Raw genomic sequence first — 115,343 nt, forward strand, 5'->3', positions numbered from 1 at the left:
TTTTCACTAATTCAAATAGACCATGACAAGTGACCTTAGTCATCTTGGATGGAATTCGTTGGAGTCACTAACAATGCAGTATTGATTTTTTCGAGACACAATCGCCAATGGCCCAATGTGTCGACATTTCTATTCCTTCTCATGCCTTTTTCAATCTCTGTTTTCAAATCCATCAATTGTATGAGCAATAGGCCTTTTGAATAGTCAGAATGCACAAAGAATTGGTTTTCAATTTCCATAATGCTCCTTTCCTGTCCCAACATAGCTATTATAGTATCGATATAGGCCCTTTGAATTTCCTGTTTCCTGCGATCAACATGACCGAAACTTTCCCATATCTCTTTGAACAAACCATCTTGCAAATACCTTAGATATGCTTTGACCAATCCTTTATTCCCCGAGACTTCCTCCAGATGCTCCATTCGTTTTATCCTACGGGCCCTAAGCAGGTCGATGATTAACTTTTGTTGGTAGTGCAAGACCAGGTCTGGGAAGGTGGAATATCTGTTTTTGGTATGGAAATCGGGTTCTACCAACCAATCCGGAGGGGCAAAAGCATGTGTCAAAAGAAAATCCAAGGCTTCCATTTGGTCCTTCCAAGGAATGGAAGTGTACATGTTCCCCGGTTGACTCATGGCTTTGTAATGGATATCATACCCCCCTATAAGGGTCGAAACATGTACCATATGATTGTACCACAATTCCAGGGTCTTTTCATATAATCGATTCAAGCGTCCATTATCATTTTGATCGTTCGTGACATCAGGTAATAGGTCGATCACACGTTCTATATTTTTTAAGGCCAATCCTGTACTACGGACCGGATCGTTGGTCTCAACCACCTCATTGGAGGCTGTGGGTCCAATAACCTCCATCTGGTTCCGATTGAACCGGTACCAAGGCACCGAATCCTGCCATCGGACCATCCGTTCCAAAGCAGCTTTCTCCTGCTGGGGAGTTGTCCCCTCGGGAAATTCCGTATAGGCCCATTTGATGTTATACCTATCGGTGGGCCCCACATGTCTTAACAACAACGAAGGGGGTACACTATCCGAGGGCTGGGGAATGTTTGAGGGCCTGGTATAGTTCATTACACTTGGGGTATACCCCATGGTGCGCAACCAAGTGCTGTCGCCCATTTTATCCCATGGGTACCGATACTCCCCAAAATTGGCATCCATGATTCCAAAAACATGTCCTGCTTCGTGGGCCGTTATCGCTTGGAACAGTTCGCCAATGAGTTCATCGGGAAAGGGGAAACGCTGCGCCCTATTGTCCAATGGGGCAGCCCGGACAAAGTAAGCCTCCATTACAGTCCGCACTGATGCCCCCATAAAAATGTCGCCACGTAGAATTTCCCCGGACCTCAAATCAATAATATGGCCAAGGGTTCCTCCATAATCCTCATATTCCCAACCTCTCATATATTTTTTTTGGTTCCAGTGCACTACGTTGGAATGGATACTATGAGCCGTCCATTCGTCCAAACTGTCCAATTCCTTGACCACAAGGGCGTCCTTGAATCCCGCGGACTCAAATGCGGGCACCCACTCTTCAATCCCTGCCTTGATATAGGATCGCCATTTTTTGGGGACCTCTGGGGAAATCAAAAACGAAATAGGTTTAACGGGAACGCTGATATTTTGATCCTTGAATTTTTTTTCCAACCGCCAACGGGTGATATTGGCCAATCCATTTTGTTGGCCGAACCTAACCCCCATCTTCCCGTCGGGATAGAAGCCCATGCGATAATCAAACCTTCTGGCTTTCATTGGTGACCCCAAGGCACAGAACCCAAAATAGAGGGGAACCGAAGCTTTGGAATTCCTCCTGATCATGCCCCTTCGGGCCTTGATAATTACCTCCCCGTCCAAATCCTTGGTGCCCATTAAGACCGACAATCGGGGCACCGGGTTTCCAAAGGAAACTCCCAGTCCTTGGGGCCATTCCAATTCTTGGTTCAAAATGAGGTCGGTGATATTGATACAATGGCCACCGGGTAAAGCCAGTTCCCTTTCCATGGGAAATATGGCCAGGATATTGTCCTTCAGGTCAATCCCTTCCTTGAACGGTATAATGATTCCTGCAGTGGAGGCAACGGCCTGTTGCTTCAACAGTATCTTGTCATGGAGTTTCGACCATACCACTTGCATGGCACTTCGCCTCATATTGTCATGGCAAGTAAAAAGCATCGGCTTGTCCAATAGCGAATCTGGGATGTTCAAATAGAGTTGCCCCCCTTGGATAAAAGAGGTCAAGAAAGGTTCTTGTTCAATGGTTTCAACAATTGAACCATTCATTACAGCTCCTTTGATTGGGTCAAGGGCATATCCCCAACACTGTAGAGACAACAAACAGATAAGGATTAAGTTTCTCATATTTTGGATTTACTTTGGGTTTGGAATCGGAACCCTCCCCGTTTTGAGGGAATAGGGTATCGTTGCTATGTAATGTGATAAACTCAATAGCCCGGGTTCTGTGGCAATAAGTTGGGGTTGGTGTCCAATTCGCTCTCTGGGATTGGCAGCCGTACATCCGTGGCTTTCCAATTCGGTTTGAATTGTCCCAAGATTTCGTCCGCTTTCCCCAATCGTTTAAGGTCAAACCATCGATGTCCCTGCTCTGTAAAAAGTTCAAACCTGCGTTCATTAATGATAGCATCCAAAATCTCGTTCTGTGTACTGGCCATGGTATTGGCCAAACCTGCCCGGTTCCGAATGGCGTTCAAATCACTTTGAGCTCCGACAATATCACCCAACCTAATCCTGGCTTCTGCACGGATCAACATTTGTTCGGCAGATCGAAAAAGAATGGAATATTCCAAGGCTTCATTTTCATTGATACCAGCCTTGTATTTATGGGCATAGTAATAGGTAACAGTATTGTCCATATCTGAAATACCATTGACCCATTGGTCCCTTCGCAAGTCATCCGCTTCAAAAGCATTTAGAAGATCATTTGTTAGCGCATAGGTCTGGCCTGGAACACTCTGGATGATGAGCTGTTCGGCCTCACGGGTATTTTTCGGAGATTCATTGTCCGCCTTTAGTTGCCAAATCGTTTCTTGGGAACCCTTGAGAAAAACTTGATTCAAGTCGGACTCCAGGGGAAAGTCGTCGATCAGTTCGGTTGCCATTGCTGCAGCCTCTTCCCAGTATCCAATATAAAGGTGCATTCGCGCCAATAAGGCCTTGACCACATTTTGGTCAGGATAAATACGTTCATCGGAAACAGGTGCAGTCCCTTCCAACAAAACCAATGCGGCTTCAAGGTCTGCTATGATAAGATCATTTACCTCGTCCACATCCGTTCGGACAACCGTATTGGTTTTCAAGTAGTCCGTGGTCTCGACATAGGGCACGTCCCCAAAAACTGATACCAATAAACTGTGCAAATAGGCCCTGATAAACAAGGCCTGACCCTTGAAGCTGTTCTTTTCTACCGTGGTCAGCCCATCCGTACCATCCACTCCCTTGATTATATCATTGGCCCCATAAATGAGATGGTATGCCTGTCGCCACCATTCCAAGACGGCCCCATTCCCCGGGAGTACATTATGTTGGAAGAGTTGGACATAATCGGCGCTAAAACCATAATAATCCAATTCATCACTATAAATGCCCATCGCCGTTGTCAGGCCAAAGGCCCCCGAAACCATCCCCTGTTCGCGCATATCGTAATAAAGGTTGGCCAATGCGGACTCCACAGTGGCCGCATCATTGAACACGGTTTCGGATACCAAGGTATTTTTAGGTGGTTGCACTTCCACAAAGTCTGCACAACCCATTACCAAAATGGCTGATATTAAAAGGCATGACTTTTTAAGGGTTGGATAGGGTTTCAACAATGACCTCAATAGGGCCACATCAAGTGTATTTATATATTCTGAATGTTTCATACTGCTGTTTTATCGGTTAAAAACTAATTTGGACGCCCAAGGTTATTTGTCTCAATGGGGGCAATCGGGTGCTTGAAGGTTGCTCGGGATCGGGCCCCTCGTAATTGGTCAGTGTCCAGAGGTTCTGTCCTTGGAGATAGACTTTCATATCCAATCCGGGACGCATAGAAGGAACTTTATAGGTCAGGGATATATTCCGCAATCGGACAAAGGATGCATCGGAAATGGACGCATTGCTATCCTCTTGAAGTGACCCTAGATCCTCGCCGCCGGCTAGGCCACCCGAAGCCCTCTGGATGGGTTTCACATCCCCTGGCTCCTCCCATCGGTTGTAGAGTTCTGCAGGAGTGTTGCCCTTGTACCCAGGGGTTGCATCGAATCGTAAGGTGTTATAGGCCTTTTGTTTTTTGAACTGGAAGAGCACATCCATAGTCAGGTTGCCCAGACTTAGGGAATTTCCAAATCCACCATAAAACTTGGGGGCCAGATCTTCTATCCATTGTCGGTCCTCCGCCCTGTTGATGTCACCGTCCCCATTATAGTCCTCAAAGGTATATGCCCCTGTTTCCGGATCTACCCCAAGGGCATGATAGAGTTTAACGATGGTCAGGGGTTGGCCAATACTATAGCGATTTGCAAAAGTGGAGTTTTTCAAGCCATCAAAGGCTACAAGTTTGCTCTTGGGAACGGTCAGATTAAGGGTTGTGGACCAGTTGAACCCTTTTGATTGGATATTTACCGTACGAAGGTCCACTTCAAGCCCCGTATTCTCCACAACGGCATCGAAGTTTCCCGTCAGTTCCGCAAACCCTGTGGTCGCTGCCAAAGGAATTCCTACCAACTGATTGGAAGAACGATTGCGGTACCATGAGGTGTTGACCAACAGTCTGTCCTTGAAAAAGCCCAGTTCCAGGGCGGCTTCCAGTTTGTTGTTTTCCTCCCAACTGAAACGTGGATTGTAGATGCCCGTTGGCTCCAACACCGTAACACCGTTATAGTTATTTCCGGAAACCTGATAGGTGTCCAAAAAGCGATAGTCGCCGATGTTGTCACTTCCCGTGCTTCCATAACTTGCCCGTAGCTTACCGAAACTCAACAGGGAGCCTTCACTGAACAGGCGCTCTTTTGAAAATATCCAAGCAAGGCCTACCGCACCAAAGTTTCCGAACTGTTTTCCAGGGCCGAAGCGCGAAGAGCCGTCCCTACGGCCCGTAAGGTTGAGGATATACCGATTCAATAAGTTCACATTGATTCTTCCAAACAATGCATTGTATTTGTATTTGCCATCGGTATCTGAAAATACTTGAAGGTTTTCTGCGGCGGCAAGGTTTTCCAACAATCCATTATTGGGAAAACCCAGTCCCCTTTGCACTAACTGCTCCATGGTTTCCTCTTGGAATGTGGTTCCGACGAGAAGGTCCAGGGCAACTCCATTCCAATCCTTCCGCCAGTTCAATTGGGGTTCCACGATCCATGACACCCTTTGGGAAGCATTGGTGATCAGATGGGAATAGTTTTGCGGAGTAACCCCCAGACCCGGATTCCGTGCCGAACTGGGCATGGCCCTGTACGAATCCAAGCGGTAATCCGTGAACCCCATATTTGACCTGAATTCCAAGTTTGATGTAACCTCATAGGAAACAAGCGCATTTGAAATAAGGGTATTCGATGTGGATTTATAGGTTTCCTCCAAGGAGGCCAATGGGTTGTCCCAAGTATTGTTCTCCCAATTGATGTTCCCCTCGTCATCATAAATTCGAGGTGCATTGGGTTCCAAGGAATAGGCCTTGGAAGTAAAATCGACTGTGGGCATTTTGTTGTTCTCATTGGTGTACCCGATCGAGAGGTTGATCTTGAAGCGAGCATTCTCGGATTGATGGTTTATATTGCTACGCAGGTTTGCCTTTTGATAATTGGAATCCCCGGGAAACACGGTAGTCTCCTTTTGATAGGATCCACTGATCAAAAATTGTGTCAGGTCATTGCCGCCGGATACAGAGAGCTGTGCATTGTTCCGGTAGGAGGTTCCCCCGATGAGTTCCTTTTGCCAGTCAGTGTATCGGTTATTGTCCCATAATTTGACATCGGGCCAGAAAAAGTCAAATCCGGGATCTTCCAATAGGTCGCCGTATCCATCATTTGTAATGCCCTCCCTTCGTACTTCCAAATACTGTTCGGTGTCCATTAGGTCCAAAAAACGGGACACTTTACCAAGGGTGGTGCTCAAGTGGGCATCAAAACGTGTTTTGCCGGCCCTGCCTTTTTTGGTGGTGATCAGTACCACCCCATTGGCCCCACGGGATCCATAGATGGCTGTGGCATCAGCATCCTTGAGCACTTCAATACTCTCAATGTCGTTTGGATTGATGGCGTTTAAGGGACTGATACTGCCACCGATGATTTGGCCAGATACTCTCGATGCCCCAAGGGATTGTGAACCGAAGGGCACACCATCCACGATGAACAGGGGGTCTGTAGCACCATTGATAAAATTCCTGCCCCGCACTTCGATGTTGAAACCACCACCAGGTAGCCCAGTGGTCTGGGCAATGTTGACCCCGGACAATTGGCCTTGCATCGCCGCCAAGGGATTCCCCACGGGTTGTTTTTCCATAGTAGCCGCCTTAATGGTGGCAATATTACCGGTGCGTTCCTTTTCCTTAACGGAATAGTAACCGGCATTGAGCACGACTTCCCCCAATTGGGTAACATTCTCTTCCAGTTGGACATTGATTACAGTTCTTCCATCGATAGGAACATTCAAGGTTGTAAAGCCCACTATGGAAAAAACAATCATGTCCTCTGGACCGGCCTCAATGTTATAGGTGCCATTCATATCGGAAATAGCTCCACGGTTGGTGGATGGTACTACAACATTGACCCCGCCCAAGGGCAGCCCCTCCATGTCAGTAACAGTACCGGTTATAGTGGTCTGTGGTGGATCAAATGTTACCCCTGCTATCAATTTTTGATGGAGTAGGGGTGCTAATAGGAGATATAAAAACAGGAACAGTTTGGTCCTGTTTAAGCGTTTTGGTGATTTCTTCATTATATTGAGTTTCTTTGATTAAAGTGTCAGTTGTTATTGTATTCCCACAAGACAATCATATAGCGGTCCTTGGGTTTTAGCCACACTGCCCAAAAAGTCAGGATAAAGCCGTAACTTACTTGGGGACATAAAGGTTCGGACATAGGCCACCCTGTCCAAGCAGCAAAGGTTCTTGGAAATAGGATTCCTACATGAAAATGACTATGAAACTGTGTTAGGGCCGGATGCCCAAAAAAGTGTAAACGTGAACCATGGGACAAAAGGATATCGTTAACCGGAAAAATGTTGTAGCTATCCCATAGTTATAGTCTTAGGGTTATACGGGATTTTTGGGCTTTTTCTTAAAGAGAATATCAAATAGGGTCAGGCCCGCTCTAGTACTGGATCTGACCGATGATAAATGCTCTGCTAAAAAAATAAGCCTTTTGTTTCCCATAACCCATTGTTTGGGCGATGCCCCCGAAAAGCAAAAGAAATCAAACGCTATGAAAAAGTTGGGCGTGGAACTCAACTTAACGGAAAGAGGTACTGGTATACCGCGCAACGATAAGAGAGCTCACGCCCGGGTCGTGAGCCTATCTGCTTGTCGTCTCGTTGCTAAAAATTACCAGTTTTCTTTCCGAGATTCAAAGCGATGGCTTCAAATATTGTCTAAACGAAGAATCGCAAATTATGTATTTCTTAGGCAAGATACCAAATAAGTTTATTCGATACAAATATGTATCGAATAAATATTCCTCATTTCTCAATTTTTACTGAATGAGGAAATACAGCGGTATTGAAATAGAATTAATTAATATTCAAATTGGCTGTCTTATAAGATTGGCAAGATTGAAAAAAGGGCTTTCTCAGCTTGATTTGGGACACCAAATAGATTCGAATTCAACCCTTGTGGGTAGAATTGAAAGAGCGGAGGGTAAAACAAGTTGGGAAAAAATTTTCATGTTAAGTAAACAATTAGATGTCAACTTTTATAATCTTTTTGAATTAAAGAAAAAAGATGTCTTGCTATCAGTTGTTGATGAAGCGTTACAATATGAGAACAAACTTACTCAGGAGAAGAGGGAATTCTATGAATCTCTAAAAATAAAAATTGAGGAAACATATAGTACCTTTTTTATGGAACAAAAGTCGAATTAACCACCCGCATATATATTCCCAATGTATTCTACACTAGAATTTTCTTATATTCAGTTCTCATGCTCCCCCCATAGATTTATCGAATTTTAAGAAAACTATGTTTTGCATTAATTGCAAAAGTTATGCATAGACAACCAAATAGGTGGTATAAGCTTAATAAAGTTGGGTATATAAACAAGTTACCAGTCATAAACTGCACCATGAAAAATAAAATTTTAATTTTAATCTTTTCGATACCATTAACCGCCATTGCTCAGTCAACAATAAGTTTCACCTTCGATGATGGAAGCATGTCAAACCGTGCAAACTATGAATTTAAAGAATGGAACAACATGATTTTGAATGCTTTGGATAGTGCAGAAATCAAAGCTGTCTTTTTTGTTAAAACCGATGACAAAGCAACAAATAAGGGACGATATCTGATAGAAACTTGGAACAACGAAGGTCATTTGATTGCTAACCACACTTACTCTCATCCAAACTTTAACAAAGAAGAAATCAAGGCTACAGATTTTCGAATCGAACTTTTACGGGCTGACTCTTTGATTAGCTCCTACAGTAACTATGTTAAGTTATTCAGGTTCCCATATCTAAAAGAAGGTGATACAAACACAGAAATTGATAGTATCCGACAAATTATGAAATCCTATGGATATCAAAACGGACATGTCACAATTGATGGGTCGGATTGGTATATTGATAGTCGGTTAAGAAAGAGACTTAAACAGAATCCTAAAGCCAAAATTGAAGCTTTTAAGGATTTCTATTTGGAGCACATATTTGAACGTGCTAACTATTATGAAAACTTATCCTACGAACTAACAGGGAGGCACATCAGTCATACGCTACTTCTCCATCATAACCTTGCAGCCGCACTCTTCTTGGATGACCTTATTGAAATGTTTAAATCTAAAGGGTGGAATGTGATTTCAGCGGATGAAGCATTCAAAGACCCTATTTTTCAACAAACTCCTAACCATGCGGGAGAAAGCTTAATTTGGGCTTTGGCTAAAGACTCTGGAAAATATGAAGATGAACTTAGATATCCGGCAGAAGACAGCAGATACGAAAAAGAACGAATGGATGAGCTTGGACTCTAAAGACGAAAGGTAACAAATGCTATGAATGAATGGGGTTTTATCGGTCAGGATATTTTTGCGGTACTTGCAAAGTCCGCCACAAGTTTTATTTTTAAATCAAGGCGAGGCTATGTGCAAGAGGAAGGGGTTCTGCTTTCTAATCCCCACTGATCATAGCGCTATCGTTGCCTACAATACGTGGAATATAAATAACATGATTAAAATTATAGAGAATGACAATCTGATCAAACTGGAAATAGGTAGGGATACCCTTTATCTAGCGACTGCGATAGCGACGTATATTGAAAATAATCCAATGGAGAGTGATTTTTTCAGTATGCGCCCAGACATTGAAGAAAATATATTTGCCGAAGCATTGGGTGTTTTAGGACAAGCCAGAAGTAGTATGAATAAGCATGATACGATAGGTCTTATATATTTGGATAGGGGGCAATATTGTGTGCTGGAGGCCATATTTTGGTTTGGAAGGAACTTTGGTGATGACGTGGCAGAACTAGAAGAGTTTCATGATGATATTTGGAATGTTGATTTCCCCTTATCGAAAATATAATTTATCTTCCTATTGAGGTAAACTGAATGTAACAAGCTCTGATATCAAAAATATCGAAAAAGATTCATACATTAAATGTCCTGAGAAAAATTCAAGCAATGTATGATGCGTTAATCAAATGTACTTTTAGGGAGCGGAAAAATTGAAAATTAGGAATGAAAACAGAAACACAAAAAGAAAACTTTAAGAAAACGGGATTGAAAATCTGATTCCAAACATTGCGTGGAACCCAAACATGACGCTGAATCCCAAAAACGTGGAATACAAATACGTCCGTTTAAGAAAAGGCAGATAAAACAAAAAGTACTGTAGGCAACAATGCTAAAAATAAAAGCGGTTTATTCGTCAATGTCGATGTTGTAAAAAAAAAAAAGGACTGTCCAAGAATCTTTTCAAATAGACTTGGCATACTCCATTAAGGCAGGATCATTTTTCAGTTTTCCCATATCGTCAGAAATTTTGCTGTCCAATACCTTGGCATAAATCTGGGTCGTCTTCAAAGAGGTATGCCCCCAACATTTTGCTAACCGACTCAATCGGTACTCCATTGGAAAGGGTTACAGTGGTTGCAAAAGTGGGTCTGGCCAGATGGGTGGTCAGGTTCTTTTTAATGCCGCATAGGTCGGTAATTTCCTTTAAATAGGCATTGGACTTTTGATTGCTCAGTACAGGCAAAACACAATCCCCATTGATGACTTTTGGATGGTCTTGATATTTTTCAATAATGGATAAAGCAGTTGGGAGTAGGGGAATGCCTCGTCTGGATTTTGTTTTGGTGTGCTTGCAGCCCTTTACTTCGTTGTGGTCGTGCTCATGCTCCAAAGTTAATTTTGATAAAAAGAGTATTGGGCTGTTTTACTGATTGCGGACTTTTCAATGCACCGAAGTTCACTCAGGATTGGATGAATGAAAAGTATGCTATTGAATAAGGAAAATGCCCAGAAAAATAAAAATTATGATGAAGTTTAAAGATTTTTTTATACTTTGTTAACGTTTTTTGGAATAAATTTCTATTGGTTTTCATTCATGCAATGAGCAATTACTTCCTTTTTCCGTGGAAATAGCATCATTGTGTGGTATTGATTTTTCAATTAAAGCACTTTTTTCGTTTATACAGGTTTTGCCCGAATGTTAATTCGAGCGACACATGTTAGAAATAAAAGTATTGGCACATATAAAAGCTGAGCAAACTATACTCTGAGGCTTTAATGGACGCCCTGATACTTTAAAAGAAAGGCGAAAAAATGAATCGAAATAGCTTTGATAACGAACCTTATCTTGTTGAACAATTGAAAATAGGCCGGAAGGAAGCCTATTCCCATCTCTTTCAGTTGTATCATCAAGAGCTTTGCAATTACATGACGGCAATTTCAGGTGATCCCAAGGCCGCTCAGGACATTGCCCAACAAACCTTTATTAAAATCTGGGATAATCGTTCCAAGTTAAAAATCGGGGACAACAAACTTAAACGATACGTTTTTAAGACTGCCTACCATCTCTTCATTGATTCCCAAAGAAAAAGGAACAAAGAATCCCAATTACTGGAAAGTTTAAAGCAACAGGCTTATTTGGATATGATAGAGGTAGATAGTTCGCTTTTTGAGGAACGACTCCAAAGGGTGGAACGAGAGATAGAAAATCTTCCCGAACAGTGTAAGAAGGTGTTCATTCTCAGTAAAAGAGAAGGGTTGAAATACAAGGAAATTTCGGAACAACTACATATTTCGATAAAGACCGTAGAGGTCCACATGGCCAGGGCCATGAAGCGCCTCAGGGCACAGCTTGCCAGTTTTCTATAGCAGCCTCAAGATTTCGCGTCACACCACTTTCCCATTAGTTTTTTGCGCAAAGTTCAGCGGTATAACCGTGTTACTTCACAATATAAATGTTAAAAAATTAAATTCTTGTAAGGGTTTTTTGAAAATGTCACGTCTCTTAACAAAGTGACAAATAATTTCAGATGACCAAACTTGATATAAGAAGAATAATCACAAGGTATATCAACCAAGAAGCTTCCCAGGAAGAATTGGCCATTTTGTACGAATGGGTCAAAAAGGGAAACAACAAGGATGTATTCAAAAAATTAGTGCAAGCCGATTTCCTGGTCAACTATGAAGATAAATCGTGGGAGACAGAGGAAGCATTTGAAGATTTTTTGGATGCCATTCAGGACAAGGGGCATACATCCGTGAGAACTTTATACTTCCCGCAACAACTATGGAAATATGCCGCCATAATTACCATTATGATAGGTTCTTCATTGTATTTTCTATTGACCCAAACAACAAATCCAAGTTCCAATCCTATTCATATGGATATGGAAACCAATCAAATCACATTACAATTGGACAATGGGGAAGTGTTGACCATAGATCCAGAATCCGACGGGACTTTGCAAAGCCAAAATGGGGACACACAGGTATCCATGATTCAAGGAGTGCTGACCCAAAAGGAGAAAAAAGCGAAGGGGAGAATCACGAACAATACCATAAAGGTACCCTATGGGAAGAGTTTATCCATAACCCTTCAGGATGGCTCCACGGTTATGCTGAATTCCGGTTCCAGCATGACATATCCCTCCAGTTTTGAGGGAATGGAGACCCGGGAGATCAGCCTGACAGGGGAGGCCTTTTTTGAAATCGCTAAAAATCCCGAACAACCCTTTATCGTAAAAACGAGAAAAATGCATACTCGGGTTTATGGAACCGTGTTCAATGTTTCCGCCTACGAAGAGGATGAAATCAGTGAAGTTGTGTTGGTGGAGGGGTCCGTAGGAGTAGGAAGAAGTTTCGAAGGGGAGAATCATACCATTCAGATGCTAGAGCCTTCCCAAAAAGCATCAAATTCCTTGGAGAATAAAGACCTCTTTACAGTGGAAGATGTGGATGTTTCATCATATATATCCTGGACCAAGGGTATACTCACTTTTGAAAATGAGCCTATGCACAAAATCATCAAAAGATTGGAACGTCAGTACAATGTGAGAATTGAAAACCAAAGCGAAGAGCTTGAAGAAAGGCAGTTTACGGGCATGTTCGATGAAGAGGATATTGAGCATGTCCTGAGGACCATTCAAGCCCATACCCATTTTAGTTACGATAAAAAAGATGATTTGATAATAATTAAGAAACCTAATAAACAATAGTGCCTATGATGTGAAAACCAATAGACCAAAAAACAGATACTAACTAACTACACCAATTCCATTATGAAAAAAAATAAAATATTAATATGTACGATGTGGCCAAAAATTGGCAAAAAACTGATGTACGGATTTTTTCTACTGTTCATGTTCGGACAGGTCAGTGCTGCATCTTGCGCACAGTATGATAAGGTCGCCCAAAACTTCAACAATACCAAATTGAGCGATGTTTTCGAGACGATTACAGAAACCACGGGTTATAAGTTTTTTTATGAAGCTTCTGAAGTTGATGTCAACCGAAAAATCTCAGTGAATGGCGAAAACCTATGTGTGGAGGACTTTTTGAAAGAAGTATTTAAGGAAACCGACCTTACGTTTGAAATCATAGCCAGACAGATCGTAATCAAGAAAAGGGGCAAAACCCTTCCGAGTTTAGTTCCACAAAAAAAGATTGAAACCGAAAATCCACAGACAAATTTAACTGGACTTGTATTGGATCAATCGGGAATTCCCCTAGCGGGAGCCAGTGTTGTGGCTAAAGGGACAAGTGTTGGAACGACAACTGATTTTGATGGAAATTTCGAGATTACATTGCCTGCAGGGGTTACTGTCATACAAGTATCTTATATAGGATATAAATCAAAAGAAGTAAATGTTGCCGGACAAACTTCCATTACAGTAGGCATGGAAGAGGATGCCGCATCTTTGGAAGAAGTGGTTGTGGTAGGATACGGTACCTTGGCCAAGAAGAAGGTGACAGGTGCAGTGGTATCTGTGTCTACAGAAACCATTACCGAGGTACCTGCACTTACACCTGAGGCCGCCCTTATTGGTCAAGTATCCGGAGTTCAAGTACAGGAAGTATCTGGAGAGCCCGGTGCTGCCCCTAACATTAGGGTAAGGGGTTCGGGGTCCATATCGGCGGGAAACGATCCGTTGTTCGTTGTGGATGGGATACCTATTTCCCGTAACTTGACATCATCCAGTCAATTGGGTGGTGTTGCGAACAGGAGGTCGACCTTTCAGCCGCCAACGATAAATCCATTGGCCACATTGAACCCCAACGACATAGAATCCATTCAAGTACTAAAGGATGCCAGTGCCGCAGCCATCTATGGTTCAAGAGGGGGTAACGGAGTATTGCTTGTTACAACGAAGAAGGGGTCAAATGGGGACGAGGGAGTCTATTCATTCGATTCTTATGTAAGTATGCAATCCGTTGCCAACAAATTGGACTTGATGAACGCGGAGGAACTGATTGATTTTACCAGGGACTCTAGAAACAATGCTTATTTGCAATCCGTGGACGGTGCTTCCATTGACGATCCAATTGGACCTGGAGACAGGGGCAATGGGAACTATGAGATGCCTGAATCTTTTTTGAACTGGGATGGAACCGATACTGATTGGCAAGATCTTTTGTTCAAGACCGGCATTGTTCAGAGTTACAATTTTTCCTATGCCTCGCCCATTCGCAACAAGACCAGTTTCTATGCCTCAACAGGTTACTTTTCGCAGACAGGTATCATAGATAAAGCAAAATTTGAGCGTTACTCCGTTTTATTGAACTTGAATTCCCAATTATCGGAAAAGTTGAATTTGGACTTGAGACTGGCACCTACGGTAACTGAAAACCAAAGGGTTCCGGCTTCATCACCTTATTTCGCAACACCTCCTGGAATTGTATATTCAGGTATTGTACACTCGCCCACGGTCAGCCCGTATAATCCTGATGGAACCATCAACCAATTGAATAACCAATCGTATTTGGGGAGTGGTACTACAACGGCAAGTAATCCTTTGGCCATTATCGAGGCCGTGGATGATCAGATTTTCCAATTCCAGACAAGAGGGACCCTTGGTTTGACCTATGATATTCTTCCCGAATTGAGCTTTAAAACATTTGGAGGGGTCTATATCAACTTGTTCAACCAAGATTTTTACAGGGCCAACACATTGCTGTACAGGAATTCAGCGGATGGCAACCCTTATGGTCAAGCCTCTTCTTCTACAGAGACCAATTGGCTTTGGGAAAATACGCTTAACTGGAAAAAAGAGATTGGAGATCATTATATTGATGCTGTGTTGGGATACACGGCCCAGAAGGATAATTTGACACTTAAGCAAGTGCTGGCGAACAATTATCCGGACGACCTTGTGCCCACGGTTAGTGGTGGCCAAGTATTTGGTGGAACTTCCGTTAAGGAGCAATGGTCGTTGCTTTCCTCTCTTTTCAGGGTAAATTATAGCTATAAAGACAAGTACCTCTTTACAGGGACTTTTCGTTCCGATAAATCATCCAGGTTTGGAAAGAATAACCAAACGGGATATTTCCCTTCCTTTTCTTTGGGTTGGAGATTGAATGAAGAATCATTTTTGCAGGATTCTGAAACGATATCGGAGTTGAAACTTCGTGTGAGCTGGGGTCAAACAGGAAACTTTGAGATTCCAAACTACGGTGCTGTAGGATTACTATCGCCCCAGAATTACAATCTTGGGGGAAACGAAATCAATGGATTGGTACAGAGCACTATTCCAAATCCAAACCTTACCTGGGAAAAATCCGAACAGTTTGATGCGGGTTTAGAGTTGGGCTTGTTCAATAACAGGGTTTTTCTATTGGCCGATTACTACGATACAAAAACAAGGGACTTATTGCTTAATGTTGCCATTTCCTCTGTTTCAGGTTTCGAAACAACGTTAAGAAACCTTGGAGAGGTTCAGAATACAGGTTTTGAAGTTGCCTTGAGCACCAAAAATTTTGTAGGTGATTTTACTTGGAATACAGATATCAATTTTGCCACCAATAAAAATGAGGTGCTTTCCCTGAACGAAGGTAATGAGCCCATTTATTCTTCCGGTAGTGCTGGTGTAAGGCATGTTACCCGTGTTGGAGACCCCATTGGCAGCTACTATGGTTATGTGGTGGACGGAATCTATCAATCCCAAGCAGATATTGATAGCGCACCTTTTGATACACAAGCGCCAGACCCTGCACCTGGTGACTTTAAATTCAAGGATGTGGATGGAGACGGTGAAATCACCCCGGACGATAGGACGGTGACCGGTAGTTATTTTCCAGATTTCACTTGGGGTATCAACAATAGATTGACTTTCAAAAATATTGACTTCAGCTTTTTGATTCAAGGGGTCGAAGGGAACGAGATATTGAACCTTACCTCACGACATATGAAGAACGGGGAGGCCAACTTTAACTCCTACGCCGTTTTCAATGAACGATGGAGATCTCCCTCCGAACCTGGAAATGGTTCGATCCCAAGAGCGGATAGGGAATCAGGAAACCACGGAAACAATAATAGACCTTCTTCTTTTCAAGTTGAGGATGGATCTTATGTGCGTTTGAGAAATGTGACCTTGGGCTATACTCTGCCAACCGAAAAGTTTTTCGGGAGCAAAATACAGAAACTTAGGTTCTATGTTACCGCGACCAACCTCTTTACCATTACGGATTATCTTGGTTACAACCCAGAGGTTAGTAGTATTACAACGAATAGTTTGACCCCCGGTGAGGATTATGGTGCATTTCCATTGACCAGATCCTTTACGATGGGAGTAAACCTAAAGTTCTAACCTAAAAAAACGGAAAAAATGAAACGAATTCTATATATCATGCTATGCACGGCTCTTTTTACCGGGTGTAGTGAAGACTTTACCGATCTCGCGCCAATTTCCAACAGAAACGAGGCCGATTTTTACAATGCTCCAGCGGATTTCGAGGTGGCGATCAATGCAAGTTATGCTGGATTGCAAAGTACTGGAGTGTATGGCCGCGGATACTGGACCATGTTCGAGATGCGAAGTGATAATACCGATCAGGGGCCCGATGCCACTGGATTGGCTCGTCAATATACTGAAATAAACTCCTTTACCGAAGATGCTTTAAATGAACAGGTCACTTCAGCTTGGAGCGAGTCTTATAGGGTAATCGCCAATTGCAATGTTATTTTGGAGCGTATTCCTTCTATTGAAATGAATGAAGCACTTAGGGATAGGATTGTTGGGGAAGCCTTGTTCATCCGTTCTTTGGTCTATTATCATTTGGCCATTGGTTTTGGTAATATTCCATTGCAGCTTACGCCATACGTGAGCGGTGATGAATTGGTTCAGGTTGATGAAAACACTGTTTTGGAGCAGTTGGTTACCGATTTGAACACAGCAGAGGAAAACTTGCCTGTTTCATATTCAGGTAGTGAGGTAGGAAAAGCAACAAAAGGAGCTGCCGCCATATTGTTGGCCAAAGTTCATTTGACCTTAGGGAATAATTCAGCAGCTGAACCAGTACTTAGACGTATTATCAGTAATTATGGTTATGAGTTGTTGCCCGATTATGCTGATTTATGGGGCGTTGCCAATGAGAACAATGCCGAATCGATTTTTGAGGTTCAGTATATCAGCGGAGGTATTGGGCAGGGAAGCCTTTTTACCAATGATTTTTCTCCAAGTACAGATTTACAGACGGGTTCCGGTTTTGGACGAAACCGACCTACAGTTGACATGCAGGAGGCTTATGAAGATGGGGATTTGAGATATGAAATTTCCATGGGGGCTACCTATATGAATTTGGAAGGAGAAATAGTTGAAGCCAGACACGTAAGAAAATACCAATCCGATTTGGCTGTTGAAAACGATTCGGATATCAATTTCGTGGTATTTAGATATGCAGATGTGCTATTGATGTTGGCAGAAGCCCTTGGAGAGACACCTGAAAGCTATGACCTGATCAATGAGGTAAGGGATAGGGCAGGTCTTCCTGATATCGATGCTTCCACGCCGGGTACATTTGAGGAAAAATTACTTCATGAAAGAAGGGTGGAGCTTGCTTTTGAAAATCATAGATGGCCCGATTTGAAAAGGTTTGGTTCCACTGGTATGGTAGTGGATGCCGAAACATTCATTACCGGTACCAGGGAGTACTTCTATATCCCACAAAGGGAAATGGACATCAACCCCAACTTTGTACAAAACTAAAAGACAGTAAGATAGTGCATGTTTTCATTCATTAAGTTAGTTTGATTGATTAGGCCCAATACCATGAATTACCTACTTATCACTATGTGCCTATCAATACCATAATGATTTTGGGAACAAAGGATTGCTGAGGTTGTCTCTTTAGGAGCGACCAGCACCACAATTGTAAAATTTTAACGAATTATATACCTATTAAAACGATGAGAAAATTACTAATGGCCGTTTGTCTATGCTTTGCATTCACAACCCTTCAGGCCCAACAAAAAAAAGTCTTGAACATTTTAGCCATCGGGGCCCATCCCGATGATTGTGACTCCAAATTTGGAGGTACGGCAGCACTATTTGCCAAAATGGGACACAATGTGAAATTTTTGGCACTTACCAATGGTGATGCCGGACACTATGCCATGGGTGGAGGTGTTTTGGCCAAAAAACGTAGGCAAGAAGCAAAGGATGCAGCTAAAACATTGGGCATTGCCGAATATGAGGTATTGGACAATCATGATGGCGAGCTGTTCCCAACCTTGAATGTAAGATTGGAGGTTATTCGGCGCATCAGGGATTGGGACGCAGACATTGTTCTGGGATTAAGACCGAATGATTATCACCCAGACCATAGAAATGCAGGTTCCGTGGTACAGGATGCGGCATACATGAACATCGTGCCCAATGTAGCACCAGATACTCCACCATTGAAAAAGAATCCTGTCTTTCTTTACATGAGCGATCACTTTAAAAAGCCATATCCATTCCAGAAGGATATTGCGGTAATCATTGATGATGTGATCGATACCAAGGTAAAGGGATTGGCCGCCCACGATTCCCAGATGTTCGAGTGGTTGCCATGGACCAATGGGGTAGATGTTTCAACCATACCTAAGGGAGAACAGGAAAGATTGGTTTGGCTTAAGGACAAGTGGATGAACAGAACCGCGGACGAGAGCACTTTGGAAGCCGTTAAAAAATGGTATCCCAATGTGGATATCTCAGAGGTACAGCATGTTGAGTTCTTTGAAATATGTGAATACGGAAAGCAGCCTACCGATGATGAAATCAAGGAAATGTTCCCGATGCTGGGATCGAAATAAGCTGTAAACACTGACCACCCAGGTAATATCCAATTGTAAATAACGAACCCATAAACCATGGAGAACAGCAAGCCCACAACCAAAAGGTACATCCACATTATAGGATTGGTAATGATTGTATTCTTTGTGATATCCTTCATTACCAATATTCTTAATTCCATTATCGTGGATGTAAAGGATAGCTTTGACCTTAGTCTTACTTTGACAGGCCTATTGCCTTTCACTTTTTTCATAGCCTATGGCATTATGTCCATACCGGCAGGATTTTTGTCTGAAAAGTACAGCGAAAGAACCTTGCTTTCCGTTTCTTTTTTGCTCATGGCGCTTGCTTCCCTGGGTTTTGCACTGTTGCCGCAATATGGGGTTTTCAGTATTACCTTGTTCGTATTGGGATGCTGCATGGCCGTACTACAGGTCATCATTAATCCAATGCTAAGGGTGGCCGGGGGAGAAGAGCACTTTGCTTTCAATTCCGTTCTTGCTCAGCTTGTATTTGGGGCTGCATCCTTTTTGAGTCCTTATTTGTACAAGTATTTGGTAAATGATGCTCATTCGGAAGACACCGTAGCGACATTGTTGCGTGGATGGGTTCCACAGGATTTGCCCTGGGCATCACTTTACATCGTATTTGCATTGATCTCTTTGTTCCTGTTCATTTATGTTTTCTTGACCAATTACCCAAAATTCGAAAAAACCGAAGAAGAGAAGGCAGGTGATAAAGGTTCGTATTGGGATCTTTTAAAGAATAAATGGACCATTCTCTATTTCCTTGGCATCTTTTGCTATGTGGGCACAGAGCAAGGGGTGGGGAACTGGATTTCACAGTTTTTGAGTCAATACCATGGTCTTGATCCCAAAACCACCGGTGCCGATACGGTATCCTACTTTTGGGCCATGCTTACCGTAGGCTGTTTGTTGGGGCTCTTGCTTCTTAAGGTAATGGATAGCAGAAAACTTTTGATTTTGGCTACATCCATAACCGTTATCAGTCTTATTGTGGCTTTAACGGGTTCATCCCAAATGGCCTTGATAGGTTTTCCGGCGGTTGGATTTTTCATTTCCGTAATGTATTCCATCATATTTTCCTTGGCGCTCAATTCAGTCAAGGAGCACCATGGCTCCCTATCTGGGATCCTGTGCACTGGAATAGCGGGTGGCGCTGTGATTCCTTTCATCGTTGGAGGATTGGGGGAACTCTTTACCCTAAAGGCAGGGATGTTTTTCTTGATGATTCCGTTGGCATTCATTCTTACCATTGGCTTTTGGGCCAAACCCTTGGTAAACAATAAAACCATAAGCTTAAAAAAGGACTAGTGGAAAAACAGGAAAAAATGGTCGTAGGGGTTGATGTAGGCGGCACCAAAATTAAAGCAGGAAGGATTTTGGGAGGGGAAGTGATACAGAGCAGCTTTTCCAAAGTGGATAAGAATGCCTCTCAAGATAATTCACTTTCAACATTGTTCAACACTATTGAAGAAGTGATGACGGATGAGGTTGAGGCAATAGGTATTGGGGTTCCAGCTGTTGTGGACCCAGATTTCGGAATAGTATATGACGTACAGAATATCCCTTCTTGGAGAAAAGTTCCTTTGAAGGATCTGGCACAAAAAAACTTTAATGTCCCAGTCTATTTAAACAATGATGCCAATTGTTTTGCATTGGGCGAGAAGTTTTTTGGTAAGGCCAAAAGCTATGATAATTGCGTGGCCCTTTCATTGGGCACTGGGCTCGGTATGGGGATTTTAATAGATGGCAAGCTTTACAATGGTGTCCTATGCGGTGCAGGCGAAGTGGGTATGCTTCCCTATAGAAATGGAATTTTGGAGGAATATGCCGGGAGTTTCTTTTTTGAAAACGAATACGGTGAATCGGCCAAGGAACTCTACGATAAGGCGCTGCAAGGCAATGCAATGGTACTTTCAGCCTTCAATCAATATGGGGTGCATTTGGGAGAAGCCATAAGGGCCATCCTCTATTTGTTCGCACCGGAATCCATCATCCTCGGTGGGTCCATTAGCAATGCATACGCTTTTTTCAAGGATGCACTACAGGAAGTATTGGATTCTTTCGCCTATCAAAAGCAATTGAAAAAATTTAAACTAGAAACATCGGACTTGGTGGATTCCCCCATTTTGGGCGCGGCTGCACTTTGTCTGTAAAACGAATAACCTTACTATACAAATGAGAATATTAATTACAGTCCTGATAGCATGTTTTCTGCTGAAATCCTGTGCAGAACCCGAAACCATCGGAAAAAAGCTCAGTATTACGGTCGAGAACAACGAGGAGGGAGCGCCCATAACCTTGGGAATCCCTTTTCCCAAAGGAGAGTTGAATTCAGTGGACCATGTACGTTTATTGACAGCCGATGGTGTTGAAATCCCGTCTCAGATCACGGAAGTAAGCAATTGGGGACCCATTGATGAGAGTGTTAAATGGGTATGGGTTTTCTTTTTCTCAGAAGAAACCCAAGACTATGTTTTGGAATACGGCGAAGGGGTTGTTCCCATGCTTCCGAAGGAGAAAATCATTTCAACCAACAATATGAGGCCTCAAGGTGGTATTGACGTGAATACAGGACCCCTATCATTTTCGATTCACAAGAAAGGCAATGGATTTTTGGATGAAGTCTTCTTGGATTCCAACAACGATGGAAAGTTCGAAACGGAAGAATTGATTGCTTCCTCCCCGGAAAAGAACAGAGGATCGTTTTTGGATTTATTGGATGATTCAGGAATAGATGCATCAAAAGCAGTCATCAATGAGGTGTTCAGGGAAAAAGGTTCGGGCCCTATGCATACTATTTTTAGGATAGAAGGTACCTATACATACAACAGGGAGGATAACAACCTGTCGCCCTTTACCATATGGTTGCATGCCTATGCAGGTAAAAGCTATATCAAGGTGCTTCATACCATGACTTATACTGGGATACCGGATAAGCACAAACCACAAGATGGCGAACATGCCAATATCGCTACACAGAACTCAAAAATCATTACAGAGAGTACTGAGGATGATGAGGGATGGACACAGCCCAATGATCAAATTGCCGCTTGTGGACTACAATTGAAGTACCATTTAAAAGATGATGTCAACGTTTCAATGCCATTGTACACTGGAAGTTGGGAAGAGGACGATACGGCCGATACCAAAATGGAGGAATTGGCTGTAAGTGGGCAAGAACCAGTACAACTTTTACAAAAAGGCCCAGGATATCGGAAAAGTACCAGTTTAAGAAGTCTTTACCTGAACAACTTCAATAAGGATGGAGAACAGGCGGAACAAGATGTAAAAATGGATTTTGAAGCTAGTTTGACCCAAGGTTCGGAGCGATTGGCCACATCTGAAAGAGCAAAAGGGTGGATGAACATTTCCGATGGCACTAGAGGAATAGGAGTGGGAATCAAGAACTTTATGAAGGAATATCCCAAAGGGATAGAAGTGGATCCAGGAACCGGAACATTGCTCGGAAGTATTTGGCCCAAGGAGAATGGCTCCATGAGTTTTGCAAGACATAATTCAGAACCGGATGGGGGGATGTTGGACAATTTTGCGCAAGGAATTACCAAAACCACCGAGTTCATCTACTATTTCCATGGTAATGAGAGTTCGGAGGAAGTAGGTAAAACGATGGATTACGTAGTGGAAGCTCCGGTTGCTCATGCTACACCCGAATGGTATGCCAATTCCAAAGTATACGGCAATATGGCACCGGCTTCTGACCAAAGACCGGAATTCGAAAATGCATTGCAATATAGATACCAATGGTGGGCCTATAACCAGAAACACGAGCCATGGTACGGTATATTCAATTATGGTGATGGAAAGAGTTATTTCTTCAATGGAAAATGGGTGCAATGGACCAATAATGAACCAACTGTGGATTTTATGCTATGGACCAATTTCATGAGGACTGGAGATCCTGAATATTTCAAGTTGGCACAGGCCATGAGTAGGCACACCATGGACGTTGACAACATCCACTGGCCCAAAAAGCGAACGTATTATGGAGAAGTCAATGATGCCATCGATTTTTGGAATTATGAGGACGAACCTGAGTCAACTCCTTATTTGGGAATTGGCAGAAGACATGCGAACGAGCATTGGTATGCATTGCTCAGTGCCCATGTTTGGATTCAGGGTTGGATCGCGGATTATTATTTGTCTGCAGACCACCGTGCCCTGGAAGTTGCTAAAATGACAGGAGATACCTATATAAAAAGGATTTGGGGTGAGCACGACCTAAGGGGAAGACGTTTGTACCTATCCGTTTTGAACTTGGTCGAACTCTATGATGCCACAAAGCTCAATAAGTATAAAACCGAACTCGACGAAAGGGTGGATTTGATGCTCGAACTACAGGAAAGACAAGGCGGGAACCTACTATTGGATAGGTATGGATATAGCCAGACCTACGTAGCACAAGGTCTGTACAAATACCAACAGATAACAGGGAACGAAGAGGTCAGGAAAGCACTACTGAAACATGCAAGATGGGTGCGTGATGTACCACCATTGAATCACGAAATGGAATCGTATTTGGCAACCATATATCCATTGTTGCTCGGATATGAAATAAGTGGGGAAAAGGTGTATTTGGATGAAGCTTTGGCAAGAGCAGAGATGTTGAAAATTGGGGAGCTCCCTAAAAAACCTGATGCATACGAAAATGCAAGTGAATACAGCGAAGATTTACTTGGGATATCCAATCTCCCCATGAGCAAAGGACGCTTTACCAATTGGCAGACGAATCAAGGGCTTCGTGTATTCGGATGGACACATGCCTACAACATACCTTATTTGCTCTACTGGATGGATGAAGAGCATATTGATATCGACTAAATCTGGTTACTTTTATGGAGGGATGGTGCGCCTAGGCATCATCCCTTTTTTTGCATACAACTAAACAACAAAATATGTCATATAAGAAAATCGGCTTTGTATTGGGCCCGCTCCTATTTGTCCTTGTACATTTCTATTTTTCAGGGGAAGGACTTTCCAATGAAGGGCGTGATATACTTGCGGCTACCTTGTGGATAGGGATTTGGTGGGTCTTTGAAGTGATTCCAATAGCAGCCACGGCATTGCTCCCCATCATTCTGTTCCCTTTGATGAATTCAATTTCATTGGGTGATACCACAGCCAGTTATGGGCATAAATATGTATTTCTGTATATGGGAGGTTTTATGTTGGCCGTGGCCATGGAGAGGTGGAACCTGCATAAAAGGATAGCACTTCAAATTATAAGGGCCATTGGAACAAATATGTATACCATAGTCTTGGGCTTTATGGTTGCAACAGCATTTCTTTCCATGTGGATTTCCAATACGGCCACAACAGTGATGGTATTGCCCATGGCTGTTTCCATAGTGAAACAAATGAAGGATAATCCCAATACCCTGAAAGATGAAAACAAGGTGTTCAGTAAGTTATTGATGCTGGGAATTGCATATGCTGCATCAATTGGCGGTATTGCAACATTGATAGGTACACCTCCAAATTTGGTTTTTGCCGGTTTTGTCCAAGAGACCTATGGAGTGGACATCGGTTTTTGGCAATGGATGAAATTTGGTTTGCCCGTGGCATCCCTTCTTTTGATATTGGCCTGGTTATATTTAACAAGGTTGGCCTATCCATTGGAAAGTGCACGTTTCCCTGGAGGTAAAGAGGAAATATATAGGATGTTGGTTGAATTGGGGCCGATGGGAAAGGAAGAGAAAATCGTTCTATCTGTATTTGGTCTGACCGCTTTTTGTTGGATAACAAGATCATTTTTTTTGCAAAATATAATTCCAGGGATTGATGATACCATCATTGCGGTAGGTGCTGCGATATTACTTTTCATTATACCCGCGAACGAGACAGGGCGAGCGCTTATTAAATGGAGTGAGGCTGTGAAGATTCCATGGGGGATCATTCTGCTGTTCGGTGGAGGCCTGGCCATAGCGAAAGGGTTTCAGGATACCGGTTTGGACCTTTATCTGGGAGGTCAAATGGCATTTTTTGATGGTTTTTCCTTGTTTGGCGTCTTATTGCTTGTAGTGGCTTCTATCAATTTTTTGACCGAGATCACCTCAAATTTGGCGACTACCGCCATGATGTTACCGGTTCTTGCTCCCTTGGCAGTGTCATTGGAAGTTGACCCGTTTATGCTTATGGTGGCCTGCACCACCGCAGCATCATGCGCATTTATGCTACCCGTGGCAACTCCTCCCAATGCAGTTGTGTTTGGGTCGGGTTATTTAAGGATCCCGGAAATGGTACGGTCCGGTTTTTTTATGAATATAGTATCGATTGTATTGATGACCTTGGCCGTTTATTTCTTACTGCCGTTAATTATGGATTTTTCCTTTTAAATAGATGAATTGGGGTTATATTCAACTTGCTGTGTCCTAGCATGGCTAAAATGTCCCTTAAGGGAATATTTTGAAGTAAAACTTGTGTGGCTAAAGCATGCCTGGCCAAATGTGTGGTCAGATTCTTTTTAATGCCACAGAGGTCAGCAATCTCTTTAATTAAGCATTGGACTTTTGATTGCTCAAACCAGGCAATACACAATCCCCATTGACAACTTTAGGGTGGTCATGATATTTATTTAAAATACCCAAAGCAGTTGGGAGTAGGGGAATGCCCAATCTGGACTTGGTTTAGGTGCGTTTGGACTTTATCCAAAACCTTCCATCTGTATGTTTCAAAACATTATCGGGATGTAGTTTTTGGACATCGATATAGGAAAGGCCAGTATAGCAGCAGAACACAAACGTATCCCGAACAACATCCAAACGTTCTCCATCAATTTCCTTGTTCACTAAAACCTGTAGTTCCTCTTTGGATAGGAATTCCCGTTCCACTGTTTTGAATTGTACTTTGTAGTTATAAAATGGGTCTTTGCTGAACCATTCATGGGTAACGGCAATTCGGATTATCTTTTTGAAATTGTTGATGTATTTCAATGCTGAGTATGGTTACATTCTTTGGTTGTTTTTAAGAAGTATTCAAATCCTTTAATGAATTTTAAATCCACATCTCGGATGGGAATATCTGACTTGCTCTGTTCAGTTTTGATAAATTCGGCCACATGGTTTCTGGTGGTATGATACCTTTTATAGGTACCCAAGGCAAATTCAATTCCAATGAGCTTCTTCATTTGCTGGTTATGCTCATCGAAGAGTTCCAACAACATCTTAACCCTCTTGTCATTGCCTGAAAATTTATCCTTTACATCATGCACTGTGAAAAATTCGCCTTCTTCTACCAACTCATTATGAATCTTATTAATCCTATGACGTACTGTGGCCATGAATCGATTTAATTCTTCTGCTTCAATTCCCTTTCCTTTCAATTTGTTCATTCTAGAGTCCCATTTTTCAGGGTCGATCTTTCTGTGGAGGCTAATGACAGATCGTTGGCCATTCACTGTTAATCTTAGGTATAGTCCGGCTTTACCGTTCTTATCGAGCCGTTTGTCTTTAAGGTAAAATAAGACTGCCAAGGAATTTGACATGTTTTGGGTATCGATTTGGTGCGTTTTAGTGGAGCCGGTGGAACGAAATTTTCCACATAATCCACATGGATTGTTGATCATGGAATTTTTTGAAAACTCACTCCGTAAAATTGAAGGATATGAAACTACAGAAAAATAGAATTGTTTTTGTGCTGGTAATGGTCTGTGTCGTGCTTTTCATCACCGTATATGCCATTGTGGCCTTTGGGCAAGATAAGGAACCTGAACTGGATCCAGAACGGATACCCGTTCCCGATCTGGAGGATTACCAGGTTGATTTCGAAACTAAACTGGAAGCTGTGGAGGCCATTAAAAAGGAACATGAAACCAATGCACCATCCATATATCCAGAACATATGGTGGATGAGAAAGGGTATTTCAACCCTGATTATATGGAGTATGAAAAGCATTGCATCATTGACAGTGTTTATCAATCCAAGACTTTTGTTGGAGCCGACCCCATTGTTCACAAGGAGGAGGATTCCATGTCCAATACCGCAGGGTCAGTTGAAACACACGATGGGGCAGTGGGACTCGAGCAATCTGTAGCTGCCAAACAAAACGTTACAAGGGATTGCGATTACAGCTACAGCATATGGTCTACGATGCTTCCGAAATGTACTTGGTCATCGAAATAAGGAACAATTCGGGAATCAACTTTGAAATTGACTATATTGAAGTTTACCGGGCCAACGGAAACCGCAATAAAAAGGCTTCCCACCAAAAAATACCTTTGACCGTATTATACAAATACAGGATGCCTTGTTCCATAATGCCCGGTCACAGGCAGCGGTTTATATATGTACTTCCAAAATATGTGTTGGGTGCCGATGAAAAATTTGTCGTGGAACTGAAGGAACTAAATGGGGGAAGGAAGGTCAAATTATCTTGGAAGTAAATTCATGGAAACATATTTTTCGTGTTAAAATGTAAACATTTTTGTTTATATTTGTGGTATGAACTCATATGCTGAAAAATATCAGGGAATTCACCCGGGCCGGGTACTCAAGAGAGAGCTAAAAAAAAGGTCCCTTAAACAACGTCCCTTCGCCATAGGGCTTGGGGAGCATCCGCAGACCCTCAATGCCATTATAAAGGGAAACCGTGACTTGAACACGGCATTGGCCCTTAAGATTGAGGATAAGCTGAAATTGCAGGAAGGTAGTTTGGTTCTTTTACAGGCATTTTACGACATTAAAAAAGAGAAGGATGGGATGCCTAGAAGGAAGCCTGATTTCTCGATTTTGCGTAAATCCCTGTTCTGGGATACGGATATCGAGAGCATCGATTGGGAAGGACGGTACAAAGCGGTCATCCGTCGTGTTCTCGAACGCGGTAATGTCCAGGAGAAAAAGGAAATCTCCCGGTTTTATGGTCCAAAAAAAGTTGCCGCTGTGGCCAACTCTTTGAAAGAAGCCCATACTTCATCTTAGCGTTAATGCATCATAATGCTATACTACAATACCGTAAATGATATACTTAAAGATAGCCTGGTCAAGTTGATGGGCGCAAATGAGTTTGAGGATTTTCGATTGGTGGGCGGAACTTCCCTTAGTCTGCAGGTGGGTCATCGGGAATCGGTGGATATTGACCTTTTTACCGATAGTCCTTATGGATCTATTGATTTTGGGGTTATCGATACCTATTTGGACAACGAATTTGCATATGTGGATGACATTCGGGAATTGTTTCCGGGAATGGGAAAATCTTATCTTATCGGTGTGGACAGGAACCAAGCCATCAAGTTGGATGTTTTTTACACCGACACCTTTATTGAACCCGTAAAGATTCAGGATGGGATTCGTATGGCCACCATTGAAGAAATCATTGCCATGAAACTGGACGTAATCCAACGGGAAGGACGAAAAAAGGATTTTTGGGATCTTCACGGGCTACTTCCTGATTATGGAATCAGAAAAATGTTGGAGTTGCATAAACAACGATATCCCTATGGTCACGAAAGGGATTTGATATTGAGAAATTTAATCAACTTTACAAGAGCCGATGATGATTTTGACCCAATTTGTTTACGAGGAAAGCACTGGGAATTTATCAAGGAAGATTTTGAGGAAGCTGCAAGCGCATTTGAAAGCTGACTGTTCCATTTTTTCAATAGGGTTAAAGAAATCCTTTAATCAAATCGGTGGATTCAAATAATATGGTTTGGGTTGGATGGGATACCTGACATAGTATGCCGCCCTCACCCAGATACAATTCGGCATACAACAATTTAAAGCAAATATTAACTTTCAAATCACTTTAGCCGAATTTTGGGAGGAGGTATAATGATAATTTTATGAAATTAGCGATGTCCTAATACGGGTAAGGCTACAAAAAAGGGAAGGCTACACATGGCCGTATCGGTCGTGAACCCTTTGTCCGTAAAACGTTTTGTACAGATGAAGCTTTCCAAGGTAAAGACGGACAAGAGCGATGCCAAGGCCATAGCGGAGTACGCCAAGGTCAACGCTGTTCCCCTGTACGACGGCAAGGGCGAGGACCAAGCTGAGAGCCTCCAATTATTGGCTTTGATGGACATCTATCTCAAACAGCGGACACAGGTAAAGAACAAGCTGCACGGTGAAAAGGTCCTGGGCATCCCTTCAAGGGCGGTCCATTCCTCCTTGTTACGTTCTTTGAAAAGCCTGGACAGGGAGCTGGAAGCCCTTCAATCACGATTGCTCGGATTGGTCAAGAAAACGCAGCAACGGCAGCTTACCAACCTGAAGAGCATACCTGGACTCGGGGACAAGACAGTGGCTCTTCTGATCGTGCTAACAGAGGGCTTCACGAAATTCGGGAATGCTGGGCAGCTTTGCAATTACGTGAAACCAAATAAAATAAAAAAACCTGTAAATCAGTAATTTACAGGTTTGTTGTTTTGTTTTGATGGTGATTTAGTGGAGCCGGAGGGACTATGTATAGTTCAATGGTTAGTTTTTTAAATGCCCTTTAAATGATACCTGACCCGTTTAAATCCCCCTTTGTAATTGAATTTAGCTTATAGGGTTTTATTGAACTAGATTGAGGTAAATTGAAATAAATGGAAAGTTTGTTGACTAAATGTTGACTTACTATTACTTCTTTTATAGTTTTAAGGCTATTCTTTATAAAAATGGCCACCGTCAAATTTCTTCTACAAAGCACGTCTGTCTACAAGTGCGCCAATATATTTGAGATTATCCCTAGGTAGAAATAATTCTGTAAAAAGGAAAACAGGTTTGATAATTGATTATGTCAATTGGAGTATTCAAACTGGTTTTCCCAAACAAAATAATGCTAGAAATAAGGTTACGCGTAATAGGTTAAAGAATCTAGAAACTTATGTTCTTGAACAAGTAAACGAAGCTCAATCTTGTGGGGAAATTATTGATGGTTACTGGTTAGAGAATCAGATCGATTTACATTTTAACCGAACTCCAATAAACAGTCTCTCATATTTGATTGAATACGGAGAACATTTCCTGAAACAACTTAGGTATAAATCCGGAGGTGTGGATAAAAATGCAGTTAGTAGTGCAACCTTTAAAAAGTATCAAACCATTTTGAATAAAATCAAAGGTTTTGAAGAGTACAAGGGCCAAAAATATTTGGTTAAAAATGTTGATCTGGTCTTTCGAAATGAATTCATGGAATTTCTTGATAAGCAAGAAAGATTGAGTCGGAACACAATAGGACGATATTTAAAGTTTGTAAAAACAATTTGTCTTGATGCAAGCAAAAATGGGATTGAAATAAGTGAACAACTCAAACACTTTAAGGGTTTCACGGTTAAAGCGGATAAGATAACCTTATCTTTTGAAGAGCTCAGGGTTCTTGGAGAACTAAGGTTTTTAGAAAGGAAATATCAGATTGCCAGGGATTGGCTAATTATCGGTTGTTATACAGGCCAAAGAGTTTCCGATTTATTCAGGATGAAGAAAAGTTTTATTGAAAAAATTGAGGGCTTTGATTTTATTGTTTTAAATCAGGTTAAGACAGGTAAGCTTGTTCAGATTCCGTTGCATCCTGAGGTACAGAAAGTATTGAGTAAGTATAAAGGGTTTTTTCCTCCTTTGTTTACAGATAATTTACAAAGTAGTGCTGCAATATTTAATAAGTTATTAAAGGAGATATGTAAAATCGCAGGGTTTAACCAATTAATTTCGGGTAGTTGTTATAATGCAGACTCTGGGAGAAAGGAAAATGGCACTTTTGCTAAATATAGTTTAATCTCTTCTCATGTGTGTAGACGTTCATTTGCTACTAATTTTTATGGTGACCCCTATCATCCAACTCCTTTATTGATGAATATTACAGGACATTCAACAGAAAAAATGTTCTTGGAATACATCGGTAAAAAACCAATTGATTATAGTCTTCAATTGGCCCGGATATGGAAAGCAAGATTCAAAGAAAATGTCAACATGGATAATGCACAACAAGCTTAAACATGAGAAGCTCAGAAATTAATTTAGATGGACTCGGATTCTCTTCTTCTTTTAGGGAAATTATTTTGAATAGCAGTAAAATAAAACAGACCATTGGAGATGAAATGCTTTTTCAAAGAGAAAATGACCTATCTAAAACAAATATCATCAAGGTACTCCTAAAAATTGACCAAAGTGTTCAACAATTATCCAAACCATTGAGACAAATGGAGAATAGGGAGAATTTTGGCGATACCGTTGCCGAGTCAGTAATTGAACAACTTGGAAAGCTCGGTAATTCACGTCTTGTTTACAATATTGCAAACAAACTCATAAACTTGGATGAAGGGGAAATTATACTATTACGTCAAAAAGCAAGAAAACTCAATAATCCTGCATTCAAAACATCTGATATACAACACCTTATTGATGACTATCAAATTTCAAAGTCATTTTTTAATAGAGGAATGAGATTATTTTTAGATGAAATAAAATATAAAGGAAATTTTGATGAATCTAAAAAGAGCTCTTCTCCCGATTCTTCTACGCACATGGAAGGGAATATTGAACCAAGGAAGACTCATTCATTTGAGAAAAAACTTTGGTTTAAAGTTGGCCTGCTATTTTTAAAGGGGGAAATCCAAAAACAGCTTAAATATAAATCTGCCTTACAGGTCGCCAAAGAACTTGACCTTCCCGAAGGACGGGTTTATATCTCTGGAACTTGGAATGGTACATCCAAAAATATATTGGTAAATCCCAAATATCTGGAATCACTACTTACCTATGCCCAAGAACATAAAATTAAGCCAAGTGAGGATTTTGTCAATGCGGCAAAAAAATTAAACCTACTCTAAGGTCCCTAAAATTAGAACTGTACAAAAATTGTACAAAACTGTTTCCTGTACATACTTTCTTTATTGGCACCTTGGCAATATTTGCATACAAATGTCAAGAAAATGAAAACGGTTCAACTAATTCAGATAACGCTAGAAGAGCTCAGTGAGATAGTTGTTGTTGCTGTCAAAAGTGAGGTTGAAAAGTTAATGACTAACCAATCCAAGTGTGATTCCGATAAGCTATTAACTCGAAAGGAAGTTTCTGAATTTTTCAAGGTTGATATTTCAACAGTTCATAATTGGACCAAAAAAGGGAAATTAAAAGCCTATGGTATAGCCAATAGAGTCTATTATAAGGAATCTGAACTGAAACGAGCACTAACTGAAATATAGTAAAACACTGATTTTAATAATGTTACAGGGGTTGTCTCCTTGAACCTAAACTATGTAAATATGTACACCCTTGAATCTAACAAATTAGTTAAGGAATGGGGCTCTTGGTTGGGCTCCATGAGTTGGGATTATTTTGTGACCATTACTTACAAGTTTGATGTTACAATGAAGCAAAATCAAAGATTGATGAATGATTTGAGTAATTATTTACACTCAAGTGGGGAAGGGATTTGTGTGTTCTGGGTAACTGAAAGTGCGTATGGTAAAGCTCACACTCATAATCATATGCTCGTTATGGGTCCAAATATTTATCGACTGATATTTAACTTTTTTAATAAGCGGAAACTAATTTCGGACAAATTCGTGAGGTTTTTGAAGTATCGGAAAAACTTGGGTGCCAATTTTTATGTAGCAAAATATCTAGGTTCAGCTTATACGGACTATGGATTAATTAATACAACACTAAAATAGTATAGAATAGTATGCCATTTAAGCCTGGACATAAGAAAGTAGGAGGTCGTAAAAAAGGGACACCAAATAGATACACGGAAGATGTTAGAAAGATTCTGAAAGATGTGGTTTTTAATGAACTGGAAAATATTCCAGATATTTTAGAGGAGTTACCACCTGAAAAGAGAATTGATGTTTTCTTGAAATTAATACCTTTCGTTTTTCCTAAGGTTAACAATGTAGTTATGGATGACGGTGAGCCCAAATATATAAGACCGCCTGAGGAGCAATTCAGATATAAGGAGGATTAGTCCCTGTAACAACTGTAACATTTAGTTAGGCCATAAGATTGATTATATTTGATTGATCTTAATCAAATTTCCACGCTAACTATATGTCCGAAGAACAAAAGAAACTGCTCGAAACGCAATTATGGAACATTGCCAACGAGTTAAGAGGCAAAATGGATGCCGATGAGTTTAGAGATTACATACTAGGCTTTATTTTCTACAAATACCTTTCCGAAAAACAATATTTGTACGCAAACACCTTGTTGGAAACCGAAGCAATAAAGGATTATATTTTGGTAACCGATGCAGGCGATTTGGATGCGATTAAAGAGGAGTCGCTTTTAAAGTTAGGCTACTTTTTAAAACCCGAAGAACTTTTTAGTTCCATAGCAAAAAAGGGGAATGCCAATACCGAGAATGAAAGCAATTTCATACTAGCCGATTTGGAAAGCATTCTCAACAGTATTGAGCAAAGTACCATGGGTACGGAAAGTGAGGATGATTTCAATAAACTTTTTGAAGATTTAGACCTCAACAGCACCAAATTGGGGAGAAGTACCGAAGCCCGAAATAGCCTTATCTCCAAAGTACTGTTCCATTTGGATAAAATTGACTTTGCCTTGGAGGATGCCGAGGCCGATGTATTGGGTGATGCCTACGAGTATCTGATTTCTCAGTTTGCCAGTGGTGCGGGCAAAAAGGCGGGGGAGTTTTATACTCCTCAGCAAGTTTCCAAGATACTGGCCAAAATCGTGACAACGGGCAAAAAACGCCTTAAAAGCGTGTATGATCCCACCTGTGGCTCCGGTTCGTTGCTCTTGCGTGTAAGTAGGGAAGTACCAGTGGATGATTTTTTTGGGCAGGAACTCAACCGAACCACCTACAATTTGGCTCGGATGAATATGATTTTGCACGATGTCCATTTTAGGCATTTTGATATTAGGCAAGAGGACACCTTGGAACAGCCTCAGCATTTGGATATGCGATTTGAGGCCATTGTGGCCAATCCACCTTTCTCGGCTAAATGGAAAGGGAAGAACAACCCATTGAATGAAAACGATGAACGCTTTAGCCAATACGGGCGTTTAGCACCCACTAGTAAGGCCGATTTTGCCTTTGTGCAGCACATGCTCTACCAATTGGCAGAAAACGGCACCATGGCCTGTGTATTGCCCCATGGTGTATTGTTCAGAGGAAGTGCCGAAGGCATGATTAGGGAATATCTCATTAAAGAACTCAATTATTTGGATGCCGTGATAGGTTTGCCTTCCAATGTTTTTTACGGTACAAGCATCCCCACCTGTATTTTGGTATTGAGCAAATGCAGGGTAAATAGCGATAACATTTTGTTTATTGACGCCTCACAAGGTTTTGAGAAGGATGGCAACAAAAATAAACTGGGAGAAGCCCATATTGATGCCATTATAGACACCTACCGAAACCGCATTGCAAAAGATAAATTTAGCAACGTAGCCTCTTTGGATGAGATAACAGAAAACGATTACAACCTCAATATCCCCCGTTATGTGGATACTTTTGAAGAAGAGGAGCCTGTGGATTTGAACCAAGTTACCACCGACTTACAGACCTTGGAAAAAGAAATAGGCGAAACTGATGCTACCATAGCCGATTTTTGTCAACAGTTAAACATTAAAACACCGTTTTGAGATGAAAAAAAACGGACAAATTCCCGAATTAAGGTTTAAAGAATTTAACAATCCATGGAAATTGGAGTTGCTTGAAAATATTGCAAAGCGAGGTTCTGGACATACTCCAAATAAAAAACATAAGAATTATTACAATGGTGATATTAAATGGGTGTCGTTGGCTGATTCCAAATATTTAGATGATGGATTTATTAACGAAACTACTTATCAAATTTCAGAAGAAGGAATAAGAAATTCTTCTGCTGTATTACACGATAAAGGTAGTGTTTTGCTATCAAGAGATGCAGGGATAGGTAAAAGTGCCGTAATGAAATCTAAAATGGCAGTTAGCCAACATTTTATTGTTTGGAAACCTCATAAGGATAAACTTGATAATTGGTTTTTGTATTATATCTTGCAAATTTATAAGCCTGAATTTGAAAGAATTGCAATTGGCAGTACAATTAAAACGATAGGCCTCCCCTATTTCAAGAAACTTAAAATTAAAGTGCCAGAGTTAGAGGAGCAGCAAAAAATAGCCTCTTTCCTTTCAGCAGTAGATATAAAAATAGCCCAATTACAGCGAAAGAAAGAGTTGTTGGAAGAATACAAAAAAGGGGTAATGCAGCAAATCTTTTCCCGACAATTGCGGTTTACCAAAGAAGATGGGGGTGCTTACCCTGATTGGGAAGAGAAACGGTTGGGTGAGGTTGCAAAAAAAGAATCATCTAGTATTTCTGCGAATAAAATCGAGGACAATTTCGGGAATTATAAAATTTATGGAGCAACGGGTCTTATCAAATGCATTGATTTTTATGAAGTAGGAGAAGACTATATTTCAATTGTAAAGGATGGTGCGGGAGTCGGTAGAACTCTTTTATGTGAAGCTGAATCTTCTGTTTTGGGGACTTTAGATATAATCAAACCCCAAAAGGATGCAAACCTATATTTTCTTTATTCATTGTTGAATAATCTCAATTTCACAAAGTATATCACTGGTAGCACCATTCCTCATATTTATTTTAAGGATTATTCAAAGGCAAGAATAAAAATTCCTTGCATTGAAGAACAAACCCAAATCTCCCATTTTTTAAGTGCCATTGATAAAAAAATAGAAGTGGTGCAAAGCCAAATAAAGCATACCCAGAATTTTAAGAAGGGGTTGTTGCAGCAGATGTTTGTTTAGAATTTAAATTGGAAGACATATATAAAATGTTAAAAAAGGTAATAAATTGTTCGAAAAGTTGTTATTTTGCAGTAACAGTACACACCACGCTACATCATAAGAACAGCGTCCCAGGGTGTGTCTTTTGCTTTATGGGCTTTAGTTTTATTCCCTTAAAACTTAAATTGAATGTTTAAAAAGCCCGCATTTACCAAAGAACAACAATTACAACAATTAAAGGATAGGGGACTTCACTTTTCCAATGATGCCATTGCGTTAAAGTATTTGTCGCATATCAGTTATTACCGTTTAGGGGAATATTGGTATGTGATGCAAGAAGATAAAGAAAATCATACATTTAAGGCTGGCAGTAAATTTGATGATGTCGTTGCCCTTTACAATTTCGATGCAGAGCTAAGATTACTATTATTTGGGGTGATTGAAAAAATTGAAATCAGTCTTCGTACCAAATTAATATATCACCTTTCCCATGAATACGACCCATGGTGGTTTCAGAATTTTGAACTTTTTTCAGACAGCAGGGCTTTAGTAAAGACCTTATTCAATCTTGAGGAGGAAATCAGTAGGACAAAAGACAAATCGATAAAAAACCACTTTAAAAGACACACGGACGATTTGAGATTCCCCCCATCATGGAAATCACTTGAGCATACCAGTTTTGGTTCATTGTCCAAGCTATACGGTAATTTGAAAAACACCATAAAATCAAAGGACACCATTGCTGATGAGTTTGGGGCTGTAAATCATACTTATTTGCCAAGTTGGCTGCAATCCATAGCACAAATACGCAATTTTTGTGCGCACCATTCGAGACTCTGGAATCGTAATCTACCCGGCACGGTAAAGCTATTGCCTAAACCTCCGAACCCGTGGATTGGGGATGTAAACAATGTGCCAAAGCAGCATGAGTTTTCAAAGCTATATGTGCATTTGTGCCTAATGAAATATTTATTGGATACCATTCAGCCCAAAAATAATTTTGGAGAAAAATTAGTTGAGTTATTCACTAAATTTCCAAATGTTGATCCTGATGCACTTGGAATGAAACCTGATTGGAAACAAGAACCCCTTTGGAAATAATATGACCACCCAACCCGAATACATTTTAGAAGAAAACCTAGTTGAACAGCTACAGGACTTAGGGTACGAAAAAGTCATCATTAAAGATGAAGATCAACTCGTTGCCAACTTAAAGGGTCAGTTGGAAAAACACAACCGGACCACCTTTTCGGATGCAGAGTTTAAGCAAATATTAAATCAGCTCTCCAAGGGTAACATTTATGAAAAGGCCAAAACCCTCCGTGACCGAATTACCTACCCCAAAGACAATGGGGAAACGGGTTATGTAGAGTTGATTAACCAAGTGCATTGGTGCAAAAACCAATACCAAGTTACCCACCAAGTAACTATGGAAGGCTCTTACAAAAACCGTTATGATGTTACTATTCTCATCAATGGGTTGCCCTTGGTGCAAATCGAGCTTAAAAAAAGAGGCTTGGAGATGAAAGAAGCCTTCAACCAAATCAACCGTTACGAGAGGCATTCATTTAGTTCGGGAAGTGGTTTGTTTCAATATGTGCAGCTCTTTGTAATCAGCAATGGCGTAAACACAAAGTATTTTGCAAACAACCCTGTAAAAGCACGGTCATTCAAACAGACTTTCTTTTGGGCGGATAAGGAGAATAACATCATCACGCAATTGAGCGATTTTGCCACAGCGTTTCTAGAGCCTTGCCATCTCTCTAAAATGATAACCAAATACATCGTACTGAACACGGCCAATATTTTAATGGTTTTGCGCCCATATCAGTACTATGCCACGGAAGCCATCGTGGAGCGTGTGAAAAACAGCAATAAGTTTGGTTATATATGGCATACCACGGGATCGGGGAAAACATTGACCTCCTTTAAAGCTGCCCAAATATTAACCAATTTGGAAGATGTGTATAAGGTGGTTTTTGTGGTAGACCGCAAGGATTTAGATTACCAAACTATCAAGGAGTTCAATAGCTTTAGTGAGGGCAGTATTGATGCTACGACCAATACAAGTACTTTGGTGAAACAGCTCTCCGATGATACCAAACTCATAGTAACAACAATACAAAAGCTTAACACCGCCATCTCGAAGCCCAAGCATATGGCTAAAGTGGATGAACTAAAAAACGAGCGGATTGTTTTTATTTTTGATGAATGCCACCGCAGTCAGTTTGGTGATACCCACAATGCTATCAAAACTTATTTTGGCAATGCCCAAATGTTTGGCTTTACGGGTACTCCAATCTTTGCCGATAATTCAGTGAAGAATAAGTTGGGTAGACGAACCACTAAAGATTTGTTTGATGAGTGTTTGCATAAATACGTAATTACCGATGCCATAAGAGATAGGAACGTATTGAAGTTTTCCATTGAGTATATGAACACCGTAAAGCTAAAAGAGGAGGTTGTTGATATTAAGGTGGAGGATATTAATACCGCTGAGGTATTGGAGGCTCCTGAGCGTTTGGAGAACAACGTTGATTTTATAATCGATAATCACAACCGTAAAACCCATAATAAGCGTTATACAGCCATTTTTTGCGTTCAGAATGTAAAGACTCTTATAAAGTATTATGAGCTGTTCCAAGCCAAAAAAGAAGCCGGAGAACACGATTTAAAAGTAGCGACTATCTATTCTTACCACGCCAATCAATTGGACGAGGATGCCCAAGGCTTTATCCCCGACGAAGATTATGAGGATTTTGCCGCAGAACCTTCTTCACAATACGATACAAAGCATACAAGGGACAAATTGGAAGAGTTTATTGGAAACTATAACCAAATGTTTAAAACTAATTATTCCACTAATGAGTTTTATTCATACTACAAGGATATTGGCAAGCGTGTAAAAAACAAACAGGTGGATATTTTACTGGTGGTTAACATGTTCTTGACTGGTTTTGACAGTAAACTTCTCAATACGATTTACGTCGATAAAAACTTAAAGTATCACGGTTTGATTCAGGCTTATTCACGTACCAACAGAATATTGGACGAGGTTAAGTCCCAGGGAAATGTTGTGGCTTTCAGGAATCTAAAAGAGGCTACTGATGAGGCGATAACCCTATTTTCCAATAAGGAAGCCATTGAAGAAATCATAGTACAACCCTACGAGGATTACATTGAAAAGTTTGATGAAGCAGTTGAACGTGTAAAGGATATTGCACCAACCTTTGATAGTGTAAACGATTTAGTTTCCGAAGCAGAAGAACTGGAATTTGTAAAGGCCTTTAGGGAGTTGATGCGTGTTAAAAATGTGCTTAGCACATTCACTGAATTCAGTTTTGAGGATTTGGGCATGGATGAGCAAACCTTTGAAAACTATAAAAGCAAGTACTTAGATTTATATGATACCATTAAATTGGAGATTCAAAAGGAGAAAGTGTCTATACTGAATGACATTGATTTTGAATTGGAACTAATTAGAAGGGATGAAATAAATGTCACTTATATCTTGACTCTGTTGGCCAAACTTCACGATTCTGAGCCAAGGGAGAAAGAAGAACAGCGAAGAGTAATTTCAGATATTTTATCATCAGAAACTCAATTAAGAAGTAAAAAAGAATTGATTGAGAAGTTTATAGAGGAAAATTTACCAATGATTACTGACTCCGAATTGGTGCCCAATGCGTTTGAATCTTTTTGGACAGTAGAGAAGAAAAAGGCTATACTAAAAATATCAGAAGAAGAAAATTTGGATTACCAAAAGTTGGTTGATTTGGTGAGTAATTACTTGTTCACTGAAAAAGAACCATTAAGGGATGAGACTATTGCCGTAATGAAAAAAAGGCCTAGTTTAAGAGATAGAGCGACCTCAGCAACAAGGATTTTAAGCAAGATAAAAGGCTTTGTAGAAACTTTTATTGATGGTATGGGGTAGATTATTAAGATGGTAATAAAAACTTTAATTTTTTGTTTTGGGGTTATATAAAAAAGTTATTTGGATTGTTGGTCTAGCAATTATTTTGATAATTGGTTTTGTCACCTTCAAGGCGATATACGAGAATCCAAATTGGGAGTGGTTTAATTTAGATTTTACTAAAAGGACTGACTTGATTACTTCTTATGGCACCTTAATTGGTGGTCTTTTGGCATTTCTCTCAACACTTGTCGTTGCCTATGGTTTGGTTGATCAAAATGAGAAATTATTAATTTCAAAAAATGAAGAAAGACAAAGAGAGATAATTGGTTACCGTGATAATTTGATTCTTTTAAGTAGTTTTTTGACTTCAATCATAGACAATATCCAAAATCAAGGAAAGACTCTAAATAAATTTATTCAAAGTGAGCTTAAAAACCCTACACTAGCCAACGTCACTGGTTTTTCAGTTAATAAGAATTTTGAACGTATAATTGAAATGGACTATTCAATGATATATAAGTCCATTAGGCATTTTATGCATGATCAACAGGAATGGGAGAAAGAATTTCTCAATATGTATTCTGTGTTGGATTTCTACAAGGAAATAATCCCTCATATAATGGTTAATTACCAATCACAACAGGCAGAGAAAACACAACGTAAAAATGAAATTAGTGATTTGGTTAATGATTTTTTATTCAACCTGTCAGAGGTCAGAAATGAAATTATAGTCCATTCTAGTGAAGTGGAAAGAAGAAAGAATCAATGGTTTAAGGTTATTGATGAATTTCATTCAAATTACCAATTATACATAGAAGAAATGAAGAAGGGTCGGGATAAAGAATCTGATTTGTCACTTCTAAGGAATGAGTACTTTTTACCATTCCATGAAAATCTCGTTAAAATTAAAAAAGGCAACTGGCCTGAAAAATTTAATGAATCAACTTTAATCGATGTTGTAGGTGCCCTAAGCATTAAGATACAAGAATTAGAAGGTTTTTCTAGAAACTATATCTTAAACTTGAAAGATACTTATAAAAATTACTTGTACCCGTCAAGTGAAAATCTGGTTAAATTAAAACGATTAAAATCAAAAATAGATCGATCAATATCTGTTTGATATAGATGTTTCCTTGGAAATAACTTTTCAAATTTTTCGGGTTTTTCAATTCAATCTTCTGGATTTCTATAATTGTTGACTAACTACTGTCTAATTTTTAAATAAAAAAACCACAACTATCTATAATATAGAATATTGTGGTTTTATCTTGTGGAGCCGGAGGGATTCGAACCCTCGTCCAAACAAGCAATAACCATGCTTTCTACATGCTTAGTATCTGCTTGGTTTTCGATGCATGCCTGACCAGATACGGCCTAACATACACTTATCTTCTTTAGGTTTTAGAGGTGCCGCCAAAGCGAGCGGACACCCTTGTGTTGACTTTTTTGGTGCTCCTAAACGAATCGCCGTCAACAAGGGCTATTCAGGAACATCTCGCTTCCCTACCTTGTAGGGACGAGGCATATCTTACTATAATTCAGATTATGCGGCAAGAGCGTAATTATTTTCGCCAATTAAAAGTGTGAAACATGAGATTTACGAGCTGTATCCCAGCGCTCGGCATGCTTACATCGCCATTGGTCTTGCTGTCAAAACCGGTCGGCCCCATAATGAGATGTCATTCCCACTTAGGCAGGAATCGCTCACTTTTTTATCAAAGAACGCATTTTAGGGCGTGACCCCAATATTGCCCTGCAACATTTGGGTCGGGCTATCTGCCCTATCCCTAACGCGGTCGGCAAAGGTAACGCATATCCATCAAACAATAAAAAGTTTGCTTACCCTGCCTATTACCCTTATTTTGGTCAATAATTATACCAAAATACCATATGAAGTTCGGAATCATCAGGGAACGTAAAAATCCGCCCGATCGCAGGGTGGTACTATCACCGGAGGCGTGTCAAAATGTCCTTTCCAAATTTCCAAAAGCCGAGATCCTGGTGGAATCATCCCCCATTCGGGTATTTGCCGATCAGGAGTATGCCGATCAGGGACTCCAAGTGGTCAAGGATATGGAAGCCTGCGAAGTGCTTCTGGGTGTAAAGGAAGTTCCCATAGAAGCATTGATTCCCCATAAAAAGTACTTCTTTTTTTCACATACCATTAAAAAACAGCCCTATAATAGGGAGCTGCTCCGAGCCATACTGGACAAAAACATAGAACTCTACGACCATGAGGTCATTACCAATGCCAAAGGGGGGCGTTTGGTGGCTTTTGGTCGATATGCTGGGATTGTCGGTGCCTATAACGGTTTTAGGGCGTATGGCCTAAAGTACAATTTGTACCAATTGCCCAAAGCCGAGTCCCTTTTGGACCAACAGGCCTTGATCGCCGAGCTTAAAAAAATAGAACTGCCCAACATCAAAACACTGCTCACAGGAAAAGGAAGAGTGGGCAATGGTGCCAAGGAAATGCTCGATGCCATGGAACTGAGGCAGGTCCCGCCAAGTGAATATTTGAACGGGACATTCAACGAGCCCGTATATTGCCAGATAGATGTGTCCCAATACGTCAAACGAAAGGATGGCAACAAGGGAAACAAAGCGGATTTTTTCGAGAATCCAGAAGATTACAAATCCGATTTTTTCAGGTTTGCCCAAGTAACCGACTTTTATATCGCGGGACATTTTTATGGGGACGGGGCACCGTACCTCTATACCCGAGAGGATGCCAAGCAGCCAGGCTTCAAAATCAAAGTAGTGGCCGATATCAGCTGTGATATTGACGGTCCGGTGGCATCCACCATTCGTCCATCCACCATTGCGGAGCCCATTTACGGCTACGACCCGGAGTCCGAAACGGAAACCGATTTCATGGCCGAAGATGCCATTGCGGTAATGGCCGTTGACAATTTGCCCTGTGAACTTCCCAGGGATGCAAGCGTTGGTTTTGGCGATGCATTCTCTACATATGTGATTCCATCTTTTTTCAATGACGACAAAGATGGGGTTTTGGAACGGGCACGTATGACCCAGGATGGAAAATTGACACCGCGCTACGGCTATCTACAGGACTATGTGGACGGTAAGGAATAACCCTATATCCAAAAACTAGGCCCAGAAGTTGGTAATGGGTTGTTTTTTAGTATATTGTATGTCCTAATTTTTGAAAGCCAGTGAAGTTCAATTGGGTATTTTCTGGAGATGACAATCCAGCAATGCAACGCACCTGTATCGATTTGGAATACAGCCTCAGACCTAGAATCATGCGGTTCTTGTTGTCAAGATTGGATGTGGATGCTGATTTTTCCTCTTTTCACTTTGATGTCAATGTCGACAAACAGTGGGTCTCCATCTCGGAGAAGACCCCTAAGGAGTACATCCGTAAATTATTGCCGGATTTCGATCGGGCCATCAATGGATCTGAGTTTTCCTCCGTAGCTTGATTCACTTGTGATTCCACGAGTGGCTCAAAACCAAAAATCACAATTAATAAATTTTTAAGGTTAAAAAGCAATGAGATGCTCAAAATCCTTATTACTTTTACCAGCTTAAAACCTCGATACTTTGCACATCGATTTGATCATAGCGGCATTATGGAGCCTATCGCCCTTCGGCGAGGCCAAAGTGGGCATTCCCTACGGAATGTACCAAGGGGCAAACGAGTATTTGGTCTTCATTGTGTGTTTTGGGGCCAACGTACTGGTCTTTCCCATGATGATGTTCTTTTTGGAGTATATCAACCGTCATCTGATCAAATGGCGTTTCTATAAAAAGTCTGCTGTGTTCGTTGGGCAAAGGGCAAAGAAGGGCTCGGGAAAAAAAATACAGCGCTTCGGGTTTTTGGGGATTGTACTTTTCGTCATGATTCCCTTGCCGGGAACGGGGGTGTATGCCGGCAGTATCGCCGCTTATCTCTTTAAAATGAAAAAACGGGAGGCCTTTGCGGCCAATACCATTGGGATTTTCTTCTCCTCTGTCATTATCTGGGCCGCTACTCTGATGTCCATGGAAGGGATTTGAGGCAATAGTTTTTTCGATTTTTACCCATCTTAAGTCGGGATTTATTTATTTTGCCCCCAACTTGATCACTAACCTTAAAAGATTTCTATGGCTTCAGGTATTTTTGCTGTTTTGGACGACATTTCTGCATTGATGGATGACGTGGCGACCATGAGCAAGGTGGCTACAAAAAAAACAGCGGGCATTTTAGGGGACGACCTGGCCGTGAATGCCGAAAAGGCCACTGGCTTTTTGTCCAGCAGGGAAATCCCGGTGCTTTGGGCCATTACCAAAGGTTCCTTTTTGAACAAATTGATCATTCTCCCCATTGCTTTTCTGTTGAGCGCCTATCTTCCCGTGGCGATAACCGTTGTTTTGATCCTAGGTGGGGTCTATTTGGCCTACGAAGGGGCTGAAAAGGTCTATGAATACATTTTTCACAGGAATGGGGAAGACCATGCCGAAGACCCCATGGAGGTACCTGAAGGGGAATTGCCCGAGCTGGAAAAGAAAAAGATAAAACAGGCCATTGTCACGGATTTTATCCTCTCCGTTGAGATTGTGATCATTGCGTTGAGCACCGTTGTGAATGAACCATTGGCAACGCGCATTATCGTGGTTTCAGTGGTGGCACTGCTTGCCACGGTGGGTGTTTATGGCATTGTCGCCCTAATCGTAAGAATGGACGATTATGGCTATCGTCTGATCAACCTGAATGAAAGAACGGACAGTTTCTCCGACAAAGTGGGTTTGGTGTTGGTCAATGCGCTCCCCAAAATAATCAAGGGCCTGTCCATCGTTGGTACTTTGGCGCTATTATTGGTTTCTGGGGGGATCTTCACCCATAATGTTGAATTTTTCCATCATTTGTTCCCAAGCCTGCCGACCTTGCTCAAGGACTTTATTTTTGGGTTGGTCATTGGTTTTGTTGCACTTCTTTTGTTGAAGTTGGTCAAAAAGCTGTTCAAGCGTACCTAAATGCTATCAATTCTCTAATTCAGCTTCCATGAAACCAGCTGAAAATTATATCTTACTACAGCCTGAACCTTTCAGGGGTATATTGTTGGAATTACTGGTCTTAGTGGAGACAACGGTCCCTGAGGTGCGGTTGGACTATAAGTATAAATTGCCTTTTTACTATCTGAACGATAAGCCTTTCTGCTATTTCAACGCTTCACGAAAGAAAGGCTACGTGGATATGTGCCTATGGAATTCCGCCCATCTCACTGTTCACTTGGATAAATTGGTCACCGATGGGAGAAAGGTCATGAAATCCCTAAGGTATTTCGCTGCAGAGGAGATTGACGGGGCCATCGTCGTTGAACTTCTCAACGATGCTAAATCCGTCAACCACAAAGGTTTCTACAAAAAATAGACTTAGGAGGGCACAAGATCTTTTCTAGAGGTGTTCAGTTTAAAGAAAGCGATCCATAACGATACCAAGCCCAAGATCAACCAGAGCAAATCCACCAAAAGGATGTGCTGATAACCATTTTGATATGCCACCCACATCCAATTGCCTGTTGCGATTCCATTTGCAATCGGCACCAATAGTCCCAAAATACCACCAGATATCAAGGTCCATTTGTTGGTAAAGGCAATATCCTTTTTTAGGATAAAGAACACGGTGGTCACCAACCATATCGAAAAATACGTTTGATAGAGAAAGTCCATGTTCACTGTGGGGGCAAACTTCACGATAATAAATTCCAAAGCGGTAACGGGCAGTAAGGTAAGGCAGATGGCCATATACCAATTGGCCACTTGCTGGTTGAACCTTCTCCGTTTTTCAGGAATGTTCTTTTTATCACGTGCTACAAGCCATATCATAATCCCGGAGAGGATCACAAAGCAGGAAACCAATCCAAGAACAAAGGATATCACCCGCAACCCATAGCCTGCGTAATCGCCGAAATGGAGACGGAACATCATGTTCTTCACGCCATCCAAATAGGACGTAGGGGCAACCGGTACTTTTTCCTGTGCAATGGAACCATCGGCAATTTTGTAAATACGGTAGCCCAGACCATTGAGTTTGGTGTCGTAACCGAGGTATCCGCTGATGGCGGCGTGCATGTTTTGGTCGCCGTAATTGAAAATATGCGTCTCCGTTACCCTGAAATCCCCCCATTCCTCTTTCATTTCTTGTACATATTGGTCCAAGTTGATGGTGTTTTCCAATTTTTTATCCTGGAACTCGTAAACAGGGTGGTTGTACTCCAAATCCTCGTACAACTGGCTTTCGTTGCCATCATAGAGTCCCATTACGACCGGGAGGATCAAAATGCCCTTCAGTAAGAAGAAGGCTCCCGTGACGGCGTACACGAACTGAAATGGAAATCCGATCACACCAAGGGCGGTATGGGCATCCGTCCACATGGTTTTGAGTTTTGCCCACGGCCTGAAGGTGTAGAAGTTGGAAACGATCTTGTTCCAATGTACCAAGAGCCCTGTAATGATGGCAAACAGGAAAAAAAAGGCCACAAACCCCGCCAATGTCCTTCCATAAGGGTAGGGGATTTGGTCTAAAAAATGAAGACGGTACAGGAATTCCCCCAAATGGTAGTTGCTTGCATAATCAGTGGTCTTGGTTTTGGATTCAGGGTCCAAGTAGAAAAATACCGGGGCCTTGTCCTCCTCAGGGGCCAAGGAATCCTTGGACGCTCCCAAGTTGACGGTAATGCTTCTTTCGTTGTAGTAATGCCTCAGTTCCACATCCCGTCCAAACAAATTGTAATCTTTGGAAAGGTCATTGAGATGGGCATCCACACTTCCCGGCAGTGCATCTTCCTGACCAACGGAATGTCCACGTTGCCAATTGGCGATCTCATCCCTGAAAAAAGAGAAAGATCCCGTGAAGAAAATAACGTAGAGCGCTACGCTGATCACGATACCGCTTACGGTATGTGTGTGGAACAATATATTGTAGATACGGTTTCCCATGGTTTAAACAAGAGGGTTGGTTTGGTTTCCAAAATAGAATATGACAAACAGTACAAGACTGATCAACAGATAAATGCCCCATACCTTCCAGCCATTTTTGCCCAAAAAGGCAATGACCATCAAAACGGCCCAAAGGATAAATGCCGAAAAGGTGCTGGTGATGATGACCGCCACATGGTCGAACCAGCTGGCCAAGGCCATATGGAACAGTACGGCCACAACAAGACCACCCAAAATGGCAGCGGTGATTTTGGCAAATCGTTGCGTTGGCGAAGGGGTCAAATGTTTTTTGTTGGCTGGCATAGGTTAGAACAACAAGGTTTCAAAAAGGATGGAACATAAAAAAAGAGCACCCAAAAAGCGGTAGTTCAACAAGCGTAAGGGAGCCAAGAGGATGACCAAACTGGCAACCGTCATCAAAATGATGACAAAAGTGAAGGTGCCCGAACCCAGCCCCCAGTAAAAACAGCTGAGCCCCAATGAAAGAATCATTAGGGCCGAACTGAGATATTTTGTGGCTTTTCCATGCTCAGCGATGGAGTGCTCAAAACCAAGACTTCCCATTGCCGACATTTTTTTCGAGGTACTGTACAGCAGGTAAAACGCTATAAAAGAGAGAAGGGAAATTCCTGTGGCCATATTTATGGTTTTATGCAATAGGTGGCACAGTGCCAGATAAATTCATAATCCTCTCCATTGTAGGTGCCGGGAATTTCTTCCTTGGTCGTGGTCTCCACAATGTACTTGGTGTTCCAGGGCAGGGCAAAGGAAACCTCCCCATTATCGTCGGTGTAGAGGGTTTTGGACCATAGGTCGGAAACATAGATCTTAAGCTCGTTTTTGGCGATGGGCTCGCCTTTGTACAATACTTGAAGCTTGATTTCCCCTCCATCGTTCTCCAACTGCTTGACCACGATCCCATCTGGATTTGCGGTTTTCGTATCGCCATCGGTTCCCACCTGGACCTTTGCGGTGGAATGATAGTGCGTCTTGAAAATCCCAAAATCGTATTGGGTGTAATCGATCACATCAATCTCGTTGTTGTTCAAAGCGATGGTGTACACGCCTTTCTGGGATGGTGTAAAGCTTGCCAGGTAATGGTCTTCCATGGCCTCTGTGCTCAATTGGGTCTTCGTGCCATCGGGAGCTATTGCCCAAAGGGTAAACTTGGAAACCAGTGGAAAGGCCTCGCCTTCTACTTTCTCAATAACACCATAGGTGTATTCTCCATAATGCACACGGACTTCCTGTGCCTGGCCCAAGGCCCCTGTACCGTTGGTCTCAATCCACAGATAATGGGCTGATGCCGACAGTACGGGCAGGGTAATGAGCAATAGGGTTGCTATGATTTTTTTCATTTGGTTCTCTTAGAATTTATAAGTGAAATTGGCAGAAAGACTTCTCAGGTTTTGAGGGCTGATGGTCGACCAACCTTTGTAATAGTCCTTGTTGGCAATGTTGTCCAACTTCAAGGTGATCCTGAAGTTCCTGGCATCGTAAAAGGCGGATGCATTGAGAATGGTATACTCGTCAATGGCAAAGGTGCCGTTGGATCTATTGAAAATCTTGTTCTCGCTGGCGTAGTTACCTCCGAATCCAAGTCCAAAGTTTTCCAGCGTACCTTGAGTAAATCTGTAACTTGCCCAAACATTGGCCAAGTTCATTGGACCGGCGCTCTCAGGCCTGAACCCTGTAAAGCTGGCATCTCCTTCGATCAGTTCACTGTCGTTATAGCTATAGCCGGCAACAATGTTCAATCCATCAATCGGGGAGGCGATAATGTTCGCTTCAAAACCTTTACTGGTCTGTTCGCCATCTTGGGTATAGAAGTAGTTGTTGGCATCGGTATCGATTCGTTGTGCCATATCGCTCACGGTAATGTCGTAGTAGCTCAAAGTGGCAGAAAGTTTGTCATCGAACAAGTTCAATTTGGTACCCACCTCAAACTGGTTGGCATGTTCCGGGTTCAAAGCTCTTACTGATGTATTTCCGCTGGATAACTCGGTAACCGGGGCAACATTGCTGAATCCGTCCATGTAGTTGGCGAAAACCGATACTTTGTTCAAAATAGGTTGGTACACCAAACCGAATTTCGGTGAGAATGCGGTTTGATTGTATCCGTCGTTAGCAAAACGGTCCACACGCAAACTGGCCATTGCGGACAATTCCGGCAATAGGTTGATGACGTTGGAAGCGTAGGCACTGAAAATTTCTTGCTCAGCCTCGCTGAATTGTGCTCCTGGATTGGCCAAGGTGGCAATTCCGGCATCGGCACCTGCCTGTGTCAACACACCGGAGTCGTACAGGCCTGTTCCCATTGGGGTTCCATAATAATCGTGCAGGGCAGGGGCAACAGCTTGGAACTCATTGGGGTTTGCGCCAACATAGGCAAAACCTTGGTTTCCGTAGCCTGTACTGTTGTTGATGGTTCTTGTTTTAAGATAATCCAGTCCAACGACCAAACGGTTTCTCATGCTTCCGATATTGAAATCTCCGATGAAATTCTGTTGGATATCAGTTCCCAAGGTCTCGGAATTCTGGTTACTGGTGTAACGGGACAGGATAATGCCGTCTTCAATTGGAGCGCCTGAAAGACCTTCGACCGTTGAAGTTACCTCGTACAGGTAAGAGTAGTAACCATCAGATTTTGCGTTAGATCTAGAGATTACGGTCTGAGAGGTCCAAGAATCGCTCAAAATGTAGTTCATCTGACCTTGTAGGCTGTACGTTGGCGTATCAATATACAGATCGTTGCTGGTGTACGAACGTTTAAAGTCGTAACCCAATTCATCCAGATTGGTCACACGAAGCGGGGAGCCACGATCAAGGAATAGCATGGTCTGGTTAGTGCTTCTACCGTTGTAGAATTCGGTGTTGATGTTAAATGAAAGTCTATCACTGGCCTGGAACGCCAAAGATGGCGCAAAGAAGAACGATTTTCTAAACCCAGCATCTTGATAACTGTTCTGCGTATGGTAGGACGTATTCACTCGAAGTGCAATATTGTTCTGGTTGCCCAAAGTAGTATTGACATCGGCGCTTACCCGGTTCAATCCATAACTTCCGGAGGTGTAGGAGATGTTCCCCCCAAAACCGTAATATGGCTTTTTGGTGTTGATGTTGATCAAACCACCGTAAGAAATCAAACTGCTGCCATATAAGGTTCCTGATGGGCCTTTTATGACTTCAATGGATTCTATGTTAGCTGGGTCGGGGCTGCCGTTGGTCAAACCGGGCAATCCGTTGATCATTGTGGGCTGTACGGCAAAACCGCGTAACGAGAAATAACCTGCTCCATCGTTACCTCTACCGGTGGATTCCCAAAGTTTATCGATTCCAGGGGCGTTTTTAAGGGCGTCATCAAAATTGGTGACCACTTGGTCCTGTAGCAACTCGGTGGAGATGGAGTTGTATACCTGAGGGTTTTCGATATCCTTCAAGGGCATTTTTGATACATAAACGCTGGCCTTACGGGTAAATTTATTCACTTGGTTCCCTTCGACCACAACTTCATTCAGTTGCTCTTGGCGTTCTACCAGAGTGATGGTCTGTACGTTTGTGGTTTGATTGGCATAAACGCTCACAGTTTTGTTCTGGGTGCCAAAACCCACCATGGAAAACGTCAAGGTGTAGGAGCCAGGGGCTAGGTTCGATATTTCATAGTCCCCCGAATAATCCGTATTGGTACCTAAACTGGTATTTGAAACGGCAATATTTACATTGCCGAGCGGGTTGTTGTTTTGATCGGTTACTTTTCCTTTTAGGTTTCCTGTTTGTGCCTGTGAAGTGAAAAAAGCAGCGAAACCAAGAATGAATAATAGATGTTTCATTTTATTTGTAATTGGTCTAAATAAATTTCGAGTGCAAATGTAAATCCCAACACTTGATTCAACAAAAAATATTTAGACTAATTATAAATAAATCTAAAAACAGAATGTAACCTATTTTAAATCAATGATTTGTATTTGTGAAATTATGGGGTTTTTGAGAGACCTACAATGAATTGATAGTCTTTCGGATGGCGGTCAAATCCGTCAATAATTTCTCCAATAAACTTAAATCCAGCATATTGGCGCCATCACTTTTGGCATTGGCGGGGTCAAAATGGGTCTCCATGAAAAGTCCGTCCACACCTGCTGCGATTCCTGCTCGGGCCATTGTTCCGATCAAAGCAGGCCTTCCTCCCGTAACTCCGGAAGATTGGTTGGGCTGTTGGAGGGAATGGGTAACATCCAGCACCACAGGAGCATATTGTTTCATGGTGGGAACACCGCGGAAATCCACGATCATGTCGTGGTATCCGAACATGGTCCCACGGTCAGTGATCCAAACTTGCCCATTTCCGGAGTCGGTAACTTTGGTAACGGCATGCTTCATACTTTCAGGACTCATAAATTGTCCCTTTTTCAAGTTGACGACCTTGCCAGTTTCCGCAGCGGCCACGACCAAGTCGGTCTGTCTTACCAAAAAGGCCGGAATCTGCAGCACATCCACATATTCAGCGGCCATGGCAGCATCAGAAACTTCATGAATGTCGGTAATCGTCGGAACTTCAAAAGTATCCGAAACCTTTTTCAAGATTTTAAGTGCCTTTTCATCGCCAATCCCGGTAAAAGAATCAATACGGCTACGGTTCGCCTTTTTAAAACTTCCTTTAAACACATAGGGGATATTCAGCTTATCCGTAATGGCCACGACCTTCTCTGCAATACGCATGGCCATGTCCTCGCCTTCTATGGCACAGGGGCCAGCCAATAAGAAAAAATTATCGCTATCCGTGTGTTTTATCTGTGGGATTTTGGTGATGTCCATTTCTTAAAGTTTGCACAAATATAGTATTTAACGATGGTATCCTTTTTAGATTTATCAAACTAAACCATCAACCATGAAGTATAGGAATGTTTTGTTCGCCCTTGTTCTGTTGCCCGTGATCTCCACTGCACAATGGCAGGAAAGGGGCAGTACTTTTGATTTGGCCCATTTGGAGCGTCACCAGTTCCAATTGAATTTGTTGAGCCCCGGTTTCACCTATGAGCTTGGTGTTTTCAAAAACCAAAGTGTTTCCACCAACTTGGGTCTGGCCACTGCCACTTATGAGGAAGGTTACGTGTTCGGTTTGGCATCCAATAACCGGTATAGATATTACCATAATTTTAATCGAAGGGAAAGACTTGATAAAAACACTTCTGGCAATTCGGGGAACTATATTGCTGCTGCCCAAGCTATCTTTTTTTCACAATTGCGGATTTCCACGGATGTGGAAGGCCCCGATGATTTTAACCTGGGATTTTACGGAATGGTCTATGGCATCCAGCGAACCTTTGAGAAAGGCTTCAATTTCAATCTTGAGGTCGGGGCCGGGTATTATAAAGGGGACGGTGTGCCCGATGGTTATGGGCCGTTGATCAATCTAACTTTTGGTTGGGTGGCGACCAAACGGAAGAAAAAGGATCCTTACCTTGATTAAATAAAGATATCAAAACATACTATTTTGATCAAGTTTGGGTTATAATACTACCAAATTAACCTACGATGCGTCGCTTACTACTTTTGGCACTCCTTTGCTCAGGTACTTTTTTGCATGCCCAATACGGTACGAATTGCGAGGTCCGCCAGTTTAAGCTCAATGCCATCAATCCCGGCATCGAGTACGAAATGGCCTTGGGGGTAAACAGCACACTGGATGTTCGGGTGGCGTACCAAGCGGCCTTGGAGCCTGCCAGTTCACGACCGCTGGAGGATTTTGACTTTTTCCCGGCCATTACAGTGCAAAACAGATACTATCACAATTTGAATGCCCGGGAAAGGCGAAGAAGGTCCATCTATGGGAATTCCGGCAATTACATTGCGCCTTCTGTGGCCCTATTTTCCCCAGGGGACCGTGTGGTCGAAGGCCGATTGGTCGACGGTATTCACGGATACGGTGGCTTGGTCTATGGCGTTCAGCGCAGCTATGATTCAGGTTTTAGCTTCTCCTTGGATGCTGGGGCAGGGTATTACGTGGGGCCGTTCAAAGGCACCATTCAGCCTGTGGTGAACTTGAGTATCGGTTGGATCATCAGCGAAAAGCGTTGGTGCGTTGGTTTGTGACTTCCATTTGGTACGGTATTTGTAATTGAAGTGGAAATTCAAACTGACCATTTATGAAAACCATTACCTCTTTGCTTTTAAGCTTGTCCATTGGCGCTATCGGAATCGCCCAATCTGGAAAAAACGTCGAAAACCACCAACTGACCCTGAATGTACTGCTGCCCGGCATTATCTACGAACAGGGACTTTCCCAAAATTCAACCATAGCGGCAGAGGCCACAATGGGTTTTGCCTATGTAGAGTCCAGTTTTACCGATGATGGATTCGGTATTTATCCCATTGGCAGGGTCCAATACCGACATTACTATAATTTTCAGAGACGGCTCGAAAGGGGGAAGAACATCGCTGGCAATACGGGAAACTATATTGCTCCCACCATCGCGATTCAAGGCGGGAAGGCAGTGATCGGAAATTTGGACCATGTTTCCGATTATTTTGGGGGAATTGGGGTGGTGTACGGTCTTCAGCGCACGGGCCAGAAAGGATTGCAGTTTAGATTTGAGGTTGGCCCGGGTTATTTCTTCGATGAATTTGAAAGTAACTTCGGTATTTTCCTTGCCTTGAAGCTCGGTTGGGTGGTCAGTAGAAAATGATATATCGGAACTCCCACAAAATCAATAAGATAAAAATAACATTTAGGAGTGTTGCACAATGAAAAATAGCAGTATCTTTGCGGGCTTAAAATTTAGGTTATGTCCAAAATCAAAAACATTGCGATCATTGCACACGTAGACCACGGTAAGACTACCTTGGTCGATAAAATCATGTACCATTGCCAGTTGTTCCGCGAGAACGAGAACAAGGGCGACCTGATATTGGATAACAACGACCTGGAAAGGGAACGCGGGATCACCATTGTTTCCAAAAACGTTTCCGTTGTATACAAAGACACAAAAATCAATATTATAGATACCCCTGGTCACGCCGATTTCGGTGGGGAAGTGGAACGTGTTCTGAACATGGCCGACGGGGTCTTGTTGTTGGTGGATGCCTTTGAGGGGCCCATGCCACAGACCCGTTTCGTGCTTCAAAAGGCAATCGACCTTGGTTTGAAGCCCTGCGTGGTGATCAACAAGGTGGATAAGGAAAACTGTACCCCGGAGGAAGTGCACGAGAAAGTGTTCGATTTGATGTTTGAATTGGGTGCCGAAGAATGGCAGCTGGATTTCCCAACAGTCTATGGTTCTGCAAAGAACAACTGGATGGGCGAGGATTGGAAGACCCCGACCGAGAACATCGAACCATTGTTGGACATGGTCATTGAGCACGTACCTGAATTCAAACCAGAAGAAGGTACCACCCAAATGTTGATCACCTCATTGGATTACTCTTCGTTCACGGGACGAATTGCCATTGGTAGGTTGCAAAGAGGAACACTTCGCGAGGGACAACAGGTCTCTTTGGTGAAAAGGGATGGCTCCGTTGTAAAAACTCGAATCAAAGAACTTTACACTTTTGAAGGTTTGGGCCGTTTGCGCGTAGAGGAAGTAGTAGCAGGGGATATTTGTGCCATTGTGGGTATGGAAGGGTTTGAAATCGGCGATACCGTTGCTGACCTGGAAAACCCTGAAAAATTAAAGACCATTGCCATTGATGAGCCTACCATGAGTATGCTTTTCACCATTAACGATAGCCCGTTTTTCGGTAAGGATGGAAAGTTTGTTACTTCCCGTCACATCAAGGAGCGTTTGGAAAAGGAATTGGAGAAAAACCTGGCGCTTCGCGTTCAAGAAACCGATAGTGCCGATAAATTCTTGGTGTTCGGACGTGGGGTATTGCACCTTTCCGTTTTGATCGAAACCATGCGTAGAGAGGGTTATGAGCTTCAAATCGGTCAGCCACAGGTAATCATCAAGGAGATTGATGGCGTAAAATGTGAGCCCGTGGAGCACTTGACCATCGATTTGCCTGAGGAAGTATCCGGGAAAGCTGTTGAAATGGTTTCCATCCGTAAAGGGGAGATGACCAGTATGGAGGCAAGAGGTTCTCGAATGGTGTGTGAATTCATTATTCCATCCAGGGGGATCATCGGTCTTAGGAACCAATTGTTGACCGCTACGGCAGGTGAGGCGATCATGGCACACCGATTTTTTGAATATCAACCTTTGAAAGGGGATATCGCACAGCGATTGAACGGGTCTTTGGTTTCCATGGAAAATGGAACCGCAATTCCTTATTCCATTGATAAGCTTCAGGAAAGAGGTAAGTTCTTTATCGACCCGGGAGAGGATATCTACGAAGGACAGGTTATTGGTGAAAACTCCCGTCAAGATGATATGACCGTGAACGTGACCAAGACCAAGAAACTATCGAACGTACGTTCTGCTGGTGCCGATGACAAGGCGAAGATCGTTCCGGCCATTAAATTCTCATTGGAAGAAGCTCTGGAATACATCCAAAAGGATGAATACGTAGAGGTAACGCCAAACCACTTGAGGATCAGAAAAATCTATCTGAAAGAGGTGGACAGAAAAAGAAACAAGGTAGTTTAGCTATAATTCAATTTGACATTTGAATACAAAGCGGATGGAGTGGTATACTTCATCCGCTTTTCTTTTTTTCAAAGGGAATCACCTTGGCTCTGGATTCCGCCAAGTCCTGAATCAAAAAACAATTAATGCAGATGACCGTGGTGCTGCTCCCGTAAACAAGCTACGGCAGCCCCAATGATACCGGCGTGGTTCATGAGCTCTGCTTTGACCACCTCGGTCTCAATTTTGATGTGATGGCTGAACTCTTCCCACTTTTTTGAGGTTCCCCCACCCACGATGATAAGATCAGGGGATACAATAAGTTCCACGAACTTCAAAAACTTGTTGAAGCGCTTGCCCCATTTCTTAAAACTAAGGTCTTCGCGTTCCTTGGCCGAGGCCGCGGCCCATTTTTCGATCTTCTTGTACTTTTTGTACGGAATCTGGCCCAGTTCAAAATTGGGGATCAGCACGCCATTGTAGAATGCGCCACTGCCCAATCCCGTTCCAATGGTGATCATGACGACCAATCCGTTCTTGCCTTTTCCCACCCCATAGTTCATGGAGGCATAACCTGCCGCATCGGCATCATTCAGCACCGTAAACTCGTGACCGGTGTATTCAGTGAACAGCTCATCGATATTGACACCGACCCAGCTTTTGTCCAGGTTGCCAGGGGATTTGCAGACTCCGTTTTTTACAATTGAAGGGAACCCACAGCCCACGGGACCATCATAATCAAAATGATTCACGATCTCGGCCACAACCTTGGCCATGTCCTTTGGTTTTCTTGATTTTGGAGTTGGAATTCGGAAACGTTCTGTCAACATTTCCCCAGTTTCGGCGTTAACCAAGGCACCTTTTATGCCCGAACCGCCAATATCAATACCTAGAATTTCCATATAGAGGAAGCAAGATTAGTTTTAACAAAGTAACAAAAACTTTTGCTGATCAAGTAATTCCTGTGGAAATCAATGCGCTATGCGGATTCTCGATGGTTATATGGCCTTTTGGATCACTTCGAAAACTTTACTGCCATCGCATTTCAGGGTTTTGTGCGGATATTTCAGGATTAGGGCGTAATCATGTGTGGCCATGATGATGGTCCGTCCGTTCTGGTTGATGTCCTGTAGAACCTTCATTACCTCTACACTGGTCTGTGGATCCAAATTGCCCGTGGGCTCATCGGCCAAAATAAGTTCAGGGTCGTTCAATAAGGCGCGGGCAATGGCGATACGTTGTTGCTCGCCACCTGATAGTTCATGGGGGAACTTAAAACCTTTGGTTTTCATGCCCACTTTATCCAGGACCTCTTCAATTTTGTCGTCCATTTTTTTTGGGTCAGTCCATCCCGTGGCTTTGAGGACAAATTTCAGGTTGTTGTTGACATTTCTATCGGGAAGCAATTTAAAATCCTGGAAAACAATGCCCAGTTTTCTGCGCAGGTAGGGGATGTCTTTTTCCTTTAAGGTCTTCAAATCAAAATCCACCACATTGCCGTTACCCTGTTTCAACGGTAGGTCGGCATAGAGGGTCTTCATAAAACTACTCTTTCCACTGCCCGTTTTACCGATCACATATACAAATTCCCCTTTCTTGACCTCAAGGTCAATCTCATTGAGAACCATGTTCTCGTTCTGAAATACGGCTACGTCTTGTAATTTTACAATGGTTTCGGGCATAATTTTATTTCAAAAGCTACACAAAAGTATTTGAAAATATGGTACGCTCCATCAAAATGAACCGTTAATCCTAAATTAACCTGACCGTATTGTCTCTTCCGTGCTCTCGATTCTTCCATTGGTGTCAGGGTCTTCCACAAGTCCGATTGCCGCGGAAATATCCCCTTGAAGTGATTCGAAAGTGCCCCTTTCCAATATCTTTTCCCTGGGTTGGGCAAATGCTGTCAAAGTTTCCCGTCCATGCTGCATGGGGGCTTTTACAGCAGCTACAGTTTTTGGGGGTCGAATCGGTTCATTTTCATGCCAATAAATCAAACCTAGGGTCGTAAATTTCGGCAAATGGCGGATAAAATATACTTTGGCCTTAAATTTGACGTTATCAGTAAAGTCAATCGAGAAGAGCGTAGAACACTATGAATCGAAAAAACCTCCTTTTACTTCCCATCATTATGGGAACTTTTTTTGTGCTTTCCGCACAGGAAACCAAAATATACACCCACGAGAACAAAGCCTATCAAGATGCCTTGGCGCTCTACAACAATGAGCAGTACCAAGCGGCTCAAAACATTTTCGAGTCCGTCAAGGCCAACACCAAGGACGGGGAAACCGAAGCCAACAGCGCATACTATGCCGCCAATGCCGCCATTCGACTGAATCAACGAGGAGCGGATAAAATGATGGAGGATTTTGTGGAACGTTATCCCACCTCCACCAAAAGAAATTCCGCCTTTTTGGATGTGGCCGACTACTATTTTGAAACGGGAAAATACCCCTACGCCTTGAAATGGTACAAAAAAGTGGATGAAAACTCCATGCCGTACTCGGAGCGCGACCGTTTTAACTTCAATAACGGGTACGCTCTATACGCGTCAAAGCGTCCGCAAGAAGCAGAAAGCTATTTGAACAAGGTGACCACTTCCCAGAAATACGGTTCACAGGCCAAATATTATTTGGGATACATCGCCTACGAGCAGGATGATTATAATTCGGCAAGTGCACGTTTCGATCAGATTCAAGACCCGGAATTACTTGATGAAAAGTTGACCTACTATCAGGCGGACCTGAATTTTAAATTGGGAAAGTTTGAAGAAGCGATCGCATTGGCCAAAAAGCAACTGCCCAAATCCAATCGTCAGGAAGTCTCGGAATTGAACAAGATCATCGGTGAGAGTTATTTCAATTTGGAGCAATACGCCGAGGCTGTTCCATATTTAGAGGAATACAAGGGCAAACGTGGCAAATGGAACAACACCGATTACTATTTGTTGGGGTACAGCCATTACAAATTGGGGGATTACCAAAAAGCCGTTCAGCAGTTCAACAAGATCATAGGGGGCGCCAATGCCGTTTCCCAGAATGCATATTACCACTTGGCTGAATGTTATTTGAAGTTGGATAAAAAATCCGAGGCCTTGAATGCGTTCCGAAATGCCTCGCAGATGGAGTTCAGTCCAGAAATCCAAAAAGATGCCTGGTTGAACTATGCGCGTTTGAGTTATGAAATAGGTAATGCTTACGAACCCGTTCCACAGGTGTTGACCACCTATCTGGAAAAATATCCAAAGGACGAGCATCAAATGGAAATCCAGGAACTTTTAGTGGACTCCTACATTACCTCCCGAAATTTTGAGGGGGCCATGCAACTTTTGGAAGAAAATCAAAACTATGCCAGCAAGGAAACTTACCAGAAAGTGGCTTACTACCGTGGGGTGGAACTTTTTATTGATGGCGATTACGAAGGGGCTTGGGAACGATTCGATAAATCCCTGAAAAGTGCGGAAAATTCAAGTTTTGAAGCACGTGCCCTCTACTGGAAAGGGGAATCGGCCTATCGATTGAACCGTTTTGAGGAGGCTTTGGTCGATTTTGTACGGTTCCAGAACTCGCCAGCGGCCCAGTCACTATCAGAATACGAGCAGCTGGATTACAATCTGGGCTACTCGTACTTCAAACTAAAAGATTACAACAATGCCATATCCTATTTTCAAAATGTGGTAAGCTCCAATGCCATTGATGACCAAAGAAAGAATGATGGGTATTTGCGCTTGGGCGACAGCTATTTTGTAAGCAGTAAATACCAATTGGCGAAGAAGGCTTACGATGCTTCATCAAAGATGAACGGCCCCGAACGGGATTATGCTGCCTTCCAAAAAACACTTTGCGATGGCTTTTTGGGCAATAATTCTGCAAAAATTGACGGCTTGAACGAATTCTTGAGGATGTTCCCTACATCATCTTTGCGGGATGATGCCCTGTTTGAATTGGGTAACACCCTTATCAGTAATAATCAAGAAAATTTAGGGCTTCAGACCTATGACCGTATTGTGAACGAATTCCCGGGTAGCAAGTTTGCCCCAAGAGGATTGTTAAGATCGGGCTTGGTTCATTATAATGCCAGTCGTAACGATCGGGCTTTGGAGAAACTCAAGGAAGTGGTCCAAAAATATCCGAACACCCAAGAGGCCAAACAAGCGGTGGCTACCGCCAAATTGGTGTACGTGGATGAAGGTCGGGTAAGCGAGTATGCTGCTTGGGCCAGAAATTTGGATTTTGTGGAGGTAACGGATGCCGAGCTGGATAATGCCAGTTTTGAATCCGCGGAACGCAAACAAATTGAAGGCAAAACTGCAGCCGCCATCCGTGGCTATGAAGATTACTTGAACGAATTCCCGAACGGACTCCATGCGCAAAACGCCAATTTTGCCTTGGCGCAACTCTATTTTGCCGATGGCGATAAGGACAAGGCTTTGCCAAGATATAGGGCCGTTGCCGATGGTGGCAATGGGGAGTATACCGAGCAGGCCTTGACTCGCGTTTGTGAAATCTACGTGGATAAACAGGATTATGGCAGTGCCATCCCTTATTTGAAAAGATTGGAAAGCACAGCGGATATTTCAGAGAACAAAACCTTTGCCCAATCCAATTTGATGAAGGGCTACTATGGCCAAAAGGATTATGCCCAGACCATTGCCTATGCCGAAAAGGTGTTGGACGCACCCAAAATAGATGATCGCATTAAAAGTGATGCGCAAATCATGATAGCGCGCTCGGCCATTGCCACGGACAATGGGAATTTAGCTAAAACCGCTTACCAAGATGTTAAACAAATAGCATCGGGAGAGCTCGCTGCCGAAGCTTGGTACTATGATGCCTATTTTAAAAATAAGGAGCAGGCCTATGAAGCCTCCAACGAGGCCGTTCAAAAATTGGCCAAGGATTATGCCGCCTACAAGGAGTGGGCGGGAAAAGGCTTGGTGATCATGGCCAAGAACTTCTATAATCTGGGGGATGCCTTCCAGGCCACTTACATTTTGGAAAGTGTCATTTCCAATTTCGCCGAATTTGAGGAAATCGTTTCGGATGCGGAAAATGAACTGGCCACGATCAAGGCCAAGGAAGCCGAGAGCAATTCATCCGTAGACCCCGATAAAAACTAAACGAGACACAGCATGCAAAAGAGAACCTATATATTTTCATTACTTTTTTTGAGCCTATGCGGAATGGTTATCGCCCAGGAAGAGGATAACATCGGTACGGAAACGGTAACGGTGGTAAAGCCGTATTCCCCGACCGTTTCGGATGCCTTTAAGATCAAATCATCCCCGAGCTTGAACGATTCCATTGTGCTCCAAAAGAAAAAAATCAATTACAGTATATTTTCCGTGCCAGTGGCGTCAACTTTTACCCCGGCAAAAGGAAAAGCTTCGGGAGTGGAAAAAACACCACCACCCACCTTGTACAATTCCTATGCGTCGGTTGGTTTGGGCAATTACAACAATGCCCTGGTCGATTTTTATACCAGCAGGGATTTCAACAGGGGAGAGGATCTGTTGGATTTCGGGCTCAGCCATAACTCCTCACGCGGGGACTTGGACTCCACACCCTTGGACACGGACTTCTACAATACCCAATTGAATGCCTCCTATGCCAAAAAGGATCGTTATATGGATTGGGGTGCCAGTATAGGTCTGCAGCATCAACTGTACAATTGGTACGGCATCCAGAGTGACTTGTTCAGCGAGGATGAGGTCAATGCCATGGATGAGACACAAAACTATTTCAATGCAGAGGCCAAGGCAAATTTCAACATGGAGGATTCCTATTTTAAAAGTGGGAATGTGTTGTTGAGGCGCTTTTGGGATGCAACCGAGTCTGCGGAGAACCGCGCGGTGATCAACCCGACTTTTGAACTCCCCATTACCGAGGAATTGATCACAATTTCTGCCAAAGTGGATTATGTAGGGGGAAGTTTTCAAAATGGCTCCATTTCCGATGCGGTAAATGAAGGAGAGAAAAAATACGGTAATCTTCAGGCAGGCGTTACCCCAAGTTTGTTGATCCTTCGAGATGATCTTACATTGAACCTGGGAGCCAATATCGTCTACGGACTGGATATGGAAAACAGCGAGAACAATTTTTATATCTATCCCGCTGTAACGGCATCCTACCGCGTGATGGACGAAAATGTGATCGCCTATGGGGGAATAGAAGGGGAGTTGAAGCAAAACTCCTATCACGATTTTGTGGATGACAATCCTTATGTGTCCCCGACCTTGGACATCGTTCCTACCGACCAACAGTATGAAGGGTATTTGGGATTGAAAGGTCAGTTGACCTCCAATGTGGGGTACAACATCAAGGGTTCGTACATGGCGGAAAACAGGAAGCCCTTGTTCTTTCACAATCCAATCAATACGGCCAGGGATGATGAAAAGAGCTATTTCTACGGTAATTCCTTTCAGGTGTTTTACGATGATGTAAAGACCTTGGGTGTGTTCGGGGAAATCAATGTGGATGTGAACCGTAACTTTTCTTTAGGTGTCAATGCTGAATTCTATGATTATGACACCGAGACGGATAATCCAGCGTGGAACCTGCCATCAATAAAGGGTTCGGTGTTCATGGATTACCAAATTACCGATCAATGGTATATGGGAGCCAATCTGTTCTATGTGGGGGAAAGGGATGACCTGTTGTCCCAAGTAGATCCGCTTGATTCGGAATTGCTGTTCCAACAAGTGACCTTGGATGGCTTTTTTGATGCCAATGCACACGTAGGGTATCGATTCAATGAGCAACTCTCTATTTTTGTGAAAGCATCCAATATTGCCAACAATAATTACCAGCGTTGGGCCAATTTCGGGGTGCAGGGATTCCAGGCTCTGGCAGGGGTATCCTATAAGTTCGATTTCTAGTCTGTAGGGGAATACGCAATAAAATGTTAAAAATACCGTTCATTATTTTCGGTTAACTTGTTGATGTTCCAATGGTTGACCGTTCCCTTTAAAAAAGGAAATAATGCAACCAAGACCAATACATACCCTATTTCTCCACCTGTTTTTGATGGGTTTCTCCATTGGATTTAGTCAAAACCTTGTGCAAAACGGTGGTTTTGAAGACTTTGTGTCTTGTCCTGTTAAAATGAGCAATCTTAACAAAGATGCGGAACATTGGAGTGCCCCAACACTGGGCACTACGGATTATTTCAACGAATGCAGCCGAACCAAGCTGGGTGTCCCCATGAACTTTAAGGGAAGGCAAGAGCCGTACGAAGGGGCCGCTTATGCAGGACTCTATCTTTTCGCGCCTCGTGATTATCGCGAATACATTCAAGTGCCTTTGACGGAAACCCTTGAAAAGGGAAGTAGGTATCGATTGACTCTGTTTATCAGTCTTTCCGAAAAATCGGATGGGGCCGTTATGGATATGGGCGCGGTTTTCTCGGAGAAACCACTATCGGTCCATACCAAACGAGAGCTATCACAAAGAGAACTTATGGAGGCGACCGCCCAGACCACGCACATTAAACAATTTCCCGTTGCGGGATATTATCAGGATAAGCAGGATTGGATGGAATTGAGCTTTGATATGGTCTCCAAGGGTTTTGAGAGCTATTTGATCCTCGGTAATTTCAAAAGTAACGCTGGGACTTCTTACCTGGATGGCCAAAATCCATCAACAAAAGAGGAGGGCTACGCCTACTATTATTTGGACGATATTTCGTTGACCTATCTCGGGCCAGAATATAAGACCGATGAGGTTTATGTGTTGGATCATGTCAATTTCAATTTTGACCGTTTTGACCTTCAGCCCAAAGCAGAGCAGAGTCTTCGGGATGTGTACGAGCATCTCAGGAGAAACCCGAACTTAAAGGTGGCCATCAATGGACACACCGATGATCTGGGGTCGGATGACTATAACGATATTCTCTCACGGGAGCGCGCCAGTTCGGTTGCGCAATATTTGATCGACCTTGGCTTGGATAAAAACAGAATTACCTCCAAAGGATACGGGGATAGCAAACCTTTGGACACGACACTTACCGAGGAAGCCCGAAGAAAGAACCGAAGGGTGGAGTTTGTGATGACAAAGTTTGAGGACGAAAACCCGTAAACATTTCTTTCCTTTTTCTATTTTTGATGGAAACCACCAGAAATGAAAAAGTTCCTATTACTAACTACCGGCCTATTTGTTTTTTCTTGCGCCACCAAAGAAGAGGTGGACCTGATCGTCACCAATGCAAACATCTATACCGTGGATGCCGATTTCTCCAAAGCCTCCAGTATGGCCATCAAGGATGGAAAATTTGTCGCCGTTGGCGAGACCGGGGAAATTTCAAAAAAATACAATGCCCAAGAGAACTTGGATGCCCAGGGCAGGACCATTGTTCCAGGCCTTATTGATGCCCATTGCCATTTTTATGGGTTGGGACAGAACCAACAAGTGGTGGATTTGGTCGGTACCCAAAGCTTTGATGAAGTTTTGGAAAGAGTGGTGGCTTTTCAAAAAGAGCGTCAGTCCAACTTTATCCAAGGTAGGGGATGGGATCAAAATGATTGGGAAGTAAAGGAATTCCCGACCAAGGACAAATTGGATGAACTGTTCCCGGATACACCGGTGGCATTGCGCCGTATCGATGGCCACGCCCTTTTGGTCAACCAAAAAGCATTGGACATGGCGGGCATTACGGCGGATACTGAAACGGAAGGTGGCGAGATCGTGAAGGAAAACGGTGAGCCTACCGGCATTTTGGTGGATAATCCAATGGGATTGATCGGCGCTATTGTGCCCCCTTCCACCAGAGCACAAAAAATACAGGCCCTCAAGGATGCGGAGGAGATTTCTTTGGATTACGGGTTGACCACGGTAAACGATGCAGGACTGTCCAGGGATATCATTGAGTTGATCGATAGTCTACAGCAAGCCGGCGAACTATCCATCAGGGTCTATGCCATGGTGGCCAACTATCCTGAAAACCTGGATTACTTTTTGGATAAGGGCATTATCAAAACCGAGGGCTTGAATGTCCGTTCCGTGAAAGTATATGGGGATGGTGCACTGGGTTCCCGAGGAGCGGCATTGCGGGCACCTTACTCCGATAAGCCGGGACATTTCGGGGCCATGGTAACCCCTGTGGACCAGATCGAGGCCCTGGCACAGCGCATTGCGGCCAGTGATTACCAGATGAACACCCATGCCATTGGCGATTCGGCCAATATCGTTGTGCTAAGGGCCTATGATAAGGCCTTGGAGGGTAAAACGGACCGTAGATGGAAAGTGGAGCATGCGCAGATCATCACTCCGTCCGATTTCGATTATTTTGAAAAAGGCATCATTCCATCCGTGCAGCCGACCCATGCCACAAGCGATATGTATTGGGCCGGGGATAGATTGGGACCAGAACGGGTACAAGGGGCCTATGCCTATAAGGACTTGTTGGAGAAAGCGGGATTGGTGGCCTTGGGCACCGACTTCCCCGTGGAGCAAGTGAACCCATTTTTGACCTTTTATGCCGCAGTGGCCCGTCAAGATGTGGAACAATATCCCGAAGGCGGTTTTCAAATGGAGAACGCCTTAAGTAGGGAAGAAACCTTGAAGGGCATGACCCTTTGGGCGGCCTATTCCAATTTTGAGGAAGATGAAAAAGGAAGTATCGAGCCGGGTAAATTTGCCGATTTTGTGGTTTTGAGCGATGATATTATGACGATTCCATCCGAAGAAATTCCCAACGTCACTGCAAAACACGTTTTCTTGGGAGGCGTCCAGAAGAAATAAAAAAAGGCCCAAATGAAATGCCCCCAAATAGTGTCGAACTATTTAGGGGCATTTTTATGGCCGTGATATCCAAGACTCTCTAGTAGCTGATGGGCAAGGTGGCCCTTGTGGTTCCCCAGCCCATAACCAAGTTTCCATCATCATCGAAGGCTATTCCAAAAGCTTCCAATGCTTCACTGTCCGTGGAAGCTTTGGCGGTCGCACGAACCACGTCGGCATCGCTGTCGTAGGAATAGGCGCCCCATTGGTGAAGGTTACCGTTGAAGATCACCGTCCACTCATCTTCCCCTGGAATGGTGAAGAGGGAATAGGAACCGGCTTTGATCGTTTTGCCGCCAACAGTGGCGTCCTTGTAAAATGTGATTTCGGTAGCTTCGTTTGCACCGGTTCTCCAAACCTTTCCCACGGGGGCCAATTCGGCAAGGCTACGTCCTTTCAATTGCGGACGGCTGTATATGACACGTGCAGCTTTATCGGTTTCCTTGGAGCTTGCAGGGTAGTAAGCAATGTCCGCTGGGCTCTTGTCAAGTCCACTGAATTTCTGGGCCGTAGCTTCCACGGTAAACACCAAACTGGTACAAAACACTAAAAGTAATACTGTTAATTTCTTCATGATTGTGATTTAAGTTCCTTGTAAAACTAGTTAATTATAATGTTGCTATAAATATACAGACGAGAAAATTAAGCAACCTTACAAAGCGTTCGGGTTAAAATCAGAATAGGTAAAATAAGTTTCATTATTTACTTTTATAAAAGAAAAAAATTACAATATGTAATATAAATATAGTTTAGGGTTTTATATTTTAATCTTTAAATTCATTTTTGTTTCAAAATTGTTATTAAATCTGTTTTTTATGTGTGGTATAGTATGCGCATTTGATGTAAAGGAAAGTACGGAAGTACTTAGGCCCCAATTGTTGGAGATGTCGAAGAAAGTAAGGCACCGAGGGCCCGATTGGAGTGGTATTTACTCCGATGACAAAGCCATTTTGGCCCACGAGAGATTGGCCATTGTGGATCCCGCTTCGGGAAAACAACCATTGTTCAGTGCAGATGGTAAATTGGTCTTGGCCGCCAATGGCGAGATATATAATCATCAAGAGTTGAGAAAACAGTTTGACGGTAAATATAATTTCAAAACCCAATCCGATTGTGAGGTTATTTTGGCTCTTTATCAGGAAAAAGGGCCAGCCTTCGTTGATGAAATGAACGGAATCTTTGGTTTTGCCATTTACGATTCCGAAAAAGATGAGTATTTCATCGCCCGTGACCATATGGGAATCATTCCCTTGTATATCGGTTGGGACAAGAATGGGACCTTCTACGTGGCTTCCGAGTTGAAGGCTTTGGAAGGGACCTGTTCCAAAATCCAACTATTTCCCCCGGGACACTACATGCACAGTTCCGATGGCGAATTTGTGAGATGGTACAAGCGCGACTGGATGGAATATGATGCGGTCAAGGAGAACGAAACCAGTATTCAAAAAGTAAAGGACGCTTTGGAGGCTGCGGTGCACCGTCAGTTGATGTCCGATGTGCCCTATGGTGTATTGCTATCTGGGGGACTGGATTCTTCCGTAACTTCCGCAATTGCCAAAAAATATTCACAAAAACGTGTGGAATCCGGCGATACGGCCGACGCATGGTGGCCTCAGTTGCACTCCTTCTCCGTAGGATTGGAAGGTTCACCTGATTTAGCTGCCGCTCAAAAAGTAGCGGATCATATTGGAACGGTGCACCACGAAATCAAATTTACCATTCAAGAGGGCTTGGATGCTATAAAAGATGTTGTTTACAACCTGGAAACCTACGATATCACGACGATAAGGGCTTCCACGCCCATGTATTTAATGGCTAGGGTCATTAAATCCATGGGAATCAAGATGGTACTTTCGGGCGAGGGAGCGGATGAACTTTTCGGCGGATATCTTTATTTCCACAAAGCACCTAGCGCGAAGGACTTTCATGAGGAGACCGTGAGGAAATTGGATAAACTCCATATGTACGATTGCCTAAGAGCCAACAAATCCTTGGCCGCATGGGGTATCGAAGGGCGTGTTCCCTTCCTGGACAAAGAGTTTATGGATGTAGCAATGAGCATCAACCCAAAAGATAAGATGATCAATGGTGAACGTATGGAGAAATGGGTGGTGCGAAAAGCATTTGAAGATTATTTGCCCGAAAGTGTGGCCTGGAGACAAAAAGAACAATTTTCGGATGGTGTAGGATACAGTTGGATTGATACCTTGAAAGCTTTGGTGGAAGAGGAGATCACGGATGAGCAATTGGCAAATGCCCATTTCAAATTCCCCATTCAAACCCCGACCTCGAAAGAAGAATATTACTATCGTTCAGTTTTTGAAAGTCACTTCCCTTCGGATGCGGCAGCGTTGAGTGTGCCCCAGGAGCCATCGGTGGCCTGTAGTACCAAGATTGCCTTGGAGTGGGACGAAGCCTTCAAGAACATGAACGACCCATCGGGAAGGGCTGTGGCCAAGGTCCATACCGATGCGTATGTGAAATAACCCCCGTTTTAAACCAACCAAACGATATGAAGCAGTAAAGCTAACTTGTTTCATTATTTTAATTAGTCAGAAAAGCCCCTTTCGCAAGGGGCTTTTTGGTGGTTTGAAGGGAACTGGCCGAACCGCTGTCAAATCGTCCTGTTTTCCACAGGATTTGTTGATAACTTACCCTGTTCAGCAGGCTCTTAGAGGCCATTTGCACGGGGTATTGATTATATTTGTAAGATTTGAATTTTTGAGGTAAATACTGAAAAATATATGAGCGAAGAAGCTAACAAGAAACAATACTCGGCGGATAGCATCCAGGCCCTCGAAGGCATGGAGCACGTACGTATGAGACCTTCCATGTATATTGGAGATGTAGGGGTTCGTGGATTGCACCATTTAGTGTACGAAGTAGTGGATAACTCCATTGATGAAGCCATGGCCGGCCATTGTGATAGAATTGATGTTGTCATCAATGAGGACAATTCCATAACCACGGAAGATAATGGTAGGGGTATTCCTGTTGACCTCCACAAAAAGGAAGGGGTTTCCGCCCTTGAGGTCGTAATGACCAAAATTGGTGCCGGGGGTAAATTTGATAAGGATTCCTACAAAGTCTCCGGTGGATTGCACGGTGTGGGTGTATCCTGTGTGAATGCACTTTCTTCTAGCTTGAAAGCCACTGTGTATCGGGATGGTAAAATATGGGAGCAAGAGTATGAGAGAGGGAAAAGCCTTTATCCCGTAAAAAGTGTTGGCGAAAGTGATTTAACAGGTACTATTGTAACCTTTGTGCCGGACAACACCATCTTTACCCAGACCACAGAGTATAGTTATGAGACCCTTTCCAATAGGATGCGTGAGCTTGCCTATTTGAACAAAGGGGTAACCATAACACTGACCGATAAAAGAAATAAGGACGAAAAAGGCGAATTCATTTCCGAGACTTTCCATTCAGATGAAGGCCTTAAGGAATTCATCAAGTTTTTGGACGGTACCCGCGAGCCATTGATTCAGAACGTTATCTCCATGGAGGGGGAAAAGAACGGAATCCCCGTGGAAGTGGCCATGGTCTACAATACTGGGTATACCGAAAACCTGCATTCCTACGTCAATAATATCAATACCCATGAAGGAGGTACGCACCTTTCCGGTTTTAGAAGGGGATTGACATCGACCCTTAAAAAGTATGCCGATAACTCAGGGATGCTGGATAAGGTAAAGTTCGAAATTTCAGGGGATGATTTTCGTGAAGGACTTACCGCCATTGTTTCCGTAAAAGTGGCAGAGCCACAGTTCGAGGGACAGACCAAGACCAAATTGGGTAACCGTGAGGTAACCAGCGCCGTAAGTCAGGCGGTTTCCGAAATGCTGACCGATTATCTGGAAGAAAACCCGGATGATGCCAAGCAAATCGTGGAAAAAGTAAAACTGGCCGCACAAGCAAGGCACGCCGCTGCCAAAGCTCGTGAAATGGTTCAGCGTAAGAACCCAATGAGTGTTGGGGGATTGCCTGGGAAACTATCCGATTGTTCAGAGCAAGACCCAACCAAATGCGAAGTGTTTCTGGTAGAGGGGGATTCCGCAGGTGGTACGGCCAAGCAGGGAAGGGACAGGAACTTCCAAGCCATTCTTCCGTTGCGGGGTAAAATCCTTAACGTGGAGAAAGCCATGCAGCACAAGGTTTTTGAAAATGAGGAAATCAAGAATATCTATACAGCTTTGGGTGTTACCATTGGAACCGAAGAGGATAGTAAGGCCTTGAACCTGGACAAACTGCGTTACCATAAAGTAGTGATCATGTGTGATGCGGATGTTGATGGTAGCCACATTGAAACCTTGATTTTGACCTTCTTCTTCCGTTATATGAGGGAGTTGATAGAAGGAGGACATGTCTACATTGCCACACCACCACTTTATTTGGTCAAGAAAGGCGCTAAAAAACGCTATGCTTGGAACGATAAGGAACGTGATGCCATCAATGAGGAAATGAACGGAGGTGCAAGTATCCAACGATACAAAGGTCTTGGGGAGATGAACGCCGAGCAACTTTGGGATACGACCATGAATCCGGATTTTAGAAAATTACGTCAGGTACAAATTGACAATGCAACGGAATCAGACCGAATATTCTCCATGTTAATGGGGGATGAAGTGCCTCCAAGACGTGAATTCATAGAGAAAAATGCCGTCTATGCGAATATAGATGTATAGATATCAGGCATTTCACAACAAAAACTCGCCCCTCAAAGGCGAGTTTTTTAGTTTTGGGTAAAACTTCAACATTATGAAAAGAATAATTTTAATAGTAGCATTGGTTTGCGTGACCATGGGAAGAGCCCAAGACCTGAACGATATTTTTGTGTCGGGTGTGGCCGATGCCGAACGATTTGCCAATGCGTATTTATCGCCTGTTTCAGAAGGTGCCATTTACAGCATTTCCAACGGATGGTACAATACTGCAGATGCCAAGCCTTTAGGGGGATTTGAGATTTCCATCATTGGAAATATGACCGGGTTCAAGAACAAGGACGATAAAAAAGCTTTTTTGCTGGATCCTGCTGATTACGAAAATTTGGATTTTGTGGATAATCCCGGTCAGGCCAGAATGGTCTCTACCGCTTTGGGGGATATCGAGGGCGTCGAAGTTTATGTTGAGGATGAAAGTAGTTTGTTCAGTCAGGAGTTTGAACTTCCGTCAGGTCTTTCCGCTGAAAATCTCAACTTTATCCCATCAGGGTACCTTCAAGGAAGTGTGGGGTTGATCAAAGGACTTGAGGTAAAAGCTCGTTTTTTGCCAAAAATCAAATTTGATGATGATGCTAAAATCGGACTCTTCGGGGCGGGATTGCAATATGATTTTACCAAGATGTTGCCAGCGGATAAGGTATTGCCGGTGGCTATTTCAGCGGTCATAGGATATACGAATTTGAATGGAGAGTACGATTTTACCGATTCCTCTACCATTGAAGGCAGTGATCAAAGATTGGATGCATCTTTCAAAACATGGAACTTCAGTGCGGTGGTTTCCACAAGGAACATCCCTGTCATCAACTTTTATGGAGGTGTAGGATATATTACAGGTAAATCCGATATTGATTTGCTGGGTACTTATGAAGCCAATGGACCTTTCTTTTCAGAAACTGTTGAGGATCCATTTTCCGTTTCCAAGAAAGCAAGCGGGGTTTCCGCCAATTTGGGTACAAAATTAAAACTGGGCTTCTTCAGGCTCAATGCAGAATATAACATCTCTGAATTCAGCACTTTCACCTTTGGTGTCAACTTCGGGTTCAGATAGGAAAATACCAAATCAATCAACCAAAAATAAAGAAGGCCCCAATCATGGGGCCTCCTATTTTCATATATGTAGTCTTCACGTCATTCCCTGGTGGCGAAGACCGAGCCATTGTCCAGAGTCAATACTTCAGGTTCTTGGGCTTTTTCCAAATTAACGGTAATATCCGTTACTTGAGGGTCCCCATAGGTAATGGAATAGGTTCCTTTTTCTTGGGACCATTTGAAATCAGTGTAAAAAATTAGTTTGGAGTCGGAATATCTTTGATACCTGCCCAGGTATACATCGTTGAAAATCCATTCTTCACGGACAGTACTGTTGCTTTTGCCTTCAAGATTGGAAGATTCGGTTTTTGCCCAGATACCAAGAATGGGGTCGTGGTTTTCTGGTACGCGCGTACAGTTGCTTATGGCGATTATGCCAACAATGGACAACAATGAAAAGAGCTTTTTCATAGGTCAAGTAGGTTACGTTAAATTTGGGACTATTAGAACGTAGCTTTGTAGGAATCTATTGCATAAAAAGAATAAAATATTTGTGTTTGTTTTTCATTCCCGATCAATCGAAATGATTCCATGCATTTTTCAATGTATATCAACTTTGCATTATTTGGTTGAATAAGGCCGCTAAAACTGGTAAAAGTCAGCCTTTTTCTGAGTCAAATGCCTTATTTTTGATGTCTAAAATTTAAATCTATACAAATGAAAGTTACCGTAGTTGGAGCAGGCGCAGTGGGAGCAAGCTGTGCTGAATACATAGCAATGAAAAATTTTGCGGCAGAAGTTGTTTTATTGGATATCAAAGAAGGGTATGCCGAAGGAAAGGCCATGGACTTAATGCAAACGGCCTCCTTGAACGGATTTGATACCAAGATCACGGGAAGCACCAGCGATTATGGCAAAACCGCAGGTAGTGATATTGCAGTGATCACTTCGGGAATACCGCGTAAGCCAGGTATGACACGTGAAGAATTGATCGGAATCAACGCTGGAATCGTAAAAACCGTGGCAACAAGTCTTATTGAGCACTCTCCGAACGTAACCATTATTGTGGTAAGTAACCCTATGGATACCATGACCTATTTGGTGCACAAGGCCACTGGATTGCCAAAGAACAGAATTATTGGTATGGGCGGTGCTTTGGACAGTGCACGTTTCAAGTATAGATTGGCCCAAGCCTTGGAAGCGCCAATATCCGATGTTGACGGTATGGTGATCGGTGGACACAGTGATAAAGGAATGGTTCCTTTGATCGGTCATGCTACCAGAAACAGTGTTAAGGTTTCCGAGTTCCTGTCCGAGGATAAAATGAACTGGGTGGTTGAAGAGACCAAAGTAGGTGGAGCTACCCTTACAGGCTTGTTGGGAACCAGTGCTTGGTATGCGCCAGGTGCCGCTGTATCCGGATTGGTACAGGCCATTGCTTGTGACCAGAAGAAAATGTTCCCATGTTCCTCTCTTTTGGAAGGAGAATATGGCTTGAACGATATTTGTATTGGTGTGCCGGTAATTTTGGGCAAGGATGGAATCGAGAAAATCGTTGAGATTGAATTGTCCGATGCAGAAAAAGCCAAAATGCAGGAAAGTGCCGAAGGTGTTAAGAAAACCAACGGCCTACTTGACGTTTAGCACACATCAATTATAACCAACTGAATTGTCATTTCGGACGGGACCTCGGAGAGATTGACCATTAATTTTTATGGGAATTTCAGGCTTTGTCCGGAATGACAATTTCATTTTAACAGCATAACCATCAACCGTAATTGCAATTACATCAATTTCTATTGTCAAATCTTATCGGAAATGATATATTTGCACGCTGTTTAAGAAAACTTCTAAAAAATTAACAATCAATGCAGAATAAAGGACTTATAAGGCTTTTCGCTATCCTTTTTGGCTTGGTGAGCATCTATCAGTTGTCTTATACTTTCATCACTAATAAGTTGGAAGGAGACGCTGAAGCTTATGCAGCTAGCCAAATTTCGGAAGCTGAGGAAGACTATGTTGCAAAGCGTGAAGCTTTAGAGGCATCGTATTTGGACTCCATCAGTGACAACACTGTTTTGGGCTTTACGAGCTATGAGGAAGCCAAGACTAAAGAGTTGAACAAAGGATTGGACCTTAAAGGAGGTATTAACGTAACCCTTCAGATTTCCGTAAAGGATATCTTGAAAGGGTTGGCCAACAATACCAAAAATCCGGTTTTCAACAAAGCATTGGCCGATGCCGATCAAGCATCAACCAATAGTGATGATACGTATTTGGAGCTTTTCTTCGAGGCTTTTGATAATATTAAAGGAGATACCAAATTGGCCTCTCCCGATATTTTTGCAAACAAGGGACTCAGCGATGACATCAATTTCCAAATGACGGATGATGAGGTAAAGCCCATCATCAGAAGGAAAATTGATGAATCCATCGTTTCTGCATTTGAGGTGCTTCGTGAGCGTATTGATGGCTTTGGAGTTACCCAACCAAATATCCAAAGGGAAGGAAACTCGGGAAGAATCGTAGTGGAGCTTCCAGGTGCAAAGGATATTGCACGTGCCCAAGAGTTGTTGTCCAGTACAGCACAATTGGAATTCTGGGAAACCTATCCACAGAGCAACCAAAGTATAGGGAACTTTTTGGTAAACGCCAACGAGCGTTTGAAAGAGATTTTGGAGCCTGAAACCACCGAAGAGGGGGTTTCCAAGCCAGAATCTGAAATTGATTCCCTGCTTTCCGATGTGTCCCAAGACTCATTGGACATGGCAGAGGATGTTAACCCGATATTGGGGAAATTGATTCCAGCCAATCCTGGTACGCACGCCATTGCTCGTGCCATGGTTTCCGACACCGCCGAGTTGGGTGAGTATTTGAGAAGACCGGAGATCAAAAGACTGTTGCCAAACGATATTCAGTTTACCAAGTTCCTTTGGGAGCGTCCGGGCAAGGATGCTGAAGTAGCAGATTTGTACGCATTGAAGTCCAATAGGGAAGGTACGCCAAGAATAAGCGGAGATGTGGTTTCCGATGCTCAGGACACCTTTGACCAATTCAACAAGCCTGCGGTAAGCATGACCATGAATACACGCGGTGCCAAGGAATGGGAGGAATTGACAGGTGACGCTTACAACAACCAAACAGGTATTGCCATTGTTTTGGACAACAAAGTGTACACTGCACCGGGAGTTTCTTCAGGACCTATTTCCGGAGGACGTTCTGAAATAACAGGTACATTCACTGTAAACGAAACCAAGGATATCGCCAACGTACTGCGTGCAGGTAAGCTTCCTGCTTCCGCGGAAATCATAGACTCCTTCGTAGTTGGTCCCTCATTGGGTCAAGAAGCCATCGACAGCGGATTGATGTCTTTTGTGATAGCGATGCTGTTTGTATTGGTATGGATGATTTTCTACTACGGTAGAGCAGGGGTATTTGCCGATATCGCGCTATTGTTCAACATTCTATTGATTTTTGGTGTGTTGACCAGCCTTGGCGCCGTATTGACCTTGCCAGGTATTGCGGGTGTCGTATTGACCATTGGTATGTCGGTGGATGCCAACGTACTTATTTTTGAAAGGATAAAAGAGGAATTAGATCGTGGTAAGGGAAAGGCCCAGGCCATTGCCGATGGTTTTGGTAACGCATTGTCATCCATCTTGGATGCCAACATTACCACGGGACTGACTGCGATCATTCTGTTCATATTTGGATCAGGGCCCATCAAAGGTTTTGCCACTACTTTGATGATCGGTATCGTGACATCATTGTTCACGGCCATCTTTGTGACCCGTTTGATGATCAATGCATATACGAACAAGAAAGGACGTCGATTGGATTTCTGTACTGGAATTACCAAGAACCTGTTCAAAAACCTGAGCATTGATTTCTTGTCCAAGCGTAAAGTAGCCTACATCGTTTCTGGTATCTTGATTGCAGTGAGTGTCTTCTCATTGGCCACCAAGAGCCTTCAGCAAGGTGTGGATTTTGTGGGGGGTCGTTCCTATCAAGTTCGATTCGAGCATGCTGTGAACCCTTCTGAGATCGCTGCGGATTTGAATTCGGTGCTCGGAAGCGGAACCAACGCCAAAACGTTTGGTGCCGCCAATCAGATCATCATCACAACGAATTATAGGTTTGAGGAAAACGGACCCGAGGTGGATACGGAGATCCTGAACGAATTGTTCACGCATCTTCAAAAATACTTCCCTGATGGAACCAGTTATGATGACTTCAGGCCAGGAGGAACAGCAGAGGATCTAGGTGTCCTGAAATACCGAAAGGTGGGACCGACCATTGCCGATGATATTAAAAAGAGCGCCGTTTTGGCCATTATTGGTTCATTGGCCGTTGTCTTCCTATACATCCTATTGCGATTTAGAAAATGGCAATTCTCCCTGGGTGCCGTTGTTGCGGTATTCCACGATGTAATGATCGTATTGGGGATCTTCTCCTTGACAGGGGACATTATGCCCTTCAACATGGAAATCGATCAAGCCTTTATTGCGGCCATTCTGACGGTAATAGGTTACTCCTTGAACGATACGGTGGTCGTGTTCGACCGTATTCGTGAGATCACGGGTCTTAAAGGGTTCAATAACGGAGAAAATATCAACTTGGCATTGAACAGTACTTTGAGTAGAACGTTGAACACCTCGCTTACCACATTGATTGTGTTGTTGGCCATCTTCATCTTTGGAGGTGAAAGTCTTAGAGGGTTTATGTTCGCCATGATCGTAGGTGTGATCGTAGGTACATACTCTTCGGTATTTATCGCAACACCTGTGATGTTCGACTCATTAAAGAAGAAAATTGCTGCTGCTACAACAGGAGCATAGTTTTTCGTTTTTTTATATTACACTTTATAATAAAGGCCCTCTTTTGAGGGCCTTTGTTTTTTCAGGCCTTGTTGGCCGATAATGTTCCCAACCACGATAATAATTGACTGAACAAGGTAAAGTTCTGGATTACTCTGAGCTGGCCATTAAAGCCCCATTTATCCCGTTCCTTGGGATGATTGAGCATAAAGGCCAAGGTTTTGGAGAGGCTTTCAATATCCGTGGGGTCAGGGTTTATCTGCCCTGTTTTGTTATGGACCACTTGATATTTGAGCCCGGCTGCATTGGATACCAGTACAGGCTTTCTTTTCCACATCGCTTCCGTTGCCGTAAGTCCAAACCCTTCTTGAATGGAGTTTTGTACAATGATGCTCGATGTACGCTGAAGCGCATTTACGATCAAAGCGTTCTGTTTTGGATTGTCCAAGGGCAGCAACAAAATGGCAATGTCGTTCTGCATGCTTTTATCGACCTTCTTGTAGGTTTCCGTCAATTCTTTTAAAACCTCTTTGCCTTCGGGGTCGTCGGACACAAAGGCGGGGTCGGGTCCACCCATGACCAGCAAGGTCATTTCTATGCGTTTGTACTCTAGACTTTTTGGGTCTCCATATTTTCGGTTGTCCAACTTCATCTTAATGAAAGCCTCCATCAATTCCTTGAACCCTTTGAGTCTGTCCCACCGTGAAATTTCGGTCACTATGGGCCGATAGATCAAGTCCAGGTTCTGACCGGCATCCAACACATCAAAAGAGCCATCGGGCATCACTTTTCTTACCAAATGCTCGTATCTGTGGTATAATATGGCTTTGTGATCGTCCAAAATCCCGGATTGATACAAAATCCCTATACACTTGTGCAATTGCAGTTCACGGTTCTTATGGCTCAAGGGATCAATGGCCGGAGGGATAATGGAAGTTCTGTTCTTTAATGGTTTTGGTACATAAGAGGGAAGACTGAACACAAAATGGTCATAATCGTTTGTGTAGGGTTCCAAAAACTTCCATACGGCATCGGTGACATCCGTATCCTCTTCCAGTCCAATGTGGCACCTCCAAATAATGGAAACGTTTTTCTCTTTCTTGATCATGGCCGCCAAAGGCATGGGCTGGGGGTCGTGGACCACAACAATATCCCCGTCATTGATCAATTCCAATGCTTTGGGAAGGTTGTTTCGGTTGACTTCCTCGTAGATTTTGCGATCCTCCTCTGTAAAAACACCCTTGCCACTTCCGTGAATGGCATTGTGGATGCGTTTGGTCAAGTCAAAAAAGGCTTCTTTCTTCGCTTCGATCACGAGCCATTCTATGGATACCCCGAGCTCGCGCAGAATGCGCATTTGACTGGGGAGCATTTCGGCGACTCCGCCACCAATGGCAGTGGAATTGATCATCCAAATGGTACGTCCTTTTAGGGATTCAATGGGTTCCTGTGCCTGTTCCATAAAATCCAGAACAGAGGAGTAGAGGGAGCCATATGCCTTGTAATCCACAAGTTTGGCACCTGGCTTAACATTGATTTTTTGCATGTGCGGGAATAGTTAATAGTTGAATTCCTTTTAAGATAGCAAAAAAACAGTTGAGTTGGTTAAGTGGTTGTTTATGAAATGTTTATGATGATGTCCTGCTTCCCGTAGAGCCCGTTTCCGATGGATGGAGTTCAAATATGTGTTGAGGGGTCAAATGGGGTTCTTTTCTGTGGGAGACAAAAACGATGGCAGTATTGCTTTCTCTGGCGATTTTATTGACCAAGGTCACAAAAAGATGGGCGCTGGCATCATCCAAACCTGCAGTGGGCTCATCCAAAATAAGCAGTGCGGGGTGTTTTACCATGGCACGGGCCATCATCACCAAGCGTTTGTCCCCAACGGATAAATCCCGAAAGTGAGTGTTTTTTCTCTGGCTCATTTGTAAAAGGTCCAGCCATTGATTGGCCACGAGTTTTTCACTGAATGTAGGTTGTACATAAAGTCCGATGGAATCATGAAGTCCGGATATGATCATATTTTCCAGGGTGTGATAGCCCCGAAATTTATGGGTGACCGCAGGGGTGTAGTAGCCGATTTTCTTTTTAAGGTCCCAAACACTTTCGCCACTCCCTTTTTTATTTCCGAAAATCGTCAGGTCTTGGCCGTAACCTTTGTGACTGTCCCCTGTGATCATGGAGAGAATAGTGGACTTTCCACTGCCATTGGGGCCGATCAGTTGCCAAAATTCCCCTTTGTTGATGGACCAATCAATTTCGTGCAGTATTCGACGGCCATCAAAACTGACGGATACTTTTTTTAGACATACCAATTCTTCGCTTTCAACCTCAATGGGGGATAAGGGTGGCGGTATAGTGCCATCAAAACCGGTGGCATCGTGTTTGTTTTCGTTCCAAAAAGTATCAGAGGATTCATATTGATGCAGGCTGTTCCCATCCAGTTTGAAAAAAAGGTCGGTATTGGGCAAAATATCATCCAATCTGCTGACCAATTGCACCAAAATCTTGCTGGAAGCAATATCCATGAGCTGTTCTTTCAGTTTGGATTGAGTGGCTACGTCCAGATTGTCAAACGGATTGACCAGTACCATGAAGTCAGGGTCTTGTTGCAACAAATGGCGGAGCAGCGCCTTTTTCTGTTCCCCACTGCTCATCGTTTTCAAGGGTTGTTCGCTATCCTTGGTCAAAATCTTGATGTCGTGACGATCTTCTTCATCCATGTACCGCTGGATTTCCGAACGTGAAAAAAGAAGTCCATTCAACCCTTTGAGTTCACTCAATCCTTCAACAGGATGGTTTTTGAGCAGGTTTTGAACCAACTGGTTAATATTGGAATTGTTCTGGGTGAGAATGGCGTAGCATTTGGGTGACTTCATGAGGCAAAAGGTCTTGCCTCAAAAATACGATTATCCTTGGTTCACTCTAAAAATATGAACCGGATTATCCTTGTACGTAGTGGTTTTATCCAAGTGCATGCCATTTTTTCTGGCAACCTTTTGAGAGGGGATGTTATCCACATGGATGATGGAGATCAATGAATCCGAAAAATTATTTTCAAACGCATGCTCCTTACATTTTTGGGCCGCTTCAAATGCATAGCCCTTTAGCCAAAATTTGGGGAGTACGGAGTAGCCGATTTCCAATTCCTGTATGTCATCAACCGTTTGGACAAGGAGGCCACAAATACCGATCAGCTCTCCTGATGCTTTGGAAATGAGAGCGTTCATTCCGCCCAGATCGTTTTCATAGCGTTCAAAAACCCTATCAAACTGTGTTCTACATGCCACAATGGGGTCTAAGGGAAGTCCTTCCCAAAATTGTGTGGATTTCGGATTGTGGTAAAAGGGCAACCAATCCTCAAAATCGGACGGTTTCAGTCTGCGAAAGACCAATCGTTCCGAAGCCTGGTTTTCCAGAAGGTACTTTGACATTTAATTGCGGGAAAATGAGATACTGTCGCCTACTTGCAACCCTAATTGTTCCGAAAGCCCGGCATTGATCTCCAAAACATATTTTGCCGGAGCATTGGAAGGCAGGCTACTCTCGTTGTAAGGTTGGGCATCTTTTTGGAAGCTGACGATTTTCTGTCCCTCATCAATGTAAATGATGTCCAATGGAAATTCAGTATTCTTCATATAAAAAGACCGGGGATTTACATCGGGAAAAATAAAGAGCATGCCTCGTTTTTGTTGCATGGATGGACGATACATGAGCCCTGTCTGCGTTTCGTACTCTGTGTCGGCAATTTCAATATCGAAATGGGCCTTGGTCCTAATGGAATCCTTTTCAGAGTATAGGATGGAGAGTTCTCCCTCTTTTTTGAAGGATATGGACTCCGTCTTGATCGCCTTTTTTGATTCGGTTTTGCATGAACCCAATACCAAGATAAAAACCAAGAGCACTATTTTTTCAAACTTCATCATGCCTTTACAGTTCAACGGGTGCGGGTTTGACCATAAAATATATCCCAATGGCTATCATGGGAACGCTGAGCCACTGTCCTGTGGAGAGCACACCCAAAGCTTCTTCAAATCCGCCTTGGCTCTTTTTGTAGAATTCCACAAAAAACCGAACAATGAACAAGAGTGCCATGAACAGTCCGAAAAGGAATCCCGGTTTGTCTTTCCAATCGGTTTTCCAGTAGATGAGATATAGGGCAATGAACACGAAAATATAGCAAATGGCCTCATAGAGTTGTGCAGGATGGCGATAAGGGATGGATTGTAGTATTTGTGAAAATTCTGGATTGTGCTGAATGGCCTTATAGGCTGCATTCGGGCTTTGTTCTTTTGTGAGTGCCATAGCTTGATAGGCGGGCATATCGTCCGAGTCACGGATAAAGCGTGTGGCCAGAAAATAAGATTTGTCCACTACTTTTCCATTGATTTCGGAGTTGAAGAAATTCCCGAACCTTACAAAAGCCGCTCCGATGGCAGATGGCACAACCAATCTGTCCAGCAACCAAAGCATCTTGATATCCTTCCATTTACGGGTGTACAGCCAGATACCGATGATGGCCGCTATGGTGGCGCCATGACTGGCCAAACCTGTAAATCCGGTAAATTCATATCCGTTGATGATACCGAAAAGAGAGCTGTCGGCACTTTCACGGATGGGCAGGAGGATCTCGGCCAAATGATCCTTGTAGTAGTCCCAATCATAGAAGAACACATGGCCCAATCGTGCTCCCAGCATAATCGAAACCACGGTGTAAATGAACAGGGAATCCAATTTTTCCATGGATTTCTTTTCATTCAGGAAGATTTTCTTCATAATGAACCAGCCCAGTACAAAGGCTGCAATCCATAGTAGATTGTAATATTTTATTTGTAGAAAACCCAGTTTAAAAAGGGTTCCTTCGGGGTTCCAGTCAAATCCTAGAAAGTACATTTGAATAAATTTTGGACTAATATAACTACTTTGAACGGTTGCAGGGTGTTAATTGAAGTTCAATTTTTCAGGGAACTGGGTCATAACCGCTTCCTCCCCAGGGATTGCAACTAACGATACGCTTGATGGACAGCCATCCTCCTTTAAAGAGTCCGTGTTTTTTTAAGGCTTCCAAAGTATATTGTGAGCAAGTGGGGGAATAGCGACATGTGGAGGGAAACATAGGCGATATAAAAAGTTGGTAAAACCTGACCAACAAAACAAATGGCGCTATCAAAATTTTCTTCATGCTCTCTAGAGGGTAAATCAGAGAACAAGGTATGAAAAAAGCCCCGAATTTGTCGGGGCTTATGCTACACTTCTTCTGCGGGTTGTACGGGTTCCAGATGTTCCCGTTCCTCATCCGTGTACAATCGCGACTTGATGACAAAACGGAGTCCCAACGGAATTTCCAGGCTAAAACTGGCACCACGTCCCGTAGTCACATCGACCGTGAGTTGTGTGTGTTTCCAGTATTCGAACTGATCCTTGCTCATAAAAAAATCACATCCATGGATGGTGCCCAATTTCACATCGTTTTCATTGAGCATCAACTCGCCTTTCGGGAAGCACATGGGGGAGGAGCCATCACAGCAGCCTCCACTTTGGTGGAACATCAATTCGCCATGGCGTTCCCTCAATTGATCGATGACCTTTATGGCTTGGTCCGAAACCAACACGCGTTTTATCAAGTTTTCCATCCTAGAAAAAGCCCAATTTGTTCTTATCGTAGGAAATCAGCATGTTTTTGGTCTGGGTATAGTGACTGAGCATCATTTTATGGTTTTCTCTTCCGATTCCTGACTTTTTGTATCCTCCAAACGGTGCATGTGCAGGGTAGTTGTGATAGCAGTTTACCCAAACCCTACCGGCTTGTATTTGTCTAGAGATTTTATAGGCTTGGTGCATGTCACGCGTCCAAACACCAGCGCCCAATCCATAAAGGGTATCGTTGGCGATTTCCAGTGCTTCGGCTTCATCCTTGAATGTGGTTACACAAACGACCGGACCAAATATCTCTTCTTGGAAGACACGCATTTTGTTGTTTCCCTTTAAAATGGTGGGTTGGATGTAATATCCACCTTCCAGGCCTTCGTTGTATGCAGCTTCTCCACCAGCCAATACTTCACAGCCTTCTTCTTTACCTATTTGGATGTAGTTCATGATTTTCTCGAACTGATCATTGGATGCTTGGGCGCCCATCATGGTGGATGGATCCAAGGGGTGTCCCAGTTTTATGGCCTTGGTGCGTTCCACTACACGCTCAATGAATTTGTCATAAATGCTTTCCTGCACCAAGATTCTGGATGGGCAGGTACACACCTCGCCTTGGTTTAGCGCGAACATCACGGCGCCCTCCAAACATTTATCGAAGAATTCATCATCGGCATCCAAAACGCTTTCGAAGAAAACATTAGGGGATTTACCGCCCAACTCCAAGGTCACTGGAATAATGTTCTTGGACGCATATTGCATGATCAATTGCCCGGTAGTGGTTTCTCCCGTAAAGGCGATTTTTTTTATTCGGGGACTGGAGGCCAATGGTTTACCTGCTTCCAAACCAAACCCGTTCACAATGTTGAGCACACCCGCAGGTAGAATATCCTCTATAAGTTCCATCAAAACAAGGATTCCAACAGGTGTTTGCTCTGCAGGCTTAAGTACCACACAGTTCCCAGCGGCCAAGGCCGGGGCCAATTTCCAAGCGGCCATCAGGATAGGGAAGTTCCAAGGAATGATCTGCCCTACCACACCTAGCGGCTCCATTACGTTCATGGACACGGTGTTGGCGTCCAATTCACTTACAGATCCCTCTTCTGCGCGAATCACTCCCGCAAAATATCTGAAGTGGTCAACCGCCAAGGGCATGTCCGCGGCACGTGTCTCGCGCAAGGCCTTACCGTTGTCCCAGGTTTCGACGCGGGCCAAGGCCTCGAGATTGTTCTCCATCACGTCGGCAATCTTCAATAATAGGTTACTCCGGTATGTTGCGGAGGAATTGTTCCATTCCGGCGCTGCCGCCCACGCTGCATCGATGGCCTTGTCCACATCCTCGGCCGTGGATCGCGCGATTTTTGTGAATGCATTTCCATCAACCGGGGAAATGTTGTCAAAATATTCTCCTTTGGTCGGCGGGGTCCATTTTCCGCCAATGTAATTTTCATACTGATCTTTGAACTTGGGTTTTTCCAAAACACCACGTTCCGTAGTTTGTACATCGCTCATAATACTCTTGTTTACGTTAATTTTTATGTTCGCTCACACTTTGCTCAAGTGACTGATTCTAAAAGTATTGATTTTGAAACCCGTACATCTGACGTATTCTATTAATGACATGACCAATCCTCTTTGTTTTTATATTTTTAACAAAACATCATGCTTTATTTTTTATATTTAGTAGGTATTTATGCAATATATTAAGGAGTAGATATTTTTGTATGCAGTTGTCGGATAAATTCTTTAAAGAAAGAAAACTTGAACATTTGGTCGAGAACCAAACTTCGTATACGTTGAACAATGCTTCAATGCATGTTTTTGAGACGCATCTGCAAGCGGAAAAAGTACTCCTTCAGTTTGATCAACCAGTGCTTGCCTCTATGTTGATCGGAAAGAAGGTAATGCACCTCAGGGATAGGAAATCGTTTAATTTTCTACCCGGAGAGTCCTTGATTCTTCCCTCCAATGAAGTCATGTGCATTGATTTTCCCGAAGCTAACGAAGAGAATCCGACACGTTGCCTGGCCATGGCCATTTCCGATGAAAAAATCAATAAGGTCATCAATTTGATGAATGAAGTGATGCCGAAACATGATGGAACTGAATGGGCTTTGATGGATTACAACTACCATTTTACCAATGATGCCAGTATTTATGGTATTATTCAGCGATTATTGTACTTGTTCACGGAGAACCATCCCTCCAAGGACTATTTCGTTGACAACATGCTGCAGGAACTGATCATTCGAATCTTGCAGGGCAATACGCGGGAAAAATACTTGCAAAATGCTTCTAAGATAAGTTCGAACAATAGATTGGCCTATGTGATCGAATATATCTCCAAGCATTTGCACGAACCGCTGTCCGTGAGCGATCTGAGCAAGAAAGCATGTATGAGCGAATCACATTTCCATAAGACTTTTAAAGAGGAATTGGGAGTGACCCCGATTGACTACATCAACAGTGAGCGCATAAAAATGGCCATCAATCTCTTAAAAGATCCCAACAGAAAAATAAAGGAGATTTATTTGGAATGCGGGTTTGAAAACCGTTCGTATTTCAACCGCTTGTTCAAGCGAAAAATACACGTTTCGCCAGGGGAGTACCAATCAAAATTTATGAAACACTAGTTAACGCTGAAGGTGGTCCCATCCTTACCATCTTTGATCTGAATACCCAATTCAACCAATTGGTCCCTGATTTTGTCGGAAGTGGCAAAATCCTTTTTGGCACGGGCTTCATTCCTAATATCAATCAATAATTCCATAACTCCATTGAGCGTATTGGAATTATCCTTGGCCATGGATTGATTTTCAATGCCAAGTACGTCGTAAACAAAGGCTTTCAGTGAATTTGCCAAGATGTCTTTGTCCTCAACGGAAATGGTCTCTTTGTCTTCTTTAATCAAGTTGATGTGCTTTACGGCCTCGAACAACTGCGCGATCAGAATCGGCGTGTTGAAGTCGTCGTTCATGGCATCGTAGCATTTCTGCTTCCAAGCGGCCACATCAAAATCCGATGCATCGCCCGTTTTTAATGTTTCGAGGTTATCAAGGGCGTCCATCAAACGGTTGTACCCTTTTTCAGAAGCTTGTAAAGCTTCATCACTAAGGTCCAAGATGCTGGTGTAATGGGCCTGCATCATAAAAAAGCGAACCACTGCAGGGGTGTAGGGCTTGCTTAAAATGTTATTGTCGCCGCTAAAAATCTCGGCAGGATAGATATTGTTGTCCGTGGATTTGGACATCTTTCTACCGTTGAGGGTCAACATATTGGCGTGCATCCAATAGTTTACAGGGGATTTTCCCGTACTGGCCTCTGCCTGTGCGATCTCGCACTCATGGTGTGGGAATTTCAAGTCCATTCCTCCGCCGTGAATATCAAAGGTTTCGCCCAGATATTTGGTGCTCATGGCAGTGCACTCCAAATGCCATCCGGGAAAACCATCTCCCCAAGGGGATGGCCAACGCATGATGTGCTGGGGTTCCGCTTTTTTCCAAAGGGCAAAATCCTGAGGATTTCTTTTTTCGTCCTGGGCGGTAAGTTCACGGGTGTTGGTGATCATATCCTCCAACTTTCTGCCGCTCAATTTACCATAGTCATGATCCTTATTGAACTTGATCACGTCAAAATAAACGGAACCATTGGCTTCGTAGGCCAATCCTTTTTCAAGGATTTCTTTTATGATCTCTATCTGCTCAATAATATGGCCAGTGGCCGTAGGCTCTATACTGGGGGGCAACAAATTGAATAATTGTAGGGTATTGTGGAAGTCGACCGTATAGCGTTGCACCACCTCCATGGGTTCGATCTGCTCCAGTTTGGCCTTTTTTGCAATTTTATCCTCGCCTTCATCCGCATCGTTTTCCAAGTGTCCAGCATCGGTAATGTTACGAACGTAGCGTACTTTGTACCCCAAATGCTTAAAGTACCTGAAAATCATATCAAAGGACATGAAGGTGCGGCAGTTGCCCAAGTGTACATTGCTGTAAACGGTCGGGCCGCAAACATACATGCCCACGTGGCCTTCGTTTATAGGTTCAAATATGTCTTTTTTTCCAGTAAGTGAATTATGGATTCTTAAGGTTTGGTCTTTATACAATTGCATTTAAACGGTCGGTGTTTAAAATTCGGTATCTAGGTTGATGTAGTCCAAAAATTCTCTTCGTGTGGCTTCTTCCTTGAACTTCCCACCATATTCGGCGGTTACCGTGCTACTATCGATGTCACGTATGCCACGTGAGTTCACGCAAAGGTGTTTGGCATCGATGACACAGGCAACATCTTCTGTCCCCAGGACCTTTTGGAGCTCCTTGACGATCTGGATGTTCATGCGTTCCTGAACCTGGGGGCGCTTTGCAAAATAATCCACGACACGGTTCATCTTGGAAAGGCCAACTACTGTTCCGTTGGAGATATAGGCAATGTGCGCACGTCCAACGATGGGCAACAAGTGATGCTCGCAAGTGGAGTAGACCACAATATTCTTTTCCACCAACATTTCACCGTACTTGTACTTGTTGTCAAATGTTGAGGATTTTGGTTTTCTCTCAGGGTGCAATCCGCCAAAGATTTCCTGTACGTACATTTTGGCCACTCGTTTGGGCGTTCCCTTTAAACTATCATCATCCAAATCAAGACCCAGGGTAAGCATAATTTCCCTTACGCTTTTTTGTATTCTTTCGATTTTTTCTTCATCGCTCAATACAAAAGCATCATCTCTCATTGGGGTGTCCGTTGAGGAACCAACGTGGTCGTTTCCTCTTTCTTCATATTGTTCATCCAATGCCTGCTCTAGTTTCATAGCTACTGCTTAAGGAGAGCAAAGATATACATTAATGACCGATTTAACATCTGCTAACCGACGTTTGACAACATAAATTATTGTTAAGCCTAGCATCACGGTACTTTTATAATACCCAAACCGACAGTCTTTTATGTTTAAACTCTCTTTAAAGACCTTATTTGTACTATTGTTTTGGCAAGCCGCACAGGCACAGGTAGTGCCGGATTGTGTGGATGCTATTCCAATTTGTAGTAATACACCCATCAACGGTGGTACCAATGGTTTTGGTTCCGATGATTTTTATGGGGCGGCTTCCAGTGGTTGTTTGGAGCAGACCACTACAGGCGCCATAGAATCCAACTCTGCCTGGTATCGTTTTAGAACGGCCGAAGCGGGACAATTGGGGTTCAACATAGGTCACAATGGTAATGAGGATTGGGATTTTGCCCTGTATCGCGCCAGTGATTGCAACGATTTGGGCGAACCTGTCCGATGCAACTTTTTTGACAATAGCGAGAATACAAGCTTCATCGGGGTAGGGGAAGACCCTACGGGTGATGAGGATTCAGTGCACTACGAGGACTGGCTCCAAGTAGAGGCTGGAGAGGATTACTATCTTTTCATCAATAATTTCAGTAATGTGAATTCTGGATTTTCCATTCAGTTTACCGGAAACATTTGGGTGGATTATCCAAATACCGCCTTGGATTGTTCCATTGTGAGTAATTTATTGGGCCCGCCCATTGCCGTTTGTGAAGGCGATACGGTGCAATTGGATGCCACAACTTCCGGGGCCATCAATTATGAGTGGTACAGCGATGGGGGAACTGGATATCAATTGATTGCAGGTGTCAATAGTGCTACATATAATGTTCAAAATACAGGGCAGTACCGTGTAGTGGTCACCACATCCACAGAGAGCATTGTCAGCGATGTGCAAGTGGGATTCAATCAAGTGCCGATTACGGGTGTGCTTGCGGATGAAACCTTCTGTCATGAAGTTGATATGACTTTTGATTTAAACAGTAAAAATAGCGAAGCCTTAGGTGGAATGGACCCTGATGATTTTGTGGTCAGTTACCATGGTTCACAAGCTGATGCCGATGCGGGTGTCCATCCCTTGGAAAAGCAATACGTGTTGGCAGGAGGCTCAGAGACCATATATGTTAGGACGACATCCTTGGCGAACCCTGATTGTTATGATGCATCGCAAAACTTTGTGCTCAATGCCATTGAGACCCCTGTTCTAAGCGTTGAGGGGCAAGTGGTTTTCTGTGAAGCGGCAGGAAGTATGGAAATCGGTGAGATACAGGCCAATCCAAATTATACCTATCAATGGAGCACGGGCGAGCAAACCCCTTCCATAATGGTTGCCGAAGCGGGAGATTATACACTGACGGTAACCCATCAATCCCATGGTGTGACTTGTCAGGCCAGTAGAACGGTATCCGTGGAAATTTCCAATATGCCCCGGATTTCAAGTGTCGATATAGATGATATGAGTGTCAACAATACAGTGACCATCAACACGGAGAGCAATGGTATGTATGAGTTTAGCTTGGATGGGGTGGATTTTCAAACAAGTAATGTTTTTGAAGGCGTTCCGCCGGGCGTCCATACGGTAAGCATGCGCGACCCCTACGGATGTGGTATGGTCGAGGAGGATATTGTAGTGGTTGGGTATTTGGCCATTTTCTCGCCCAATGGCGATGTAATGAATGAAACTTGGCAGGTTGAGGGGCTTTCTACCTTAAACTCGCCCATTGTGACCATTTACGATCGTTATGGTAAGCTCATCAAGCAAATGAACGAGTTCGATGCCGGTTGGGACGGAAGTTTTCAAGGTAAACCACTGCCATCCACCGATTATTGGTTCAAACTATCCTATGTTGATGATGATGGCAACCGGACTTACGCCAAGTATTTACAAAGCCATTTTTCGTTGCGACGATAATAAATGGGCCGTTTGTCGATTAACGGCAAATTTCTTCGATTAACACATACTAAACGGGCAATGTAGTGAGTTATAGGATGTAAGTAGCATAATCATTAGCCCCAAAACTCTATGAGAGCTCTATTTAGCGCTATCTGTTGTTTCTTTCTAATTCAAATAGTTGGCGCACAAAACTCACCGGATTGTAGAACAGCGATTCCTGTATGTGCTGATGCACCCATTATGGGTACCACGGATGGTAGTGGCGATATTGATGATTTTGATCCCGAAGTGATAACCCAGACCGGTTGTTTGGAAAAAGGAAGCAATAGTTCTGCCAATATCGAGAACAATTCGGGTTGGTACGTATTTAGGGCGGGAACAGATGGGCAGATAGGTTTTGATATTCAGGCGTTACCGGGTCCAACAGGAGTTATTACTGCAGAATGGGATTTTGCACTGTATGGGCCTTTTGATGAAACCTCCAACGAAAATTTCTGTACCATAGTGGGGAACGGTACTGCACAACCCATCCGCTGCAATTATGAATACAATGATACCGGATATACTGGAATCGGTGTAAACTATGCGGACGGTAGGGAAGGGGCACCTTTTGTAAAAGGGAGCCAAAACACCTATGATGAATGGTTGAATGTTAGGGAAGGGGAAATCTATTACTTATTTATTAATAACTACGAAACCAATTTTGATGGCGACCCAGAGTCTTTTATGTTGACTTTTACGGGCTCTTCGGTGGATGAGGATCAAGATAATGCCTTGGATTGTACCTTGAGAGATGAATTTTTAGGGTTTGACATTGTGGCCTGTGAAGGCGACCCGGACATTACGTTGTCCGCTTTGAATTCGCCCGTAGGTCCAAGTATAGCTGATATAACTTGGGAATTGGATGCGGATGATGATGGAACATACGAAACAGTATTGGCAACTGGGGCAGGTGCTACGGAACTGACAGTTTCGAGTCCGAACTCTGGGCGGTATCGTGTTACCATCGAATCTACGTTTGGAACAACAATCACCGATGATATTTTGATCACTTATTATGGTATTCCCAGTTTAACGGTAAATGTTTTGGATGATTTTGTCAATAGTGATCAGACAGATCCTTATAATGTTGAGTTTATTCCTGATGGAGATGGTAATTATGAGTATTCGGTCAATGGGGGCGAATTCCAGGATGACCCTATTTTCTTGGATGTTCCCCCGGGAATGAACCAAGTGGTGATCAATGATAAAAATGGATGCGGAACATCGGAACCTATTAATTTTTTGGTGGTCGGCTATCCCAAATTCTTTACGCCCAATAATGATGGTGTCCACGATAATTGGAGCGTATATGGCGTTGAACAACTGGTCAACCCCGTGGTTTACATTTTTGATCGTTACGGTAAGCTTTTAAAGCAAATTGATGTCAACGTTGGTTGGGACGGTACCTTTAATGGGAGGGATATGCCTTCTTCCGATTATTGGTTCCGATTGGAATACGAGCGGGATGACGAGGGTGTTTTGGTGGCCAAATCCGTTCGGCGACACTTTTCCTTGGTACGATAAAAAAGGCCGGAAGAAACTCCCAGCCTTTATCATTCTTAATTTTCCTTTTCTAGAACTTCAAGGTGTATCCTAGCGATATATTGGTGTTGATCCTATTGATGAGTACGGAGCTGTCGATGCCTCCATCAAACAAATAGGAGTTTACATCCTGTTCGGTCCTACTGTAGGCCAAATCCAAACGACTGGCACCGAAATTATAACCGACACCCGCTGAGAATCCATTGAGGTCGCCCACAAAATCACTATCAGCATAAGGGCTTTCCTCAAAACGGTATCCAGCCCTCAAACTGACCTGTTCTATACGGTACTCACCACCCAAACGATAGGAGTTCACCGCGCCTAGTGTGCCAGCGATATAATCATTTTCTGCTGTAAAGTTCGGGTCAGAGGTAGGTCTGAGCTCTGCTTTGGACATATCCTGGTAAGAATAATCCAAACTGATGAGTCCATCCTGTCCAAAAACCAATGCCACGCTACCCGTGTATTTTTCAGGTGTTTTTATTCTGTATTCATCGTAGAGGTTCACAATGCCAAAATTGATGTAATCAATATCGGAAACCGCCAAATCAGAATTGATTCGTTGCGATGTGTCATCTGTCAAAGTATACCAAGTTGGTGATTGATAACTACCTCCGATACGAATGGATTGGTTCAATTTGGCAATGGCTCCCAAACTAAAGGAGAAACCGTACCCTTCCGTGTGCAATAAGTTGTCAAAGGAGGTATATTGGATTGGGGATTCGCCATCGTAACCTTCCTCATCCAGATACGTGATTCTATCATACAGTACATTGTGGAAGTTCACGGAAGCACCCAAGTATAGGTCGTCTTGATATTGTGTTGCAAAATTAAGAGTGAATTTACTGTTGTACCCGGATGTGTTCTGTAAAAACCTTTGGTTGACACTGCTGTACTGTGCATTGGAAAAATAGGAGGTGTTCTCATCAACATCGTCGACGGGTTCAATGATCCCTGCCTGGAAGCCAAGAAAGGCCTGTTGTGCGGAATAACCTAGATTGGCCCCGATATCCAAATATGCATCTTCGATATATTCGCCTTGCTGTGTGCGCAATGGCCCTAAAGGTTCTCCTTGCGCAAAGTTCAAAAAGTAATTGTCTATTCCCACAGTGGTATTGCCTGATGCGATGAATTCATTGTCGAAATTCCGTACCATATCATAATTGATGGCCAATGCAATTTTTTTCCAGGGGCTATCGGTCGATGAATTGAATACGAATACTCCTCCCACTTGGTTAAAATCCAATGAATTGGAAGTGGTGTTCCTCAAGGTGCTACCAAAGCGGGCATCGTTGTTTCTATGATAATTGGAACCGGTAATGGATATCTCGCTAAAATTAAAGACCGCAGAACCTGCCGGATTAACGTTCAAGGCGGATAAATCGCCGCCCAAAGCTCCAAATGCGCCGCCCATAGCTTGAAATCTTGCAGTTCCCTGAAGGTTTTCAGTGCTATAGCGAAGTACATCATCAATGGTTTGTGCGCTTGCGAGAGTGCATGCCAATACCATTATGAAAGTTAAGATTCTTTTCATTTCTTATGATTTAGATTTACCAATAATTGAAAGGATTATTATCTGCCGCCTCTACCACCTCGACCTCCTCTGCTTCCGGAAGAGCGGGATGCACCCGATGATCTGGATGATCCAGAAGACCTGCTCACACCTGAGCTTCTTGAACTGCTTCCTGAACTTCTCACGCTACTGGATCTACTGCTTCTTGAAGATCCGCTACTGCGATAACTTCTAGTCGAGCTTGATCTAGAAGAACGGCTGTAATTTCTACTTGGCGAGGTGCTTCTTGATTGATAGCTCCTTGTGCTCTGCCCAGAACTTCTGTAGCTCCTTGAAGAAGGTGAACTGCTTCTGTTATAGCTGCGACTGCTTCTGGTTGATGGTGTTGTTCCGTATGAACGACGGTAGGTTCTTGAGCTTCCGCTGTAATTAGGGGAAGTTCGTGTGGTTCTACTGGTTCTATAGTTTCTATTTCTGGCAACGGCATCTGCACTGACGGATCTTCTTACATTGGATCTGTTGCTATATCCTCTGGAGCTTCTGTTTGCCAAATTATTGTTGCTTCGGCTTAGTGTGGCATTGGAACGCCCGCTATTGTTTCTGAGCAGTCTACTGGAGTATCCACTGGTTCTGGAGGTCAATGTGGTTCCTGGGATACGGGAATAGTACCCTCTTCGACCTGTCATATAAGCATAGTTTCTGCCATAGTATCCTCTATTGTAATATGGGTTGTTCCAGTAACCTCCGTAGTAGCCACCCCATCCATAATAGGGATTGAAGCCGTAGTATCCAGCCCAGCCCCAGCCATTGTATGGGTAGCCCCAACCGAAGTTGCCTCCCCAGCCCCAACGGTTATATCTCCATGGGTTGTTCCAGCCCCATCCCCAACTGTAGTAAGGATAGTTCCATCCCCAACCACCGTTCCATAGCCATGGGTCGTTCCAGCCATAGTAGCCGCCCCATCCCCAACTGTTGTTGTAGACATTTATGGATAAGCTTGTGGGGTTGTCGCCCCAGCCTGGGTTTCCATTGTAATTATTGTTATAAGCAAAGTAATCCGTTTGCTCGCCATAAGGAATGGTGTCATTTTGCATTTGACTGGAATAGCTGTCAATGTCGGTAAAGACCTCACTGTTCAATATCTCGCCATATTCATTTGCCTTTTCGCCAAAATAATCCTTGTAGATATTGCTTTCTTGCTCTTCGATTCTTAGGGCTTCGGCATTTTTCTTTTCAACACTAAGAACACGATCGTTGGCAGAATATATGCCATCACCGTAATAGGAAGCTTGTTGATAAGAACCACAAGAAACCATAAAGAGGGTGCTTACCATCAATATGGAGGCGGTTCGTAATTTATTGTGAAGTAAAGACTGTAACATGGCGCAATTTTTATTGTTGAACATACTAAAAATAATTAGTTTTACCCAATCATATCATGATTAAAGTCACAAGTTTTGTGCCAAACTAAAATAGATGGGTAAAAATTTAACGAGTAGAGCGGAAGATTATTCCAAATGGTATAACGAACTGGTTGTAAAGTCGGATTTAGCTGAAAACTCGGGTGTTAGGGGTTGTATGGTCATCAAGCCTTACGGCTATGCCATATGGGAAAAAATGCAGGGGCAATTGGATAAAATGTTCAAAGAAACAGGGCACGAGAATGCCTATTTCCCCTTGTTCATACCCAAATCGTACCTGAGTAAAGAGGCAAGCCATGTAGAAGGGTTTGCCAAGGAGTGTGCGGTCGTTACCCATTATCGATTGAAGAATGCGGAGGATGGTAGCGGTATCGTTGTGGATGAAAACGCAAAGCTTGAGGAGGAACTCATTGTTCGTCCAACTTCCGAAACCATTATTTGGGACACTTTTAGAAAATGGGTGCAATCCTACAGGGATTTGCCGCTAAAAATCAATCAATGGGCCAATGTGGTACGTTGGGAGATGCGAACCCGTTTGTTTTTAAGGACCGCTGAGTTTTTATGGCAAGAAGGACATACGGCGCATACCACCCGGGAGGAGGCTCTGGAAGAGGCAGAGCTCATGATGAATGTTTATGCTGATTTCGCTGAAAAATATATGGGAGTTCCGGTAATCAAAGGAACCAAGACGGAAAGCGAGCGATTTGCTGGGGCAGAGGAGACCTATTGTATTGAAGCCTTGATGCAGGATGGTAAGGCGTTGCAGGCGGGTACTTCCCATTTTTTGGGACAGAATTTTGCAAAGGCCTTTGATGTGAAGTTCGCCAATAAAGAAGGTCAACAAGAGTACGTTTGGGCAACTTCTTGGGGTGTTTCCACCAGATTGATGGGAGCCCTGGTCATGACCCACAGCGATGATAATGGGTTGGTATTGCCTCCTCAATTAGCGCCTATTCAAGTGGTAATCGTACCTATTTACAAAGGATTGGAACAATTGGATGCCATTTCGGAGAAGGTGGAGCCATTGGTAAGGGAATTACGGGATAAGGGCATTACCGTCAAATATGATACCCGGGACACACACAAGCCCGGCTTTAAATTCAATGAGTATGAGTTGAAGGGCGTTCCTGTGCGTTTGGCGGTAGGTCAGCGCGATTTGGCCAATGGTACCTTTGAGGTTGCCCGAAGGGATACTTTGACCAAGGAAATCGTGAAAGCTGAAGAAGTAGTGGACAAAGTGGTGTCCCTGATGGATGAAATCCAGAAAAATATTTTTCAAAAAGCACTGGATTATAGAAAAGACCACATTACCGAGGTGGATTCCTATGATGAGTTTAAAAAAGTCATCGAGGGAAAAGGCGGTTTTGTTTCAGCGCACTGGGACGGCACCGTGGAGACCGAGGATAGGATAAAAGAAGAGACCAAGGCCACTATTCGCTGTATTCCTTTGGATGTAGAGAGCGAAGAAGGTAAGTGTATTGTAACGGGAAAACCGTCCCTTCGCAGGGTCTTGTTTGCAAAGGCCTACTAAACAGCGTGCAAAAAATAAAAAATACTGTTGCAAGACTTAAAAATAGTTGTATTTTTGCATCCGCAATTATGCAAGCATAATGGCCCGTTCGTCTAGGGGTTAGGACGCCAGGTTTTCATCCTGGTAACAGGGGTTCGATTCCCCTACGGGCTACAGAGCAAGGTTTAAGCAGAAATTTGCTAATTTTAGGATTGTAGGACGTTTAAACTTTGAAATTGAAATAATGGCCCGTTCGTCTAGGGGTTAGGACGCCAGGTTTTCATCCTGGTAACAGGGGTTCGATTCCCCTACGGGCTACAAAGAAAGGATTTAGAAAGAATTAAATTTAAGCAATGGCAAACCATAAGTCAGCATTAAAGAGAATCAGAAGAAACGAAGCAGTACGTTTGCGTAACAGGTATCAGCACAAAACCGTGCGTAATGCCATCAAAAAATTGCGTAGCGAGGAAGACAAAAAAGCTGCTGAAGCTTTGTTGCCCACTGTAGTTGGTATGATTGATAAATTGGCTAAGAAAAACATCATTCATAGCAATAAGGCAGCTAACCTTAAGAGCAAATTGATGACACAGGTTGCAGCAATGTAAACCATGTCCAATCGACAATATTTTAGAACGCCTCCAAAATGGGGGCGTTTTTATTTGTATCAATTTTTTTATCCGAAGGCCCTGCGTCTATGGACCAGTACTCCCACAAGAAAGGACCCGTACAAAATCAGAATCAAAATTCGTAATATGGTCCTAAAATGATAATTTACCCAAATTTTCGGTGCTTCATACCCGACCCAGAACAAGATGGGGAAAATCGAATAAAAGATGATTAATCCCAGACTCAACCAATACATAAGGTTATGTTTGTTTGGGTAAGGGTTGGGGTCGCTCTTTTTTTCTTTGAAATAAAGCCATATGTTGAAAAGTAAAATAAAGGAAGCGATCATATCAGCATAGTACAGATTGCTGTATAATGCGCTTTGAAAAAACAGGCTTATCGCATAGCTCAACAGACTTATCGTGGCCCCGATTTGTATCCATTTTTTATGTTTTTTGGTTTGAACCATTCTCCAATAGATGTAATACAGGAACAAAAATGAAATCACGGAATAGATGTTGAATATTATCACGTTGTACTGCCTATATTGTTCAATGTCCACTACTTGGAATTCATCGAAATATTTGATGAAATAACCCAGTAGTTCATTCAAAAAAGTATACATCAGGTATACGGGGTAGAATTTAAGGGGAGTATCAAAATAGGTGCTGTATTTCGCCATGGACACAATCCAAACGATAAGATAAAATGGAAGAATGTACTGCTCGCTAATAAATGTATAAAACTCTTCCATCGTTGAGTGGGGGGGCTAATTTTGAAAGGTTAAAATAACAAAAAGCCTCCAAAATGGAGGCTTTATAAGTTGATTTATCGATATGCCTTTCTTTGTCCCAATAAAAGCCCAAGCATGTAAAAGCCATACATAATAGCTATGAGTACAAACAATATTTTCTGAAAATGATACTCATACCAAACATGGTCATCTATGGACCCCAACAAGAAAATATACGGGGTTACCAAGTAAAAAATAAAGGAGCCTATACTTATCCAAAAAAGCATGTTTTTCCATTGTGGGTAAGAGGAGGGTTCTCTTTTCTTTTCTTGGAAATAAAATAGGATACAAGCCAATAGTGTCCAAGACCCTATAAGTTCCGCATAGTACAACCCTCTGTACAATGGGTTTTGGAAAATCATGTTTGCCACATAGGCCACTAAGGTAATCAATGTCCCGTATTTCACCCATTGTTTGTGCTTGGGCCTTTGCAGGGTTTTGTAGTACACCCAATAGAAAAACAGATAGGCAGCAAATTGGTATATGTTGTAGATCACAATGTTGAGCGATGCGTATTTGCCCTCTGAAAAAAACTGAAAGCTATTATCGAACTTGATGAAATATCCCAACAAGTCGGTAAAAAACGTATAGGCAATGAAGATTGGGAAAAATTTCAACGTAGTGTCAAAATACTTTCGATACGTCAATACCGATATTATCCAGGTTACCAAATAGGTAAAAAGGAAAAATTGCTCTTTGATAAAAGTGACCAAGTCCTCGATTGCCCTAAGATTTAACCTCCATAATCACCATTAGGTGGTGGTGAGGAATTGCCTTTGTTTAAAATTAAACTCTCATCGCCGCCAGCGAATACAGCCGGGGCAAAACTTGCACTGGACATGTTTTTCTCTTCACTTGTGCCTACTTCAGAACTACCAACAGCATCTTTGATTAATTTGGCTTTGCCATCGGCGTCGATGTAAAACCCATATTCCTCTCCATCAACCATCATTGTGGGTACGATAAAAATAGAGTTTTGTCTTGGATGTACTATTTTTTTTCCATCGGGAAAGTCTGGTTTGTCAGGGTAATTTGCAAAGTATAGGCGGAAAGAAGCTATTTTCACTCCAGCCTTCTTGGCTTCTTGCTCGACATAGGCGGTGTAATTCTTTATTTTGTCAAAACTGAAAGAGGTAAATCGGGAAGGAATGAATTTTTCATCTGGATTGCGTTCAGTTTCTTCAAACTGTCGAATCATATCCACCCTATTTTTTGTGTAGTTGTCGTAGAGTGATTTGGACTCTTCCAACGAAATGATACCTTCTGGGGGTTTCACTTCTTCTTGTCCAGGTTCGGTAGGTTCTTCTTTTTTTGGTCCTTGCTGGCAAGCCCCGAGTAGCAAAAATGAGGCCCCAAAAAAAGCAATTACTGCTTTTCTGTTGTTTTTCATAGTTAAGGTGTTTATGGTTTAGTTTTGGGGAAACCGAAATAAAGATATGTCTTTTCTATAAATTGACTCAACAAAAAGCCCTTCAAAATATTGAAGGGCCCGTAATCTTATGGTATAGAGTGTAGTGAATTTTTACTCGTTCATGGTAAGCAAAAATTCCTCGTTGTTCTTGGTTTGCTTTATGCGTTGCTCCATGAATTCCATGGCTTCCACGGGGTTCATGTCGGCCAAATACTTGCGCATAATCCACATACGTTGAATGGTGTTTTCATCCAACAACAAATCGTCTCTTCGTGTTGAGGAAGAAATCAGGTCAATGGCAGGGAAAATTCTTCTGTTGGAAATCCTTCTATCCAACTGAAGTTCCATGTTACCGGTACCCTTGAATTCCTCAAAGATAACTTCATCCATTTTGGAACCTGTTTCTGTCAATGCTGTAGCGATAATGGAAAGCGAACCTCCATTTTCAATGTTACGTGCCGCACCAAAGAAACGTTTTGGTTTGTGCAATGCATTGGCATCCACACCACCACTCAGTACTTTGCCAGAAGCGGGTTGTACAGTGTTATAGGCACGGGCCAAACGGGTAATGGAATCCAATAGAATCACTACATCGTGCCCGCATTCCACCAATCTTTTAGCTTTTTCCAATACAATGTTGGCCACTCTTACATGCTCGGTTGCTTCCTTATCAAAAGTTGAGGCAACCACTTCGCCACGTACGTTACGCTGCATATCGGTAACCTCTTCAGGGCGCTCATCAATCAATAGGATGATTTGATATACCTCTGGGTGGTTGGCTGCGATAGCGTTGGCGATATCCTTCAACAACATGGTTTTACCCGTTTTCGGCTGGGATACGATCATGCCCCTTTGTCCTTTCCCGATAGGAGAGAACAAATCCATGATTCTTGTGGAAATGGTACTTTGTTTTTCCGCCAACTTGAACTTTTCCTTTGGAAACAATGGGGTAAGGTGCTCAAAAGCTACTCTGTCACGAACCACTTGAGGGTCCAATCCATTGATTTTGTTTACCTTAATCAGTGGGAAATACTTTTCGCCCTCTTTGGGAGGTCGAATATTGCCCAAAACGGTATCACCGGACTTAAGTCCGAACAATCTGATCTGTGATTGGGATACATATATATCGTCAGGAGAAGAAAGATAGTTGTAATCGGATGATCTTAGGAATCCGTAACCATCCTGCATAACGTCCAACACACCCTCACTTTCAATAATGCTGTCGAACTCATATTCAGGTTCTTTGTACCTGTTTTTCAGGTCCTTGTCAAAATTGCTGTTCTTTTTGTCGTGGTGCGACTTGTTGTGTTGGTTGTTTCTCCTATTGTTATTTTGGTTTTTTTGAGAGTTGTTGCTGCCTTGGGATTTGTTGTCTTGCGATTTGTCATCCCTTTTTTGAGGCTTAGCTTGTGGTTTGGTTTCCTCTTTTTTAGCTCTAGGCTCTCTTTTTTGAGGTGCTTTTTTAGGAGCATCCCCTTCAGTTTTTTTGGTATCCGCAGCCTTTGGGCGTGGCGTTCTGGGTTTTCTTGGTTTTGGGGCTGGCTTTTCGTCGGTGGTAGCTGAAACGGTTTCCGCAACAGCTTTTGGGTTGGAGGCCTGAACGTCCAATATTTGGTAAACCAGGTCTAGTTTTTTCAATGATTTGAATTTGGGAACATTTAGACCCTTTGCAATTTCTTGCAACTCAGGAAGCTTTTTAGCTTTTAGATCTGAAATCTCGAACATTAAGTAATGGAATAAGTTAAACTTGTGTGATTCTAAATTTGAAGTAAAGTTATTTATGGATGCTACTGGAGAAAGATTTCCTAGGTAGGTGCTTGCTAATAACGAGACAATATTACAAATAATTTTTCAAGAATAAGGCCTTATTTATCAAAAAGACACCTATTTTTGCGATTCCAAATCGATTTGAACAATGATTCAGCGGATACAAACGTTATTTTTACTCATAGTAGGCCTTATTTCAGGCATACTTCCGTTCTTTCTGAATCTGTGGGTAGAAGTTGGGGGCAAAGAAGTTTTTGCCCAAGATCAAGTTGTGGTAAGCCTCGTCTTTTATGTGGCTACCGTGCTTGCCGTGGTATCGATTTTAATGTACAAGAAGCGACAAAATCAATTTGTGGTAAACAGATTGAATATGATATTGAACCTTTTTTTACTAGGATTTTTCGTTTATCGATCGCTAAGCTTATCCGGAGAAACTGTGGTTTCTGAGAAGGGTATTGGGATGCTGATTCCTGTATTTTCTATCGTTTTTCTTGTCCTGGCCAACAGGGCTATCAAAAAGGATGAAGATCTTGTAAAATCTGTTGATCGCTTACGTTAAACCTAACATCTTAGTAGTATTAGTGCGAAAAAACCCTGGCTCCGGTCGGGGTTTTTATGTTTTTGGCTATCGTTTGCCCAGCTCTATCACTTCCAGGTCTGAGATTTTGTCGCCATCAATCACAAATCGCAACATCGTCCGAATCTGATGGAAACCATGTTTTCCACATGCGCCTGGATTCATATGCAATAAGCCCAATTTTTTGTCATGCATTACCTTTAAAATATGGGAATGCCCGCAAATGAACAGCTTGGGCGGGTTACTTCGGATTTCATCCCGAACGCGGACATTGTACCTGTTGGGGTAACCGCCAATGTGGGTAATCCAAACATCGACCCCTTCACACATGAACCTGTTGTTTTCTGGAAACTCTTTTTGGATTACATGGTCATCAATATTGCCATGTACTCCCTTTACAGGTTTTATGGCTTCCAATTGGTCGGTAACGGATAAGCTTCCAATATCGCCGGCATGCCAAATTTCATCAGCTTGTGCTGCATACTTTAGTATGGTTTTGTCCATGTGGCCGTGAGTGTCCGAAAGCAATAAAATTTTCGTCATTTCGCTAAAAATATGCTAAAAACTATCCGTTGGATTTGTGTTGGTAAGGATTGAATTATCTTTATCGACCTAAAAGTAAGGGATCCCATTGAGATATTTTATCCAATTTTCTTATTTCGGTAAAGCATATCACGGATGGCAGAACCAACCCAATGCCATTACAGTGCAGGAGGAATTGGAAAAGGCCTTGTCCACATTGTTGCGGCAAAAGGTGGCGGTGGTAGGTGCTGGAAGGACCGATGCCGGGGTGCACGCTAAACAGATGTTCTGCCATCTAGATGTCGATGCCATATCGGATATTGATGATCTGGTATATCGGTTGAATGCCTTTTTGCCGGATGATATTGCAATACAGAGAATATTCCAAGTTGCCGATGATGCCCATGCCCGTTTTGATGCAGTGGAACGCACCTACGAATATTGGTTGGTTAAGGAAAAAGACCCTTTTTTGTTCGATTGCGCCCATTTTATAAAGCAGCCACTGGATGTGGACGCGATGAATCAGGCAGCTAAAATACTATTGGACTACACGGACTTTGAGTGTTTTTCCAAATCCAATACCGATGTGAAAACATTCAATTGTGATGTTCGCGAAGCGTTTTGGAAAGTTGATGAGGATAAATGGGTGTTTACCATTGCCGCAGACCGATTTTTGCGAAATATGGTCCGTGCTGTGGTGGGAACATTGTTGGATGTGGGCATGGGAAAAATGTCTCCAGAAGGCATCCATCAAGTCATTGCAAGTAAAGATAGGGGAGAGGCAGGTGCCTCCGTCCCTGCAAAAGGATTATATTTGACCAAGGTTTCATATCCAAAAGAGATTTTTAATGAGCAAAAAGGATGATGTAGGAAAAGCGTTCGATTTTAGATTGTTCAAACGTGTTTTTTCGCGAACCAGACCCTACAGGGGAATTTTTTGGTTGGTGGCCATCGTGGCTGTGTTGTCCGCGGCATTTGCTATCGGGATTCCATTGTTGGTCAAGGAAATCATCAACCGATCTTTGGAGAACAAGGATGCCGAACAATTGCTCAACAATGTATTGTTGATGTTGGCCTTTTTGCTCGGACAGGTAACCACTCAGTTATTGTTCAATTATTATGCGAACCTTTTGGGCGAGTCTGTCATCAGGGATATCCGTATCAACCTTTTTGAAAAGATGACCAGTTTTAAAATGACCTATTTTGACAACTCTTCGATAGGTGTACTGGTAACGAGGGCCGTTGCGGATATGCAGCGAATCGGGGAAATCTTCAGTCAAGGATTTTTTATGATTGTGGCCGACGCTCTTAAAATGTTGTCCGCAGCTATCATCATGGTGGTCATCAATTGGAAATTGGCATTGATCGTATTTGCCATCATGCCGGTAATTTTGATTGCTACCCGACTGTTTCAGCAAGCCATGAAGGTGGCATTTGTGGAAGTGAGGGCGCAAGTGTCCAATCTCAACTCCTTTGTTCAGGAACGTATTGCGGGAATGAAGATAGTTCAACTCTTCAACCGGGAAGAGATTGAAAAGGAGAAGTTTCGTGTCATCAACGAAAAGCATCAAAATGCTTGGTTGAAGACGGTTTGGTACAACTCCATATTCTTCCCCATTGCGGAAATATCCAACTCCATTGGTATAGGTTTGGTGGTTTATTTTGGTGTGATTCAAAATATTGAAAATGTAGGTATGGACAACAAAGGAGCCATTGTGGCTTTCTTTTTCTTGATGGATTTGTTGTTCCGACCACTTCGTCAGATTGCAGATAAGTTCAACACGCTTCAAATGGGAATGGTGGCCGCTAACCGAGTCTTCAAGATATTGGATACCGATAGCCATATTGATGATAACGGGAAGGTCGAGAAAAAGGACGTAAAAGGAGATATTGAATTCAAGGACGTACATTTTGGCTATGTGCCGGATGAAGAGGTACTGCACGGAATATCGTTTCAAGTGAAAGCAGGGGAGACCGTTGCCATTGTGGGTGCGACGGGTGCAGGAAAATCGACCATCATCAACCTGCTCAATCGATTCTATGAGATCAATTCAGGAAAAATCTTGGTGGATAATGTGTGCTTGGATGATTATACATTACGATCCCTGAGATCACATATCGCCATTGTGTTGCAAGATGTCTTTTTGTTTGCCGATACCATTGCTCATAATATTTCACTTCGTGATGACTCGATTTCAGAGGAAGAGATAGAGGCTGCGGCCAAACAAATCGGGGTGCACGATTTTATTTCAAGTTTGCCGGGAGGTTATCAATACAACGTAAAGGAACGCGGAACCATGCTTTCCAGTGGTCAGCGTCAATTAATTGCCTTTTTACGTGCCTATGTGAGCAACCCAAGCATCTTGATTCTCGACGAGGCCACATCTTCTGTGGATACGTATTCCGAACAATTGATCCAACAAGCTACGGATAAGATTACCGAAGGCCGGACTTCCATTATTATTGCGCACCGTTTGGCGACCATCAAAAAGGCGGATAAGATTATCGTGATGGATGCAGGGAAAATTATAGAGATTGGAACCCACAAAGAGCTTTTGGAAAAAGGTGGTTATTACAACGATTTGTATAATGCCCAGTTCTTGGCGGAAGAAGTGGCTTAACCATTTTATTGAGGGGGAGGCAAAAAATCTTCTGGTTTGATAGCTCCAGTTATAAATCCAATTATAGCAATGAAAATGCCAATTCCCATCATCAGTACAATCAGCATTATAAAATAGGCCAAAGCGCGAATCAGAGATTCAAAAAAATTGATTTGATGTATCTTTTTTAGAGCATAGAATTGATAGGCCACCATGAACAATAGAATCAATCCATTTACGGGTTCGTAGCTCACATCGAAGAAGCCAAACAAGGGTATACATATCAAAAATTGGACAAAGGTAACCTGTCCTACTATATATGCGTTGGCAACTAAATGTTCTGTATAATTGAGTGCTTTTTTGTCCAAGAACAAAACCCAGGTCATTAGCGCATAAAAAGGCATGATGAGGTATGACAAAATCCCCTGATAGTCAAAAACAAAATCCAATTTAGGAGTGTTCTCATTGGCAAAGCTTGTTTCCGTGAGTTTAACACCATAGATGTCTTGAAGTATGTAAAACATTATTCCGGAAATTGTAACTCCAATGGCAAAATAGCTTATAGGGTTCATATATCTTTTTCGAACACCGCTATTGTAGCTTTCGATTACAGATTGAGGTTGAGAGAACAAATGCCTAAAGGTTTTAAGGAAGGTGTTATCCAAATTGAAAACTTGGTAACTTATATCTTCCCAAACATTTTTTAAGGTTAATCTGTTGCGGATTACTTTTCCACCACAAGTGGGACAAAAGCTGAAATCTGAACGGAGGCTGTTGTCACAATTGGCACATTTCATTGCTCCAAGTCCTTTTTAATGCGTTTTACCAATTCCTCCCTATTTTTAAAGGGGATAAAGTCCCCGTTTTTGATATAGGATATCGAGCCTGTTTCCTCACTGACAACCAAGCATAGGGCATCTGTTTTTTCCGTGATGCCCACTGCGGCCCTATGGCGCAGTCCAAAGCGAAGAGGAATGTTACGGTCGTTGGAAACAGGAAGGATCACACGGGTTGCGGTAATGAAATTATCCTGAATCACAATGGCACCGTCATGCAAGGGACTGTTCTTGAAAAATATACTCTCCAAGATGGGCTGGGTCACTTTGATGTCCATGGAGTCCCCAGTGGATTTTACAAAATCCAAGGAATTGTTTCGCTCTATAACAATCAGGGCACCGGTTTTCGAAGTGCCCATGCGCTCACAAGCACCGATAATGGCCTCGACGTCGGTACTGGTGGAAATGGCCTCTTGCCGTAAGAATTTAAAATGCTTGAAAATGTTGCGCTTGGAGGCGAAATTGGTGGAGCCGATCATCAAAAGGAATTTTCGGATTTCTTGTTGGAAAACGATGATCAGGGCAATAAGACCAATGTTCATAAACCCCCCGACCATGCTGCTGATCATTTTCATTTGGAGCAATTCGGTCAATTTCCAAAGGGCCCAAACAATCACTATGCCAATAAAAATATTAATGGCGACGGTACCTTTGACGAGTTTGTAAATGTAATAGAGCAGTGCGGCCACAAGGACTATGTCGATGACATCCGTAATCTTGAATTCGAGAAAATTTAAAAAATCCAACGGCAGCGTTTTTGTAAAATTAGCAAAAATAGGAGAACCTCAAATTAGAGGGCATTCTCTTTTAAAGCCTCCACAAGTTTAACACATTCCAAGGCTTCTTTCACATCATGTGCACGAATAATGTTGGCGCCTTTTAATAGCGCTACCGTGTGCAGGGCGGTTGTACCGTTCAACGCTTCTTTCGCAGATGACCCCAAGAGCTTGTAAATCATGGACTTTCTGCTCAAACCGATTAAAATGGGCAAACCAAAGGTTTGGAACATATCCAGATGATTCAGCAGCGTGTAGTTTTGTGCCGTTGTCTTGGCAAAGCCAAAACCAGGGTCTATGATTACATCGTTTATTTTCTTTGATGTGGTCTCTTTTATCTTTTCGGAAAAATAATACCTAAGGTCATTGATCAAATTCCCATACACTGCTTCTTTTTGCATGGACTGGGGTGTGCCCTTCATATGCATCATAATGTACGGTACCTGATGCTTGGACACTATGTCGAACATGGTCTTGTCCAAATTCCCGGCGGCAATATCGTTGATGATGGACGCACCATGTTCAATACTTTCTTCTGCCACTTTGCCTCGGAAGGTGTCCACGGAAATCAAAGTATCGGGAAACTTTTTAAGGATAAGGTCAATAACGGGAACCATCCGTTTCAGTTCTTCATCCTCCGGGACGTGCGCTGCACCGGGTCGGGAACTGTAGGCCCCCATATCGATGAATGTGGCCCCATGGCTCAGCATATATTCAACTTGATCAAGGATGGATGCTTCGTCCTTGTACTTTCCGCCATCAAAAAAAGAGTCTGGCGTAAGGTTGAGAATGCCCATTACTTTGGGCGTTTTCAGGTCTACAAGATCGCCTTTACAGTTTATGGTCATAAAAAATATTTGCTTTGTCGGGTTTCATTATCTTTGGCAAAGTGCTCTAGGGCACAGATAAGTTGGACGAAATTTACGCAAATTAGCAACAATACATGCAGCAGACTTCCCAACAATACGATGCGGTAATACAGACCTGTCGTGAATTGTTTTCAAAGAAAGCCAAGGATTATGGCACCGCTTGGCGAATCCTTAGGTTACCCTCCCTAACGGACCAGATTTTTATAAAGGCACAGCGTATCCGTGGCCTTCAACAGAACGATGTGCGCAAAGTGGACGAAGATGAGCGTTCCGAGTTCATCGGTATTATCAATTATTCCATTATGGCGCTCATACAGATTGAAAAAGGTGTGGTGGAACAACCGGATTTGACTGCCGAGGAGGCCATTGCACTTTATGACGAGCAAGTGGCCATGACCAAGAAGCTCATGGAGGACAAAAACCACGATTATGGTGAGGCCTGGAGGGATATGCGGGTAAGCTCCCTTACGGATTTGATTTTGCAAAAGTTGCTGCGCGTAAAACAGATCGAGAACAATCAAGGGGCCACTTTGGTCAGTGAAGGCGTGGATGCCAACTATCAGGATATGGTTAATTATGCAGTTTTTGCATTGATTCATTTAAAAGAAGAAGAATGAAATATTTGGTCTGGATATCAAGAATTATTGTAGGGGTGTTGTTCATTATCAGTGGACTGATAAAATTGAACGATCCCATGGGTTTTTCCTTTAAACTGGAAGAATATTTCAGCCCGGGTGTGTTGGATCTTCCTTTTTTAACACCACTTGCATTGGCGATTTCCATTTTTGTGGTCATAGTTGAGGTGATTTTGGGAGTTCTTCTTTTGATTGGATTTAAACCCAAATTCACAGTATGGAGCCTTTTGCTCATGATTGTGTTCTTCACTTTCTTGACCTTTTATTCTGCTTATTTCAATAAAGTGACCGACTGTGGGTGCTTTGGGGATGCCATCAAACTGACACCATGGGAATCCTTTACCAAAGATGTTATTCTACTCGTATTTATTCTGATACTGTTTTTCGGTAGAAAATATATTACGCCATTGTTCAGTCCTAAGACCAATTGGATTGTTGGCGGAGTGGCCTTGTTGGCGTGTGTTTTGTTTGCCAATCACGTATTGGCTCATTTACCATCTGTGGATTTTAGGCCCTATAAAATTGGCGCCAACATACAAGAGGGAATGTCCGTTCCCGAAGATGCTCCTAAACCCATTTATGAGTATGCCTGGCGTTTTAAGGTGGATGGGGAAGAACAAATTTATGTGACCGAAGGCGACTATCCCACCGTCGACGGAGAATTTGTGGATGTGGAAACTACCCAAATACAAGCCGGGTACGAACCGCCTATACACGATTTTACCATTGAACAAGAAGGACAGGATTATGCCGCCGAACTGCTGGAAGAGGATAAATTGGTAATGGTGATTGCTTACGATATGGCAAAAAGTGATCTTGAAGCTTTTGAGGAGGTCGCCGAGGTAACTGCCAAGGCAAAACAAAAAGGTTACAAAGTCATAGGCATGTCCGCTTCGAGCAACGATATGGCCAACAAGATAATCGATACCTATGGACTGGATTTTGAGTTCTATTTTACAGATGAAACAACTTTGAAGACTATTGTGCGTTCCAATCCGGCTATTTTAGTGCTCAGTGAGGGGACCATTCGGCAAAAGGTACATTACAATGATTTTGATGAACTTACTTTCTAATCTTAACACTAAAGAAAAAAACCAAATAACATGAGAACAAAGATTGTAGCAGGAAACTGGAAGATGAACAAGAACCTTCAGGAAACGGAGGAATTGTTGGCCGAGCTTTCCGCCAAACTACCCGATACCGATGCCGATGTGATTGTGGCACCGACCTTTGTCAACCTTCAAGCGGCAAAGCAGGCATTGCAGGATTCCAAAATACAGGTGGCCGCCCAGAATATGCACTTTGCTGAAAGTGGGGCCTATACAGGTGAGATTTCAGCGGATATGTTGCTTAGCTTGGGTGTGGATGTGGTCATCCTAGGTCACTCCGAAAGACGTGCCTACTTTGGCGAGGACGATGGGTTATTGGCCAAAAAGGTGAAAACTGCCATCGAAAAGGATGTAAAGGTGATTTTCTGCTTTGGCGAGGAATTGGAGGACAGAAAATCCGATAATCATTTTGCCGTAGTGGAAAGCCAGTTGAAGAATGCCTTGTTCGACCTGGATGCGAGTGCCTGGGGCAAGATCGTCTTGGCCTACGAGCCTGTCTGGGCCATTGGCACCGGCGAAACCGCAAGTCCGGAACAAGCTCAGGAAATGCACGCATTCATCAGAAAAACCATTGCGGACGGATTCAATGCGACCATTGCCGAGGATGTTTCCATTTTGTACGGAGGGAGTGTGAAACCTGCCAACGCCGCCGAAATTTTCTCTAAACCTGACGTGGATGGAGGGTTGATCGGAGGTGCTTCATTGAAGGCCGAAGATTTCTCGGATATCATCAAGGCGATTTAAACAGTGTCTTTGGTTTATCTCGAATACGATTTTAAAATAAACCCGCTCCAACCCGCAACCGATATTCTGATTGCGGAGTTGGGGGAATTGGGTTTCGAAAGTTTTGTGGAAAACGAAACAGGGCTTTTGGCCTACATTCTTAAATCTGAATGGCGGGATGGTATGTTGGAAGACCTTTTTGTGTCACAGAATACAAATTTTGAAATCAGTTGGACCAGCAAGGAAATCGAACAGCAAAACTGGAATGCGGAGTGGGAAAAGAACTTTCATCCAATACTTGTAGATGATCGGTGCATGGTCCGTGCTCCGTTTCACGAAGCTGTTGAGGTGGATTACGATATTGTCATCGAACCGAAAATGAGTTTTGGAACTGGGCACCACGAAACCACCCATATGATGCTACAGCATATCCTGGACAATGATTTTCAAGAAAAATCGGTCTTGGATATGGGATGTGGAACCGGTGTTTTGGCCATTTTGGCCAAAAAGCGGGGGGCTGGCCATACCGAGGCCATCGATATTGATGAATGGTGCTATTTGAATACCCAAGAAAATGTGGAGCGAAATGACTGTTCTGACATCAAAGCTTTTCAAGGGGACAGTAGTTTGTTGAAAGACAAAAAGTTCGATATCATCTTGGCCAATATCAACCGAAATATCCTATTGGAGGACATTCCCGTTTACGCAGATTGCCTCAAAAGGGGTGGGGCACTTTTTTTAAGTGGCTTTTATTTGGAGGATTTAGATGCAATTTCTTCAAAATGTGGCGCCTACGGTTTGGAATTTGAAAAAAATCTGGAGAAGAACAATTGGGTTGCAGCAAAATATGTAAATTAGAAAGACGTAAACTCCGTTTGATATATGAGTACTAGAGAAAAAGAGTTGGAAGACGTTCTTCTGGAGGAAGAGACCACAAATGAGCATGAAATAGTCCTTTTTAATGACGATGTCAACACTTTTGATTACGTAATTGAAACCCTTATCAAGGTTTGTGAACATACCCCCGAACAGGCCGAACAATGCTCCTTGATCGTCCATTACAAAGGAAAATGTACAGTGAAAACCGGGGAGTATTCTTTCTTGAAGCCAAAATGCAGCAAATTGTTACAGGCAGGTTTGAGCGCCGAAATCGTATAGAGTGCTTGTTAATTTCCCTATGATACTTCAAAATACAAACTTGATGAATTCTTTACCTTGACCTAGAGTAACCTACCATCCCAATTCTTTACATTTAGCCTAACGACCACAACCAACAACTAACCATCCATTCTGGGAAATGAGTGAATTTTTTAAGGCTGAACTAAAAGACCGTTTTTTGGAATATGCTTTGGATCGAAGTGATTACTTCCAGATCCAGACCCTTTACGACGAGTTCCTACGACCCAATTACAGTCTGGAATATGTCCAGAAATTGGTTCAGGAGATTCTAGCTTATGATTCCAATTTGTTGGATGCCATGGGAGGAAATGGCCTGGATGTCTTTATGCTGGCCTCTACACCGAGTACACAGGGTTTTCTGGACGAGGGAGGTTTTATGAATCTCTATGTAAAAGAGGAGGAAAAGTGGGATACTTTTTTGGGACATTTGTCGGGCACCCCGAAATTGACCAAGGAGGAAAAAAAACAGATCAAACGCAACACCCCCGATCTTAAACGGGAAAAAGTGATGTTGATAGGATTGATAGTGGCAGTTGCCATCAGCTTTTTGTTCACCTTGATCAGTGTTGTAAAAGAAACCCTTTTGGAGCCCGAATATGTCCCTGCCGATGAATTTGAACGCAAGATAAATCAGCTACAGGAGCAATATATTCTGGAAAACCAAAGGCTTCAGTTGGAATTGAAAGAGGCACAACGCATATTGGATTCGCTGGAGCTGAAGTAACATGGGCCCTTGTTCCAGCAACGGGAACCAAGGGTGGGTCTCTATGGAACAAAAACGATCAAAACCTCGTGAAGATGGATCTGGATGGCCAAAGGCAAGCAATGTGTTGGGGCAAGGTCTTTTTATGATCGATTTGCCTTAATCCCCGATTTTTTCAAGGTTTCCGATAACTTTTGCCCACATATAAGTTTATTTCTTTAATATTGGTCGCCTTAAAGAGATCAGACCATGAACCATACCATTTCCTTCGGTTGTTTTACCGCTTCAGTATTACTGATGCTATCCTGCACCAAACCCAAAGTGGGAGCTGATATCCTGATCGAAAACGGAACGGTTTACAATGGGGTGGATGCCGAACCAAAAAAGTTGAGCATTGCCATAAAAGGGGATAAAATCATTTATATGGGTAAAGCGGATAGCGTTGAGGTGGTCGCTCCAAAAACGATCGATGCCAACGGGCTTGTTGTCTCGCCAGGTTTTATAGACCCACATACCCATGCCACCGCTGATCTGGAGGATTCTGAAAAATCCGATAACACGCCCTTTCTCTTTCAAGGAATCACAACAGTTACCGTAGGTAATGATGGAAGTAGTCCATATCCCTTGCAAGGGTTCCGCAGCCAATGTGGGGACCATGGAGTAGGGACCAATGTGGTACTTCTGGTGGGACATGGAACCGTGCGGAAAGAAGTCATGGGTAAGAGTGACCGGAAAGCCTCTGCCGAAGAGATTCAGAAAATGGAGAAACTGGTTCAGCAAGAAATGGATGCAGGGGCCTTTGGGATGTCTACAGGACTGTTTTATGCCCCTGGTAGCTATTCAGATACCGAGGAAATTGTGGCCTTGGCCAAGGTGGTCGCCAAGAACAACGGTGTTTATGATACCCACATGCGTGATGAAAGCACTTATTCCATTGGATTGATACCTGCCATTCGGGAGACCATCGAAATCGGGCAAAGAGCGCAGTTGCCCGTGCATATTTCACATATCAAATGTTTAGGGGTCGAGGTTTGGAAGCAGAGTGACTCCATTATCGATATCATTGAAGATGCCCGGAAAAAAGGTGTTGATATAACAGCTAACCAATATCCATACGAAGCCTCTGCAACAGGGTTGCAATCGGCTGTCGTTCCCCGATGGGCGGAAAGTGGGGGCAAGGATTCCCTGTTCATTCGATATGGAAACGCTGGATTGAGAAATCAAATACTTGAGCAAACGCAGAATAATATAGCCCGAAGAGGCGGTCCCAACACATTATTGATCGTCCAATCCCCAAAAAAGGATTATGAGGGTAAAACCTTGCTGGAAATATCGGAATCCCTGAATATGAAACCAGAAGAAACCGTCTTCAAAATTTTGGAAGAAGGCTATATTAAAATCGCTTCCTTTAACATGAACCCCTATGACATTGCCAACTTTATGGATGAACCATGGGTGGTCACAGGGTCCGATGGTGGTTCGGGGCACCCAAGAAAATATGGGACCTTCCCAAGAAAATACAACAAGTATGTCAAAGGGGACAGGATATTGGATTTAGGGGGCTTTATCAAACAAAGTTCTTCTGTAACTGCGGATATTCTCCGAATTCCTGAACGTGGTAAATTATTGGAAGGTTATTTTGCGGATATCATCATTTTCGATCCTGAAACATTTAAAGACCTCGCCACTTACAATGATGCCTTTCAATTGGCACAAGGTGTAAAGTACAGTATTATCAATGGGGAACTTTCCATTGACGAGGGGGAATATACTGGCGAAAGAAATGGGATTGTACTAAAAAAGTGATGACCATCTTTTAATTTTTTCTAGTTGGAATAGTTGTATTTTTATACAGGCAATGTTGCTGTATCAATACCAAACAAACAGTTATGAAACTATTCCGCCTTATAGTTCTTGTTGGTTTCTGTATCATTTTAACCCCATCCGATATATTTGGGCAGGACAAGCTGGATGCATCGATTGTGTCCGATTTACAAGAGACAACTCAGTATGCCTTTGGGGTCAGCGAAGAGCGTCATTTTAGAGGTGTTTTGAGCTTGTATGATAAACTCGTGGCCAGTGGAGTAGGGGTATCCGACTATGAAATCGTTACCAAGGGTATGTTGGTCAAGCAGCTGGTGAAAGGCTCGGAACTGGAGACTTTATACAAAAAGTACAATGATAAGGTTCGTGTTACCGTATGTAGTGTGGCCATGGAAAAATTGGGTGTTTCCGAGGACCAGCTCATTCCTGGAATGGAACCCGTCGCTACATGGACAGTGAGAATACTCCAACTACAAGCTAAAGGGTATAATACCGTGACGTATTAGTTTTTTTCGTTTTAAGTTCAGTTCAAACCATGAGGGTAAATCCATATGACAGCAAAATTTGAAGCATCAAAATATGGTTTGGATAGAAAACAATTGATGGAGAACATTAAAAATGCGCTTGAAGCATGTAGGTTCAAAATAAAGAGCATCGATGAAAACACTGGAACAGTCCGCGCCATAACAAGATTGAGTCTTTGGTCTTGGACAGAAAAAATGGAAATAGAGGTTGGCGTTAGGGGAAGTGTGACCGTAAAAAGTGAGTGTTCCCTTCCCAGTCAATTTACAGACTGGGGGAAGTATGAAAGAAATGTAGATACATTTTTCAAAATGCTAGGTTGCGCACAATGAAGATTCCCGACATTCATCCAAACTGTTCGGGGAAATCAGGTGTTTTTACTTCTAAACATTCGACATCGGGGTGCAGCCATAAGAAGGAGGCAGGCCATTGTGGGGTTATGATTTTTTCCTTCAAAATTGAAATGGCCTTTTCCTTGCCGGTTCCATGAACCAAGAGGATGATTTTTTTGGCAGTGAGAATGTTTTGCATCCCCAGGGTCATTCCATATGATGGTTTTTGGTTCAAATCTTTTACCATGCCGTGGTTTTGGGATGTCTCTGAAAGTGGGGCCACATGGCAATAGGGCTGTAAGTGGTGGTCAGGCTCATTGAAACCAATATGCCCATTCTTGCCCAATCCTAAGATACACAGGTCGATCAAACCTTCATTTTCAATCTTCTGTTGGATTCTTTCGCATTCTTGTCGAGCATTTTGTGGGTTGGTTCCAAAACCAGTGTACCGGTCATTGGAAACGTTCAAGGGTTTCAATAGGTGTTTTTGTAGGTAGTACTCACAAGAACCTGGGTGTGTGTCAGCCAACCCTCCCCACTCATCCAATTTTACAATCTGTAGTCCTTCAAAAAGCTCTGGTCCGTTCAAATATTGTTTTGCCAAAAAATCATACGTGCCCGTTGGAGAGTTGCCCGTGGCTGCACAGATACGAAGTTCCCTTTTCTTCTTAAGTTCAGAAAGTACGGTATGGCCAGCATGGGCACTCATTTCCCCATAGTCGTCAAAGAATAGGTAGTTCATGATATCCACGCATTTTCCCCATTATAAGGAATGCAGCCTTCGAACCTACCGGGAACGGGATTGTAACGAAGTGCTTCGGTCGCACCGACCTCAGAAGTGAAATAGCCCCAGAGGGTAAGCTCTTTGAGCATGGTAAAAAAGTGTGGTTCCTCCAAAGACCTGTGTTTTTTGGCCTCTTCATCAAATTGGGTAAGTAGATTTAGTTTTTTTTCTTTGGAAAGGGAAAGGAATGATTCTCCGAACCCATCCATGGACTTTTCTTCGACCTTATCCAAACCATCAATAAAAAGTAAGGTTTCATCCTCACTATAACAGTCATTTACGATTGTTTTCATGAACGTCCCGATATGGGCAGCCTTTGCCCCGGGGGATTCATCCGTGTCCGGAAGAATGGTTTCGCCTATTTCATCAAGGAAGGGAACATCGTCATCGGTCACCATCCAAGGTCTTTTCTTTGGAGGGGCAACACAGCCCGACAAAAAGAATTGGGACCCTATGATACTTCCTCCCAGAATGGTGGCTGTAAGTTTTAAAGCATCTCTTCTTTCCATGTTTTGATCTGTTTGGAATAGTGGGAACCTGACCACTATACTTTCTTCCATAATTTATAGGGCTTGTCCACATCCGATTTGAAAGGAAGTAGCACTTTTTTCCCAGTGCCCGCTGATTCATAGGCTGCAAGTATCACTTCCAGTACGGCCTTGCCATCTTCCCCTGTTACCAAGGGCTGTTTGTCATTTTTGACACAATCCACAAAATGTTCAAATTCCTGAGGGAATCCATAGTTCCAGCTCTCTTCAAACATGGTATAGCTCCATCCAATGGTGTTTCCCGCCTTTTCCACAGCATAGCCCACTCCTTTGGCACTGTAGGTTTGTATGGAGTTGCCTTGTAGTATATCCGCATAGGCCACTCCTTCTGAACCATGTATTTCGGCTTTATCGTCCATGCCCCCAAGTTTGGTCCAGCTTTCTTCCATGACGGCCGTTACACCATCTTCGAATTCCAGGATAATAATGGAGTTGTCCTCACCTTCGGTTTTGTCCTTGTGCACACTGGTCATCATTTGGGCATATACCGATTTGATGTTTTTCTCAGGATGTAACCATCTAAAGAATTGGATGGCGTGGCAGCCCATGTCCATGGTTACCCCACCTCCGGAGCGTTCAATATCCCAAAAGTGGTCGGCATGGGGGCCATCGTGTTTCTCCGATTGTTTAAAGAGCACGGGGTCTCCAAGGGCACCTTCGTCCAATAAAGCCTTCAAACGTACATATTTAGGGGCGAAACAAAGTTCTTCGGCATACATGAGCTTTACATTGGCTTCTTTGCAGGCATCGATCATTGCATCCGCTTCCTTTAAGTTCATGCACAAAGGTTTTTCGACCACTACATGTTTACCGGCTTTTGCTATTTTTAAAGTAATTTCACAATGTAGATAGTTGGGTGCCCCAATGACCACCATGTCAATTTGCGGCATTGCCAACATTTCATCCAAATCAGTATAATGATTGGGAATGTTGAACTTTTCCGCGAATTTTTCGGCATGCCCTTTTGTAGGAGACATTACCGCTAAAATCTCCGCATCCGATACCCTGCTCAATGCATCGGCATGTATACTTGATATGAATTGGGAACCCACTAGTCCGACTCCGACTTTTTTGTCCATAATCTTAATTTATTACAATAAACCTTTTTTAATCTGTGCCGCGGCATATGTGGCTGCCCGTGCTGTAAGTGCCATATACAGAATGGATGGACTTTGATTGCCTGTACTGGTCATACAGGCGCCATCGGTCACAAATACATTTTTACACTCGTGCATCTGGTTGTATTCGTTCAAAAGGGAGGTCTCAGGGTCTTTGCCCATTCTTACGCCACCCATTTCATGGATATCCAATCCAGGGGCTTGGTTGTTGTCCTGTGTGTCTATATCGGTACACCCCATTTTCTCGAGCATGCTACGACTTTCCACAAGAAAATCATTGATCATTTTTTCGTCATTTTCATCGTAACCAACATCCGTGACAAGTAAGGGAATGCCCCAGTTATCTGTTTTATCCGGGCTCAAGTAAACTCTGTTTGATGCTTTAGGGATGGTCTCACCTTGCATATACATATAGATTTGCCAGCTCCCAGGTCTACTTATTTTATGCTTAAAGTCTGCGCCGAGCTGCGGTGTTTCGTCAGGGATTTCTTCGGCTCTGTTCCGATAGGCTCCAGTAAAAATGGTGTATCCGCCAAGAAAATCAGTATCCTGTTCCTTTAAATTACGGTAGTTGGCTATAATACATTCCGAAGGCCTTGAACCATAATAATATTTGTCCTCATATCCGCTGATTTTGGCACCTGCTCGGGCTCTGTAGATATGAAAACCAATATATCTTCCCAATAAGTCATGATCGTTGCCAAGACCATAAGGAAAACGATTGGATTTTGAATTGAGTAAAATCAAATTGGAATTTAGTGCCGATGCATTCACAAAAATAATTCTGGCATTGAAGATGAACTCCTCTTTTGTGTTGGCATCAATGACCTTGACACCGGAAGCTTTTCCGGAATCTTCATCATAAAGAATGGAATGAACTACCGAAAACGGTCTTATGGTAAGGTTACCTGTTTTTTCGGCCCAGGGCAGTGTGGATGCATTGGAACTGAAATACCCTCCAAAAGGGCACCCTCGCATACACTTATTGCGACAAAGACATTTGCCCCTACCTTGGTCCAAATGGGTTTGTTCCGGTTCACTTAGATGTGCCCATCTCCCCTGGGCTAAATATCTTCCAGGGAAATGTTCCTCGAGCGTGCTTTTCATATGCTCCTCCACACAGTTCAGTTCGAAAGGAGGCAAGAACTCCCCATCTGGCATGGCCTCAATACCATCCTTGTTACCACACACGCCGATAAATTTCTCCACATGCGAGTACCACGGGGCAATATCATTGTAATCAATGGGCCACGCTATCCCGTAACTATACTTTTCAGGTGCTTTGAA

General features: G+C 43.0%; 102 protein-coding genes, 2 tRNA genes, 1 other RNA gene and 4 pseudogenes (1 of these 109 running past the window's edge). 65 read left to right on the forward strand and 44 right to left on the reverse strand.

All coding sequences use genetic code 11. From position 1 onward, the window contains the following. Nucleotides 1–35: 35 nt before the first annotated feature. From EO132_RS17220 to EO132_RS17230, 3 genes are all read right to left on the reverse strand, one after another. Nucleotides 36–2,378, reverse strand: coding sequence for a zinc-dependent metalloprotease (locus EO132_RS17220; RefSeq protein ID WP_127137087.1), 2,343 nt, complete (start codon nucleotides 2,376–2,378; stop codon nucleotides 36–38). Between the two features lie 83 nt (nucleotides 2,379–2,461). Further along, nucleotides 2,462–3,898: a RagB/SusD family nutrient uptake outer membrane protein gene (locus EO132_RS17225; RefSeq protein WP_127137088.1), complete on the reverse strand. Its 1,437-nt coding sequence runs from the start codon at nucleotides 3,896–3,898 to the stop codon at nucleotides 2,462–2,464. A 16-nt stretch (nucleotides 3,899–3,914) separates the two neighbouring features. Beyond that, entirely contained in the window at nucleotides 3,915–6,947 is a 3,033-nt protein-coding gene (locus EO132_RS17230) for a SusC/RagA family TonB-linked outer membrane protein (protein WP_127139051.1), read from the reverse strand. Nucleotides 6,948–7,706: 759 nt separating this feature from the next. On the opposite strand from EO132_RS17230, the gene EO132_RS17235 reads away from it, so the two are divergent. From EO132_RS17235 to EO132_RS17245, 3 genes are all read left to right on the forward strand, one after another. Continuing rightward, the gene (locus EO132_RS17235; protein WP_127139052.1) at nucleotides 7,707–8,087 is read left to right on the forward strand and encodes a helix-turn-helix domain-containing protein; all 381 of its coding nucleotides are present in this window, start codon (nucleotides 7,707–7,709) and stop codon (nucleotides 8,085–8,087) included. A 200-nt stretch (nucleotides 8,088–8,287) separates the two neighbouring features. Beyond that, nucleotides 8,288–9,187, forward strand: a complete 900-nt coding sequence (locus EO132_RS17240; RefSeq protein ID WP_164732376.1) for a polysaccharide deacetylase family protein — start codon at nucleotides 8,288–8,290, stop codon at nucleotides 9,185–9,187. A 193-nt stretch (nucleotides 9,188–9,380) separates the two neighbouring features. After that, nucleotides 9,381–9,737 (forward strand): hypothetical protein, encoded by a 357-nt coding sequence (locus tag EO132_RS17245; protein ID WP_127139054.1) that lies wholly within the window; start codon nucleotides 9,381–9,383, stop codon nucleotides 9,735–9,737. 392 nt (nucleotides 9,738–10,129) lie between these two features. On the opposite strand, the pseudogene EO132_RS17250 reads toward EO132_RS17245, so the two are convergent. Continuing rightward, nucleotides 10,130–10,520, reverse strand: a pseudogene (locus EO132_RS17250) (site-specific integrase); the annotation flags it as partial. Nucleotides 10,521–10,981: 461 nt separating this feature from the next. Here EO132_RS17250 and EO132_RS17255 point away from each other — a divergent pair. From EO132_RS17255 to EO132_RS17295, 9 genes are all read left to right on the forward strand, one after another. Next, nucleotides 10,982–11,536 carry an RNA polymerase sigma factor gene (locus tag EO132_RS17255; protein WP_127139055.1) on the forward strand — a complete coding sequence of 185 codons (555 nt, stop codon included), beginning with the start codon at nucleotides 10,982–10,984 and terminating at the stop codon, nucleotides 11,534–11,536. 161 nt (nucleotides 11,537–11,697) lie between these two features. Continuing rightward, complete coding sequence (locus tag EO132_RS17260) at nucleotides 11,698–12,882, forward strand: FecR family protein (protein WP_127139056.1); 1,185 nt, start codon at nucleotides 11,698–11,700, stop codon at nucleotides 12,880–12,882. A 120-nt stretch (nucleotides 12,883–13,002) separates the two neighbouring features. Beyond that, nucleotides 13,003–16,470, forward strand: coding sequence for a TonB-dependent receptor (locus tag EO132_RS17265; RefSeq protein WP_235856504.1), 3,468 nt, complete (start codon nucleotides 13,003–13,005; stop codon nucleotides 16,468–16,470). Nucleotides 16,471–16,488: 18 nt separating this feature from the next. Next, nucleotides 16,489–17,868 carry a RagB/SusD family nutrient uptake outer membrane protein gene (locus EO132_RS17270; RefSeq protein WP_127139058.1) on the forward strand — a complete coding sequence of 460 codons (1,380 nt, stop codon included), beginning with the start codon at nucleotides 16,489–16,491 and terminating at the stop codon, nucleotides 17,866–17,868. A gap of 200 nt (nucleotides 17,869–18,068) precedes the next feature. Then, the gene (locus EO132_RS17275; RefSeq protein WP_127139059.1) at nucleotides 18,069–18,956 is read left to right on the forward strand and encodes a PIG-L deacetylase family protein; all 888 of its coding nucleotides are present in this window, start codon (nucleotides 18,069–18,071) and stop codon (nucleotides 18,954–18,956) included. A 57-nt stretch (nucleotides 18,957–19,013) separates the two neighbouring features. Beyond that, complete coding sequence (locus EO132_RS17280) at nucleotides 19,014–20,270, forward strand: MFS transporter (RefSeq protein WP_127139060.1); 1,257 nt, start codon at nucleotides 19,014–19,016, stop codon at nucleotides 20,268–20,270. Further along, nucleotides 20,270–21,115, forward strand: coding sequence for an ROK family protein (locus tag EO132_RS17285; RefSeq protein ID WP_205780382.1), 846 nt, complete (start codon nucleotides 20,270–20,272; stop codon nucleotides 21,113–21,115). The genes EO132_RS17280 and EO132_RS17285 overlap by 1 nt, the downstream gene beginning before the upstream one ends. Before the next feature lie 22 nt (nucleotides 21,116–21,137). Continuing rightward, nucleotides 21,138–23,801, forward strand: coding sequence for an exo-rhamnogalacturonan lyase family protein (locus EO132_RS17290; protein ID WP_127139061.1), 2,664 nt, complete (start codon nucleotides 21,138–21,140; stop codon nucleotides 23,799–23,801). A 74-nt stretch (nucleotides 23,802–23,875) separates the two neighbouring features. Further along, nucleotides 23,876–25,315: an SLC13 family permease gene (locus tag EO132_RS17295; RefSeq protein WP_127139062.1), complete on the forward strand. Its 1,440-nt coding sequence runs from the start codon at nucleotides 23,876–23,878 to the stop codon at nucleotides 25,313–25,315. Here EO132_RS17295 and EO132_RS19800 read toward each other — a convergent pair. From EO132_RS19800 to EO132_RS17310, 3 genes are all read right to left on the reverse strand, one after another. Next, on the reverse strand, nucleotides 25,296–25,517 hold the full coding sequence (locus EO132_RS19800) for a tyrosine-type recombinase/integrase (protein WP_127139063.1): 222 nt from the start codon (nucleotides 25,515–25,517) through the stop codon (nucleotides 25,296–25,298). The two genes, EO132_RS17295 and EO132_RS19800, sit on opposite strands and share 20 nt — an antisense overlap. Nucleotides 25,518–25,606: 89 nt before the next feature. After that, a complete protein-coding gene (locus EO132_RS17305) occupies nucleotides 25,607–25,912 on the reverse strand; it encodes a hypothetical protein (protein WP_127139064.1) in 306 nt (101 codons plus the stop codon). Further along, the gene (locus tag EO132_RS17310; protein ID WP_164732377.1) at nucleotides 25,909–26,463 is read right to left on the reverse strand and encodes a phage integrase SAM-like domain-containing protein; all 555 of its coding nucleotides are present in this window, start codon (nucleotides 26,461–26,463) and stop codon (nucleotides 25,909–25,911) included. Before EO132_RS17310 ends, EO132_RS17305 begins: the two co-directional genes overlap by 4 nt. A 37-nt stretch (nucleotides 26,464–26,500) precedes the next feature. On the opposite strand from EO132_RS17310, the pseudogene EO132_RS19805 reads away from it, so the two are divergent. The 16 genes and pseudogenes from EO132_RS19805 to EO132_RS17390 form a co-directional block, all read left to right on the forward strand. Beyond that, nucleotides 26,501–26,602: pseudogene (locus EO132_RS19805) on the forward strand (conjugal transfer protein TraK); the annotation flags it as partial. Further along, nucleotides 26,583–27,101, forward strand: a complete 519-nt coding sequence (locus EO132_RS17320; RefSeq protein ID WP_127139066.1) for a hypothetical protein — start codon at nucleotides 26,583–26,585, stop codon at nucleotides 27,099–27,101. The pseudogene EO132_RS19805 and the gene EO132_RS17320, both read left to right, overlap by 20 nt. Then, nucleotides 27,038–27,361 (forward strand): DUF4138 domain-containing protein, encoded by a 324-nt coding sequence (locus EO132_RS17325; protein ID WP_164732378.1) that lies wholly within the window; start codon nucleotides 27,038–27,040, stop codon nucleotides 27,359–27,361. Before EO132_RS17320 ends, EO132_RS17325 begins: the two co-directional genes overlap by 64 nt. Before the next feature lie 58 nt (nucleotides 27,362–27,419). Continuing rightward, nucleotides 27,420–27,896: a helix-turn-helix transcriptional regulator gene (locus EO132_RS17330; RefSeq protein WP_127139068.1), complete on the forward strand. Its 477-nt coding sequence runs from the start codon at nucleotides 27,420–27,422 to the stop codon at nucleotides 27,894–27,896. Between the two features lie 15 nt (nucleotides 27,897–27,911). Further along, nucleotides 27,912–28,559: a nucleotidyl transferase AbiEii/AbiGii toxin family protein gene (locus EO132_RS17335; protein ID WP_127139069.1), complete on the forward strand. Its 648-nt coding sequence runs from the start codon at nucleotides 27,912–27,914 to the stop codon at nucleotides 28,557–28,559. Nucleotides 28,560–28,820: 261 nt separating this feature from the next. Then, nucleotides 28,821–29,288: pseudogene (locus EO132_RS17340) on the forward strand (IS110 family transposase); the annotation flags it as partial. A gap of 348 nt (nucleotides 29,289–29,636) precedes the next feature. Further along, on the forward strand, nucleotides 29,637–30,893 hold the full coding sequence (locus EO132_RS17345; protein ID WP_127139070.1) for a site-specific integrase: 1,257 nt from the start codon (nucleotides 29,637–29,639) through the stop codon (nucleotides 30,891–30,893). A gap of 2 nt (nucleotides 30,894–30,895) precedes the next feature. Continuing rightward, nucleotides 30,896–31,729: a hypothetical protein gene (locus EO132_RS17350; RefSeq protein WP_127139071.1), complete on the forward strand. Its 834-nt coding sequence runs from the start codon at nucleotides 30,896–30,898 to the stop codon at nucleotides 31,727–31,729. Nucleotides 31,730–31,831: 102 nt separating this feature from the next. Then, a complete protein-coding gene (locus EO132_RS17355) occupies nucleotides 31,832–32,104 on the forward strand; it encodes a helix-turn-helix domain-containing protein (protein WP_127139072.1) in 273 nt (90 codons plus the stop codon). A gap of 60 nt (nucleotides 32,105–32,164) precedes the next feature. Beyond that, a complete protein-coding gene (locus tag EO132_RS17360) occupies nucleotides 32,165–32,575 on the forward strand; it encodes a rolling circle replication-associated protein (RefSeq protein WP_127139073.1) in 411 nt (136 codons plus the stop codon). Nucleotides 32,576–32,586: 11 nt separating this feature from the next. Further along, entirely contained in the window at nucleotides 32,587–32,865 is a 279-nt protein-coding gene (locus EO132_RS17365) for a hypothetical protein (RefSeq protein WP_127139074.1), read from the forward strand. A gap of 83 nt (nucleotides 32,866–32,948) precedes the next feature. After that, nucleotides 32,949–34,511, forward strand: a complete 1,563-nt coding sequence (locus tag EO132_RS17370) for a type I restriction-modification system subunit M (protein ID WP_127139075.1) — start codon at nucleotides 32,949–32,951, stop codon at nucleotides 34,509–34,511. Between the two features lies 1 nt (nucleotide 34,512). Further along, nucleotides 34,513–35,676: a restriction endonuclease subunit S gene (locus tag EO132_RS19375; RefSeq protein ID WP_164732379.1), complete on the forward strand. Its 1,164-nt coding sequence runs from the start codon at nucleotides 34,513–34,515 to the stop codon at nucleotides 35,674–35,676. A gap of 168 nt (nucleotides 35,677–35,844) precedes the next feature. Further along, nucleotides 35,845–36,756, forward strand: coding sequence for an Abi family protein (locus EO132_RS17380; protein WP_127139076.1), 912 nt, complete (start codon nucleotides 35,845–35,847; stop codon nucleotides 36,754–36,756). Nucleotide 36,757: 1 nt separating this feature from the next. Beyond that, a complete protein-coding gene (locus EO132_RS17385) occupies nucleotides 36,758–39,592 on the forward strand; it encodes a type I restriction endonuclease subunit R (protein WP_127139077.1) in 2,835 nt (944 codons plus the stop codon). A 37-nt stretch (nucleotides 39,593–39,629) separates the two neighbouring features. Further along, nucleotides 39,630–40,694: a hypothetical protein gene (locus tag EO132_RS17390; protein ID WP_127139078.1), complete on the forward strand. Its 1,065-nt coding sequence runs from the start codon at nucleotides 39,630–39,632 to the stop codon at nucleotides 40,692–40,694. Between the two features lie 148 nt (nucleotides 40,695–40,842). Here the strand turns inward: EO132_RS17390 and ssrA are convergent. Continuing rightward, nucleotides 40,843–41,242, reverse strand: a transfer-messenger RNA (tmRNA) gene (gene ssrA, locus EO132_RS17395). 222 nt (nucleotides 41,243–41,464) lie between these two features. On the opposite strand from ssrA, the gene EO132_RS17400 reads away from it, so the two are divergent. The 5 genes from EO132_RS17400 (at nucleotide 41,465) to EO132_RS17420 (ending at nucleotide 44,951) form a co-directional block, all read left to right on the forward strand. Then, nucleotides 41,465–42,670, forward strand: coding sequence for an NAD(P)-dependent oxidoreductase (locus tag EO132_RS17400; RefSeq protein WP_127139079.1), 1,206 nt, complete (start codon nucleotides 41,465–41,467; stop codon nucleotides 42,668–42,670). An 80-nt stretch (nucleotides 42,671–42,750) separates the two neighbouring features. Then, the gene (locus tag EO132_RS17405; RefSeq protein WP_127139080.1) at nucleotides 42,751–43,020 is read left to right on the forward strand and encodes a hypothetical protein; all 270 of its coding nucleotides are present in this window, start codon (nucleotides 42,751–42,753) and stop codon (nucleotides 43,018–43,020) included. Between the two features lie 121 nt (nucleotides 43,021–43,141). Further along, nucleotides 43,142–43,597, forward strand: a complete 456-nt coding sequence (locus EO132_RS17410; protein ID WP_127139081.1) for a COG2426 family protein — start codon at nucleotides 43,142–43,144, stop codon at nucleotides 43,595–43,597. Between the two features lie 87 nt (nucleotides 43,598–43,684). Then, nucleotides 43,685–44,554 (forward strand): DUF808 domain-containing protein, encoded by an 870-nt coding sequence (locus EO132_RS17415; protein WP_127139082.1) that lies wholly within the window; start codon nucleotides 43,685–43,687, stop codon nucleotides 44,552–44,554. 28 nt (nucleotides 44,555–44,582) lie between these two features. Next, complete coding sequence (locus EO132_RS17420; RefSeq protein WP_127139083.1) at nucleotides 44,583–44,951, forward strand: DUF1801 domain-containing protein; 369 nt, start codon at nucleotides 44,583–44,585, stop codon at nucleotides 44,949–44,951. A 2-nt stretch (nucleotides 44,952–44,953) separates the two neighbouring features. Here the strand turns inward: EO132_RS17420 and EO132_RS17425 are convergent, their stop codons facing one another. The 6 genes from EO132_RS17425 to kdsA form a co-directional block, all read right to left on the reverse strand. Further along, a complete protein-coding gene (locus tag EO132_RS17425) occupies nucleotides 44,954–46,519 on the reverse strand; it encodes a PepSY-associated TM helix domain-containing protein (protein ID WP_127139084.1) in 1,566 nt (521 codons plus the stop codon). Between the two features lie 3 nt (nucleotides 46,520–46,522). Continuing rightward, on the reverse strand, nucleotides 46,523–46,822 hold the full coding sequence (locus EO132_RS17430; protein ID WP_127139085.1) for a hypothetical protein: 300 nt from the start codon (nucleotides 46,820–46,822) through the stop codon (nucleotides 46,523–46,525). Nucleotides 46,823–46,825: 3 nt separating this feature from the next. Then, complete coding sequence (locus EO132_RS17435) at nucleotides 46,826–47,158, reverse strand: hypothetical protein (RefSeq protein ID WP_127139086.1); 333 nt, start codon at nucleotides 47,156–47,158, stop codon at nucleotides 46,826–46,828. Nucleotides 47,159–47,160: 2 nt separating this feature from the next. Beyond that, nucleotides 47,161–47,877 carry a DUF4198 domain-containing protein gene (locus EO132_RS17440; RefSeq protein ID WP_127139087.1) on the reverse strand — a complete coding sequence of 239 codons (717 nt, stop codon included), beginning with the start codon at nucleotides 47,875–47,877 and terminating at the stop codon, nucleotides 47,161–47,163. A 9-nt stretch (nucleotides 47,878–47,886) separates the two neighbouring features. Continuing rightward, nucleotides 47,887–50,349: a TonB-dependent receptor gene (locus EO132_RS17445; RefSeq protein ID WP_127139088.1), complete on the reverse strand. Its 2,463-nt coding sequence runs from the start codon at nucleotides 50,347–50,349 to the stop codon at nucleotides 47,887–47,889. A gap of 163 nt (nucleotides 50,350–50,512) precedes the next feature. After that, a complete protein-coding gene (kdsA, locus tag EO132_RS17450) occupies nucleotides 50,513–51,331 on the reverse strand; it encodes a 3-deoxy-8-phosphooctulonate synthase (protein ID WP_127139089.1) in 819 nt (272 codons plus the stop codon). Nucleotides 51,332–51,404: 73 nt separating this feature from the next. Between kdsA and EO132_RS17455 the strand changes: the two genes are divergently transcribed. The 4 genes from EO132_RS17455 to typA all read left to right on the forward strand — a co-directional run bounded on the left by EO132_RS17455 (nucleotide 51,405) and on the right by typA (nucleotide 55,101). Then, the gene (locus EO132_RS17455) at nucleotides 51,405–51,986 is read left to right on the forward strand and encodes a hypothetical protein (protein ID WP_127139090.1); all 582 of its coding nucleotides are present in this window, start codon (nucleotides 51,405–51,407) and stop codon (nucleotides 51,984–51,986) included. Nucleotides 51,987–52,051: 65 nt separating this feature from the next. Then, nucleotides 52,052–52,609 (forward strand): hypothetical protein, encoded by a 558-nt coding sequence (locus EO132_RS17460; RefSeq protein ID WP_127139091.1) that lies wholly within the window; start codon nucleotides 52,052–52,054, stop codon nucleotides 52,607–52,609. A gap of 53 nt (nucleotides 52,610–52,662) precedes the next feature. Further along, nucleotides 52,663–53,202: a hypothetical protein gene (locus EO132_RS17465; protein WP_127139092.1), complete on the forward strand. Its 540-nt coding sequence runs from the start codon at nucleotides 52,663–52,665 to the stop codon at nucleotides 53,200–53,202. 99 nt (nucleotides 53,203–53,301) lie between these two features. After that, complete coding sequence (gene typA / locus EO132_RS17470; protein WP_127139093.1) at nucleotides 53,302–55,101, forward strand: translational GTPase TypA; 1,800 nt, start codon at nucleotides 53,302–53,304, stop codon at nucleotides 55,099–55,101. Between the two features lie 122 nt (nucleotides 55,102–55,223). On the opposite strand, the gene ppgK is transcribed toward typA, so the two are convergent. The 3 genes from ppgK to EO132_RS17485 form a co-directional block, all read right to left on the reverse strand. Further along, nucleotides 55,224–55,982, reverse strand: a complete 759-nt coding sequence (gene ppgK / locus EO132_RS17475) for a polyphosphate--glucose phosphotransferase (protein WP_127139094.1) — start codon at nucleotides 55,980–55,982, stop codon at nucleotides 55,224–55,226. A 96-nt stretch (nucleotides 55,983–56,078) separates the two neighbouring features. After that, nucleotides 56,079–56,762 carry a cell division ATP-binding protein FtsE gene (locus tag EO132_RS17480; RefSeq protein ID WP_127139095.1) on the reverse strand — a complete coding sequence of 228 codons (684 nt, stop codon included), beginning with the start codon at nucleotides 56,760–56,762 and terminating at the stop codon, nucleotides 56,079–56,081. A 75-nt stretch (nucleotides 56,763–56,837) separates the two neighbouring features. After that, nucleotides 56,838–57,077 (reverse strand): LemA family protein, encoded by a 240-nt coding sequence (locus tag EO132_RS17485; RefSeq protein WP_127139096.1) that lies wholly within the window; start codon nucleotides 57,075–57,077, stop codon nucleotides 56,838–56,840. A 98-nt stretch (nucleotides 57,078–57,175) separates the two neighbouring features. Here EO132_RS17485 and EO132_RS17490 point away from each other — a divergent pair, with 98 nt between their 5' ends. The 4 genes from EO132_RS17490 to EO132_RS17505 all read left to right on the forward strand — a co-directional run bounded on the left by EO132_RS17490 (nucleotide 57,176) and on the right by EO132_RS17505 (nucleotide 64,817). Beyond that, on the forward strand, nucleotides 57,176–60,199 hold the full coding sequence (locus EO132_RS17490; RefSeq protein WP_127139097.1) for a tetratricopeptide repeat protein: 3,024 nt from the start codon (nucleotides 57,176–57,178) through the stop codon (nucleotides 60,197–60,199). A gap of 12 nt (nucleotides 60,200–60,211) precedes the next feature. After that, entirely contained in the window at nucleotides 60,212–61,957 is a 1,746-nt protein-coding gene (locus tag EO132_RS17495; protein WP_127139098.1) for a TonB-dependent receptor, read from the forward strand. A gap of 103 nt (nucleotides 61,958–62,060) precedes the next feature. Beyond that, nucleotides 62,061–63,155, forward strand: a complete 1,095-nt coding sequence (locus tag EO132_RS17500; RefSeq protein WP_127139099.1) for an OmpA family protein — start codon at nucleotides 62,061–62,063, stop codon at nucleotides 63,153–63,155. A gap of 42 nt (nucleotides 63,156–63,197) precedes the next feature. Beyond that, nucleotides 63,198–64,817, forward strand: coding sequence for an amidohydrolase (locus EO132_RS17505; RefSeq protein WP_127139100.1), 1,620 nt, complete (start codon nucleotides 63,198–63,200; stop codon nucleotides 64,815–64,817). A 79-nt stretch (nucleotides 64,818–64,896) separates the two neighbouring features. On the opposite strand, the gene EO132_RS17510 is transcribed toward EO132_RS17505, so the two are convergent. After that, nucleotides 64,897–65,430: a DUF2911 domain-containing protein gene (locus tag EO132_RS17510; RefSeq protein WP_127139101.1), complete on the reverse strand. Its 534-nt coding sequence runs from the start codon at nucleotides 65,428–65,430 to the stop codon at nucleotides 64,897–64,899. Between the two features lie 241 nt (nucleotides 65,431–65,671). Between EO132_RS17510 and asnB the strand changes: the two genes are divergently transcribed. The 3 genes from asnB (at nucleotide 65,672) to EO132_RS17525 (ending at nucleotide 70,625) form a co-directional block, all read left to right on the forward strand. After that, entirely contained in the window at nucleotides 65,672–67,342 is a 1,671-nt protein-coding gene (asnB, locus tag EO132_RS17515) for an asparagine synthase B (protein ID WP_127139102.1), read from the forward strand. A gap of 258 nt (nucleotides 67,343–67,600) precedes the next feature. Beyond that, nucleotides 67,601–69,541: a DNA topoisomerase (ATP-hydrolyzing) subunit B gene (gene gyrB / locus EO132_RS17520; RefSeq protein WP_127139103.1), complete on the forward strand. Its 1,941-nt coding sequence runs from the start codon at nucleotides 67,601–67,603 to the stop codon at nucleotides 69,539–69,541. Between the two features lie 73 nt (nucleotides 69,542–69,614). Further along, complete coding sequence (locus EO132_RS17525) at nucleotides 69,615–70,625, forward strand: DUF6588 family protein (protein ID WP_127139104.1); 1,011 nt, start codon at nucleotides 69,615–69,617, stop codon at nucleotides 70,623–70,625. A gap of 80 nt (nucleotides 70,626–70,705) precedes the next feature. Here EO132_RS17525 and EO132_RS17530 read toward each other — a convergent pair whose 3' ends face one another. Continuing rightward, nucleotides 70,706–71,077, reverse strand: a complete 372-nt coding sequence (locus EO132_RS17530) for a hypothetical protein (protein WP_127139105.1) — start codon at nucleotides 71,075–71,077, stop codon at nucleotides 70,706–70,708. A gap of 246 nt (nucleotides 71,078–71,323) precedes the next feature. Between EO132_RS17530 and mdh the strand changes: the two genes are divergently transcribed. Then, complete coding sequence (mdh, locus tag EO132_RS17535; RefSeq protein WP_127139106.1) at nucleotides 71,324–72,250, forward strand: malate dehydrogenase; 927 nt, start codon at nucleotides 71,324–71,326, stop codon at nucleotides 72,248–72,250. Nucleotides 72,251–72,474: 224 nt separating this feature from the next. Beyond that, nucleotides 72,475–75,444, forward strand: coding sequence for a protein translocase subunit SecDF (gene secDF, locus EO132_RS17540; protein ID WP_127139107.1), 2,970 nt, complete (start codon nucleotides 72,475–72,477; stop codon nucleotides 75,442–75,444). Nucleotides 75,445–75,505: 61 nt separating this feature from the next. Here the strand turns inward: secDF and EO132_RS17545 are convergent, their stop codons facing one another. The 8 genes from EO132_RS17545 to exaC form a co-directional block, all read right to left on the reverse strand. After that, nucleotides 75,506–76,969: a glycosyltransferase gene (locus EO132_RS17545; protein ID WP_127139108.1), complete on the reverse strand. Its 1,464-nt coding sequence runs from the start codon at nucleotides 76,967–76,969 to the stop codon at nucleotides 75,506–75,508. Nucleotides 76,970–77,051: 82 nt separating this feature from the next. Next, nucleotides 77,052–78,302, reverse strand: a complete 1,251-nt coding sequence (locus EO132_RS17550; protein ID WP_127139109.1) for an ATP-binding cassette domain-containing protein — start codon at nucleotides 78,300–78,302, stop codon at nucleotides 77,052–77,054. Between the two features lie 30 nt (nucleotides 78,303–78,332). Then, nucleotides 78,333–78,857 carry a GNAT family N-acetyltransferase gene (locus tag EO132_RS17555; protein ID WP_127139110.1) on the reverse strand — a complete coding sequence of 175 codons (525 nt, stop codon included), beginning with the start codon at nucleotides 78,855–78,857 and terminating at the stop codon, nucleotides 78,333–78,335. Continuing rightward, on the reverse strand, nucleotides 78,858–79,349 hold the full coding sequence (locus EO132_RS17560) for a DUF192 domain-containing protein (RefSeq protein WP_417935900.1): 492 nt from the start codon (nucleotides 79,347–79,349) through the stop codon (nucleotides 78,858–78,860). It lies immediately after the preceding gene. Between the two features lie 4 nt (nucleotides 79,350–79,353). Continuing rightward, the gene (lgt, locus tag EO132_RS17565; RefSeq protein ID WP_127139111.1) at nucleotides 79,354–80,316 is read right to left on the reverse strand and encodes a prolipoprotein diacylglyceryl transferase; all 963 of its coding nucleotides are present in this window, start codon (nucleotides 80,314–80,316) and stop codon (nucleotides 79,354–79,356) included. 67 nt (nucleotides 80,317–80,383) lie between these two features. Then, the gene (gene yidD / locus EO132_RS17570) at nucleotides 80,384–80,605 is read right to left on the reverse strand and encodes a membrane protein insertion efficiency factor YidD (RefSeq protein ID WP_127139112.1); all 222 of its coding nucleotides are present in this window, start codon (nucleotides 80,603–80,605) and stop codon (nucleotides 80,384–80,386) included. Between the two features lie 64 nt (nucleotides 80,606–80,669). Further along, entirely contained in the window at nucleotides 80,670–81,056 is a 387-nt protein-coding gene (locus tag EO132_RS17575) for a DUF779 domain-containing protein (RefSeq protein ID WP_127139113.1), read from the reverse strand. A 1-nt stretch (nucleotide 81,057) separates the two neighbouring features. Then, nucleotides 81,058–82,581 (reverse strand): acetaldehyde dehydrogenase ExaC, encoded by a 1,524-nt coding sequence (gene exaC / locus EO132_RS17580; protein WP_127139114.1) that lies wholly within the window; start codon nucleotides 82,579–82,581, stop codon nucleotides 81,058–81,060. Between the two features lie 212 nt (nucleotides 82,582–82,793). Here exaC and EO132_RS17585 point away from each other — a divergent pair, with 212 nt between their 5' ends. Then, entirely contained in the window at nucleotides 82,794–83,702 is a 909-nt protein-coding gene (locus EO132_RS17585; RefSeq protein ID WP_127139115.1) for an AraC family transcriptional regulator, read from the forward strand. Here the strand turns inward: EO132_RS17585 and cysS are convergent. After that, a complete protein-coding gene (gene cysS, locus EO132_RS17590; protein WP_127139116.1) occupies nucleotides 83,699–85,180 on the reverse strand; it encodes a cysteine--tRNA ligase in 1,482 nt (493 codons plus the stop codon). The two genes, EO132_RS17585 and cysS, sit on opposite strands and share 4 nt — an antisense overlap. 15 nt (nucleotides 85,181–85,195) lie before the next feature. Beyond that, entirely contained in the window at nucleotides 85,196–85,876 is a 681-nt protein-coding gene (gene folE, locus EO132_RS17595; RefSeq protein WP_127139117.1) for a GTP cyclohydrolase I FolE, read from the reverse strand. Between the two features lie 133 nt (nucleotides 85,877–86,009). Here folE and EO132_RS17600 point away from each other — a divergent pair, with 133 nt between their 5' ends. Beyond that, the gene (locus EO132_RS17600; RefSeq protein WP_127139118.1) at nucleotides 86,010–87,812 is read left to right on the forward strand and encodes a T9SS type B sorting domain-containing protein; all 1,803 of its coding nucleotides are present in this window, start codon (nucleotides 86,010–86,012) and stop codon (nucleotides 87,810–87,812) included. 111 nt (nucleotides 87,813–87,923) lie between these two features. Next, entirely contained in the window at nucleotides 87,924–89,360 is a 1,437-nt protein-coding gene (locus EO132_RS17605; RefSeq protein WP_127139119.1) for a T9SS type B sorting domain-containing protein, read from the forward strand. 49 nt (nucleotides 89,361–89,409) lie between these two features. Here the strand turns inward: EO132_RS17605 and EO132_RS17610 are convergent, their stop codons facing one another. After that, nucleotides 89,410–90,912 carry an OmpP1/FadL family transporter gene (locus EO132_RS17610; protein ID WP_127139120.1) on the reverse strand — a complete coding sequence of 501 codons (1,503 nt, stop codon included), beginning with the start codon at nucleotides 90,910–90,912 and terminating at the stop codon, nucleotides 89,410–89,412. Between the two features lie 38 nt (nucleotides 90,913–90,950). Further along, the gene (locus EO132_RS17615) at nucleotides 90,951–92,273 is read right to left on the reverse strand and encodes a hypothetical protein (RefSeq protein WP_235856505.1); all 1,323 of its coding nucleotides are present in this window, start codon (nucleotides 92,271–92,273) and stop codon (nucleotides 90,951–90,953) included. Nucleotides 92,274–92,367: 94 nt separating this feature from the next. On the opposite strand from EO132_RS17615, the gene proS reads away from it, so the two are divergent. The 4 genes from proS (at nucleotide 92,368) to rpsT (ending at nucleotide 94,427) form a co-directional block, all read left to right on the forward strand. Continuing rightward, a complete protein-coding gene (gene proS, locus EO132_RS17620) occupies nucleotides 92,368–93,843 on the forward strand; it encodes a proline--tRNA ligase (RefSeq protein ID WP_127139121.1) in 1,476 nt (491 codons plus the stop codon). 81 nt (nucleotides 93,844–93,924) lie between these two features. Continuing rightward, nucleotides 93,925–93,996: transfer RNA gene (locus EO132_RS17625), tRNA-Glu, on the forward strand. Between the two features lie 72 nt (nucleotides 93,997–94,068). Then, a tRNA-Glu gene (locus tag EO132_RS17630) sits at nucleotides 94,069–94,140 on the forward strand. 35 nt (nucleotides 94,141–94,175) lie between these two features. Next, nucleotides 94,176–94,427: a 30S ribosomal protein S20 gene (gene rpsT / locus EO132_RS17635; protein WP_127139122.1), complete on the forward strand. Its 252-nt coding sequence runs from the start codon at nucleotides 94,176–94,178 to the stop codon at nucleotides 94,425–94,427. Nucleotides 94,428–94,495: 68 nt separating this feature from the next. On the opposite strand, the gene EO132_RS17640 is transcribed toward rpsT, so the two are convergent. The 4 genes from EO132_RS17640 to rho all read right to left on the reverse strand — a co-directional run bounded on the left by EO132_RS17640 (nucleotide 94,496) and on the right by rho (nucleotide 98,357). Beyond that, the gene (locus tag EO132_RS17640; RefSeq protein WP_127139123.1) at nucleotides 94,496–95,182 is read right to left on the reverse strand and encodes a hypothetical protein; all 687 of its coding nucleotides are present in this window, start codon (nucleotides 95,180–95,182) and stop codon (nucleotides 94,496–94,498) included. A 74-nt stretch (nucleotides 95,183–95,256) separates the two neighbouring features. Continuing rightward, nucleotides 95,257–95,934, reverse strand: a complete 678-nt coding sequence (locus EO132_RS17645) for a hypothetical protein (protein WP_127139124.1) — start codon at nucleotides 95,932–95,934, stop codon at nucleotides 95,257–95,259. 20 nt (nucleotides 95,935–95,954) lie between these two features. Next, on the reverse strand, nucleotides 95,955–96,611 hold the full coding sequence (locus EO132_RS17650) for a hypothetical protein (RefSeq protein WP_127139125.1): 657 nt from the start codon (nucleotides 96,609–96,611) through the stop codon (nucleotides 95,955–95,957). A 132-nt stretch (nucleotides 96,612–96,743) separates the two neighbouring features. Further along, nucleotides 96,744–98,357, reverse strand: a complete 1,614-nt coding sequence (gene rho, locus EO132_RS17655) for a transcription termination factor Rho (protein ID WP_127139126.1) — start codon at nucleotides 98,355–98,357, stop codon at nucleotides 96,744–96,746. Nucleotides 98,358–98,547: 190 nt separating this feature from the next. Here rho and EO132_RS17660 point away from each other — a divergent pair, with 190 nt between their 5' ends. Beyond that, nucleotides 98,548–98,958 (forward strand): DUF4293 domain-containing protein, encoded by a 411-nt coding sequence (locus EO132_RS17660; RefSeq protein ID WP_127139127.1) that lies wholly within the window; start codon nucleotides 98,548–98,550, stop codon nucleotides 98,956–98,958. A 66-nt stretch (nucleotides 98,959–99,024) separates the two neighbouring features. Here the strand turns inward: EO132_RS17660 and EO132_RS17665 are convergent, their stop codons facing one another. Continuing rightward, the gene (locus tag EO132_RS17665; protein ID WP_127139128.1) at nucleotides 99,025–99,519 is read right to left on the reverse strand and encodes a metallophosphoesterase family protein; all 495 of its coding nucleotides are present in this window, start codon (nucleotides 99,517–99,519) and stop codon (nucleotides 99,025–99,027) included. Between the two features lie 88 nt (nucleotides 99,520–99,607). Here EO132_RS17665 and truA point away from each other — a divergent pair, with 88 nt between their 5' ends. Next, entirely contained in the window at nucleotides 99,608–100,363 is a 756-nt protein-coding gene (truA, locus tag EO132_RS17670) for a tRNA pseudouridine(38-40) synthase TruA (RefSeq protein WP_127139129.1), read from the forward strand. Continuing rightward, entirely contained in the window at nucleotides 100,347–102,119 is a 1,773-nt protein-coding gene (locus EO132_RS17675; protein ID WP_127139130.1) for an ABC transporter ATP-binding protein, read from the forward strand. Before truA ends, EO132_RS17675 begins: the two co-directional genes overlap by 17 nt. 5 nt (nucleotides 102,120–102,124) lie before the next feature. Here the strand turns inward: EO132_RS17675 and EO132_RS17680 are convergent, their stop codons facing one another. From EO132_RS17680 to folP, 4 genes and pseudogenes are all read right to left on the reverse strand, one after another. Beyond that, on the reverse strand, nucleotides 102,125–102,622 hold the full coding sequence (locus EO132_RS17680) for a hypothetical protein (RefSeq protein ID WP_235856506.1): 498 nt from the start codon (nucleotides 102,620–102,622) through the stop codon (nucleotides 102,125–102,127). A gap of 18 nt (nucleotides 102,623–102,640) precedes the next feature. After that, nucleotides 102,641–102,895: pseudogene (locus EO132_RS19810) on the reverse strand (DUF3667 domain-containing protein); the annotation flags it as partial. Further along, complete coding sequence (cdaA, locus tag EO132_RS17685; RefSeq protein WP_127139132.1) at nucleotides 102,892–103,680, reverse strand: diadenylate cyclase CdaA; 789 nt, start codon at nucleotides 103,678–103,680, stop codon at nucleotides 102,892–102,894. The pseudogene EO132_RS19810 and the gene cdaA, both read right to left, overlap by 4 nt. Nucleotides 103,681–103,724: 44 nt before the next feature. Then, entirely contained in the window at nucleotides 103,725–104,558 is an 834-nt protein-coding gene (folP, locus tag EO132_RS17690) for a dihydropteroate synthase (protein ID WP_127139133.1), read from the reverse strand. A gap of 95 nt (nucleotides 104,559–104,653) precedes the next feature. On the opposite strand from folP, the gene EO132_RS17695 reads away from it, so the two are divergent. The 9 genes from EO132_RS17695 to EO132_RS17735 all read left to right on the forward strand — a co-directional run bounded on the left by EO132_RS17695 (nucleotide 104,654) and on the right by EO132_RS17735 (nucleotide 111,606). Further along, entirely contained in the window at nucleotides 104,654–105,196 is a 543-nt protein-coding gene (locus EO132_RS17695) for a DUF1599 domain-containing protein (RefSeq protein ID WP_127139134.1), read from the forward strand. Further along, complete coding sequence (locus tag EO132_RS17700; protein WP_127139135.1) at nucleotides 105,193–106,287, forward strand: BT_3928 family protein; 1,095 nt, start codon at nucleotides 105,193–105,195, stop codon at nucleotides 106,285–106,287. Before EO132_RS17695 ends, EO132_RS17700 begins: the two co-directional genes overlap by 4 nt. 30 nt (nucleotides 106,288–106,317) lie before the next feature. Then, nucleotides 106,318–107,067, forward strand: a complete 750-nt coding sequence (gene tpiA / locus EO132_RS17705) for a triose-phosphate isomerase (RefSeq protein WP_127139136.1) — start codon at nucleotides 106,318–106,320, stop codon at nucleotides 107,065–107,067. A 3-nt stretch (nucleotides 107,068–107,070) separates the two neighbouring features. Next, nucleotides 107,071–107,904 (forward strand): 50S ribosomal protein L11 methyltransferase, encoded by an 834-nt coding sequence (gene prmA, locus EO132_RS17710; RefSeq protein WP_127139137.1) that lies wholly within the window; start codon nucleotides 107,071–107,073, stop codon nucleotides 107,902–107,904. Between the two features lie 24 nt (nucleotides 107,905–107,928). After that, a complete protein-coding gene (locus EO132_RS17715; protein ID WP_127139138.1) occupies nucleotides 107,929–108,204 on the forward strand; it encodes an ATP-dependent Clp protease adaptor ClpS in 276 nt (91 codons plus the stop codon). 139 nt (nucleotides 108,205–108,343) lie between these two features. Continuing rightward, nucleotides 108,344–108,949, forward strand: a complete 606-nt coding sequence (locus tag EO132_RS17720; RefSeq protein ID WP_127139139.1) for a hypothetical protein — start codon at nucleotides 108,344–108,346, stop codon at nucleotides 108,947–108,949. A 228-nt stretch (nucleotides 108,950–109,177) separates the two neighbouring features. Then, on the forward strand, nucleotides 109,178–110,734 hold the full coding sequence (locus EO132_RS17725) for an N-acyl-D-amino-acid deacylase family protein (RefSeq protein ID WP_127139140.1): 1,557 nt from the start codon (nucleotides 109,178–109,180) through the stop codon (nucleotides 110,732–110,734). 83 nt (nucleotides 110,735–110,817) lie between these two features. Continuing rightward, on the forward strand, nucleotides 110,818–111,258 hold the full coding sequence (locus EO132_RS17730; RefSeq protein WP_127139141.1) for a DsrE family protein: 441 nt from the start codon (nucleotides 110,818–110,820) through the stop codon (nucleotides 111,256–111,258). A gap of 45 nt (nucleotides 111,259–111,303) precedes the next feature. Beyond that, nucleotides 111,304–111,606, forward strand: a complete 303-nt coding sequence (locus tag EO132_RS17735) for a hypothetical protein (RefSeq protein WP_127139142.1) — start codon at nucleotides 111,304–111,306, stop codon at nucleotides 111,604–111,606. A 13-nt stretch (nucleotides 111,607–111,619) separates the two neighbouring features. Here the strand turns inward: EO132_RS17735 and EO132_RS17740 are convergent, their stop codons facing one another. The 4 genes in view from EO132_RS17740 to EO132_RS17755 are tightly spaced (at most 35 nt apart) and all read right to left on the reverse strand, a layout consistent with a single transcriptional unit that may run on beyond the window. Then, nucleotides 111,620–112,348 carry a galactosamine-6-phosphate isomerase gene (locus EO132_RS17740; RefSeq protein WP_127139143.1) on the reverse strand — a complete coding sequence of 243 codons (729 nt, stop codon included), beginning with the start codon at nucleotides 112,346–112,348 and terminating at the stop codon, nucleotides 111,620–111,622. Then, the gene (locus EO132_RS17745) at nucleotides 112,345–112,899 is read right to left on the reverse strand and encodes a gluconate 2-dehydrogenase subunit 3 family protein (RefSeq protein WP_127139144.1); all 555 of its coding nucleotides are present in this window, start codon (nucleotides 112,897–112,899) and stop codon (nucleotides 112,345–112,347) included. The genes EO132_RS17740 and EO132_RS17745 overlap by 4 nt, the downstream gene beginning before the upstream one ends. A 35-nt stretch (nucleotides 112,900–112,934) precedes the next feature. Then, a complete protein-coding gene (locus EO132_RS17750; protein ID WP_127139145.1) occupies nucleotides 112,935–114,017 on the reverse strand; it encodes a Gfo/Idh/MocA family protein in 1,083 nt (360 codons plus the stop codon). A gap of 12 nt (nucleotides 114,018–114,029) precedes the next feature. Continuing rightward, a protein-coding gene (locus EO132_RS17755) for a GMC oxidoreductase (protein WP_127139146.1) crosses the window boundary here: on the reverse strand, nucleotides 114,030–115,343 show its 3' portion. 375 nt of this gene lie beyond the right edge of the window; 1,314 of the gene's 1,689 nt are visible here — the last part of the coding sequence; the start codon falls outside the window, past its right edge; its stop codon occupies nucleotides 114,030–114,032.

This window comes from Flagellimonas oceanensis (genome assembly GCF_003992595.1).
GTDB lineage: Bacteria > Bacteroidota > Bacteroidia > Flavobacteriales > Flavobacteriaceae > Flagellimonas > Flagellimonas oceanensis.

What these genes read in the sequence shown, in the direction of transcription:
- EO132_RS17220 (WP_127137087.1), bottom strand. Translation starts at nt 2,378, where the DNA reads ATGAGAAACTTAATCCTTATCTGTTTGTTGTCTCTACAGTGTTGGGGA.
- EO132_RS17225 (WP_127137088.1), bottom strand. Translation starts at nt 3,898, where the DNA reads ATGAAACATTCAGAATATATAAATACACTTGATGTGGCCCTATTGAGG.
- EO132_RS17230 (WP_127139051.1), bottom strand. Translation starts at nt 6,947, where the DNA reads ATGAAGAAATCACCAAAACGCTTAAACAGGACCAAACTGTTCCTGTTT.
- EO132_RS17235 (WP_127139052.1), top strand. Translation starts at nt 7,707, where the DNA reads ATGAGGAAATACAGCGGTATTGAAATAGAATTAATTAATATTCAAATT.
- EO132_RS17240 (WP_164732376.1), top strand. Translation starts at nt 8,288, where the DNA reads ATGAAAAATAAAATTTTAATTTTAATCTTTTCGATACCATTAACCGCC.
- EO132_RS17245 (WP_127139054.1), top strand. Translation starts at nt 9,381, where the DNA reads ATGATTAAAATTATAGAGAATGACAATCTGATCAAACTGGAAATAGGT.
- EO132_RS17255 (WP_127139055.1), top strand. Translation starts at nt 10,982, where the DNA reads ATGAATCGAAATAGCTTTGATAACGAACCTTATCTTGTTGAACAATTG.
- EO132_RS17260 (WP_127139056.1), top strand. Translation starts at nt 11,698, where the DNA reads ATGACCAAACTTGATATAAGAAGAATAATCACAAGGTATATCAACCAA.
- EO132_RS17265 (WP_235856504.1), top strand. Translation starts at nt 13,003, where the DNA reads ATGTACGGATTTTTTCTACTGTTCATGTTCGGACAGGTCAGTGCTGCA.
- EO132_RS17270 (WP_127139058.1), top strand. Translation starts at nt 16,489, where the DNA reads ATGAAACGAATTCTATATATCATGCTATGCACGGCTCTTTTTACCGGG.
- EO132_RS17275 (WP_127139059.1), top strand. Translation starts at nt 18,069, where the DNA reads ATGAGAAAATTACTAATGGCCGTTTGTCTATGCTTTGCATTCACAACC.
- EO132_RS17280 (WP_127139060.1), top strand. Translation starts at nt 19,014, where the DNA reads ATGGAGAACAGCAAGCCCACAACCAAAAGGTACATCCACATTATAGGA.
- EO132_RS17290 (WP_127139061.1), top strand. Translation starts at nt 21,138, where the DNA reads ATGAGAATATTAATTACAGTCCTGATAGCATGTTTTCTGCTGAAATCC.
- EO132_RS17295 (WP_127139062.1), top strand. Translation starts at nt 23,876, where the DNA reads ATGTCATATAAGAAAATCGGCTTTGTATTGGGCCCGCTCCTATTTGTC.
- EO132_RS17310 (WP_164732377.1), bottom strand. Translation starts at nt 26,463, where the DNA reads ATGTCAAATTCCTTGGCAGTCTTATTTTACCTTAAAGACAAACGGCTC.
- EO132_RS17320 (WP_127139066.1), top strand. Translation starts at nt 26,583, where the DNA reads ATGAAACTACAGAAAAATAGAATTGTTTTTGTGCTGGTAATGGTCTGT.
- EO132_RS17330 (WP_127139068.1), top strand. Translation starts at nt 27,420, where the DNA reads ATGAACTCATATGCTGAAAAATATCAGGGAATTCACCCGGGCCGGGTA.
- EO132_RS17335 (WP_127139069.1), top strand. Translation starts at nt 27,912, where the DNA reads ATGCTATACTACAATACCGTAAATGATATACTTAAAGATAGCCTGGTC.
- EO132_RS17350 (WP_127139071.1), top strand. Translation starts at nt 30,896, where the DNA reads ATGAGAAGCTCAGAAATTAATTTAGATGGACTCGGATTCTCTTCTTCT.
- EO132_RS17355 (WP_127139072.1), top strand. Translation starts at nt 31,832, where the DNA reads ATGAAAACGGTTCAACTAATTCAGATAACGCTAGAAGAGCTCAGTGAG.
- EO132_RS17360 (WP_127139073.1), top strand. Translation starts at nt 32,165, where the DNA reads ATGTACACCCTTGAATCTAACAAATTAGTTAAGGAATGGGGCTCTTGG.
- EO132_RS17365 (WP_127139074.1), top strand. Translation starts at nt 32,587, where the DNA reads ATGCCATTTAAGCCTGGACATAAGAAAGTAGGAGGTCGTAAAAAAGGG.
- EO132_RS17370 (WP_127139075.1), top strand. Translation starts at nt 32,949, where the DNA reads ATGTCCGAAGAACAAAAGAAACTGCTCGAAACGCAATTATGGAACATT.
- EO132_RS19375 (WP_164732379.1), top strand. Translation starts at nt 34,513, where the DNA reads ATGAAAAAAAACGGACAAATTCCCGAATTAAGGTTTAAAGAATTTAAC.
- EO132_RS17380 (WP_127139076.1), top strand. Translation starts at nt 35,845, where the DNA reads ATGTTTAAAAAGCCCGCATTTACCAAAGAACAACAATTACAACAATTA.
- EO132_RS17385 (WP_127139077.1), top strand. Translation starts at nt 36,758, where the DNA reads ATGACCACCCAACCCGAATACATTTTAGAAGAAAACCTAGTTGAACAG.
- EO132_RS17400 (WP_127139079.1), top strand. Translation starts at nt 41,465, where the DNA reads ATGAAGTTCGGAATCATCAGGGAACGTAAAAATCCGCCCGATCGCAGG.
- EO132_RS17415 (WP_127139082.1), top strand. Translation starts at nt 43,685, where the DNA reads ATGGCTTCAGGTATTTTTGCTGTTTTGGACGACATTTCTGCATTGATG.
- EO132_RS17420 (WP_127139083.1), top strand. Translation starts at nt 44,583, where the DNA reads ATGAAACCAGCTGAAAATTATATCTTACTACAGCCTGAACCTTTCAGG.
- EO132_RS17425 (WP_127139084.1), bottom strand. Translation starts at nt 46,519, where the DNA reads ATGGGAAACCGTATCTACAATATATTGTTCCACACACATACCGTAAGC.
- EO132_RS17430 (WP_127139085.1), bottom strand. Translation starts at nt 46,822, where the DNA reads ATGCCAGCCAACAAAAAACATTTGACCCCTTCGCCAACGCAACGATTT.
- EO132_RS17435 (WP_127139086.1), bottom strand. Translation starts at nt 47,158, where the DNA reads ATGGCCACAGGAATTTCCCTTCTCTCTTTTATAGCGTTTTACCTGCTG.
- EO132_RS17440 (WP_127139087.1), bottom strand. Translation starts at nt 47,877, where the DNA reads ATGAAAAAAATCATAGCAACCCTATTGCTCATTACCCTGCCCGTACTG.
- EO132_RS17445 (WP_127139088.1), bottom strand. Translation starts at nt 50,349, where the DNA reads ATGAAACATCTATTATTCATTCTTGGTTTCGCTGCTTTTTTCACTTCA.
- kdsA (WP_127139089.1), bottom strand. Translation starts at nt 51,331, where the DNA reads ATGGACATCACCAAAATCCCACAGATAAAACACACGGATAGCGATAAT.
- EO132_RS17455 (WP_127139090.1), top strand. Translation starts at nt 51,405, where the DNA reads ATGAAGTATAGGAATGTTTTGTTCGCCCTTGTTCTGTTGCCCGTGATC.
- EO132_RS17460 (WP_127139091.1), top strand. Translation starts at nt 52,052, where the DNA reads ATGCGTCGCTTACTACTTTTGGCACTCCTTTGCTCAGGTACTTTTTTG.
- EO132_RS17465 (WP_127139092.1), top strand. Translation starts at nt 52,663, where the DNA reads ATGAAAACCATTACCTCTTTGCTTTTAAGCTTGTCCATTGGCGCTATC.
- typA (WP_127139093.1), top strand. Translation starts at nt 53,302, where the DNA reads ATGTCCAAAATCAAAAACATTGCGATCATTGCACACGTAGACCACGGT.
- ppgK (WP_127139094.1), bottom strand. Translation starts at nt 55,982, where the DNA reads ATGGAAATTCTAGGTATTGATATTGGCGGTTCGGGCATAAAAGGTGCC.
- EO132_RS17480 (WP_127139095.1), bottom strand. Translation starts at nt 56,762, where the DNA reads ATGCCCGAAACCATTGTAAAATTACAAGACGTAGCCGTATTTCAGAAC.
- EO132_RS17490 (WP_127139097.1), top strand. Translation starts at nt 57,176, where the DNA reads ATGAATCGAAAAAACCTCCTTTTACTTCCCATCATTATGGGAACTTTT.
- EO132_RS17495 (WP_127139098.1), top strand. Translation starts at nt 60,212, where the DNA reads ATGCAAAAGAGAACCTATATATTTTCATTACTTTTTTTGAGCCTATGC.
- EO132_RS17500 (WP_127139099.1), top strand. Translation starts at nt 62,061, where the DNA reads ATGCAACCAAGACCAATACATACCCTATTTCTCCACCTGTTTTTGATG.
- EO132_RS17505 (WP_127139100.1), top strand. Translation starts at nt 63,198, where the DNA reads ATGAAAAAGTTCCTATTACTAACTACCGGCCTATTTGTTTTTTCTTGC.
- EO132_RS17510 (WP_127139101.1), bottom strand. Translation starts at nt 65,430, where the DNA reads ATGAAGAAATTAACAGTATTACTTTTAGTGTTTTGTACCAGTTTGGTG.
- asnB (WP_127139102.1), top strand. Translation starts at nt 65,672, where the DNA reads ATGTGTGGTATAGTATGCGCATTTGATGTAAAGGAAAGTACGGAAGTA.
- gyrB (WP_127139103.1), top strand. Translation starts at nt 67,601, where the DNA reads ATGAGCGAAGAAGCTAACAAGAAACAATACTCGGCGGATAGCATCCAG.
- EO132_RS17525 (WP_127139104.1), top strand. Translation starts at nt 69,615, where the DNA reads ATGAAAAGAATAATTTTAATAGTAGCATTGGTTTGCGTGACCATGGGA.
- EO132_RS17530 (WP_127139105.1), bottom strand. Translation starts at nt 71,077, where the DNA reads ATGAAAAAGCTCTTTTCATTGTTGTCCATTGTTGGCATAATCGCCATA.
- mdh (WP_127139106.1), top strand. Translation starts at nt 71,324, where the DNA reads ATGAAAGTTACCGTAGTTGGAGCAGGCGCAGTGGGAGCAAGCTGTGCT.
- secDF (WP_127139107.1), top strand. Translation starts at nt 72,475, where the DNA reads ATGCAGAATAAAGGACTTATAAGGCTTTTCGCTATCCTTTTTGGCTTG.
- EO132_RS17545 (WP_127139108.1), bottom strand. Translation starts at nt 76,969, where the DNA reads ATGCAAAAAATCAATGTTAAGCCAGGTGCCAAACTTGTGGATTACAAG.
- EO132_RS17550 (WP_127139109.1), bottom strand. Translation starts at nt 78,302, where the DNA reads ATGAAGTCACCCAAATGCTACGCCATTCTCACCCAGAACAATTCCAAT.
- EO132_RS17555 (WP_127139110.1), bottom strand. Translation starts at nt 78,857, where the DNA reads ATGTCAAAGTACCTTCTGGAAAACCAGGCTTCGGAACGATTGGTCTTT.
- EO132_RS17560 (WP_417935900.1), bottom strand. Translation starts at nt 79,349, where the DNA reads ATGATGAAGTTTGAAAAAATAGTGCTCTTGGTTTTTATCTTGGTATTG.
- lgt (WP_127139111.1), bottom strand. Translation starts at nt 80,316, where the DNA reads ATGTACTTTCTAGGATTTGACTGGAACCCCGAAGGAACCCTTTTTAAA.
- yidD (WP_127139112.1), bottom strand. Translation starts at nt 80,605, where the DNA reads ATGAAGAAAATTTTGATAGCGCCATTTGTTTTGTTGGTCAGGTTTTAC.
- EO132_RS17575 (WP_127139113.1), bottom strand. Translation starts at nt 81,056, where the DNA reads ATGGAAAACTTGATAAAACGCGTGTTGGTTTCGGACCAAGCCATAAAG.
- exaC (WP_127139114.1), bottom strand. Translation starts at nt 82,581, where the DNA reads ATGAGCGATGTACAAACTACGGAACGTGGTGTTTTGGAAAAACCCAAG.
- EO132_RS17585 (WP_127139115.1), top strand. Translation starts at nt 82,794, where the DNA reads ATGCAGTTGTCGGATAAATTCTTTAAAGAAAGAAAACTTGAACATTTG.
- cysS (WP_127139116.1), bottom strand. Translation starts at nt 85,180, where the DNA reads ATGCAATTGTATAAAGACCAAACCTTAAGAATCCATAATTCACTTACT.
- folE (WP_127139117.1), bottom strand. Translation starts at nt 85,876, where the DNA reads ATGAAACTAGAGCAGGCATTGGATGAACAATATGAAGAAAGAGGAAAC.
- EO132_RS17600 (WP_127139118.1), top strand. Translation starts at nt 86,010, where the DNA reads ATGTTTAAACTCTCTTTAAAGACCTTATTTGTACTATTGTTTTGGCAA.
- EO132_RS17605 (WP_127139119.1), top strand. Translation starts at nt 87,924, where the DNA reads ATGAGAGCTCTATTTAGCGCTATCTGTTGTTTCTTTCTAATTCAAATA.
- EO132_RS17610 (WP_127139120.1), bottom strand. Translation starts at nt 90,912, where the DNA reads ATGAAAAGAATCTTAACTTTCATAATGGTATTGGCATGCACTCTCGCA.
- EO132_RS17615 (WP_235856505.1), bottom strand. Translation starts at nt 92,273, where the DNA reads ATGTTACAGTCTTTACTTCACAATAAATTACGAACCGCCTCCATATTG.
- proS (WP_127139121.1), top strand. Translation starts at nt 92,368, where the DNA reads ATGGGTAAAAATTTAACGAGTAGAGCGGAAGATTATTCCAAATGGTAT.
- rpsT (WP_127139122.1), top strand. Translation starts at nt 94,176, where the DNA reads ATGGCAAACCATAAGTCAGCATTAAAGAGAATCAGAAGAAACGAAGCA.
- EO132_RS17640 (WP_127139123.1), bottom strand. Translation starts at nt 95,182, where the DNA reads ATGGAAGAGTTTTATACATTTATTAGCGAGCAGTACATTCTTCCATTT.
- EO132_RS17650 (WP_127139125.1), bottom strand. Translation starts at nt 96,611, where the DNA reads ATGAAAAACAACAGAAAAGCAGTAATTGCTTTTTTTGGGGCCTCATTT.
- rho (WP_127139126.1), bottom strand. Translation starts at nt 98,357, where the DNA reads ATGTTCGAGATTTCAGATCTAAAAGCTAAAAAGCTTCCTGAGTTGCAA.
- EO132_RS17660 (WP_127139127.1), top strand. Translation starts at nt 98,548, where the DNA reads ATGATTCAGCGGATACAAACGTTATTTTTACTCATAGTAGGCCTTATT.
- EO132_RS17665 (WP_127139128.1), bottom strand. Translation starts at nt 99,519, where the DNA reads ATGACGAAAATTTTATTGCTTTCGGACACTCACGGCCACATGGACAAA.
- EO132_RS17675 (WP_127139130.1), top strand. Translation starts at nt 100,347, where the DNA reads ATGAGCAAAAAGGATGATGTAGGAAAAGCGTTCGATTTTAGATTGTTC.
- EO132_RS17680 (WP_235856506.1), bottom strand. Translation starts at nt 102,622, where the DNA reads ATGTTTTACATACTTCAAGACATCTATGGTGTTAAACTCACGGAAACA.
- folP (WP_127139133.1), bottom strand. Translation starts at nt 104,558, where the DNA reads ATGACCATAAACTGTAAAGGCGATCTTGTAGACCTGAAAACGCCCAAA.
- EO132_RS17695 (WP_127139134.1), top strand. Translation starts at nt 104,654, where the DNA reads ATGCAGCAGACTTCCCAACAATACGATGCGGTAATACAGACCTGTCGT.
- EO132_RS17700 (WP_127139135.1), top strand. Translation starts at nt 105,193, where the DNA reads ATGAAATATTTGGTCTGGATATCAAGAATTATTGTAGGGGTGTTGTTC.
- tpiA (WP_127139136.1), top strand. Translation starts at nt 106,318, where the DNA reads ATGAGAACAAAGATTGTAGCAGGAAACTGGAAGATGAACAAGAACCTT.
- EO132_RS17715 (WP_127139138.1), top strand. Translation starts at nt 107,929, where the DNA reads ATGAGTACTAGAGAAAAAGAGTTGGAAGACGTTCTTCTGGAGGAAGAG.
- EO132_RS17720 (WP_127139139.1), top strand. Translation starts at nt 108,344, where the DNA reads ATGAGTGAATTTTTTAAGGCTGAACTAAAAGACCGTTTTTTGGAATAT.
- EO132_RS17725 (WP_127139140.1), top strand. Translation starts at nt 109,178, where the DNA reads ATGAACCATACCATTTCCTTCGGTTGTTTTACCGCTTCAGTATTACTG.
- EO132_RS17730 (WP_127139141.1), top strand. Translation starts at nt 110,818, where the DNA reads ATGAAACTATTCCGCCTTATAGTTCTTGTTGGTTTCTGTATCATTTTA.
- EO132_RS17735 (WP_127139142.1), top strand. Translation starts at nt 111,304, where the DNA reads ATGACAGCAAAATTTGAAGCATCAAAATATGGTTTGGATAGAAAACAA.
- EO132_RS17740 (WP_127139143.1), bottom strand. Translation starts at nt 112,348, where the DNA reads ATGAACTACCTATTCTTTGACGACTATGGGGAAATGAGTGCCCATGCT.
- EO132_RS17745 (WP_127139144.1), bottom strand. Translation starts at nt 112,899, where the DNA reads ATGGAAAGAAGAGATGCTTTAAAACTTACAGCCACCATTCTGGGAGGA.
- EO132_RS17750 (WP_127139145.1), bottom strand. Translation starts at nt 114,017, where the DNA reads ATGGACAAAAAAGTCGGAGTCGGACTAGTGGGTTCCCAATTCATATCA.